The 112050-nt window shown below is 61.6% G+C and carries 110 protein-coding genes and 2 pseudogenes (2 of these 112 cut by a window edge); 53 read left to right on the top strand and 59 right to left on the bottom strand.

Translation table 11 applies throughout. The features are described 5' to 3' along the window. The 6 genes from GGI60_RS04150 to queF all read left to right on the top strand — a co-directional run. Positions 1-859, top strand: the 3' end of a protein-coding gene (locus tag GGI60_RS04150) for a TonB-dependent hemoglobin/transferrin/lactoferrin family receptor (protein WP_183912361.1). The gene continues 1400 nt to the left of window position 1, outside the view; only the last 859 of its 2259 coding nucleotides appear in the window; its start codon lies beyond the left edge, outside the window; its stop codon occupies positions 857-859. Between the two features lie 265 nt (positions 860-1124). Further along, positions 1125-3314, top strand: a complete 2190-nt coding sequence (locus tag GGI60_RS04145) for an anthranilate synthase (RefSeq protein WP_183912363.1) — start codon at positions 1125-1127, stop codon at positions 3312-3314. A 98-nt stretch (positions 3315-3412) separates the two neighbouring features. Further along, a complete protein-coding gene (locus GGI60_RS31860) occupies positions 3413-3652 on the top strand; it encodes a hypothetical protein (RefSeq protein ID WP_183912365.1) in 240 nt (79 codons plus the stop codon). 14 nt (positions 3653-3666) lie between these two features. After that, positions 3667-4398: a DUF2161 domain-containing phosphodiesterase gene (locus tag GGI60_RS04135; protein WP_183912367.1), complete on the top strand. Its 732-nt coding sequence runs from the start codon at positions 3667-3669 to the stop codon at positions 4396-4398. Positions 4399-4630: 232 nt separating this feature from the next. Further along, positions 4631-5545 carry a CDF family cation efflux transporter EmfA gene (gene emfA / locus GGI60_RS04130; protein WP_183912369.1) on the top strand — a complete coding sequence of 305 codons (915 nt, stop codon included), beginning with the start codon at positions 4631-4633 and terminating at the stop codon, positions 5543-5545. Further along, positions 5545-6009, top strand: coding sequence for a preQ(1) synthase (gene queF / locus GGI60_RS04125; RefSeq protein WP_064684379.1), 465 nt, complete (start codon positions 5545-5547; stop codon positions 6007-6009). Before emfA ends, queF begins: the two co-directional genes overlap by 1 nt. A 132-nt stretch (positions 6010-6141) precedes the next feature. On the opposite strand, the gene GGI60_RS04120 is transcribed toward queF, so the two are convergent. Next, positions 6142-6903 (bottom strand): DUF2076 domain-containing protein, encoded by a 762-nt coding sequence (locus GGI60_RS04120; protein ID WP_183912371.1) that lies wholly within the window; start codon positions 6901-6903, stop codon positions 6142-6144. A 231-nt stretch (positions 6904-7134) separates the two neighbouring features. Here GGI60_RS04120 and GGI60_RS04115 point away from each other — a divergent pair, with 231 nt between their 5' ends. The 3 genes from GGI60_RS04115 (at position 7135) to leuA (ending at position 11149) form a co-directional block, all read left to right on the top strand. Further along, complete coding sequence (locus GGI60_RS04115; protein WP_183912373.1) at positions 7135-7719, top strand: ATP-dependent Clp protease proteolytic subunit; 585 nt, start codon at positions 7135-7137, stop codon at positions 7717-7719. Between the two features lie 165 nt (positions 7720-7884). Further along, positions 7885-9069 (top strand): benzoate/H(+) symporter BenE family transporter, encoded by a 1185-nt coding sequence (locus GGI60_RS04110; RefSeq protein WP_183912375.1) that lies wholly within the window; start codon positions 7885-7887, stop codon positions 9067-9069. A gap of 355 nt (positions 9070-9424) precedes the next feature. Beyond that, on the top strand, positions 9425-11149 hold the full coding sequence (gene leuA / locus GGI60_RS04105) for a 2-isopropylmalate synthase (protein ID WP_183912377.1): 1725 nt from the start codon (positions 9425-9427) through the stop codon (positions 11147-11149). A 288-nt stretch (positions 11150-11437) separates the two neighbouring features. Here leuA and GGI60_RS04100 read toward each other — a convergent pair whose 3' ends face one another. The 4 genes from GGI60_RS04100 to GGI60_RS04085 all read right to left on the bottom strand — a co-directional run bounded on the left by GGI60_RS04100 (position 11438) and on the right by GGI60_RS04085 (position 14604). Then, entirely contained in the window at positions 11438-12280 is an 843-nt protein-coding gene (locus GGI60_RS04100) for an anti-sigma factor (RefSeq protein WP_183912379.1), read from the bottom strand. Between the two features lies 1 nt (position 12281). Further along, positions 12282-12791, bottom strand: a complete 510-nt coding sequence (locus tag GGI60_RS04095) for an RNA polymerase sigma factor (RefSeq protein ID WP_183912381.1) — start codon at positions 12789-12791, stop codon at positions 12282-12284. Between the two features lie 187 nt (positions 12792-12978). Next, entirely contained in the window at positions 12979-13539 is a 561-nt protein-coding gene (locus tag GGI60_RS04090; RefSeq protein ID WP_183912383.1) for a hypothetical protein, read from the bottom strand. A gap of 156 nt (positions 13540-13695) precedes the next feature. Continuing rightward, the gene (locus tag GGI60_RS04085) at positions 13696-14604 is read right to left on the bottom strand and encodes a metallophosphoesterase (protein ID WP_183913854.1); all 909 of its coding nucleotides are present in this window, start codon (positions 14602-14604) and stop codon (positions 13696-13698) included. Positions 14605-14674: 70 nt separating this feature from the next. Here GGI60_RS04085 and GGI60_RS04080 point away from each other — a divergent pair, with 70 nt between their 5' ends. Further along, entirely contained in the window at positions 14675-15154 is a 480-nt protein-coding gene (locus tag GGI60_RS04080; protein WP_183912385.1) for an NUDIX domain-containing protein, read from the top strand. 42 nt (positions 15155-15196) lie between these two features. Here GGI60_RS04080 and GGI60_RS04075 read toward each other — a convergent pair whose 3' ends face one another. Then, positions 15197-16204, bottom strand: coding sequence for a glutathione S-transferase family protein (locus tag GGI60_RS04075; RefSeq protein ID WP_183912387.1), 1008 nt, complete (start codon positions 16202-16204; stop codon positions 15197-15199). Between the two features lie 226 nt (positions 16205-16430). On the opposite strand from GGI60_RS04075, the gene GGI60_RS04070 reads away from it, so the two are divergent. Beyond that, entirely contained in the window at positions 16431-16994 is a 564-nt protein-coding gene (locus GGI60_RS04070) for a GNAT family N-acetyltransferase (protein WP_183912389.1), read from the top strand. On the opposite strand, the gene GGI60_RS04065 is transcribed toward GGI60_RS04070, so the two are convergent. Genes GGI60_RS04065 through GGI60_RS04045 form a run of 5 tightly spaced genes read right to left on the bottom strand, consistent with a single transcriptional unit; the run spans position 16995 to position 24247 of the window. Next, positions 16995-17411, bottom strand: a complete 417-nt coding sequence (locus GGI60_RS04065; protein WP_183912390.1) for an N-acetyltransferase — start codon at positions 17409-17411, stop codon at positions 16995-16997. Positions 17412-17415: 4 nt separating this feature from the next. Further along, positions 17416-19488, bottom strand: a complete 2073-nt coding sequence (locus GGI60_RS04060; RefSeq protein WP_183912392.1) for a hypothetical protein — start codon at positions 19486-19488, stop codon at positions 17416-17418. Position 19489: 1 nt separating this feature from the next. Further along, on the bottom strand, positions 19490-22306 hold the full coding sequence (locus tag GGI60_RS04055) for a DUF4159 domain-containing protein (RefSeq protein ID WP_183912394.1): 2817 nt from the start codon (positions 22304-22306) through the stop codon (positions 19490-19492). After that, positions 22303-23223, bottom strand: a complete 921-nt coding sequence (locus GGI60_RS04050) for a DUF58 domain-containing protein (RefSeq protein WP_183912396.1) — start codon at positions 23221-23223, stop codon at positions 22303-22305. Before GGI60_RS04050 ends, GGI60_RS04055 begins: the two co-directional genes overlap by 4 nt. Positions 23224-23236: 13 nt before the next feature. Further along, positions 23237-24247, bottom strand: coding sequence for a MoxR family ATPase (locus GGI60_RS04045; RefSeq protein ID WP_183912398.1), 1011 nt, complete (start codon positions 24245-24247; stop codon positions 23237-23239). A 158-nt stretch (positions 24248-24405) separates the two neighbouring features. Between GGI60_RS04045 and GGI60_RS04040 the strand changes: the two genes are divergently transcribed. The 3 genes from GGI60_RS04040 to GGI60_RS04030 are packed head-to-tail and all read left to right on the top strand — an operon-like array spanning position 24406 to position 26944. Then, positions 24406-25029, top strand: a complete 624-nt coding sequence (locus tag GGI60_RS04040) for a DUF1285 domain-containing protein (protein WP_183912401.1) — start codon at positions 24406-24408, stop codon at positions 25027-25029. Then, positions 25026-25676, top strand: coding sequence for a CoA pyrophosphatase (locus tag GGI60_RS04035; RefSeq protein WP_183912403.1), 651 nt, complete (start codon positions 25026-25028; stop codon positions 25674-25676). Before GGI60_RS04040 ends, GGI60_RS04035 begins: the two co-directional genes overlap by 4 nt. Then, on the top strand, positions 25673-26944 hold the full coding sequence (locus tag GGI60_RS04030; RefSeq protein WP_183912405.1) for a CCA tRNA nucleotidyltransferase: 1272 nt from the start codon (positions 25673-25675) through the stop codon (positions 26942-26944). Before GGI60_RS04035 ends, GGI60_RS04030 begins: the two co-directional genes overlap by 4 nt. Before the next feature lie 68 nt (positions 26945-27012). On the opposite strand, the gene GGI60_RS04025 is transcribed toward GGI60_RS04030, so the two are convergent. From GGI60_RS04025 to hemF, 3 genes are all read right to left on the bottom strand, one after another. Further along, positions 27013-27198, bottom strand: a complete 186-nt coding sequence (locus GGI60_RS04025) for a DUF1059 domain-containing protein (protein ID WP_183912407.1) — start codon at positions 27196-27198, stop codon at positions 27013-27015. A 113-nt stretch (positions 27199-27311) separates the two neighbouring features. Continuing rightward, a complete protein-coding gene (locus GGI60_RS04020) occupies positions 27312-27572 on the bottom strand; it encodes a hypothetical protein (protein ID WP_183912409.1) in 261 nt (86 codons plus the stop codon). A gap of 103 nt (positions 27573-27675) precedes the next feature. After that, entirely contained in the window at positions 27676-28587 is a 912-nt protein-coding gene (gene hemF / locus GGI60_RS04015) for an oxygen-dependent coproporphyrinogen oxidase (protein ID WP_183912411.1), read from the bottom strand. A gap of 176 nt (positions 28588-28763) precedes the next feature. Between hemF and GGI60_RS04010 the strand changes: the two genes are divergently transcribed. Beyond that, positions 28764-29024 carry a hypothetical protein gene (locus GGI60_RS04010; RefSeq protein WP_010029910.1) on the top strand — a complete coding sequence of 87 codons (261 nt, stop codon included), beginning with the start codon at positions 28764-28766 and terminating at the stop codon, positions 29022-29024. Between the two features lie 3 nt (positions 29025-29027). Here the strand turns inward: GGI60_RS04010 and GGI60_RS04005 are convergent, their stop codons facing one another. Together GGI60_RS04005 and GGI60_RS04000 are read right to left on the bottom strand one after the other, a co-directional pair. Next, positions 29028-30674: a Na/Pi cotransporter family protein gene (locus tag GGI60_RS04005; protein ID WP_183912413.1), complete on the bottom strand. Its 1647-nt coding sequence runs from the start codon at positions 30672-30674 to the stop codon at positions 29028-29030. A gap of 197 nt (positions 30675-30871) precedes the next feature. Continuing rightward, positions 30872-31333, bottom strand: coding sequence for a tRNA (cytidine(34)-2'-O)-methyltransferase (locus GGI60_RS04000; RefSeq protein WP_183912415.1), 462 nt, complete (start codon positions 31331-31333; stop codon positions 30872-30874). A 385-nt stretch (positions 31334-31718) separates the two neighbouring features. On the opposite strand from GGI60_RS04000, the gene GGI60_RS03995 reads away from it, so the two are divergent. After that, complete coding sequence (locus GGI60_RS03995; protein WP_183912417.1) at positions 31719-33575, top strand: ABC transporter ATP-binding protein; 1857 nt, start codon at positions 31719-31721, stop codon at positions 33573-33575. A 94-nt stretch (positions 33576-33669) separates the two neighbouring features. On the opposite strand, the gene GGI60_RS03990 is transcribed toward GGI60_RS03995, so the two are convergent. Next, complete coding sequence (locus GGI60_RS03990; RefSeq protein ID WP_183912419.1) at positions 33670-33900, bottom strand: CopG family transcriptional regulator; 231 nt, start codon at positions 33898-33900, stop codon at positions 33670-33672. A 161-nt stretch (positions 33901-34061) separates the two neighbouring features. On the opposite strand from GGI60_RS03990, the gene GGI60_RS03985 reads away from it, so the two are divergent. After that, positions 34062-35975 carry an ABC transporter ATP-binding protein gene (locus GGI60_RS03985; protein ID WP_183912421.1) on the top strand — a complete coding sequence of 638 codons (1914 nt, stop codon included), beginning with the start codon at positions 34062-34064 and terminating at the stop codon, positions 35973-35975. On the opposite strand, the gene GGI60_RS03980 is transcribed toward GGI60_RS03985, so the two are convergent. Continuing rightward, on the bottom strand, positions 35931-36863 hold the full coding sequence (locus GGI60_RS03980; protein WP_183912423.1) for an endonuclease/exonuclease/phosphatase family protein: 933 nt from the start codon (positions 36861-36863) through the stop codon (positions 35931-35933). The two genes, GGI60_RS03985 and GGI60_RS03980, sit on opposite strands and share 45 nt — an antisense overlap. A 287-nt stretch (positions 36864-37150) precedes the next feature. Between GGI60_RS03980 and petA the strand changes: the two genes are divergently transcribed. From petA to GGI60_RS03960, 4 genes are all read left to right on the top strand, one after another. Next, positions 37151-37729 (top strand): ubiquinol-cytochrome c reductase iron-sulfur subunit, encoded by a 579-nt coding sequence (petA, locus tag GGI60_RS03975; RefSeq protein ID WP_183912425.1) that lies wholly within the window; start codon positions 37151-37153, stop codon positions 37727-37729. A gap of 14 nt (positions 37730-37743) precedes the next feature. Next, positions 37744-39024 (top strand): cytochrome b N-terminal domain-containing protein, encoded by a 1281-nt coding sequence (locus tag GGI60_RS03970; RefSeq protein ID WP_183912427.1) that lies wholly within the window; start codon positions 37744-37746, stop codon positions 39022-39024. A gap of 25 nt (positions 39025-39049) precedes the next feature. After that, the gene (locus tag GGI60_RS03965) at positions 39050-39934 is read left to right on the top strand and encodes a cytochrome c1 (protein ID WP_183912429.1); all 885 of its coding nucleotides are present in this window, start codon (positions 39050-39052) and stop codon (positions 39932-39934) included. 263 nt (positions 39935-40197) lie between these two features. Then, positions 40198-40740, top strand: coding sequence for an adenine phosphoribosyltransferase (locus GGI60_RS03960; protein WP_097578578.1), 543 nt, complete (start codon positions 40198-40200; stop codon positions 40738-40740). Positions 40741-40763: 23 nt separating this feature from the next. On the opposite strand, the gene GGI60_RS03955 is transcribed toward GGI60_RS03960, so the two are convergent. Together GGI60_RS03955 and GGI60_RS03950 are read right to left on the bottom strand one after the other, a co-directional pair. Beyond that, the gene (locus GGI60_RS03955) at positions 40764-41231 is read right to left on the bottom strand and encodes a MaoC family dehydratase (RefSeq protein ID WP_183912431.1); all 468 of its coding nucleotides are present in this window, start codon (positions 41229-41231) and stop codon (positions 40764-40766) included. Further along, positions 41228-41716: a MaoC family dehydratase gene (locus tag GGI60_RS03950; protein ID WP_183912433.1), complete on the bottom strand. Its 489-nt coding sequence runs from the start codon at positions 41714-41716 to the stop codon at positions 41228-41230. The genes GGI60_RS03955 and GGI60_RS03950 overlap by 4 nt, the downstream gene beginning before the upstream one ends. Positions 41717-41911: 195 nt before the next feature. Between GGI60_RS03950 and GGI60_RS03945 the strand changes: the two genes are divergently transcribed. Next, positions 41912-42991, top strand: coding sequence for a hypothetical protein (locus GGI60_RS03945; RefSeq protein WP_183912435.1), 1080 nt, complete (start codon positions 41912-41914; stop codon positions 42989-42991). Between the two features lie 18 nt (positions 42992-43009). Here GGI60_RS03945 and ychF read toward each other — a convergent pair whose 3' ends face one another. Next, positions 43010-44113, bottom strand: coding sequence for a redox-regulated ATPase YchF (gene ychF, locus GGI60_RS03940; RefSeq protein ID WP_183912437.1), 1104 nt, complete (start codon positions 44111-44113; stop codon positions 43010-43012). Positions 44114-44266: 153 nt separating this feature from the next. On the opposite strand from ychF, the gene GGI60_RS03935 reads away from it, so the two are divergent. The 3 genes from GGI60_RS03935 (at position 44267) to clpS (ending at position 45335) form a co-directional block, all read left to right on the top strand. After that, positions 44267-44545 carry an AbrB/MazE/SpoVT family DNA-binding domain-containing protein gene (locus tag GGI60_RS03935; RefSeq protein WP_097605064.1) on the top strand — a complete coding sequence of 93 codons (279 nt, stop codon included), beginning with the start codon at positions 44267-44269 and terminating at the stop codon, positions 44543-44545. Beyond that, positions 44535-44933 (top strand): type II toxin-antitoxin system VapC family toxin, encoded by a 399-nt coding sequence (locus GGI60_RS03930; RefSeq protein ID WP_183912439.1) that lies wholly within the window; start codon positions 44535-44537, stop codon positions 44931-44933. The genes GGI60_RS03935 and GGI60_RS03930 overlap by 11 nt, the downstream gene beginning before the upstream one ends. A gap of 90 nt (positions 44934-45023) precedes the next feature. Continuing rightward, positions 45024-45335 (top strand): ATP-dependent Clp protease adapter ClpS, encoded by a 312-nt coding sequence (clpS, locus tag GGI60_RS03925; RefSeq protein WP_183912441.1) that lies wholly within the window; start codon positions 45024-45026, stop codon positions 45333-45335. A 12-nt stretch (positions 45336-45347) separates the two neighbouring features. Here the strand turns inward: clpS and GGI60_RS03920 are convergent. The 5 genes and pseudogenes from GGI60_RS03920 to GGI60_RS03900 all read right to left on the bottom strand — a co-directional run. After that, a pseudogene (locus GGI60_RS03920) lies at positions 45348-45797 on the bottom strand (N-acetyltransferase family protein); the annotation flags it as partial. Next, the gene (gene pth, locus GGI60_RS03915; RefSeq protein ID WP_097604600.1) at positions 45794-46525 is read right to left on the bottom strand and encodes an aminoacyl-tRNA hydrolase; all 732 of its coding nucleotides are present in this window, start codon (positions 46523-46525) and stop codon (positions 45794-45796) included. The gene pth and the pseudogene GGI60_RS03920, both read right to left, overlap by 4 nt. Positions 46526-46602: 77 nt before the next feature. Continuing rightward, positions 46603-47316 (bottom strand): ABC transporter substrate-binding protein, encoded by a 714-nt coding sequence (locus tag GGI60_RS03910; protein ID WP_183912443.1) that lies wholly within the window; start codon positions 47314-47316, stop codon positions 46603-46605. 24 nt (positions 47317-47340) lie between these two features. Continuing rightward, positions 47341-49692 (bottom strand): EAL domain-containing protein, encoded by a 2352-nt coding sequence (locus GGI60_RS03905; protein ID WP_183912445.1) that lies wholly within the window; start codon positions 49690-49692, stop codon positions 47341-47343. Positions 49693-49879: 187 nt separating this feature from the next. Continuing rightward, complete coding sequence (locus tag GGI60_RS03900) at positions 49880-50494, bottom strand: 50S ribosomal protein L25/general stress protein Ctc (RefSeq protein ID WP_183912447.1); 615 nt, start codon at positions 50492-50494, stop codon at positions 49880-49882. A gap of 374 nt (positions 50495-50868) precedes the next feature. Here GGI60_RS03900 and GGI60_RS03895 point away from each other — a divergent pair, with 374 nt between their 5' ends. Then, on the top strand, positions 50869-52407 hold the full coding sequence (locus tag GGI60_RS03895) for a hypothetical protein (RefSeq protein WP_183912449.1): 1539 nt from the start codon (positions 50869-50871) through the stop codon (positions 52405-52407). A 233-nt stretch (positions 52408-52640) separates the two neighbouring features. Here GGI60_RS03895 and GGI60_RS03890 read toward each other — a convergent pair whose 3' ends face one another. From GGI60_RS03890 to lgt, 6 genes are all read right to left on the bottom strand, one after another. Further along, complete coding sequence (locus tag GGI60_RS03890; protein ID WP_183912451.1) at positions 52641-53573, bottom strand: ribose-phosphate pyrophosphokinase; 933 nt, start codon at positions 53571-53573, stop codon at positions 52641-52643. A 105-nt stretch (positions 53574-53678) separates the two neighbouring features. Further along, positions 53679-54497: a hypothetical protein gene (locus tag GGI60_RS03885; RefSeq protein ID WP_183912453.1), complete on the bottom strand. Its 819-nt coding sequence runs from the start codon at positions 54495-54497 to the stop codon at positions 53679-53681. Positions 54498-54599: 102 nt separating this feature from the next. Continuing rightward, the gene (locus GGI60_RS03880) at positions 54600-55751 is read right to left on the bottom strand and encodes a M24 family metallopeptidase (RefSeq protein WP_183912455.1); all 1152 of its coding nucleotides are present in this window, start codon (positions 55749-55751) and stop codon (positions 54600-54602) included. Positions 55752-55756: 5 nt separating this feature from the next. Beyond that, positions 55757-56551, bottom strand: coding sequence for a peptidoglycan editing factor PgeF (gene pgeF, locus GGI60_RS03875; RefSeq protein ID WP_183912457.1), 795 nt, complete (start codon positions 56549-56551; stop codon positions 55757-55759). A gap of 110 nt (positions 56552-56661) precedes the next feature. Next, positions 56662-57762: a class I SAM-dependent methyltransferase gene (locus tag GGI60_RS03870; RefSeq protein ID WP_183912459.1), complete on the bottom strand. Its 1101-nt coding sequence runs from the start codon at positions 57760-57762 to the stop codon at positions 56662-56664. 17 nt (positions 57763-57779) lie between these two features. Beyond that, positions 57780-58628: a prolipoprotein diacylglyceryl transferase gene (lgt, locus tag GGI60_RS03865; protein WP_183912460.1), complete on the bottom strand. Its 849-nt coding sequence runs from the start codon at positions 58626-58628 to the stop codon at positions 57780-57782. 203 nt (positions 58629-58831) lie between these two features. Between lgt and GGI60_RS03860 the strand changes: the two genes are divergently transcribed. The 4 genes from GGI60_RS03860 (at position 58832) to GGI60_RS03845 (ending at position 61165) form a co-directional block, all read left to right on the top strand. Further along, positions 58832-59092 carry an accessory factor UbiK family protein gene (locus GGI60_RS03860; protein WP_183912462.1) on the top strand — a complete coding sequence of 87 codons (261 nt, stop codon included), beginning with the start codon at positions 58832-58834 and terminating at the stop codon, positions 59090-59092. A 390-nt stretch (positions 59093-59482) separates the two neighbouring features. Then, positions 59483-59983 carry a YbjN domain-containing protein gene (locus GGI60_RS03855; protein ID WP_183912464.1) on the top strand — a complete coding sequence of 167 codons (501 nt, stop codon included), beginning with the start codon at positions 59483-59485 and terminating at the stop codon, positions 59981-59983. 1 nt (position 59984) lies between these two features. Beyond that, the gene (gene proC, locus GGI60_RS03850; protein WP_183912466.1) at positions 59985-60812 is read left to right on the top strand and encodes a pyrroline-5-carboxylate reductase; all 828 of its coding nucleotides are present in this window, start codon (positions 59985-59987) and stop codon (positions 60810-60812) included. A gap of 11 nt (positions 60813-60823) precedes the next feature. Next, the gene (locus GGI60_RS03845; RefSeq protein ID WP_183912468.1) at positions 60824-61165 is read left to right on the top strand and encodes a tRNA-binding protein; all 342 of its coding nucleotides are present in this window, start codon (positions 60824-60826) and stop codon (positions 61163-61165) included. Between the two features lie 18 nt (positions 61166-61183). Here GGI60_RS03845 and GGI60_RS03840 read toward each other — a convergent pair whose 3' ends face one another. Continuing rightward, positions 61184-61876: an MBL fold metallo-hydrolase gene (locus GGI60_RS03840; RefSeq protein ID WP_183912470.1), complete on the bottom strand. Its 693-nt coding sequence runs from the start codon at positions 61874-61876 to the stop codon at positions 61184-61186. A gap of 285 nt (positions 61877-62161) precedes the next feature. On the opposite strand from GGI60_RS03840, the gene GGI60_RS03835 reads away from it, so the two are divergent. The 5 genes from GGI60_RS03835 (at position 62162) to GGI60_RS03815 (ending at position 66371) form a co-directional block, all read left to right on the top strand. Continuing rightward, positions 62162-62779, top strand: a complete 618-nt coding sequence (locus GGI60_RS03835; RefSeq protein WP_183912472.1) for a DUF1236 domain-containing protein — start codon at positions 62162-62164, stop codon at positions 62777-62779. 206 nt (positions 62780-62985) lie between these two features. Beyond that, a complete protein-coding gene (locus GGI60_RS03830; RefSeq protein WP_097605065.1) occupies positions 62986-63255 on the top strand; it encodes a hypothetical protein in 270 nt (89 codons plus the stop codon). 362 nt (positions 63256-63617) lie between these two features. Beyond that, positions 63618-64109, top strand: a complete 492-nt coding sequence (locus tag GGI60_RS03825) for a MarR family winged helix-turn-helix transcriptional regulator (RefSeq protein WP_183912474.1) — start codon at positions 63618-63620, stop codon at positions 64107-64109. Beyond that, positions 64110-64811, top strand: coding sequence for a response regulator (locus GGI60_RS03820; RefSeq protein ID WP_004680166.1), 702 nt, complete (start codon positions 64110-64112; stop codon positions 64809-64811). Positions 64812-64994: 183 nt separating this feature from the next. Continuing rightward, positions 64995-66371, top strand: coding sequence for an ATP-binding protein (locus GGI60_RS03815; protein WP_183912476.1), 1377 nt, complete (start codon positions 64995-64997; stop codon positions 66369-66371). On the opposite strand, the gene GGI60_RS03810 is transcribed toward GGI60_RS03815, so the two are convergent. Further along, positions 66368-66826, bottom strand: coding sequence for a helix-turn-helix domain-containing protein (locus tag GGI60_RS03810; protein ID WP_183912478.1), 459 nt, complete (start codon positions 66824-66826; stop codon positions 66368-66370). The genes GGI60_RS03815 and GGI60_RS03810 overlap by 4 nt on opposite strands. Positions 66827-66861: 35 nt before the next feature. On the opposite strand from GGI60_RS03810, the gene GGI60_RS03805 reads away from it, so the two are divergent. Continuing rightward, the gene (locus tag GGI60_RS03805; RefSeq protein ID WP_183912480.1) at positions 66862-67734 is read left to right on the top strand and encodes an oxidoreductase; all 873 of its coding nucleotides are present in this window, start codon (positions 66862-66864) and stop codon (positions 67732-67734) included. A 59-nt stretch (positions 67735-67793) separates the two neighbouring features. Here the strand turns inward: GGI60_RS03805 and GGI60_RS03800 are convergent, their stop codons facing one another. The 3 genes from GGI60_RS03800 to GGI60_RS03790 form a co-directional block, all read right to left on the bottom strand. Continuing rightward, positions 67794-68255 (bottom strand): BA14K family protein, encoded by a 462-nt coding sequence (locus tag GGI60_RS03800; protein ID WP_004680172.1) that lies wholly within the window; start codon positions 68253-68255, stop codon positions 67794-67796. A 149-nt stretch (positions 68256-68404) separates the two neighbouring features. Continuing rightward, positions 68405-68620, bottom strand: a complete 216-nt coding sequence (locus GGI60_RS03795; RefSeq protein ID WP_003561293.1) for a cold-shock protein — start codon at positions 68618-68620, stop codon at positions 68405-68407. Positions 68621-69105: 485 nt separating this feature from the next. Beyond that, complete coding sequence (locus GGI60_RS03790) at positions 69106-69996, bottom strand: DMT family transporter (protein WP_183912482.1); 891 nt, start codon at positions 69994-69996, stop codon at positions 69106-69108. 97 nt (positions 69997-70093) lie between these two features. Here GGI60_RS03790 and GGI60_RS03785 point away from each other — a divergent pair, with 97 nt between their 5' ends. Continuing rightward, on the top strand, positions 70094-70564 hold the full coding sequence (locus GGI60_RS03785) for a DUF3052 domain-containing protein (RefSeq protein WP_183912484.1): 471 nt from the start codon (positions 70094-70096) through the stop codon (positions 70562-70564). A gap of 4 nt (positions 70565-70568) precedes the next feature. Here GGI60_RS03785 and GGI60_RS03780 read toward each other — a convergent pair whose 3' ends face one another. From GGI60_RS03780 to GGI60_RS03765, 4 genes are all read right to left on the bottom strand, one after another. Continuing rightward, positions 70569-71711 carry a PQQ-dependent sugar dehydrogenase gene (locus GGI60_RS03780; RefSeq protein WP_183912486.1) on the bottom strand — a complete coding sequence of 381 codons (1143 nt, stop codon included), beginning with the start codon at positions 71709-71711 and terminating at the stop codon, positions 70569-70571. Between the two features lie 60 nt (positions 71712-71771). After that, positions 71772-72545 (bottom strand): class GN sortase, encoded by a 774-nt coding sequence (locus tag GGI60_RS03775; RefSeq protein WP_183912488.1) that lies wholly within the window; start codon positions 72543-72545, stop codon positions 71772-71774. Then, the gene (locus tag GGI60_RS03770) at positions 72535-74919 is read right to left on the bottom strand and encodes a marine proteobacterial sortase target protein (protein WP_183912490.1); all 2385 of its coding nucleotides are present in this window, start codon (positions 74917-74919) and stop codon (positions 72535-72537) included. The genes GGI60_RS03775 and GGI60_RS03770 overlap by 11 nt, the downstream gene beginning before the upstream one ends. Positions 74920-75142: 223 nt before the next feature. Next, positions 75143-76816 (bottom strand): glycosyltransferase family 39 protein, encoded by a 1674-nt coding sequence (locus GGI60_RS03765; RefSeq protein WP_183912492.1) that lies wholly within the window; start codon positions 76814-76816, stop codon positions 75143-75145. 237 nt (positions 76817-77053) lie between these two features. Here GGI60_RS03765 and GGI60_RS03760 point away from each other — a divergent pair, with 237 nt between their 5' ends. The 5 genes from GGI60_RS03760 to GGI60_RS03740 all read left to right on the top strand — a co-directional run bounded on the left by GGI60_RS03760 (position 77054) and on the right by GGI60_RS03740 (position 80989). After that, positions 77054-78256 (top strand): pyridoxal phosphate-dependent aminotransferase, encoded by a 1203-nt coding sequence (locus GGI60_RS03760; RefSeq protein ID WP_097604652.1) that lies wholly within the window; start codon positions 77054-77056, stop codon positions 78254-78256. Positions 78257-78352: 96 nt separating this feature from the next. Then, a complete protein-coding gene (locus tag GGI60_RS03755; RefSeq protein WP_088690111.1) occupies positions 78353-78619 on the top strand; it encodes a type II toxin-antitoxin system Phd/YefM family antitoxin in 267 nt (88 codons plus the stop codon). After that, a complete protein-coding gene (locus GGI60_RS03750; RefSeq protein ID WP_183912494.1) occupies positions 78616-79002 on the top strand; it encodes a type II toxin-antitoxin system VapC family toxin in 387 nt (128 codons plus the stop codon). Before GGI60_RS03755 ends, GGI60_RS03750 begins: the two co-directional genes overlap by 4 nt. A 183-nt stretch (positions 79003-79185) precedes the next feature. Continuing rightward, positions 79186-80091, top strand: coding sequence for a glycosyltransferase family 8 protein (locus GGI60_RS03745; RefSeq protein WP_183912496.1), 906 nt, complete (start codon positions 79186-79188; stop codon positions 80089-80091). A gap of 28 nt (positions 80092-80119) precedes the next feature. Next, positions 80120-80989: a 3-deoxy-manno-octulosonate cytidylyltransferase gene (locus GGI60_RS03740; protein WP_183912498.1), complete on the top strand. Its 870-nt coding sequence runs from the start codon at positions 80120-80122 to the stop codon at positions 80987-80989. 25 nt (positions 80990-81014) lie between these two features. On the opposite strand, the gene GGI60_RS03735 is transcribed toward GGI60_RS03740, so the two are convergent. Continuing rightward, entirely contained in the window at positions 81015-82112 is a 1098-nt protein-coding gene (locus GGI60_RS03735) for a calcium:proton antiporter (RefSeq protein ID WP_183912500.1), read from the bottom strand. Positions 82113-82338: 226 nt separating this feature from the next. Here GGI60_RS03735 and GGI60_RS03730 point away from each other — a divergent pair, with 226 nt between their 5' ends. Next, on the top strand, positions 82339-82620 hold the full coding sequence (locus GGI60_RS03730; protein WP_004671042.1) for a DUF2188 domain-containing protein: 282 nt from the start codon (positions 82339-82341) through the stop codon (positions 82618-82620). 2 nt (positions 82621-82622) lie between these two features. On the opposite strand, the gene GGI60_RS03725 is transcribed toward GGI60_RS03730, so the two are convergent. The 4 genes from GGI60_RS03725 to GGI60_RS03710 all read right to left on the bottom strand — a co-directional run bounded on the left by GGI60_RS03725 (position 82623) and on the right by GGI60_RS03710 (position 85831). After that, complete coding sequence (locus GGI60_RS03725) at positions 82623-83138, bottom strand: GrpB family protein (protein WP_183912502.1); 516 nt, start codon at positions 83136-83138, stop codon at positions 82623-82625. Positions 83139-83412: 274 nt separating this feature from the next. Further along, positions 83413-84213, bottom strand: coding sequence for an aminoglycoside phosphotransferase family protein (locus GGI60_RS03720; protein WP_183912504.1), 801 nt, complete (start codon positions 84211-84213; stop codon positions 83413-83415). Between the two features lie 77 nt (positions 84214-84290). Next, positions 84291-85415, bottom strand: coding sequence for an alkene reductase (locus tag GGI60_RS03715; protein WP_183912506.1), 1125 nt, complete (start codon positions 85413-85415; stop codon positions 84291-84293). Between the two features lie 122 nt (positions 85416-85537). Next, positions 85538-85831 carry a helix-turn-helix transcriptional regulator gene (locus tag GGI60_RS03710; RefSeq protein WP_183913856.1) on the bottom strand — a complete coding sequence of 98 codons (294 nt, stop codon included), beginning with the start codon at positions 85829-85831 and terminating at the stop codon, positions 85538-85540. 286 nt (positions 85832-86117) lie between these two features. Between GGI60_RS03710 and GGI60_RS03705 the strand changes: the two genes are divergently transcribed. Next, a complete protein-coding gene (locus GGI60_RS03705; RefSeq protein ID WP_183934448.1) occupies positions 86118-86357 on the top strand; it encodes a hypothetical protein in 240 nt (79 codons plus the stop codon). A gap of 26 nt (positions 86358-86383) precedes the next feature. Here the strand turns inward: GGI60_RS03705 and GGI60_RS03700 are convergent, their stop codons facing one another. Next, positions 86384-87280, bottom strand: coding sequence for a LysR family transcriptional regulator VtlR (locus GGI60_RS03700; protein ID WP_004671024.1), 897 nt, complete (start codon positions 87278-87280; stop codon positions 86384-86386). 22 nt (positions 87281-87302) lie between these two features. Then, complete coding sequence (trxB, locus tag GGI60_RS03695; protein WP_183912508.1) at positions 87303-88277, bottom strand: thioredoxin-disulfide reductase; 975 nt, start codon at positions 88275-88277, stop codon at positions 87303-87305. A gap of 231 nt (positions 88278-88508) precedes the next feature. On the opposite strand from trxB, the gene GGI60_RS03690 reads away from it, so the two are divergent. After that, a complete protein-coding gene (locus tag GGI60_RS03690; protein WP_009992419.1) occupies positions 88509-88976 on the top strand; it encodes an Lrp/AsnC family transcriptional regulator in 468 nt (155 codons plus the stop codon). A 1-nt stretch (position 88977) separates the two neighbouring features. On the opposite strand, the gene GGI60_RS03685 is transcribed toward GGI60_RS03690, so the two are convergent. Beyond that, complete coding sequence (locus GGI60_RS03685; protein ID WP_183912511.1) at positions 88978-90324, bottom strand: sigma-54-dependent transcriptional regulator; 1347 nt, start codon at positions 90322-90324, stop codon at positions 88978-88980. 2 nt (positions 90325-90326) lie between these two features. Next, complete coding sequence (locus GGI60_RS03680) at positions 90327-92201, bottom strand: ATP-binding protein (protein ID WP_183912513.1); 1875 nt, start codon at positions 92199-92201, stop codon at positions 90327-90329. A gap of 225 nt (positions 92202-92426) precedes the next feature. Here GGI60_RS03680 and GGI60_RS03675 point away from each other — a divergent pair, with 225 nt between their 5' ends. After that, the gene (locus GGI60_RS03675) at positions 92427-93758 is read left to right on the top strand and encodes a dicarboxylate/amino acid:cation symporter (protein WP_183912515.1); all 1332 of its coding nucleotides are present in this window, start codon (positions 92427-92429) and stop codon (positions 93756-93758) included. Positions 93759-93983: 225 nt separating this feature from the next. Here the strand turns inward: GGI60_RS03675 and GGI60_RS03670 are convergent, their stop codons facing one another. Both GGI60_RS03670 and greA read right to left on the bottom strand, forming a co-directional pair. Further along, positions 93984-95042 (bottom strand): glycosyltransferase family 4 protein, encoded by a 1059-nt coding sequence (locus GGI60_RS03670; RefSeq protein WP_183912517.1) that lies wholly within the window; start codon positions 95040-95042, stop codon positions 93984-93986. Positions 95043-95066: 24 nt separating this feature from the next. Continuing rightward, complete coding sequence (greA, locus tag GGI60_RS03665; protein ID WP_017965278.1) at positions 95067-95543, bottom strand: transcription elongation factor GreA; 477 nt, start codon at positions 95541-95543, stop codon at positions 95067-95069. 251 nt (positions 95544-95794) lie between these two features. Here greA and GGI60_RS03660 point away from each other — a divergent pair, with 251 nt between their 5' ends. Together GGI60_RS03660 and GGI60_RS03655 are read left to right on the top strand one after the other, a co-directional pair. After that, the gene (locus tag GGI60_RS03660) at positions 95795-97027 is read left to right on the top strand and encodes a putative DNA modification/repair radical SAM protein (protein WP_183912519.1); all 1233 of its coding nucleotides are present in this window, start codon (positions 95795-95797) and stop codon (positions 97025-97027) included. After that, on the top strand, positions 97027-98481 hold the full coding sequence (locus GGI60_RS03655; RefSeq protein ID WP_183912521.1) for a UdgX family uracil-DNA binding protein: 1455 nt from the start codon (positions 97027-97029) through the stop codon (positions 98479-98481). The genes GGI60_RS03660 and GGI60_RS03655 overlap by 1 nt, the downstream gene beginning before the upstream one ends. Positions 98482-98594: 113 nt before the next feature. Here the strand turns inward: GGI60_RS03655 and carB are convergent, their stop codons facing one another. Then, positions 98595-102083 (bottom strand): carbamoyl-phosphate synthase large subunit, encoded by a 3489-nt coding sequence (gene carB, locus GGI60_RS03650; RefSeq protein ID WP_183912523.1) that lies wholly within the window; start codon positions 102081-102083, stop codon positions 98595-98597. 171 nt (positions 102084-102254) lie between these two features. Continuing rightward, positions 102255-103283 (bottom strand): zinc-dependent alcohol dehydrogenase family protein, encoded by a 1029-nt coding sequence (locus tag GGI60_RS03645; RefSeq protein WP_183912525.1) that lies wholly within the window; start codon positions 103281-103283, stop codon positions 102255-102257. Positions 103284-103519: 236 nt separating this feature from the next. Between GGI60_RS03645 and GGI60_RS03640 the strand changes: the two genes are divergently transcribed. The 3 genes from GGI60_RS03640 to GGI60_RS03630 all read left to right on the top strand — a co-directional run bounded on the left by GGI60_RS03640 (position 103520) and on the right by GGI60_RS03630 (position 107522). Further along, positions 103520-104440 carry a neutral zinc metallopeptidase gene (locus GGI60_RS03640; protein WP_183912527.1) on the top strand — a complete coding sequence of 307 codons (921 nt, stop codon included), beginning with the start codon at positions 103520-103522 and terminating at the stop codon, positions 104438-104440. 288 nt (positions 104441-104728) lie between these two features. Next, the gene (locus GGI60_RS03635) at positions 104729-105973 is read left to right on the top strand and encodes a TCR/Tet family MFS transporter (RefSeq protein WP_183912529.1); all 1245 of its coding nucleotides are present in this window, start codon (positions 104729-104731) and stop codon (positions 105971-105973) included. Positions 105974-106118: 145 nt separating this feature from the next. Further along, positions 106119-107522, top strand: coding sequence for an MATE family efflux transporter (locus GGI60_RS03630; protein WP_183912531.1), 1404 nt, complete (start codon positions 106119-106121; stop codon positions 107520-107522). 14 nt (positions 107523-107536) lie between these two features. Here the strand turns inward: GGI60_RS03630 and GGI60_RS03625 are convergent. From GGI60_RS03625 to GGI60_RS31845, 4 genes and pseudogenes are all read right to left on the bottom strand, one after another. After that, a pseudogene (locus GGI60_RS03625) lies at positions 107537-107648 on the bottom strand (antibiotic biosynthesis monooxygenase); the annotation flags it as partial. 402 nt (positions 107649-108050) lie between these two features. Next, positions 108051-108473, bottom strand: coding sequence for a hypothetical protein (locus tag GGI60_RS31855; RefSeq protein ID WP_246720292.1), 423 nt, complete (start codon positions 108471-108473; stop codon positions 108051-108053). Between the two features lie 5 nt (positions 108474-108478). After that, positions 108479-108667 carry an MBL fold metallo-hydrolase gene (locus GGI60_RS31850; RefSeq protein WP_246720319.1) on the bottom strand — a complete coding sequence of 63 codons (189 nt, stop codon included), beginning with the start codon at positions 108665-108667 and terminating at the stop codon, positions 108479-108481. Further along, positions 108621-109025, bottom strand: coding sequence for a hypothetical protein (locus GGI60_RS31845; protein ID WP_246720291.1), 405 nt, complete (start codon positions 109023-109025; stop codon positions 108621-108623). The genes GGI60_RS31850 and GGI60_RS31845 overlap by 47 nt, the downstream gene beginning before the upstream one ends. A gap of 76 nt (positions 109026-109101) precedes the next feature. On the opposite strand from GGI60_RS31845, the gene GGI60_RS03615 reads away from it, so the two are divergent. Together GGI60_RS03615 and GGI60_RS03610 are read left to right on the top strand one after the other, a co-directional pair. Next, a complete protein-coding gene (locus tag GGI60_RS03615) occupies positions 109102-110040 on the top strand; it encodes a LysR family transcriptional regulator (protein WP_183912533.1) in 939 nt (312 codons plus the stop codon). Between the two features lie 402 nt (positions 110041-110442). Beyond that, positions 110443-111552: a sulfite oxidase gene (locus tag GGI60_RS03610; protein WP_281413983.1), complete on the top strand. Its 1110-nt coding sequence runs from the start codon at positions 110443-110445 to the stop codon at positions 111550-111552. A 183-nt stretch (positions 111553-111735) separates the two neighbouring features. On the opposite strand, the gene carA is transcribed toward GGI60_RS03610, so the two are convergent. Next, positions 111736-112050 carry the 3' portion of a glutamine-hydrolyzing carbamoyl-phosphate synthase small subunit gene (gene carA, locus GGI60_RS03605; RefSeq protein WP_183913858.1) on the bottom strand. Its footprint extends 891 nt past the window's final position, so 315 of the gene's 1206 nt are visible here — the last part of the coding sequence; its start codon lies beyond the right edge, outside the window — the gene reads right to left on this strand; its stop codon occupies positions 111736-111738.

Genomic DNA, 112050 nt, shown 5'->3' with positions numbered 1-112050 from the left:
CAACAATACCGGTCTTGCCCGCTTCGGCGATCTTCGCGACCGGACGGAAGCCGCCCTGTCGCCGAAGATCCTTGCGACATACGATCTGACGCCTGATGTCGAGCTCTATATGCAGCTGGCGGTCGGCTTCCGTGCGCCCACCGTCGACGAGCTCTATAGCCGCTTCTACAACCCCACGGGCCGCTACGCCCAGCTCGGCAATCCCGATCTGGAACCGGAAATCGGCCGCGGCATCGAAGTCGGCGCCAATTTCGACACGGGCGATTTTACCGGCAGGGTCGCGGCTTTCCATACCCGTTATCAGAACTTCATCGAGACGGTGACGAGCGTCGACTCAACCGGTTTCACGGAGTTCAATTATACGAACGTGGCTGCGGCCACGATCTCCGGCATTGAAGCCAGTGCAGCAAAGACGTTCAACAGCGGCATCAATCTGCATGCTTCGCTTGCCTATGCCTATGGCAGGAACGAAGAGACGACGCAGCGCCTGCGCTCGGTGGCGCCGTTCAAGGCGATCGTCGGCGGCGGCTGGAGCAATGAGACTTTCGGCTTCGATCTTTCCTCGACGCTTTCGTCCGGTATGCTGACCGATCACCTCGATACACCAATCACCAACACCGCCGACACGACCTTCGATGCGCCTGGTTATGCCATCGTCGATTTGACCGGCTGGTGGACACCGGAAGAGCTGCCGGGCCTGCGCGTCCAAGCTGGTGTCTACAACATCTTCGACCAGGAGCACTACAACGCGCTCGCCGTGCGCGACGTCAATCTCAGCTCGGCGACCGCGTCGCAGCCGCGGGAGTGGTATTCCGAGCCGGGCCGCACATTCAAGGTCTCGCTCACCAAGACCTTCTGAGCCAGTCATGCCTTCAAGGCTGGGGAGGGGCGGCTTTCGGGCCGCCCTTTTCATTCGTGCGATCGCCTCTTGCGCGGCGGCTGATCTCAGGCTAACAATTTTCCATGATCAAGTCCTTGAACATCGCTGTTTGGTGGTGGGCTCGCTAAGGCGGCCTCGACCAATCGTGTCCAAAGACGACGACGAGTGAGCCGCCCGAAACTTCGAGGCGGCTTTTTTGTTTTATCGCCGCCTGTCGTCCGGGCCCCGATAACGGAGTGGAATTATGGTAACGATCCTGCGGGATGATGGTGCGGAAATTTACGAGACCAAGGGCGGGATATCGGTCACGCGGCAGCGGCGGGCGATCCCCTACAGCGATGCGGTCTCTTCCTATGTCGACAAGCTCGACGAGCGCCGCGGCGCGGTGTTTTCATCGAACTACGAATATCCGGGCCGCTATACGCGCTGGGACACCGCCGTCGTCGATCCGCCGCTCGGCATCTCCTCCTTCGGGCGCGACGTCTGGATCGAAGCCTATAACGAACGCGGCGAGGTGCTTCTCGGGTTCGTGACCGAACGGTTGCGGACGGTGCCCGACCTCGTGCTCGGCGCTGCCTCCGCCCGCCGCCTCGACCTCTCCGTCAAGACGCCGGACCGGGTGTTCACCGAGGAGGAGCGTTCGAAGATGCCGACGGTCTTCACCGTGCTGCGCGCCGTGACCGACCTCTTCTATTCGCAGGCCGATGCGAGCCTCGGGCTTTACGGCGCCTTCGGCTACGACATCGCCTTCCAGTTCGACGCGATCGATCTGAAGCTGAAGCGTCCCTCCGACCAGCGCGACATGGTGCTTTACCTGCCGGATGAGATCTTGGTCGTCGATAATTACGCCGCGAAAGCCTGGATCGACCGCTACGATTTCGAGAAAGGCGGCGTGTCGACTGAGGGCAAGGCCGAGCAGATCGCGCCGGAGCCTTTCAAACACACGGATGCCATTCCGCCGAAGAGCGATCATCGGCCCGGCGAATATGCCGAACTCGTCACCAAGGCCAAGGAAAGCTTCCGCAAGGGCGACCTCTTCGAGGTCGTGCCCGGGCAGAAATTCATGGAGCGCTGCGAAAGCAAGCCTTCCGACATTTCCAAGCGGCTGAAGGCGATCAATCCGTCGCCCTATTCCTTCTTCATCAATCTCGGCAATCAGGAATATCTGGTCGGGGCCTCGCCCGAAATGTTCGTGCGTGTCTCCGGCCGCCGTATCGAGACCTGCCCGATTTCGGGGACGATCAAGCGTGGCGACGATCCGATCGCCGATAGCGAGCAGATCCTGAAGCTTTTGAATTCCAAGAAGGACGAGTCCGAGCTGACCATGTGCTCGGACGTCGACCGCAACGACAAAAGCCGCGTGTGCGAGCCGGGTTCCGTCAAGGTTATCGGCCGCCGGCAGATCGAGATGTATTCGCGCCTCATTCATACCGTCGATCATATCGAGGGTCGGCTGCGCGACGACATGGACGCCTTCGACGGTTTCCTCAGCCACGCCTGGGCGGTCACCGTCACCGGCGCGCCGAAGCTCTGGGCGATGCGCTTCATCGAGAGCCATGAAAAGAGCCCGCGTGCATGGTATGGTGGGGCAATCGGCATGGTCGGCTTCAACGGCGACATGAACACCGGCCTGACGCTGCGCACCGTGCGCATCAAGGACGGTATCGCCGAGGTGCGCGCCGGCGCAACGCTGCTCAACGACTCCATTCCGGAGGAAGAAGAAGCCGAAACCGAATTGAAGGCCTCTGCCATGCTTTCCGCCATCCGAGACGCCAAGACCGGCAATTCCGGCAAGATCCAGCGCGACGTCGCAAGCGTCGGCAAGGGCGTCAGCATCCTTCTGATCGACCATGAGGACAGTTTCGTCCATACGCTCGCCAATTACTTCCGCCAGACGGGGGCGACGGTTTCGACCGTGCGCACGCCGGTGCCGGAGGAGATTTTCGACCGGTTGAATCCGGATCTGGTCGTGCTGTCGCCCGGGCCCGGAACGCCGAAGGATTTCGACTGCAAGGCGACGATCAAGAAGGCGCGGGCCCGCAACCTGCCGATCTTCGGCGTCTGCCTCGGCCTGCAGGCGCTCGCCGAGGCCTATGGCGGGGAACTGCGCCATCTGGCGCTGCCGATGCACGGCAAGCCCTCGCGCATCCGCGTGCTGGAGCCGGGCATCGTCTTCTCCGGTCTCGCCAGGGAGGTGACGGTCGGCCGCTACCACTCGATCTTCGCCGATCCTTCGACGCTGCCGGCTGAGTTCATCATCACGGCAGAGAGCGAGGACGGCACGATCATGGGCATCGAACATGCCAAGGAGCCGATCGCCGCTGTGCAGTTCCATCCGGAATCGATCATGACGCTCGGCGGCGATGCCGGCATGCGGATGATCGAGAATGTCGTGGCGCATCTGGCGCGCAAGGTGAAGACCAAGGCTGCTTGACGGCCATTCTGTTTGCCCTTCCCGCCAGCGGGAAGGGCGGGTTGACTTCTTCTGGCAAATCAGAACATTTCCGGAACGATCAACCGGGAATTATCACCGTGGCCAATGCCGAGAAGTTCATCGTCCTTCCTTACCGCAAAAACCGCGGCAATCTCATGCCCGGCGAAATGCGTCAGGCATCGAATGCCGTCAGCGCGGAAAAGATCGCTTCGGCGATGGCCGAGCGTTTCGTCGGCGTTGCGGCCTATGCCGTGATCGTCGACGAGGAAACCGGCGACATGACCTCGCCGCGACTGCTTGCCCGATATGGCGAGATTGCCGATCTCAACGCCGCCTGAGGCGTGATTTTCCCATGGAGACGTCGCTCTACCTGCCGGTCAAAGCATTCCTGGAGGCGGCCGGTTATGTCGTCAAGGGTGAGGTCGGCGGCTGCGATCTCGTGGGGCTGAGCGATGGTGAGCCGCAGATCGTGGTCGTGTGCGAACTCAAGCTCTCCTTCAATCTCGAACTGCTGCTCCAGGCCGTCGACCGGGCCGCTATGAGCGATGAAGTCTGGATCGCGGCGCGGGTTTCGGCCAAGGGGCGCGGGCGGGAAGCCGACAAGCGCTACCGCGACCTCTGCAGGCGGCTCGGGATCGGGATGCTCGGCGTCTCGGATGGCGGCGAGGTCAGCGTCATCGTCAGTTCCGTCTCGCCGATGCCGCGCACCAACCCGAAGCGGCGCACGCGTCTGGTGAAGGAGCACCAGCGCCGTCGCGGCGATCCCGCTGTCGGCGGCGGCTCACGGGCGCCGATCATGACCGCCTATCGTCAGCAGGCGCTGCTCTGCGCGGCGGCGCTCGACCAGGGCGTGGCGCGGCCGCGGGATATGAAGGCGCTTACACCCAATGCAGGCCGGATCCTGCTCGACAATGTCTACGGATGGTTCGAGCGCAGGGAGAAGGGCGTCTACGCGCTGACGCCGGCCGGGCAGGCCGCTCTCCTGCGCTGGCCGCAGCCTGTCGCCGATCCCGCTCCCTTGAACAGTATGATTTCAGGCCCGATCGGCCTAAAATCTGAATCCTGTTCTAAATTAAAGAACTAGAGCTGATGTCGTCGGAAAACCGCTCACACTTTTCGGCATCATGCTCTTGAGCTGAAGCCGAATTCGCGTCTCCGGCGGCAACAGCTGTGAAGGACGCGTCATTCTTTTTGACAAATCCTGAAACATCGCCCATATCACCCTCAACTGGACCGCCTGCGCGACATTCGCGTGGGCGGTTTTGCGTTTCAATGGCTTGGACCCTGCAATTCATTCGCAACCGCAGGAGGACGATATGAGCGACGACGGCGATCTTACGGTTCGAAAGCTGGCGATGTGGGGGATTCCGCTGTCGCTCGGCGTCATGGGGCTGAAGATGGTGGCTTGGTGGGTGACCGGCTCGGTGGCGCTGCTGTCGGACGGGCTTGAATCGACGGTCAACGTCGTCGCCGCCTTCCTCGCCTTCTTCGTCATCCGCTATGCGCAGAAGCCGGCCGATCACGACCATCCCTTCGGCCATCATAAGGCGGAATACCTCTCTGCCGTCACGGAAGGCGTGCTGATCGTCGTCGCTGCCCTGCTGATCGTCAACGAAGCGATCGGCTATCTCTCCGAACCGCGCATGCTCGATGCGCCGGTCCTCGGCCTTGCGATCAATTTCGCGGCCGGCATTATCAACGCGGTCTGGGCGCGGCTGCTGATCCGGGCGGGCCGCAAACATCGCTCGGCGGCCCTGGCGGCGGACGGCCAGCATATCATGTCCGACGTGGTGACCTCGATCGGCGTGCTCGCCGGCCTGCTGCTGGCGCTGGCGACCGGTTATGCGATCTTCGATCCGGTGCTTGCCATTCTCGTCGCCGTCAACATTCTCTATCAGGGCTGGAAGGTGATCTCGCAATCGATCGGCGGCCTGATGGACCAGGCGGTCGAGCCGCAGGAGGAGGAGGCGATCAAGCAGGCGATTGCCACCCATGCGGCGGGCTCGATCGGCGTGCATGATCTGAAGACCAGGCGGGCGGGTACCGTCACCTTCATCGATTTTCACATGGTGGTGCCGGGGACTATGTCCGTGCGGCAGGCGCATGATATATGCGACCGCCTTGAGGATGCCATCAGGACAGTGCATGAGGGCGCCAAAATAGCCATTCATGTGGAGCCGGAGGGCGAAAAGGCCCATGGCATCCGCGTCAAAGTCGTCAAGGAGGCATGATGCCGAATACCGATGTTTCCAGCCTGTCGATGCTGGGCCAGCAAACCGAAACCGCCCATTCGCCGGAGGAGGCGGTACTCGAAAAAGTGCCGTCCAACCATGCCGGCACCGATTACGTCGTGCGTTTCACCGCGCCGGAATTCACCTCGCTCTGCCCGATGACCGGACAGCCGGATTTCGCCCATATCGTCATCGACTACATTCCGGGTGAATGGCTAGTGGAATCGAAGTCGCTGAAGCTGTTCCTTCATTCCTTCCGCAATCACGGCGCCTTTCACGAGGACTGCTCGATCTATATCGCCAAGCGCATCGTCGAACTGCTCGATCCCAAATGGCTGAGAATCGGAGCCTATTGGTATCCGCGCGGCGGCATTCCGATCGACGTCTTCTGGCAGACGGGCAAGCCGCCGGAAGGTGTGTGGCTGCCCGAGCAGGGCGTCGCCACCTATCGTGGCCGTGGGTGAGGAGCGGTCGGGCAAAGGCCTAGCATCGATCCAGTGAATCGATCGCAACGACGAACACTGAGACCAGGCGAAGCGCCGGGCAACGGTGCGGCAACGTAAAGCCAACTGCCGCCCATTTCTGCTCGTTAAACCTCAAACATCCGTGACGTCGTCGCCAGACGAATCGTCACTATAATCATCGCCGTCATCGTAATCGGCCTGCTGCAGGTTGTCGTCATTGTCATTGCCGGCATTATCCGCGGCCTGACGGACGTCGTCATTGCCATAATAGTTGTTGATGATGGTCTCTTCGGTCGGTGCGGTGTCATTGCCGAACGGGTTGGCACCGAAGGGCGAGCCCCAACCGAGCGAGGACATATGGTTGCTGAAGATGCCGCTCAGCGAGTTGGCAAGCAGCATGCCGCCGGCAACGCCGGCTGCCGTGCCGAGAGCGCCGCGCAGAAAGCTGCCGCCGGCAGACGGCGCGTAGGTCTGCTGGCTCCAGGGGCCAGTGGGCTGCTGTGGCGTCTGGCGATCGTAGCCGCGCGGCTCGTCATAGGCGCGGGACGGGTGGCCCCAGGGACCGGGGTTGGAGGGCACAGGCGCGGGCTGTTGCGTCTGGGTATTGCCGAAGATCGAGCTTAGGAAGCCGCCGCCCTGTTCGGCTTGGTGGTGCTCGCTGGCTCCGGCTTCAAACTGCCGGACACGCTCTTCCAATTCTTTGATATGATTGGCGGCAGCTTCCAGACCTTTTTCCTGCACGATGACGGCCTGGGCGAGATAATAAGTGGCGGACGGCTGCTCGCGCGTCGCCTGATCGACCAGGGCTTCGGCCTCGCGGTCGCGCGGCTGGGCTTGCGCCGTGCGCACTCGGTCGAAGAGGGCGGTTAGCAATTGACGTTCTTCCGGTGACATGTCCGGTCTCCTGTTGATCTCGTATGGCGGTTGCCGTGTGAGAGGTGAGGTAGGAACCGATTCCGGCTTTTCAAAGCCTTCCACCGTTACATTTCAGTAAGGCTTGCGGAATGGTGCGCGGCTTCTTAAGGATATCTCCACCGCTGCGGTGCCTTGTGTTTTTCCCGCATTGTTTTAGGCATTGAGTCGCACTATGTGCGAGGAACCCGAATTCATCTCCGAGAGGTTCGAATGAACGACGAAGAACAGGACGACAAGACGAAGGAACTGCCGCTCGGCAAGGAAACGGAGGCGAATCTTTTCAAGTCGCGTTCGATCTTCATCTATGGACCGATCAACCAGGAACTGGCGCAGAAGGTCTGCTCGCAGCTTGTTGCACTCGCGGCGGCCAGCGACGAAGACATTCGCATCTACGTCAATTCGCCCGGCGGCCACGTCGAATCCGGCGACTCCATCCATGACATGGTCAAGTTCATCAAGCCGAAGGTCTGGATGATCGGTACCGGCTGGGTCGCTTCGGCCGGCGCGCTGATCTATGTCGCGGCTCCGAGGGAAAGACGCCTGTGCCTGCCGAACACGCGCTTCCTGCTGCACCAGCCGTCGGGCGGCACGCGCGGTATGGCATCCGACATCGAGATCCAGGCACGTGAAATCATCAAGATGAACGAGCGCCTGAACAAGATCATGGCGGAGGCCACCGGCCAGCCGCTCGACAAGATCGCCAAGGATACCGATCGCGACTACTGGCTTTCTGCCGAAGAGGCGAAGGACTATGGCCTCGTGTCGCGGATCGTGACGTCACAGGCCGATATCTGAGTCTTCTCAGCCAAAGCCGTCAAAACGCCCTTGCCTGCAGCAAGCAGTCGAGGGCGTTTTTATTTCGCCGGTATGCCGGCGCTGGGCGGAAAGGGCTTAATCCGGGCTTGCGTATACAACGGCCATCATGCTCCATGCGCCATTCCCGCAGCCCAGAGTCTTGCCATGCTCAAAGATTTTTCCGTCCAGGCCCTGTTCATGGGGCTGCTGACCGCCTTCGTCGGCTCTGCCAGCTCCTTTGCAGTCGTCCTTCACGGGCTGCGGGCGGTCGGCGCGACGGAGGCGCAGGCGGCTTCCGGGCTGATGGCGTTGTCGATCTCCATGGGAGTCTGCGCGATCGTGCTCAGCGCCGCGACGCGGTTGCCGATCAGCATCGCCTGGTCGACGCCGGGTGCGGCATTGCTTGCAAGTACCGGGACGGTCGGGGGCGGCTTCAATGCCGCGGTCGGGGCATTCCTGATCTGCGCCGTGCTGATCATCATCGCCGGGCTGTTCAAGCCGCTTGGCCGCGCCGTCGCCGCCATTCCTGCGCCGCTTGCCAATGCGATGCTATCCGGCGTGTTGATCGGCCTCTGCTTTGCGCCGGTGAAGGCAATCGGCTTCAATCCGCTGTTCGGCCTGCCGATCGTTCTCGCCTGGATCGTCGTCGGTGCCTTCAAGCGGCTCTGGGCGGTGCCGGCGGCATTGGCGGCCTTCGTGCTGGTGCTGGCCTTCGGCGTCGATATTCCCGATGGTGCCTTCGCCTCGCTCGAGCGATCACTGGTGCCGGCGGCGGAAATCGTCCGGCCGGTGTTCAACCTTGCCGGTTTCGTGTCAATCGCGCTGCCGCTCTTCATCGTCACCATGGCTTCTCAGAACATTCCCGGTATCGCGGTGCTGAAGGTCAACCACTACGCCCCGAAGCCCGGTCCGCTCTTTGCCGTCACCGGCTTTTTTTCGCTGCTGTCGGCGCCATTCGGCGGTCACGCCGTCAATCTGGCGGCCATCACTGCAGCCATGTGCGCCGGGCCGGACGCAAATGCCAATCCGAAGCGGCGCTATTGGGCGTCGTTGATCGCCGGCGTCGGTTACATCGTCCTCGGGCTGCTTGCCGGCGCGGTGACGGCCTTCGTTGCCTTGGCGCCTCCGATTCTGATCGAGGCAGTGGCGGGGCTGGCGCTTGTCGGCGCCTTCTCGTCCTCGGCTATGTCGGCCTTCCAGGCGCCCGAATCGCGCGAAGCGGCGGCGATCACCTTTCTCGTCACGGCATCTGGCGTCTCTTTCGGCGGCATCTCAGGCGCCTTCTGGGGATTGATTGCTGGCGGGTTGATGCTTGCCCTGTCGCGGCTGGTGAAGTTATCAAAGGCTTGAGCTCAGCAGGTAGAGGAAGCCGGCGAGCCGCGAGGGCTTGCCAGTTTCGCTGGCCAAGGTTATAAGCGCGGCCATGAAGACCTCTGGCGCCAAGATTTCCGACACGATTGCACGCGGCCGCATCGCCCTGCGTGACAATACACGCGCCCTGACCTCGCTTCTTCTCCTCGGCCTTACGCGCGGTTGCCGGGTCCTTTGAGGAGCGCCCGGCGGCCGAAAGCCCGCCCGGCATCGCTCCTCGCGCCTCCCTTTCAAAATTGACCTAACGACCGACGAAGGTCCGCATTTGTTTATCGCCAAGCCCGATGCGATCGGCTAAGAGGCGGAACGAATGCCGGGACGAGGAGACAAGACAATGGACAACACCACCAGCCGATCCTCCGCAGGTGCCAAGGGCATGCCCGATGCCGCGGTGAAGTACCGGCCCTATCCGCAGGTAAGCATTCCCGACCGCACCTGGCCGACGAAAACCATCACCAAGGCGCCTGTCTGGTGCTCAGTCGACCTTCGCGATGGCAACCAGGCACTCGTCGATCCGATGGGCCATGATCGCAAGGCGCGCATGTTCCATCTGCTGCTGGAGATGGGCTTCAAGGAAATCGAGATCGGTTTCCCTTCGGCTTCGCAGACCGATTTCGACTTCGCCCGCTGGTGCGTCGAGGAGGGCAATGTTCCCGCAGACGTCTCGCTGCAGGTACTGGTGCAGTGCCGGCCTGAACTCATCACCCGTACCTTCGAAGCGCTGGAAGGGGCAAACCAGCCGATCGTTCATTTCTACAACTCTACCAGCGAGTTACAGCGTCGCGTCGTTTTCGCCAAGGATGTGCAGGGCATCAAGCAGATTGCCGTCGATGCCGCCAAGATGATCACTGATATGGCCGCCAAGGCCGGTGGCGGTTATCGTTTCGAATATTCTCCGGAGAGCTTTACCGGCACCGAGCTGGAGGTGGCGCTGGAGATCTGCAATGGCGTCATCGAGGTGGTAAAGCCGACGCCCGACAACAAGCTGATCATCAACCTGCCGTCGACTGTCGAGATGGCCACGCCGAACGTCTATGCCGACCAGATCGAATGGATGTGCCGCAACCTCGACAACCGTGAGAACCTGATCGTCTCGCTGCATCCGCACAACGACCGCGGCACCGGCATCGCCGCTGCCGAGCTGGCCTTGCTGGCGGGCGCCGACCGCGTCGAAGGCACGTTGTTCGGCAATGGCGAGCGCACCGGCAATGTCGACGTGGTGACCATGGCGCTGAACATGTTCACGCAGGGGATCGATCCTGGGATCGATTGCTCCAACATCGAGCGCATCAAGGAGGTGTTCGAATATTCGAACCAGATGGCGATCAGCGAGCGTCACCCTTACGTCGGCGAGCTGGTCTATACGGCCTTCTCCGGTTCGCACCAGGATGCGATCAACAAAGGCATGAAGGCCGCACAGGTCGCCAACCATCCGATCTGGGAGGTGCCTTACCTGCCGATCGATCCGCGCGATGTCGGCCGCTCGTACGAGGCGATCATCCGCATCAATTCGCAGTCCGGCAAGGGTGGCATCGCCTATATCCTGCAGCAGGATTATGGGCTCAACCTGCCGCGCAACCTGCAGGTCGAGTTCCGCGAGGACATCCAGCGTATCACCGACGTCGAGGGCAAGGAGCTTCCGTCGAAGCGCATCTATGATCGCTTCATCGAGCGATACGTGACGCAGCCCGAAGCGCGTCTCAAGTTCGTCGATCACCACACCTATCCCGATACGGAACGCAGAGGTCAGCGGATCGTGGCGGCCGAGATATCAGACAATGGCGAGATCAAGCGCATCGAAGGGCGCGGCAACGGCCCGATCGACGGCTTCATCAACGCGCTGTCGCATTATCTCGGCATCGAGATGTCGGTCGAGGACTATTCCGAGCATTCGCTGCAGCACGGCTCGAACGCGGCGGCGATCTCCTATGTCGAGACCTCTTATCCCGGCGGCAAGCTCTTCGGCGCCGGGATCAATACCAACATTGTCGCGGCGTCGCTGGAGGCGATCGTCTCGGCGGCAAACCGCGTGCTCGATGTGAAGGCCGGCAAGGTCTGATCAGATAGGTTTCAGGCCGCGATCGCTTCGGGGCGGCGCGGCCTGATGACGAGGTTGGCTTCGCTGAGCGCCAGCGAAACGCAATGAAAGAAGCGCCGTGCGGCACCCTCATCCGCCCTACGCGCACCTTCTCCCCGCTGGCTAGGAAAGCATTGCGGCATATCTCTTCTTCCCTCGGGGAAAAAGTGCCGGCAGGCGGATGAGGGGCTGCTGATGCTGATGGTCGATTTCGCCATAGTGTCGCCAGCTCCGCTGGCGGCAATCATTCGATATATGCGATAGCCGCCGTCAGATAGCCGTAGCGATTTCCATGGCGAGCTGGCCGAGGGCTGCCTCGGACGATGGGCCGGCGAGCACGTAGGAGGTGCCGGCATTGTGCCAGGTCACCAGGCCGATCTCGTCCCTGATCGTTTCCTTGAAGTCATCGGTTTCCGGCGGCTGCGCGTCCTTGCGGAAGCAGATGGAGATGATGTCGCCGTCGGTGTTGGAATAGACGAGCTGACCGACGGGGCGGTTGTCGCCAAGGATCACGCGGGCGCCCTGGAAGGTCCAGGCCTTGGCGCTGAGATCCGGCACGCGGAAGGGCACGCCGATGGCCGTTGTCAGCCAGCTGGAGATTTCCTCTGCCTGCGAGGCCGGCACTTCGACAAGGTGACGGGGCTGGCGGATCAGCAGGCGCTGATAGGCGGTGACATCGCCCAGCCAGTCGCTGGTATTGGCCGGCGCTGAGGTTGAGGTCGTGGTTGCGATTTCGTCTGCGTCCGGGGCTGTGCCTGCAAAGTAGCCGATGCCGCAGCCGAGGGCGAAGAGGATGAGGGCGGCAGCCAGCGCCTGCGGGCCGCTCGGCGCCAGTTTCACCTGCGGTCGCGTGGCGCGCTGGGCGATCGGCGTCTTCGGCGGCTGCGTGCTCTTGATCGAGCGGACGAGGGCGAGTGGCACCGGCTCCTTCAGGACGTCGTCGAGGCGGCGGCGTCCGAAATCGGCGCCATGGCGCAGTTTTTCATGCAGCCGGCGCGCATTCTCGTCACTTGCCAGGCGCTGCTCCAATTCGTGGCGCTGTTCGGGCGAGACTTCGCCATCGAGGAGGGCGGTGAGCTGGGCTTCGAGCGACAATTTCCTGAGGTCGAGCAATTCAGTACCTGTGGATCGGGTGGGTGTCGGCAAGCCCGGCGAAATGCAGCCTTGCGGTGGCGAGCTGCGAGGCGACGCTCGCCGCGGGAATACCCATGATGTCGGCCGCCTGCTGGTAGCTGTGGCCTTCGACGTCGACGAGCAAGAAGATCGAGGAAACGCTGTCCGGCATATCGGCGATCATACGATGGATGGCGTCGGGATCGACCGCGGCCGAGCGTTCGCGCGCGGCCTCACGAATATCGGTGATGTTGCCGCGGACGGAGGCTTTCGGCTTGCGCTTGCGGCTGTCGTCGGCCCATTGCTGGCGGGCAAGCGTATACACCCAGCTTTCCAGCCGGCCTTCGCCGCTCCACTGATGACCCCTGGAGATCGCCCGCTGACAGACGGCCTGAACCAGCTCGTCGGCCGCAGTCGCCTCGCCCGCGAGCGTGATCGCGAAACGGCGAAGGCGAGGCAGGAGGCCGACGAGATCACGGCGGAGGTCGATGGTCGTTGCGGGCTGACGCATTGTCTATCCAGAAGCATTCACAGTGGTTTCGCGGACGAAGCTTCCGCCATCGGACGCGAATCCGGCTTTATCGTCGCCGGTAATGCCTGCGCTTTATGGAACAACTCTCCTCCACTTCGCAAGCATCCGGTCGTTTCCAGTCCCCTTTCCCGGGGGAATTTTCGTAGCCTAGCCCGCAAAGCTTGCGTCAATATGTCCTGTAGCCGTTCAAGCTTTGCAGCAGAGCGCGATAGGCCCAGGTGGCTTCGCCGCCACGATCGCGGATTTCGACGAGTTGGACGCGGGCGCCCTGGATGTCTCCCTGCTCGACCAGCGCCATGCCCATGTAGGAGCGGGCGAGGATGTAGTTCTCATCGGCCTGAAGCGCCTTGCGGTAATATGACATGCCGAGTTCCATGTGGCCGGCCTTGCGGTTGGAAAAGCCGAGATAGTTCAGGATGCGCGGGTCGTTTTGGTTGCGGGCGAGATTGAGCACGGTGATGGCATTCTCATACTGGCCGGCATAGGCAAATTCGCGAGCGAATTTGTAGAGATCGTCGTCGTTGAAGCTGTTCTTTTTAGGGGTGACGCATTCCTTCTTGTTCTTGTCCCAGACCTTGCCGCCGGTGCAGGTCTTGGTCGTCTCGGTCTTCGGCGGCGGGTTGGTGTCGTCGTTGCCACCGCCGACCGCGAAGGCGGCCGTGGCGATGCCGAAAGCGAAGCCGGCGGCAAGCGAGATTCTGCCAAGGCGATGGAAGGAGAAGATCATGAGTGGGCTCCGTCGGGCGATGCAGTTGCGCGGATTGTACGCTTACCGCCGAAAATACCAAGAGGGTAAGAAACCTCCATGGCGAATGTTGCGACGATGATTCGCTATCTTCGCAGATCGATTCAAGTGCTGAATAAAAGGAGTCGGGATGCGGCGCTAAGGCGCGAAAATATCAACGCTTTCCTGAATCACCGCGTCGCCGGTCCGGTTCAGGCTGAAGCGCTCGCCACTCAGTTCCCAGGCGCCAGGAGAGCCGTCGATGGAGAAGAGGTTGTAGGCTGCGGCCGGCTTGATGCTGCCCGGTCCCTGCGAGGCCGATGCGATGCCGACGACAGGCACCGGTTGCACCTGGCCGCGCAGCCAGTGCAGGGTGTTCAGGTGCGTATGGCCATGCAATACGAGTTCGGCGCCGCCGGTGGAAATTACGGCGGCGAAGCGGCGGATGCCGATCATGCGCTTGTAGAAGGTCGTGGCGCCGCGGATCGGAGGATGATGAATCATGACGACACGAAAGAGACCGGCTTCGCCGGCCGCACGCAGCATGTTCACCGTGTCGCGGGCCTGACGGGCGCCGAAGAAACCGGAGGCCGCGAAGGGAGGGGTGGCCACCGCCGTCGAGCAGCCGACGATTGCGACCTTGTCGCGGACGCGCAGATAGGGAAAGATGTGGCGGTCTTCCTGCCATTGCGGCGGGGCGAGATCGCCACGGACGTAGTCGTACCAGGCGCGCATCGATTTCTCATAGGCGCCCGGCACATAGGCGTCGTGATTGCCGGGAACGACCGATGTATCGGCGGGATCGCCGAGCGCGCGCAGCCAGGCGGCGGCGGCGCGGATCTCGATGCCGCTCGCCAGATTGACAAGATCGCCGGTGACGGCCAGATGATCGGCCTGATGGGTGCGGATGTCATCGAGCAGAAGATCGAGCGTGCTGCCGAAAAGGTGCTTGCGCCGATTTCGATGCCAGTTCACAAAGCCCGTTATGCGTTTTGAAAACAGCTCTTGGATGGAAAGACGGGGCAACGGCCCGAGATGGACGTCGGAGATATGCGCGAGCTTGAACATGCTACGAGACATAGACCAGCTTATTGACAAATCAAACACATCCGGCGCGATGAAGAGCTGAAACGGAGCGATGGTGGATAAAGAAAACCGGCCCCTTCATATCAGGGCGGCCCTGCGCCTTCTGCATGTCTATTTCTCTTTCGCCCGGGGCATGACGATGGGTGTCAGAGCCGCCTGCTTTGATGCGGAGGGGCGGATTTTTCTCGTGCGTCACAGCTATGTCGGCGGCTGGCATATGCCGGGCGGCGGGCTGGAACGCAACGAGACGGTCGAGGAAGCGCTGGTCAAGGAGTTGCGCGAGGAGGGCAATCTCAGGATCATCGGCAAGCCGCAGCTGATCCAGGTCTATTTCAACACCTCGACCACGCGGCGCGACCATGTCGTGTTCTATCGGGTAACCGTCGAGCAGACGGCACCGCGTCCGCCAGACTGGGAGATTTCCGACAGCGGCTTCTTTTCGCTCGACAGCCTGCCCGCAGGCACGACCGAGGCGACGCATCGCCGTCTTGCCGAACTTCGCGGCGAGGAACAGCCCGACCATCGCTGGTGAGGGCTGCACAGTTTTCTAGGCCGCAGCAAGCAATTTAAGGGCCTACAGCGTCCTCGCGTCTGATAAGACGTGCGGCGCTGTCGCACGTCCATGGGGGCTGTCGAGATCGAGCGCCGGGCCGACGGGAACGATGCCAGTCGGATTGATCGTCTTATGGCTGCGGTAATAGTGCTGCTTGATGTGCGTGAGGTTCACCGTCTCGGCAATGCCTGGCGTCTGGTAGAGATCTCTTAGGTAACCGGAAAGGTTGCGGTAATCGGCGATACGGCGGATGTTGCACTTGAAATGGCCGACATAGACGGGGTCGAAACGCACCAGCGTGGTGAACAGGCGCCAGTCCGCTTCGGTCAGCCGGTCACCGAAGAGGTACCGGCCCTTGCCCAGGCGTTCGTCGAGCCTGTCGAGCGTTTCGAACAGCTTGCCGACATTCTCCGCATAGGCTTCCTGGGCGGTGGCAAAGCCCGCCTTGTAGACGCCGTTGTTGACGGTGTCGTAGATGATGGCGTTCAGGGCATCGATTTCAGCGCGCAGATCCTCCGGGTAGAAATCTGCCTTCGACCCGGTTAGCCCGTCAAAGGCGCTGTTGAACATGCGGATGATCTCGGCGGATTCGTTGTTGACGATTGCGCTGGTTTTCTTGTCCCAGAGGACGGGCACGGTCACGCGGCCGGAATAGTGTGGATCCGCTTTGACGTAGATCTGCCAGAGTGTCGCCGCGCCGAAGAGGTGATCGCCGGTGGCGCCGTCGCCGATCTTGAACTCCCAGCCGTTCTCGACCATCAGCGGATCGACGACGGAAACCGAAATCAATTCCTCCAGCTTCTTCAGCTTGCGGAAGATCAGCGTGCGGTGCGCCCAGGGACAGGCAAGCGAGACGTAGAGATGGTAACGGCCGGGCTCTGCCTGGAAGCCGCCGCTGCCGGTGGGGCCGGCCGCGCCGTCTGCCGTTACCCAATTGCGGAACTGCGAGGGCTGCCGCTTGAATTGGCCCTTGCTCTCCTTCGTGTCGTACCAGACATCATTCCAGACACCGTCCACCAGCATTCCCATGATCTTCGTTCCTGATTACGTATCGGAGCCGAAGTTAGCTGAGATAGCGGGGCTTTGCAGGTGGTAAAGGTTGAACAGTGCGTCACGCCATTCAGGCACTGCATCATCGAGAGTGCTGCAGGTGTGAATTTTGCGTTGGACGACGGAAATTTTTCCTGCTATCGGCCTTTTCACGATTTTAGGATCCCTGACTGATGTTCATTTCCAGAAACCCGCGACGACGCTGATGCTCCCGAACGCCGAAGGCGTTTTCGAGACCCATCAATCTGTCCATCCGGTTTCTGCCATCATGTACAAGCACGATCTCGTCTACCTCACCGAAGACGCGTCCCATGACGCCGCCATCGAACACATCAACGAAGAAGCCTTCGGCCCCGGCCGTTTCACGCGGGCGGCCGCACGCATCCGCGAGCAGGGGCCGCATGACTTGTCCCTTTCCTTCATCTGCGCCGACGACGGTGAAACGATCGCCTCCGTGCGGATGACGCCGGTTCTAGCAGGCACCGTCAAAGGTCATCTTCTCGGCCCGCTTGCAGTGCGCCCCTCGCACAAGAATATGGGCATCGGCCGGGAACTGGTGCGGATCGCAGTGGAAGCGGCGCGGCGCAAGGGCTCGGAAGCCGTCATCCTTGTCGGCGATCCGCCCTATTATGGCCCGCTCGGCTTCGAGAAAGTCGCTTATAACGCGCTTACCTTTCCGGGCCCCGTCGATCCCGGTCGTGTGCTCGTCGTTCCGATCGCCGAGGGCGCGCATGAACGGCTGAAGGGCGTGATCGCCTGGCGCGCGTGATCAGAGCGCCTTCCGGAGGAAGCTGCGCGTGCGGCCTTCAGGAAAATCTTCGAGTTCCCCGAAAACTTCATAACCCTGGCGCAGATAGGCGCGCAGAGCCTGCGGGCTGAACGTATCGATCCAGGCGCCGCGGCACCCCCGGGCTCTCGCCTCCTGCTCCGCCTGTGCAAGGATCCTGCCTGCAGTGCCAGTGCCGCGCAACGTGTCGGGGATGAAGAGCATCTGGGTGAAAAGCCAGCCCCAGGCGGTAAAGCCGGATAGACCGCCGGTGACCTTGCCGTCCTTATCCCGAATGAGGATGGCAAGCGGCCGCCGGTCGGCGGGACCGACATCGGCCTTGTTGAAGGCCGAAAGTGCATCAGTGATCGCCGCGAGCTCCTCCGATGAGGGCGAAGCGGTGAGCTCGAATACCACCATAGAATTACCGCCCCTCGCGCCACCACATGGCGCCAAAGGCGAGCAGCAATATGCCGACGCCGGCAAAACCGGCAAAGAGCGGCAGCGTATTGATGCCCTTCAGGACCGTCTCGCTGGTCATGCGGATCATCATGCGGTCATTGTCGGAGACGCGGATCTGGCCGCGCACCGGCAGGATCGGCGGCACGCTGATAGTGCCCTTTTCACTGGCGACGCGGGTCACCAGGCCCTTACTTCTCTCCACGATCGGCTTCAGCACATTTGTCGTCGAGATCATCGCTTTGAACTCAGGCGCGTCGACGGCGCCGATATGGACCAGCGTCGACAGTTTGCCGTTGCGGATTTCGAAGAGGCCGATCTCGTCCATCCGCTTCTCGGCCTTGTAGAGCCCGGGTTCGGACTCGGTAAGCGGCAGGCTTTCGGTCTTGCCGGAGGGGTAGCGCACAGTGGCGTTGCCCGGATTGTCGCCGATCGTCTGGCGGGTGACCTCAAGCGTGCGGCCGGAGGCGCGCGCCGTCAGCGCTTCTTCCTCGAGCGCCGGCTCCTTCATCAGCCAATGGGCGATGCGGCGATAGAGCGAGACGTTCGGACCGCCGCCTTCGAAGCCGCGGGCCCAGAGCCAGCCCTGGTCGGAGAGCAGCATGGCGACGCGGCCCTGGCCGGCACGGTTCAGCACCAGCAGCGGGTGGTTGTCGGCGCCGACCATGATCGTCTCGCCCTGCGGCCGCTCGACGTCGACGCTGCGGAACCAGCGCCCCCAATGCGGCGGATCCTCGCCCGAGCCGTCCAGGCCGCGGGTGACGGGATGTTTGCGGCCTTCCTCGGAGAGGCGGGGGTAGAAAGCCTTCTCGATCATCTGGCCGGTCGGCTCTGCCGGCAGCACGGAGGCGAGCGGCGTCATCGCAATCGATTCCGGGCTTGCATGTTCCGGACCGGCGGCGATCAGCAGCGCTCCGCCATTCTCCACATATTGGGCGATGTTGTCGTAATAGAGCATCGGCAGCACATTCGCCCGGTCCTGATAGCGGTCGAAGATGATCAGGTCGAAATCCTTGATCTTGTCGATGAACAGCTCACGTGTCGGGAAAGCGATCAGCGACAGCTCGTTGATCGGCGTGCCATCCTGCTTTTCAGGTGGGCGCAGAATGGTGAAGTGGACGAGATCGACCGAAGCGTCAGATTTCAAGAGGTTCCGCCAGGCGCGTTCGCCGGCATGCGGCTCGCCGGAGACCAGCAGGACACGCAGATTCTGGCGGATGCCGTCGATGACGTGAACAGCGCGATTATTGGCCGTGGTGACTTCGCCGGGAAGTGCCGCGACCGAGAATTCGAGCACGTTGCTGCCGCCCCCCGGCACCTTGAAAGAGAAAGGCGTATCCCGGCCGGGTGTCGCCTGCAGGGTGGCGATTTCGTCACCGTTAAGCTTCACCGTGACGTCGGCAGTGCCGCCGGGACTCGGGCCGTCGTCGAAGACGCGCAGGACCACCTGCTGCTCCTCGCTGACGATGCCGAAGCGCGGTCCCTTGACGACTTCGATGCGGCGATCGAATTCGTTGGCCTTGCCGGTGATAAGACCATGGACCGGCGCATCGAACCCGAGCGCCTGATTGGCGGCCGGAACATCGTGGACTTCGCCGTCGGTCAGCATGATGGCACCGCCGATGCGCGACGGCGGGACATCGGCGACGTTGGCCGCCAGCGCGTCGAACAGGCGCGTCGACGGCACGTCCGAATTGACGTCGCCTTCGACATCGATGAAGCGAGGCTCAATCTGAGGAAAACGGGCGAGCTGGCCCTTCAGGGCTGCCAGCGCGTCGTCGGTCATCTGGACCCGGTCGGGTGTCTGCTGGCTCTGGCTCCGGTCAACGAGAACGGGGACGATCGTCGACAACTGATCCCGGTCCTCCTGCAGCAGCACGGGATTGGCGAGCGCGGTTAGCAGGGCGAGTGCCGCCAGCGTCCTGATCCAGGCGCCGCGGATGCCACGCCAGATCGCGAAAACGGCGATAACCGCGCCGATGGCGGCCAGCGCGGCCAGAACCGGCCAGGGCAGAAAAGGTGAAAAGTCGAAGGTCATCTCATTGTCCTAACCGTTCAAGGAGGTCGGGAACATGAACCTGGTCGGTCTTGTAGTTACCGGTCAGCATATACATCATGATGTTGACGCCGGAACGATAGGCATATTCGCGCTGCCCTTCGTCGGAGGGCACGGTCGGCAGCATCGGCACGCCGTTGTCGTCGACCGCCCAGGCACCGGCGAAATCATTGCCTGTGATCAGGATCGGCGAAACGCCGTCGGCCGTCGCCGCCGATTTTTCGGTGGTTTCACGGCCGCCGCCCTGCCGGGCCTCGATCCACAGAGGGCTGCCGGCATAACGGCCGGGAAAGCTCGACAGGAGGTAGAAGGATTTCGTCAGGACGTGATCTGATGGCACCGGCTCGAGCGGCGGAATGTCGAGATTGGCGAGGATCGCCTGCAGCCTCTGGCCGTTGGCGCTGACATTGCCGCCATTGTCCAATGCGCTGATCTGATCGCGCGTATCGAAAAGCACGGTGCCGCCGTTGCGCATATAGGCGTCGATGCGGCTGATCGCCGCCGACGACGGCATCGGCGCCGTTGCCGAAACCGGCCAGTAGATGATCGGATAGAAGGCGAGTTCGTCCTTGGTGAGGTCGATGCCGACGGGCGGCGCCGGCTCGAGCGTCGTGCGGAAGGTCAGGAACTGGGTGAGGCCCTCGAGGCCGCGCTCGGATATATTGTCCACTTCCTGTTCGCCGGTGACGACATAGGCGAGGTGGGTGTTGTCGAGCCTTTGCAAGATGAGGTCGTCGCCGGGCTGAGAGTCATTGGCGTGGAGGGTGCCGGGCTGCAGCAGGAAGCCGGCGCCGAGCGCTATTGCGATCACGCTCATGGTGCGGACAGCCGGGCGCAAGCGCGAGAAGGCGCCGTTCATGAAGAGGACGATCAGGCTGTCGGCCAGCAGCAGCAGAAAGGCGGCGAGAAAGAGAGCGGGTTTTGCCGACCAGCTCTCGCCGCCGATCAAGCCTTCGCGCGCAGCTGTCGTCCCTGCCGTGTCGAGCGGCTTCAGTTCGGCCTCCTCAGGCAGCACGTTCAAAGAGGTAAAACCATCTTCTGAACCATAAAGCCCGGGCGGATTGTCGAAATTTGCCGTCGGCGCCGTTCCGGCCTTTGGAGTGAGCGGTCGCGCCGAACCCGTTTCGGAGACGAGGGTGCCCTTGGCCGTTAGCATGCGGAACGGCGGCAGAGTCTCGGCCACGCGTGCATTGCCGCGGGCCTCCGAGGTCACGCCGCCCGAGCGCGATATCTGGAGGAGATGGCGCAGCATGTCGACAAAGGTGCCCGAAATCGGCAGATCCGACCATGTCGCTTCGGCGGTGACGTGGAACAGCACGATCTGGCCGGATGAGAGCGGCTTCATCGTCACGAGCGGCGTGCCATCGGCGAGGCTCGCCCAAGTGCGTTCGGCAAGATCGGGGGTGGGTTCGGCAAGCACCTGGCGCTTGACGACGACGTCGGCAGGACGTGCTATGCCCGAGAAAGGCCCGAAATTCGGAAATTCGGCGAGCGACTGCGGTTCGCTCCAGGACAATGTGCCACCCAGCGCCCGTTCTCCCTGACGCAGGATGACAGGGATGAGAGGGTCGTCTGCCGGCGCTGCCGCCATGCGCGGACCGGCGAAGCGCAAGAGCATGCCGCCATTCGATATCCAGCGCGTAAGGGGTTCGTAGGTGTCCTCCGGCAGCCGGCCAATATCGGCCATGATGATGATGGAGGGATTGCTGGCGAGAAGTTTCGGTATGGCGACCGAAAGATCGGAATCGCCGGGCAGGATCAGATCCGCATAGGGCTGTAGCGCCCGCTGGATATAATAAAGCGGCGACAGCAGCGGCTGGAACTCATCCCCGCCGGCACCCGACAGCAGGACGACACGACGGCGTTTGAACGCGTCGTCGAGAAGATGGACCGCGCCTGAGGTCGCGCCGTTGTCGACGCTGATGCGGGCGAAATCGTTGCGCATCTCGAAAGGAGCGGCAATCGAACTCGTCGCGACGCTTTGGCCGGGGCGGAAGTCCACCCTGCCGTTGGCGATCGAGCGGCCCTGGCTGTCGACGGCGTTCAGCGCCACGGATGCGGCATGCGAAGCGTTGAGGCGCGTGACCTTGACGGTCATGGCATCAGCCGCGTTATTGGCCGCGGTGATCGCAATCGTCCGTGCGGCGTCTCCCTCGATCACGCGCAGATCAGCGGGCTGGAGTTCGGCCAGCCGACGTACCGTGGCGTCGTCGGCCTTGGCGGCGGCGCCGTCGGTCAGAAAGGCGAGGGTGCCGGGCTTGATGCCGTTCAGGGCGGAGCGCAGCGCCTGGAAGGCACGCTCGCGGTCCGGCACCAGCGGCCGTGGTTCGACGGCGCGCAGTTTGTCGCGGGCGGCCGCCGCAGTGCCGGGCACGGCGTCGTTGGTCGGCTCGGCGGTGAAGGCGATCGACACGGGCATGCCGGCGGATTCGGCATCGTCTATCAGCGCGTCGGCAGTCTGGATGCGGCGCTCCCAGTCGGGTGCGGCAGCCCAGCTGTTGTCGACGAAGAGGACGAGCGGGCCGCCCGATGCGAGCGAACTGGTGCGCGGATTGAAGACCGGATCGGCGATCGCGAAGATGATGGTGGCGGCGAGCAGCATGCGCAGCAGCGTCAGCCACCAGGGGCTCTGGGCCGGCGTCTCTTCGCGCTTCAGCACCGACGCGAGGATCTTCAGCGGAGGAAAGATCTCGCTCTTCGGGCGTGGCGGCATCAGTCGCAGCAGCCACCAGATCACCGGCAGGGCGATGAGGGCGCCGAGAATGGCGGGATAGGCGAAAGCGAAGGGAAGGGCGTTCACAGCTGCCCTCCATGCGTTGCCTTGGCCGGCATGCCGGACAGATACATGTGCACCGCGACCAGTGCCTCCGAGGCGAGATGATCGGTGCGGTGGGTCGTGAAGGTCCAGCCGAGATGGCGCAACGACTGGCCGAGGCTCTCCCTACGGGCGAGGTAGGCGTTGCGATAGACCTCGCGGACATGTTCGGCGCGACCGGAGATCAGCTTGGCGCCGGTCTCAGGATCGGTGAATTCGGTGCGGCCGCTATAAGGGAAGATTTCCTCGGCGGGGTCTGATATTTCCACCACGTGGCCGCGCAGGCCGCGGCGGGCAAGCGGGCCGAGCCGCTCCATGATCGCCGGCGCGTCGTCGAGGAAATCGCCGATGAGGATGAGGTCGCTCCAGCCGCGGATCATCCCCGTTTCCGGCAGGCCGCCGGTCAGCGGCGCGTGCATGAGCGCGGAGGCGAGGTGTTCTGCGGCGTTGCGCGTTGAGGCGGGCTCCATGATGCCGGGGCAGCCGATGCGCTCGCCGGAGCGGGATAGGATTTCGGCCAGCGCCAGCATGATTACCAGCGCCCGACCTTCCTTGGAGGCGCTGCCATAGCTCGACTTGTACATCATCGAAGGCGACATGTCGCACCAGAGCCAGATCGTGTGCGCTGCCTCCCATTCGCGCTCGCGCACATAGGTATGGTCGTCGCGGGCGGAGCGGCGCCAGTCAATGCGCAACAGGCTCTCACCCTCGGCATAGGGACGGAACTGCCAGAAATTCTCGCCGATGCCGCGCTTGCGGCGGCCATGCCAGCCGGCGATGACAGTGTTGGCGATGCGCTTGGCTTCCACCAGGCAGTCAGGCATCAGGGCGGCCCGCTGCCTGGCGCGGGAAAGGGCATCGCTGCCTGACGTCGGGTTGACGATCTGTCCGATAGATGCCACGCGTCCGGCTTCCTTATCCCTTTGCCTGCTTCACCAGTCCGGCGATGACGTCGCGCACCGACATGCCTTCGGCGCGGGCGGCGAAAGTCAGCGCCATGCGGTGCTGGAGAATGGGTTCGGCAAGCGCGAAGACATCGTCGAGAGATGGGGCGAGACGGCCTTCGTAGAGCGCGCGGGCGCGCGCGCAGAGCATCATCGCCTGCCCGGCGCGAGGACCTGGGCCCCAGGCGACGTTCTTGTCGGTCGAAGCATTGCCCTGTCCGGGGCGGGCGGAGCGCACCAGCGAAAGGATGGCGGCGACGACCGTCTCGCTCACCGGCATCTGGCGCACCAGGGTCTGGATTTCAATCAGCCGCTGGGCATTGATGATCGCCTGCGGCCGAGTTTCGCCGAGGCCCGTCGTCTCGAGCAGGATCTGGCGCTCGGCGGCGAGCTCGGGATAGTTGACGTCGACCTGCAGCAGGAAACGGTCGAGCTGGGCTTCGGGCAGGGGATAGGTGCCTTCCTGCTCCAGCGGGTTCTGGGTGGCGAGCACATGGAAGGGCGCCGGCAGGTCATAGTGCTGGCCGGCAATCGTGATATGATACTCCTGCATCGCTTGCAGGAGCGCCGACTGGGTACGCGGCGAGGCGCGGTTGATCTCGTCGGCCATCAGCAGCTGGGCGAAGACCGGGCCCTTGACGAAACGGAAGGAGCGGCGGCCGCTGTCGTCCTGGTCCATGACTTCGGAGCCAAGAATATCGGAAGGCATCAGGTCGGGCGTGAACTGGATGCGGTTTGCGGCAAGGCCGAGTACTTCGCCGAGCGTCGTCACCAGCCTGGTCTTGGCAAGGCCGGGAACGCCAACGAGCAGGGCATGACCGCCGGAGAGCACGGCGAGAATGGTGTTCTCGACGACGCTTTCCTGACCGAAGATCACCTTCGAGACTTCTATGCGGATGGCGGCGATATCGGAGAGCGCCTTCTCGGCGGCGGCGACGATCGCCTTTTCATCGAGGCTGGCTTCGGTCTTCATCATACCCATGGGCAACTCCAACGGCTGAAATCATTCGGCAGCGAATCGGCGGACTTATACATCTGCCTCATACTCGATAGAGTTATGGAGATGCGACGGGCTGACAAGTTCGTTGCGAATGACTATCTCGTGACTTTACTTCGTTAAGGACAAACCGGGACGGAAGAATGGCAGCCGAGGAAATCAGCGGACAGGCGGATGCAGCGGGACTTGCCGCGCTGATTTCACGCGCGTCCGCGGAAAACAGCGGCAAAAAACGTGGGCTTCCGCCCGTTGAGCGGTGGAATCCGCCTTTCTGCGGCGATATCGACATGGAGATCAGGGCCGACGGCACCTGGTTCTACATGGGCACGCCGATCGGCCGGCCGGCCCTCGTGCGGCTGTTCTCGACGGTTCTGCGCAAGGATGAGGATGAGAAGACCTATCTTGTAACTCCTGTGGAAAAGGTCGGGATCAGGGTCGCCGACGCTCCGTTCATCGCCGTGGAAGTGAGCGTGACGGGGGGTAAAGGTCAACAGGTGCTGACATTTCGCACCAATGTCGGAGATGTCGTGGAGGCGGGAGGAGAGCATCGGCTGCGCTTTGCCATTGCAGGCGGGAATGCCGAACTGAAACCCTATCTGCATGTGCGCGGGCGGTTGGAGGCGCTGGTGTCGCGTGCGGTGATGTATGAACTGGTGGCACTCGGCGAGATCCTCGACGTGGAGGGGAGGGCGATGTTTGCGATCCGCTCCGCCGGCGAGGTCTTCCCCGTCATGCCGGCCGACGAACTGGATGCGCTTTCCCGATGAATGATGCGATCACCCACCGTTTTCCGCTGTTCTCAGCAGCTGAATTCCGCCGCCGTGCACTCAATCAGAATGGCGGTCCGATCGACCATGCCTGGCGCGATCACGGCGACCATGTCCTCAACCCCGATATCGTCGCCGAGGTCGAGACCTTCAAGCTGCGCGATGCCGCCGTGCTCGTGCCCGTCGTCGACGACGGCGATGAGGCGCAGGTGATCTTCACCAAGCGAACGGCGACGCTGCGCAAACATTCCGGACAGATCGCCTTTCCCGGCGGCTCGATCGATCCCGCCGATATCTCGCCCGAAATGGCGGCGGTGCGTGAGACGGAAGAGGAGATCGGACTTGCCGGCTCCTTCGTCGAGACCGTCGGGCGACTGCCGAACTATCTCGCCTCAACGGGCTTCCGCATCACGCCGGTGCTCGGCGTCGTAACGCCGGGGTTCGATTTGACGCTGAACCCGGCGGAGGTAGACGATGTGTTCGAAGTGCCGCTTTCCTTCCTGATGAACCCGGACAATCACAGCCGCGACAAGCGCGTCATCGATGGCATCGACCGGCATTTCTACCGCATGCCCTATGAAACCAGGATGATCTGGGGCATTACCGCGGGCATCGTCCGCACGCTTTACGAAAGGCTTTATGCATGACCGGCGTTGCCGACCAAGCATGGTTTCGCGATCCGGCGCTCGGCCGGATCCTCGCACTTCTGAACGCCGATCATGGGGGTGGGGCAAAGGGCGGGGAGGCGCGGGTGGTCGGCGGCGCTGTGCGCAACAGCCTGATGGGCCTGCCGGTCAGCGATATCGACATTGCCACGACCCTGAGGCCGGAGGCGGTGATGGAGCGGGCTGCGGCGGCCGGCGTCAAGGCGGTGCCGACGGGCCTGCAGCATGGGACGGTGACGCTCGTCATCGACGGCAAGCCGTTCGAGGTGACGACACTGCGCACCGACGTCGAGACCGATGGGCGCCACGCCAAGGTCGCCTTCAGCACCGATTGGAAGGCAGATGCCGAGCGGCGGGACCTGACGATCAATGCGCTCTATGCGGATGCGGAAGGAGAGGTGGTCGATCTCGTCGGCGGGCTTGCAGATATCGAGACGCGCAACATCCGCTTCATCGGCGACGCGGCAACGCGTATTGCCGAGGATCATCTGCGGATCCTGCGTTTCTTTCGCTTCTTTGCCTATTACGGTTCGGGGCGCCCGGATGCCGAAGGGCTAAAGGCCTGTGCGGCGGCGCGTTCGAAGCTGAAGACGCTGTCGGCAGAACGCGTCTGGTCGGAGCTCAGAAAACTGCTTGGCGCCGCCGATCCCGGCCGGGCGCTGCTCTGGATGCGGCAGGTGGCGGTGCTGACGGAGATCCTGCCGGAATCGGACCGATGGGGGATCGATGCGATCCCTTCGCTGGTCGCGACCGAAAAGGCGCTCGGCTGGGCGCCCGACCCATTGCTGCGGCTTGCCGCGATCGTGCCGCCCGATGCGGCGCGGCTGGAAGCGCTTGCGGCTCGGCTGAAGCTCTCGAATGCGGAAGCTGCCACTCTCAAGGCCTGGGCGATAACGGCACCGGTCAACGACGAAATGACGTCAGCCGCCTTCGAAAGGCTGCTTTACCGCAACGGCGCGGAGGGCATCACGATGCGCCTGAAGCTGGCGCTCGGCGTTGCACGGGGGAAGGCCGAGAGCGATCTTGACGAAATGGCGCGGGCGGCACGGCTCGGTAAGCTTCTGGATCAAGCCATGACGTGGAAGAAGCCGCAGTTTCCCGTGAATGGCGCAGACGTGATCGCAGCCGGCATCCCATCCGGCCCGCGCGTCGGCGAAGTGCTTGCGGAGCTGGAAAACCAGTGGGTGGAAGAGAACTTCGCTTCCGACAGAGAAGTGTTGCTCGCCCGGCTGCGGCAGCTTGTGCAATAGGTATCCCGCGTCGCGTCCGGTGGACGCGGCGCAGCTATCGTTGGTGGCAGAACTTGGCCGCCCGGCCGTCAGGCAGCGGTCGCCTCGTCGCGGATGCGGGCCTTGATGTTGTCAACCATGTTTTCGCGTATGGTGGTTTCGCCGTGAGCGGTCTTCAGGTGCTCGACGGCGCGACGGACTACTTCCGCGTCGTTATCCGCCCGGGTGCGCCAGGCGCAGCCCGGAACAAGCGTGCCGCATTCGAAAAGTCGCATTGTCTTCTCCTCTGTCTGAAACACAACGGCCATCGCGTTTGCACGCGATTGATGAAATGTGCGGAGGAAGCGAAGGTTCCGGCCGGCATCAGGTGACGACCGGAGAAGGTCTTTCAGTCGGGCATGGCCCAGGCTTTGTAGGTATCCGAGAGATGGCTGGGTGTGTTGCTGTTGGCGGCGTTCTGCAGCTCTTCCGGCGACTTTCCTCCGGCCAGCTGTAGCTTGACCTGCTCGATGAAGCAGGACAGCGGCAGATCCGAGCCGCTCTTGGTCCGCAGTTTCTCGGCGATGCGTATCAGGAACTCGGGCGTGTCGACTGCACGGAATGTTTCCTGGACATCCGTGGACGCAGGCGAGCCGCTTTGTGTCATCATGACAATCCTCCTCCGATTGTTACGCACGTACATATAAAGTTAGGACTCACTGCATTTTTATGAAGGTCCCTCAGCTCGAATTTATCGATGAGATGTCACAGTCTCACGGCCAGCGTACGACTGGTGGCAGCGAGGAGAGAATGGATTCGACGTTGCCGCCGGTTTTCAGGCCGAAGATCGTGCCGCGATCATACAGCAGATTGAATTCGACGTACCGGCCGCGGCGGATCAATTGTTCGTCACGATCTGCTTCCGTCCACAGCTTGTTGAAGTTGGAACGGACGATCTTCGGATAAACCATGGCCAAGGCCCTGCCGACATCGCGGGTGAAGGCGAAATCGGCGTCCCAGCCGCCGGATTCATCGCTCGAATGTAGCCAGTCGTAGAAGATGCCGCCGATGCCGCGCGGCTCGTTGCGATGCTTCAGGAAGAAATAGTCGTCGCACCAAGCCTTATAGGCATCGTAGTCGGCAACGGCATGATTGCGGCAGGCGATCTCCATGGCCTTGTGGAACAGCTGGCTGTCGTCGTCCTCTTGCGTACGGCGGCGCGACAGTACCGGTGTCAGGTCGGCACCGCCGCCGAACCAGCGGCTTGATGTGACCACCATGCGGGTGTTCATATGCACCGCCGGAACGTTGGGATTGACGGGATGGGCGATCAGCGAGATGCCGGAGGCCCAGAAGCGCGGATCGTCCTTGGCGCCGGGGATCTGTGCCCGGAATTCCGGGGAGAATTCGCCGTAAACCGTAGAGGTATGCACGCCGACCTTCTCGAAGACACGGCCCTCCATCATCGACATCCGGCCACCGCCGCCGGCGCCGTTTTCGCGCGACCAATCCTTGGCGACGAAGCGGCCGGGCTCCTGATCGGAGAGCGGGCCTTCCAACGCGTCTTCAAGCGCCTCGAAGGAGGCGCAGATGGTATCGCGCAGCCCTTCGAACCACTTGCGGGCGGCCTCCTTCTTCTCCTCGATATCTTCAGGCAAGCCGATCGGCAGTTCCGGTCTTTCCATTTGCGCCTCCAGCGGTCAGCCTCCGCTAGGGAAACGACTCGCTCATTCTTGATTGCACCTCCGGTTTAGCAGGTGGCGCCGCGTCTCGCCAAGCAGGCCGGCGCGGACATGGGCAGGCAAAATTCGACTCGCAAATCGAGTATTTCGATACTACCTTTTCCGAAGAGGTAGGTTTGATGGCAAAAATTCCAGGACCTCCGTCCTTCGACGGTCTGAAGCGCAGAATGGCGAAACACCGGGCGGAAAATCCGACCGCCAAGAGAGACCATTTCGTGCGTCAGACATATTGCCTCGGTTTGATCGACGCACGCGCCAAGGCGCGCGAATGGTTTGACGAATATCCGAAAGCGGCCTACTGGACCGAGGTGGAGAGCTGGCGTCAGCTCGACGGCGACCGGATCGAATTCACCATGCGCCGCCTTCCCTCGGCGGACTGACCTTCATTCCACGGCAGTCCGCACACGGCTTTCGATCAGCAGGCCGCTTTCATCCAGTATCGGATGCGCCACCGAGACGATGTGGGCGTTGATCCTCTTCAGGTCGCGAAGCATATCGAGATGCAGAGAGCTTGTCTGCAGACTGTCGGCGCGTCCGTCACGCAGGCGCTCGAGATGGTGTTCGGCCGACTGTTTCTCCATCCGCCGGACCTCGACCTTTGTCTCCATCATCTGACGCGCAAGATTGAAATCGCGCGTGACGAAGATCGTCTGCGCTACACGAAGATTATCAATCGTCAGGTCGAACAGCTTCCGCAATTCCTGATGACCGTCGTCGGAAAACCTGAGACCAAGCGAGATCTTCTTGGATACCTGCTCCAGCAACCCTTTCTCGATGATGTCGCCCATATGTTCGAGATTGATTGCATAATCGATGACAATGATCGAGCGGCGGGCGTTTTCGTCGCTGAGCCCCTCGCGTCCGAGCTTTGAGAGATAGACCTTCACCGCCTGCTGAAGCTTGTCGACGCGCTCTTCGAGGGTCGCGATTTCGGAAAGCTTGGAAGCGTCATTGCGTTCGAAGGCGTCGGAGACCCGGATCAGCATGCGCTCAATGAGGTCGCCGATGCCGAGCACTTCGCGGGTGGCGCTGGTCAGGGCAATGACGGGCGTCGAAAGTTCATGTGCGTCTAGATATTTAGGCGCGGTGTCCGGCTCGGCCTGATCCGGGACCAGCCGGGTCATCAGGGTGGCGAGCGGCCTTGAGAAGGGCCAGGCGAGGGCGGCGAGCAGAAGGTTGAAGAGCAGATGCGCATCGACCGGGAGCTTTGACGGTCCGAAGGGCAGCATCTGGATTAATTCCGCGCCGTAGCCCGCGAGCGGAAGGGCGATGATGCAGCCGAGCGCACGCACGGCCAGGTTGCCGAACGTGACGCGCCGAGCCGAGACCGGGCCGGACATCGTCGCGACGACAGGCGGTACCGCGCCGCCAAGATTGGCGCCGAGCACGAGCACGATGACCAGCTCGGCTGAAATCAGGCCGGCCGAGGCGAGCGACAGGATGAGCACCACCACCGCCAGGCTCGATGACGAGAGGAAGGCGAGCGCTGCCGAGAAGAGGAGAGCCACGGGCAGGGCGCCGTCCAGCAGGCTGATGAAAGCGGCGAGAGCCGGAGAGGCGCGCATCGGCTCCGTCGCAAGACCAAGGAGATGCAGCGACAACAGCATCAGCCCTATGCCTATCAATGCTGCGCCACCGCCCTGGCGGGTGCTGGAGCGGCCGCGATAAAGGACGATGCCGACAAGGATCAGGAGGGGCGAGAGCCATTCGATACCGGTAGCGACGATCCATGCGGTGATCGCCGTGCCGACATTGGCGCCGAGCAAGATGATCTGGGCCATGCGCGGCTTGATCAGTTCCCGTTCGACGAAGGAGGCGGTCATCAGCGCCGTTGCCGTCGAGCTCTGCAGCGCGACGGTCGCGACCAGCCCCGACAGGAATGAGCGAAGGCCGCCGCGCGTGCCGGTCGCCAGCCCCGTTCTCAGCCGGGCGCCGAAGGCCCTGGACACGCCGTCCTTCACCTGCGCGAGGCCGAACAGCAGCAGCGCCACGGCTCCGAACAGGTTGATCATGATGATCGTGGAATCCATTTTCTTGTTTTATTCTGCTTTCATCAGTTTGGAGGGGTGTTCGCCTGAGGACACATCTTCCCAAGCTGTTGAAATGGTGCAAATCCTGCGATGTTTTTGATTGCCCGGCTAATAAATATACTCCGGTTTAGTGGATTGACAATGTCGATTTTCGACACTTCGCGATATATTCGGCGATCTCTTGCAGATAAGCGCAATCAAGCCCAGACGGTCTGGCGCATCGCCTCGCCGACGATCATGGCTGCCGAAATTGCGACATTAATCGAGCGCTGGCCCTCGACCATCGGGATGAGGATGCGGGCGTCGGCTCTCTCGTGCACGTGATCCGGCACACCGGCGCTTTCGCGTCCGAACAGCAGGACATCGTCCGGGCGAAAGACGAAGTCTGTGTAGCGTTTGGCGGCCTTGGTGGAGCCGAGGATCAGGCGCCGCCCGGTCGTGGCGCGCCAGGCCTCGAAGCGGTCCCAGCTCACATGGCGGGTCAGCGCAGCTGCGGCGATATAATCCATGCCCGAACGTTTCAGATTGCGGTCGGAGACGTCGAAGCCGGCGGGTTCGATCAGGTCGACGGCAAAACCCAGGCAGGCGGCAAGGCGCAGGATCGTGCCGGTGTTGCCGGGGATGTCCGGCTGGTAGAGTGCCAGTCTGAGGTTCGTCATTCAGGCGCAGCTTGTTCGTTTCAATGCAGGGAGGCCTAATACAACTGTGATTTCGGCGCAACAGGGCGCTATTGGGCCTGGAAACATTCCAATTGCGCCGGTTCAGGGCTGGAAATTTGGCAATTTTCGCGTTATGCATGCACATCTTCGAACGCCAGCCGGGAGGGCCGCATGAATATTATGCTCATTATGCGCTTTCCCGCCGTGATGCCGATCAAGGCAACACGGCGCCGCTAGAGCGGTCTTCTTTCTAAAACTTCCCTTTGATCCATTGCGCGGCTGATTCAGCCTCGCCCCTTGAACGTCCGCTTCCCATATGTGCTTGCAGTGCGCCGAGATGGCGCGAAGCCGGGGAGCCGGAACGCTGATGTTTCGGAGCAATTTCATGTTTGGCTGGTTCGAACAGCGACTCAATCCCTTTCCGACCGAGGAGCCCGTTGCGCCCCCGAAAGGTCTCTTTGCTTTCTGCTGGCATTACAGCAAGCCGGCAGCGCCCTGGCTCGCCCTGATGGCCGGACTGACGGCGTCGATCGCGGTCGGTGAGGTGGCGCTCTTCCAGTTTCTCGGCGACATCGTCGACTGGCTGACCAATGCCGACCGCGCCACCTTCCTGCAGACGGAAGGCCACAAGCTGTTCTGGATGGCGGCGCTGGTGCTGGTCGGCTTGCCGCTGGCGGCCGGGCTCGATTCCCTCATCATGCATCAGATGCTGCTCGGCAACTATCCGATGATGGCGCGCTGGCAGATGCACCGCTTCCTGCTGCGCCACAGCATGACGTTCTTCGCCAATGAGTTTGCCGGGCGCGTCGCGACCAAGGTAATGCAGACCTCGCTTGCCGTGCGCGAAACGGTGATGAAGATCCTCGACGTCTTCGTCTATGTCGTCAGCTATTTTCTGACGATGATCATCGTGATTGCCGCGGCCGACTGGCGGCTGATGATCCCGATCCTCGTCTGGCTCACCATCTATGTCAGCATCGTGTCTTACTTCGTGCCGCGGCTTCGCAAGATCGCTGCCCAGCAGGCGGATGCGCGCTCGATGATGACGGGGCGCGTGGTCGACAGCTACACGAACATCGCAACGGTCAAGCTGTTCTCGCATGCGGGACGTGAGGAGATCTATGCCAAACAGGGCATGGACGAGTTCCTGCAGACCGTGCACAAACAGATGCGAAAGGTGACGCTGTTCCATATCAGCGTCTACCTGAACAACTGCGTCGCGCTCTTCGTCGTCTCCAGCCTGTCGATCTGGTTCTGGCTGAACGGGGCGATCTCGGTCGGCGCGATTGCCATCGCCATCGGTCTTGCCATGCGTGTCAACGGCATGTCGCAATGGATCATGTGGGAAGTCTCGGCGCTGTTCGAGAATATCGGCACGGTCTATGACGGCATGGAGATGATGAGCAAGCAGCACGACATCATCGACAAGCCGGGCGCGCCGTCGATGACGGCGAAGAAGGGCGCGATCCACTACGAGCGCATCCGCTTCCACTATGGCAAGGGCAAAGGTGTCATCGACAATCTGTCGCTCGACATCAAGGCGGGCGAGAAGGTCGGTCTGGTCGGTCGTTCCGGCGCCGGCAAGACGACGCTGATGAACCTGCTGCTGCGCTTCTACGACCTGGAGGCGGGCCGCATCACTATCGACGGGCAGGATATATCCGGCGTCTCGCAGGAGAGCCTGCGTTCGCTGATCGGCGTGGTGACGCAGGATACGTCACTGCTGCACCGCTCGATCCGCGACAACATCGCCTATGGCCGACCGGAGGCCACTGACGCCCAGGTGATTGAGGCCGCAAAGCGCGCCAATGCCTGGGAATTCATCGAAGGGCTCGTTGACATGCAGGGCCGTCAGGGACTCGACGCGCAGGTCGGCGAACGCGGCGTCAAGCTCTCCGGCGGTCAGCGGCAGCGCATCGCGATCGCCCGCGTCTTCCTGAAGGATGCGCCGATCCTGGTGCTCGACGAGGCGACCTCGGCGCTCGATTCGGAAGTCGAAGCGGCGATCCAGGAAAACCTCTTCGCCCTGATGGAGGGCAAGACGGTGATCGCGATCGCCCATCGGCTTTCGACATTGACGGAGATGGACCGGCTGATCGTGCTCGACAAGGGGCGGATCGTCGAGGCCGGCTCGCACGCCGAACTGATCGGGAGCGGCGGCATCTATGCCGACCTCTGGAACCGCCAGTCCGGCGGCTTCCTTTCCGATCACACCGAGGAAGCGGAAGAGGCGGCGGAATGATCAAAAGGCCCCCCTGGGAGAGCAGGGAGGGCCTTTTGAATTGTTAAACTGATTTCTAGTTGCCAATGGGGGAACAGGGCGCCGTTTCCCCTGTTCAAAGGCTGTCGGCCCAGTCGATCACCCGGTCGTGTTCGACGACGACGATGGTGTTGGCAGCCGCGAGCGTGCGCAGCGTGGCGATGCGGCGGCGTTCCTCGCTGTCGAGCCAGGCGGTGATGGCCTCGGCGACGATCACGTCGCGCGGCAGCGCTAGGTCGGCGGCCAGGGCGTCCAACCTTGCCGCGAGCGGAAGAGGAATATGCGCATCGAGCATTATCGTTTCCATGGCTTTCCCTCCGTTGAAGCCCGATCCTATCGTCAGATTGTGACCGGTTGGCGAGCAATTAGTGGCGATGCCGCCGATGTTATCGATCATTACAAAAATATAAGATTGCGACCGCTCATCGTTCCCTTTGCCGCTCTGCCCATTCCGCCTATATCGCTTGCATGTTTCTGCGACCCATCTTCCGCGTGTTCGAGACCTGGATCGATCCATTCCGCCCGCGCGCCAATCTTCAGCCGCCGCAGGCGACGCTCGGCTTCATCTGGTTCTATATCGGCCAGACGAGGATGCCGTTCATCGCCATGCTCATACTTGGCGGCGCATCGGCGGCAATCGAAGCCGCACTTTTCTGGTTCGTCGGACGCCTCGTCGATATTCTCGCCAGTATTACACCCGGTGCCGGCTGGAGCGGTCTTCTCGCGGCCCATGGCGGCGAACTGTTCGGCATGCTCGCCCTGATCGGGCTGGTGCGCTTCGTCGTCGCCTTCCTGATTGCCCTCGTCGATCAGCAGGTGATCACCCCGGGCTTCTACAATCTAGCACGTTGGCAATCTTATCTCCACGTCTCAAGGCAATCATTGTCGTTCTTTCAGAGCGATTTTTCCGGGCGCATCGTCACAAAGGTCTGGTCGGCCGGCCAGGCAACCGGCGATCTCGTCACCTCGCTGATGGAAAGCGTCTGGTTTGTCGGAATATATGCGGTCACGACGCTGGTGCTGGTCGCTCGGCTGGACTTTTCCCTTGCCGCCGTCGTGCTGTTCTGGCTTGGCGCCTTCAGCCTGCTTGCCCGCCACTTCGTCCCGCGGATTCGACATCATTCCCGCGAGACGGCGGAAGCCGGATCGATGTTGAACGGCCGGATGGTCGACACCTATAGCAATATGCAGACGCTGAAGCTGTTCGCCCGCGACGAAGAGAGCGACCGCTACATGCGCCAGGGCTTCGATATCTATCAGGATACGGTGCTGCGCTTCACTCGATTCATCACCGGCGTCAGGGCCTCGATGGCGTTGCTTTCCGGCCTGATGATCGTGACGATGGCGGGCTTGAGCGTCGATCTCTGGCTGCGCGGCCTCGTCAGCGCCGGCGCGGTGGCGTTCTCGCTGGCGCTGGTGCTCCGGCTGAATTTCCTGCTCGGGCGGCTGATGACGCAATTCAACGGCATCATGCGCAATCTGGGCACCATCCAGAATGCCGCCGAGCTGATCTCCCAGCCTCTCGGGCTTGTCGATCGCGCCGATGCGCAGAGCCTGGTGATCCGCCGGCCGGGCATTCGCTTCGACAATGTTTCCTTCCGTTACGGCAAGGGGCAGGAGCCGGTCGTCGACAATTTCTCCCTGACCATCCACCCCGGCGAGAAGGTCGGGATCGTCGGCCGTTCGGGCGCTGGAAAATCGACGCTGATGAACCTGCTGCTGCGCCTCTACGACCTCGAGGAGGGCCGCATCCTCATCGACGGCCAGGATATAGCGGCCGTGACGCAGGAATCTCTCCGGGTGCAGATCGGCGTCGTCAGCCAGGATACTTCGCTGCTGCACCGTTCGGTGCGCGACAATATCCTGTTCGGCCGGCCGGATGCCGGCGAGGAGCGGGTGGTCGAGGCGGCCCGGCGCGCCGAAGCCATCGACTTCATCACCCGTCTGCAGGATCAGCAGGGCCGCAGAGGCTTCGACGCGCATGTCGGCGAACGCGGCGTCAAATTGTCGGGCGGCCAGCGGCAGCGCATTGCCATTGCCCGGGTGATGCTGAAGGACGCTCCGATCCTGGTTCTCGACGAAGCGACGTCGGCGCTCGATTCGGAAGTGGAGGAAGCGATCCAGTCCAATCTCCATCGGATCATGGAGGGCAAGACCGTGCTTGCGATCGCCCACCGGCTGTCGACGATTGCTGCGCTCGACCGGCTGATCGTCGTCGATCTCGGCCGAATCATCGAGGAGGGTAGTCACGACGAGCTGCTTCGCCAGGGCGGGCTCTATGCCGAACTCTGGGCGCGCCAGTCCGGCGGATTCCTTGCGGCGGACGAGGATCTCGGCTCAGGGGTCGATGGTGAATTCCGCCATGAGGCCAAAATGGTTTGACCCGTAGCTGTCGGCGATGCGGCGGACCGATTTCAGCCGCAAGGGCGCCCTCGCGAAGACGTGGTCGATCGGAATGCCGAAGGCGCTGGCTGCGATCGGCCAGGTTGCGGGCTCCACCGATACGGTGGCGAAGCCTTGTTTGCGCAGAAGGTCCTGTACGCCCGGCGTCAGGATAGAGGAGTTGAAATCGCCCGCCAGCACCAGCGGCCCCGGCAGAGTGGGGGCGATCGCGGCGAGATCCTCGAGCTCCAGACCGTAGAACTCGTCGTAATAGGGTTTGGTCAGATGCGCGGTCAGGAAATTGACTTTGTGGCCGTCGAAATCGACCGTCGAGATCGTCAGCCGGTTGCGCCACAGCAGGCCGAGACTGCGGATGCGCGGCTCGATGAGCGGGCGCTTCGACAGGACCAGCGTATCGCATTCCTGCATGCCGATGCCGCAGCCGACATAATAGGGATAGGTTTTCAGAAGCCGCGGCAGTTCCGACAGAACCGGCTCGGCCTCCAGGATGTTGATGACGTCGGCGCCTGAGGCAATCGCCATGTCGGCGATCGCGGCACCGTTTGCGAAATTATCGTTTTCGATATTGAAGGACATCAGCCGGAAAAGAACCGGGCGGTTATCATCGACGGCGGGCTGAGCAAATTCGCGGGTCATCACGATGCCATGGACGGCAAGAGCCAGCGATGTGCCGAGCGTCAGCAGGCCGTACCAATGGCGCTTGACAAACAAGGCCGCGAGGGAGGCGAGCGCCGCGGCCGCTGCCAGATGGAGCTGGAAGCTGAAAAAGAAGGAAAGCAGATAAAAATCGGTGACATATCGCAATGAGACGATGGCGAGCACCAGGGTCGTGAGGACGCTGAATACGCAAAAAATCGTGTCTCTCATCCGCTTCGGTCCGGCTCGCTGGCGTGATTGCGACTGCGCCTATCACGGCGGCTTTTTTGTTGCAATGCAGCATGCCGGCAAGCTCTGTATTTGACTTAAAAAATTCATCCGAAATTTCCCGCGACATTGTGCCCTCATCCCCTTGTCAAGGCTGGACATAATTTGCGATCAAGCTTAGAACGCGCCGGATTGCCGGGGAATCTATGGCCGAATTGTGTCCAGAGGGATTCGTTGGTAGAGGGGGCAGGGCGGAATTCCGCGATAATTGCGCAGAGGATGGTTAAGCCGTGAGCGAACACGAAACGACAAGCGGGGCTTCGACAGAGCCCACTCGCCGTGATTTCCTTTATCTCACCACCGGTATGGCTGGCGCTGTCGGCGCCGCTGCGGTTGCGTGGCCGTTCATCGATCAGATGCGCCCGGACGCCTCGACGCTGGCGCTGGCTTCCATCGAAGTCGATGTCGCAAGCCTCGAGCCCGGCATGTCTTTGACGGTAAAATGGCGCGGCAAGCCGATCTTCATCCGCAACCGCACGCCGGAAGAGGTGAAAGCCGCAGCCGATGTTCCGCTCGGGGATCTCAAGGATCCGGTGGCCCGCAACGCAAACCTTCCTGCCGACGCTCAGGCAACAGGCGTCGACCGCTCCGGGGGCAAGGACAAGGAAAACTGGATCGTGATGATCGGCACCTGCACCCATCTCGGTTGCGTTCCGCTCGGCCAGGCCGGCGAATACAATGGTTGGTTCTGTCCCTGCCATGGCTCGGTCTACGATACGGCCGGCCGCATCCGGAAGGGTCCTGCGCCCGAGAACCTGGCGATTCCGACCTTTTCATTTGTGTCCGATACCAAAATCAAGATCGGTTGAGGGGAGACTGATTCATGAGTGGCCATTCCAGCTACGAACCATCAACCGGCTTCGAAAAATGGGTCGATGCGCGCCTGCCGCTGCCGCGCATGGTCTATGACAGCTTCGTGGCATATCCGGTTCCGAGAAACCTGAACTATGCCTACACGTTCGGCGCCATGCTCTCCGTCATGCTGGTCGTGCAGATCCTGACGGGCATCGTGCTCGCCATGCATTACACCGCCGACACCGCGATCGCCTTCAATTCCGTTGAAAAGATCATGCGCGACGTCAACCACGGCTGGCTGTTGCGCTACCTGCATGCCAACGGCGCATCCTTCTTCTTCGTCGCCGTCTACCTGCATATCGCCCGCGGCCTCTATTACGGTTCCTACAAGGCGCCGCGCGAAATCCTCTGGATCCTCGGCGTGGTCATCTACCTGCTGATGATGGCGACCGGCTTCATGGGCTACGTCCTGCCTTGGGGCCAGATGTCCTTCTGGGGCGCGACCGTCATCACCGGCTTCTTCTCGGCCTTCCCGATGATCGGTGAATCGCTCCAGCAGTTCCTGCTCGGCGGCTTTGCCGTCGAACAGCCGACGCTGAACCGCTTCTTCTCGCTGCACTACCTGCTGCCCTTCATGATCGCCGGCGTCGTCGTCCTGCACATCTGGGCGCTGCACGTCACCGGCCAGACGAACCCGACGGGTGTCGAGGTCAAGACCAAGACCGATACCGTGCGCTTCACGCCCTATGCGACGATGAAGGATGCGCTCGGCGTTTCGGTCTTCCTGCTGGTCTATGCCTATTTCGTCTTCTACATGCCGAACTTCCTCGGCCACGCCGACAACTACATCCCGGCCGACCCGTTGAAGACGCCGGCTCACATCGTTCCGGAATGGTACTTCCTGCCGTTCTACGCGATGCTGCGTTCGATCACCTTCAACATCGGCCCGATCGACTCCAAGCTCGGCGGCGTTCTCGTGATGTTCGGCGCGATCATCGTGCTGTTCTTCCTGCCCTGGCTCGATACGTCGAAAGTTCGCTCGGCGGTCTACCGCCCCTGGTACAAGCTGTTCTTCTGGCTGTTCGTGATTAACGCGATCATCCTCGGCTGGCTCGGCTCACAGCCGGCGGAGGGCAGCTACGTGATCGTTTCGCAGATCTGCACGCTTCTCTATTTCGCATTCTTCTTAGTCGCAATGCCGGTTCTCGGCCTGGTCGAAACACCGCGCCGCATTCCGAACTCGATCACCGAAGCGGTGCTCGAAAAGCGCAACAAGACTGCTGCTGCCGGTGCGGCGGCCAATGCCTAAGCGAGCGACGGAAGGGAATAGAACCATGAAAACGCTTGTTGCAAGCATTCTGCCGCTCGCCGTCGCCGCCCTGCTCGGCAGCGCCGCTTTCGCTGAGGAAGCGGCTCCTGCGAATGGCGCCGCCCCCGCCCATCACGAGGAAGGTGCGACGCCGCACTATCCGCTGAAGGAGCCGAAGGAGCAGGAATGGACCTTTGCCGGCCCGTTCGGTCATTACGACAAGGCTCAGCTCCAGCGCGGCCTCAAGGTCTACACCGAAGTCTGTTCGGCCTGCCATTCGATGAGCCTGGTGCCTTTCCGCATGCTCGACGAGCTTGGTTATTCCGAGGCACAGGTGAAGGCTTTCGCGGCGAATTACGAAGTTCAGGACGGTCCGGACTCGGCCGGGGAAATGTTTAGCCGCAAGGCCGTGCCTTCGGATCATTTCCCGTCGCCCTTCGCCAATGCTGAAGCCGCGGCCGCTTCCAACAACGGTGCGGCTCCGCCTGACTTTTCGCTGATCGCCAAGGCCCGCGAAGTCGAGCGCGGCTTCCCGCAATTCGTCTTCGACATCTTCACGCAGTATCAGGAAAGCGGCCCGGATTACATCTATTCGCTTCTGACCGGCTATGAAGAGCCGCCGGCCGGCTTCGCAGTGGCGCAGGGCGCGCATTATAACCCGTATTTCCATGCTGCCGCCGTTCTCGCCATGCCGAAGCCGCTCTCCGACGGCCAGGTCACTTATGACGACGGCGCGCCGGCGACCGTCGACCAGTATGCCAAGGACGTTTCCGCTTTCCTGATGTGGGCCGCAGAGCCGCATCTGGAGGAGCGTAAGCGCACCGGCTTCATGGTGATGATCTTCCTGGCGATCTTCACGGTGCTGATCTACCTGACGAAGCGCTCGGTCTACGCCAACAAGGAGCATTGAGCGCTCCTTGTCTGAATTCGAAAGGCGGCCCACGGGCCGCCTTTTTTGTGGCCGGCGATTCCATCGGCCCGGCCGACGGATCGTCTCCGAAAGCCGCTTGCACGCCCAGGTCATGCACTGCAGCGACGCGCGTCTTTTCTGACGCGCAAGGGCGCCGTAGCGCCTTGAACTGCCGGATAATTTTATCCCTAAATCGATTTCGATTTGAGGAATTATGCAGTAGGGTGCGGGCCGTTTCATGCCCTCGCAGATATGGACTTTCCATGGACAATACGACGTCGGAGCTCGCAGCCAGCATCCGTTCCATCCCAGACTATCCGAAGCCCGGAATCATTTTCCGTGACATCACCACGCTGCTCGGCAATCCCCGCGCCTTCCGCAGGGCGGTCGATGAACTCGTGCAGCCCTATGCGGGAACGAAGATCGACAAGATTGCCGGCATGGAGGCGCGCGGTTTTATTCTCGGCGGCGCGGTGGCGCATCAGCTTTCCTCGGGCTTCGTGCCGATCCGGAAGAAGGGCAAGCTGCCGCATGACACTGTTCGCATCGCCTACAGCCTGGAATATGGCGTGGACGAGATGGAGATGCATCGCGATGCGATCGAGCCCGGCGAGAAAGTGATCCTGGTCGACGATCTGATCGCCACCGGCGGCACGGCTGTCGGGGCTACGAAGTTGCTGCGTCAGATCGGCGCGGAGGTGGTCGGCGCCTGCTTCGTCATCGATCTGCCCGACCTCGGCGGCCGCCGGAAGCTGGAAGAACTCGGCGTCAGCGTGCACACGCTGGTCGAATTTTCCGGACACTGAGCCCGCCCTCGTTGCTGGCGGCCTCAGTCGTATTCGAGGACGCCGCTTTCGAAGCGCATGACGGGATCGCCGTTTTGATTGACGCCTTCGCAAAGGATGGTGTTGAGGTGCCAGCCCGGCCGCGACGCGAGCGGCCGGCTGGAGAGGAGGGCAACGGAGTACGTCACGACGTCGCCTGGGAAGATCGGCCGCAGCCACTGCAGTTTCTGGAAACCCGGCGAAGGGCCGAGGTTCGGTGCCGCCAGTCCTCTCTGCGCGAGGGCGACGCTCTGACGTTTCCAGAAGGCGAGGAAGGTGCGCATCCAGGCGGCGGTGGTGTGCCAGCCCGAGGCGCAAAGACCACCGAACAGGGTTTCCTTGGCGGCTTCCTTGTCGACGTGAAAACGCTGCGGATCGTAGCGCGTCGCGAAGTGGATGATGTTTTCCTCGGTGAAGACGTAGCTGCCGATCACGGCCTTTTCGCCGACGGCGTAAAGTTCGGACATTCTCATGCTGTAATCTCCGGGCTCATGCTGATGCCTGGGGCAGGGCGCATGCGGATCATGACCGAGTTTTCCGAGAGACAAACAAGTTCGCCGCGCTGATTTTCCACTTCGTGGCGGAACTTGGCAATGCCGATGCCGGGCCGCGAGCGCATCGGCCGGGCTTCAAGCACCGTCGAGTGGCCCTGCAGCGTGTCGCCGGCCAGTACCGGCTTTCGCCATTCCATCAGATCGATGCCGGGCGCACCCTCGCAGAGTGCGTTCAGGATGTAGCTGTCGGCCATCATGCGCATCAGCATCGCGGACGTATGCCAGCCGGAGGCGGCGAGACCGCCGAGAATGCTGGCGCGGCCAGCAGCCTCGTCGAGATGCATCGGCTGCGGATCGAATTCGCTGGCGAATTCGATGATCTCCCCGGCGCTCACCAGCTTCGGGCCGAGGGGAAAGCGGCGGCCGGGCTCAAAATCCTCGAAGGAAAGCTTTTCCGCCGACATTCGCTCCTCCGTCATATGCAGCGCCTAGAACAGGATGATTTTAGGCCGAATCGGCCCTAAAAATCTGAATCCTGTTCTACATTAAAGAGTTAGAGCATGATGTCGCCCGAAAACCGCTCACACTTTTCGGCATCATGCTCTAATGCTTACAATAGCATCCGCGCGGGCTCAATGATTCCGGGGAGATAAACCGGCATGACGGAACTGAAGTCGATACTCGACGAGGCGGCGCGCCAGGGGCTGATTTCACAGGAGGCGGGCGGGCGGCTTCTGCCTTTTCTGACTGCGCGCGGCGTGGCGGTTGTCGAGCCGCAGCCGTCAGCCTCCGATGGGCTGGCCTGGTCGGACACGGAGACGCCGCGCTTCGTGCGCGGGTTTCACGACGTGCTGATCACCATCGGCGTCGTCGTGGGGCTCGGCGGCCTCTGGGGGCTTTCGGCACTTTATGCTGTGCTTCCCGCGACCATCGTCCTTTCGGAAATCCTGGTGCGCCGCCAGCGGCTCGCTCTGCCAGCCGTTAGCCTGACGATCGCGCTGTTCTGCTGGACCTGCCTGCTGATGTCGCGATTCTTTCCGCCGTGGACGCCGACCGCTACATCCTTCGGAGCGGAGGCGACGCAGTTCGTCGCCGGTTTCCCGATCATTCTCGGCGCCTATTATGCCCGCTACCGGGTACCGCTTTCGCTGGCGCTCTCGATCATGTCGGCGCTTGCCTTCGTCCTCACCCTGCTTTTGCGCGTGGTACAGTGGGCAAGCGGCAATCCGGCGTTTTTCCTCGATCATCCCATCGTGCTGGCGCAGGTTGCCCTCGTCTGCGCGCTCGGACTGTTTGCGGTGGCGCTATATTTCGATATTGGCGACCGGCTGCGGCGGACAACGCGTTCGGATATCGCTTTCTGGCTGCATCTCGGCGCGGCGCCAGCCCTGCTCTACAGCACTGTTTCCCTGCTGTCGTTCGGGGAAGACGTTCGCATCCTCGACGTCGCGAACATGTCGTCGCGGACACCTGTGGTCGTCGCGACGGTGGCGATGCTGATGCTGATCGGTCTCATCATCGACCGGCGCGCCTTCGTCACTTCGGGGCTGCTGTCGCTCGGCGTTGCGATCTTCAGCGTCTTCCGACAGGGGAGCGCCACGGTCGACACCTACATCTTCACGACGCTGATTATTGTCGGTGCGATTGTGTTGATCATCGGCACCGGCTGGATGCCGCTTCGACGACTGGTGCTCAGGGCACTGCCGCCGACCATCGCAAACAGGCTGCCGCCGGGTTAAGGCGGCAGCCTCTTTTATTTAGGTATTGAAGCGGAAATGGATGACGTCGCCGTCCTGGACGACGTATTCCTTGCCTTCGTCGCGCGCCTTGCCGGCATCCTTGGCGCCGACTTCGCCGTTGAATTTGATGTAGTCGTCATAGGCTATGGTGTTGGCACGGATGAAACCGCGCTCGAAGTCCGAATGGATGACGCCGGCGGCCTGCGGCGCCTTGGTGCCGCGCTCGATCGTCCAGGCGCGCGTTTCCTTGGGGCCGACGGTGAAATAGGTGATGAGGTCGAGCAGCTTGTAGCCGGCGCGGATCAGGCGGTCGAGGCCGGCCTCGTCAAGGCCGAGGGCGGACAGGAATTCCTTGGCTTCCTCCTCGGCCAGTTGGGCGACTTCGGCTTCGATCGCCGCCGAGATGATGACGGTTTCGGCGCCCTGTTCCCTGGCCATCGCGGCCACCGCTTCGGTGAATTCATTGCCGGTCGAGGCATCGCCCTCGGCGACGTTGCAGACATAGAGCACCGGATGCGACGTCAGGAGGTTGAGGCCCTTGAGGGTGGCGATCTCCTCGGTATCGAGCGTCGACAGCAGCGTGCGCACTGGCTTGCCCTCATTGAGCAGCTTCAGCGACGCTTCCATGATCGGCAGCATCGCCATCGACTCCTTGTCCTTGCCGGTGGCGCGCTTGCGCGTCTGCTCGGTGCGGCGCTCCAGGCTTTCGAGGTCGGCGAGCATCAGCTCGGTCTCGATCGTCTCGGCATCGGCAACGGGGTTGATGCGGCCCTCGACATGGGTGATGTCGCTGTCTTCGAAGCAGCGCAGCACATGCACGATCGCGTCGACTTCGCGGATGTTGGCGAGGAACTGGTTGCCGAGGCCTTCACCTTTCGAGGCGCCGCGCACCAGGCCGGCGATATCGACGAAAGAGATACGGGTCGGGATCAATTCCTTGGACTTGGCGATGTCGGCAAGCTTGCGCATGCGCGGATCAGGTACGGCGACTTCGCCGGTATTCGGCTCAATGGTGCAGAAGGGATAATTCGCCGCCTGTGCCGCCGCCGTCTTGGTGAGCGCGTTGAAGAGGGTCGATTTGCCGACGTTCGGCAGACCGACGATGCCGCATTTGAAGCCCATGGCTTGATCCATATCTATTGGTAACTTTGCCCTGCCTATGCGGGAATGGTCGGCTCGGGTCAAGGGTTCGCGGTATGAATCGAAAAAGCAATGGCGCCCGGCTTGAAGGTAAGGCGATTTAGCCTTACCTTCAGAAAAAAGGACATATCGAACATGGCGACCCTGACAGTGACGGCAAAGGGGCAAGTCACCCTGAAAAAGGAGGTGCTTCAGCACCTCGGGATCAGGCCCGGCGACAAGATTGATGTCGATCTCCTGCCTGGTGGCAAAGTCGAGGTCGCTGCGGTAAAAACGCCGCCCGCCGCCGGCTCGATCGAAAGCTTCTTCGGAAGCCTCAGGAACAACGAGAATATCCATGCGACGCTCGAGGAGATCGACGAGGCCATAAGAGCAGGCTGGGCAGGCGAGGTTGGCAGCGGCGATGATCGTTGATACGAATGTGCTTGTGCGGGCGGCCGTGGACGACGACCCGAAGCAAACGGAACGTGCAAGGATATTGATGCGCGAGGCCGAAAGGCTGTTCGTTTCCAGCCTGACATTTTGCGAGTTCGTCTGGGTCGTCGGCCGGATTTATCGCAAGAGCGCCTCCGAGATATCAGCGACCATCCGGCTGCTGATATCGGACAGGAAGGTCGTCTACGACAGAGCAGCTATCGAGGCTGGGTTGTCCTTCCTCGATGCCGGCGGGGATTTCGCCGATGGCGTCATCGTCTTCGAAGGCCGCAGGCTTGGCGGCGAAATATTCGCGACCTTCGACAGAAAGGCCGCCGCGATCGTCGAAAGTGCCGGGCGGGCTTGCTTGCTGCTATCGGCGGAGTGATATCCATCATTGAACTGCCGTACCGGGGGTGCAATATATTACCGCGGATATTTTTCTGCTTTCTCATGTCATCAACCGGTAGAATTTCCGATGAGTGACAACGACGTTGCCCTGAAGCCGAAGACCAAGGTGAAGTTGAAGCTGGACAAGCCGAAGCTCTACAAGGTCATCCTCGTCAACGACGACTATACGCCGCGCGAATTCGTCATCGTGATCCTGAAGGTTGTCTTCCGCATGAGCGAGGAGACCGGCTATCGAGTGATGATGACGGCGCACAAGCTCGGCTCCTGCGTGGTCGTGGTCTGCGCCAAGGACATTGCCGAGACAAAGGCCAAGGAGGGCATCGACCTTGCCAAGGAGATGGGCTTTCCGTTGATGTTCACGACGGAGCCCGAGGAATAACCGGTCTGCGGCTCGGCGGATCTGATAACCAGTCTTGTCCTGGATGAAGCCCCAATTCTCGTAGAAGCGAAGCGTCTCAGGATTCCTGGAGCCGGTCAGCAGCACCACTTTGTAGCAGCCGGGCCTTCCAGGCCTGCTCTACCGCATGACCGATGACGGCGCCGGCATAACCCTGGCGTTCGGCGTGGGTGACGACGTTTCGATGAGCGCATAGGAGGCGCCGCCCCGCGTCAGGTTCGGCACGACGATCTGCGTGGCGGTGGCGGCGGCGACATCGCCGGCAAAGGCAATGAAGACGGTCATGCCGGGATGGGCGAGGATAGCGGAGAAGCGCTCTTCTGCCATGGCCGTGTCAAGAACGGGATCTGTCGGGTTCAAATGGCGGTAGAGGACGGCCAGTCCCGGAAGATCGCCGGCAGTTGCGGGGCGGATGGCGAAATCATGGTCCGGCACCGGCCTCATTCCCCCTTATTGCCGAACATCTTCTTCAGCATCTCGGCCATCGGCCCGGTGGCGGGGAGTTTCGGCTGATTGCTGCTGCGGGCCTGGCGGATATGCGACTGGCCGGCCGGCTTCTTTTCGCCATCCTTACTTTCTCGGCGCGGTTTTTCCTCCTCGGCCTGGCCGCCGAGCGCCAGCGCGATCTTGTTCATCAGCTGCGAATCCTCGTTCCGCACCAGCATCTCGGCATTGTCAGCGAGCGTGTCGAGCAGCGGTTCCAGCCAGTCCCTGTCGGCCTTGGCGAAATCGCCGAGCACATGGTTCTGCACCATTTCCTTGACGCCGGGATGGCCGATGCCGAGGCGCAGGCGCCGGTATTCCTTGCCGCAATGGGCGTCCAGCGACCTGATGCCGTTGTGGCCGCCATGGCCGCCGCCGGTCTTCAGCCGCGCCTTGCCAGCGGGAAGGTCGAGCTCGTCATAGATTGCGACAAGGTCGGCGGGCTGGAGCTTGTAAAAGCGCATCGCCTCGCCGACGGCCTCGCCGGAGAGGTTCATATAGGTCTGGGGCTTGATCAGCAGCACCTTCTCGCCGGCGAGTTCGCCTTCGGCGATCTCGCCCCTGAACTTTTTCGACCAGGGCGAAAAGCTGTGGCGCCGATGGATGGCGTCAACGGCCATGAAGCCGATATTGTGACGGTTGCCGGCGTATTTGGCGCCGGGATTGCCGAGACCCGCGATGATCAGCATTGCCTGTCTTCCTCGCTTAAGCTTTCCCGCTGTTCACCACCCGGAAAACCGCGCAATGTCAAGCGGAAAGGGCAGCATCAGTCCGACAGGTTCATGCCGTATTTCAGGAAGATCTTTTTCTGGTCGCCATCGGCGATCAGCTTGTCGAGCGCGGCCTGCATCTTGGCGCGCAGATCGTCCGGAAAGCTCTTTTCGCAGGCAATGCCCATCGGCTGGGCCGAGAGCACCGTCACCATCTCCACCGGCTGATCGGCCTTCAGCTTGTCGTAATAGAGTTCGGAGATCGGCATCATGTCGATGCGGCCGCTCAGCAGCTTGCGCAGCGTCGCGTTGAAGTCGCTGGCAACATCGAGCTTGGGGAAGCCCTTCTCCTTCAGGATCGTCTCGGTGTAGTCCTCCCGCTGCGTGCCGATCGTATATTTCTTCGCCTCGTCCAGATTGCCGGCGGTGACGCCCGAGCCCTTGCGGGTGATCAGGATATTGCGATCGATCAGTAGCGGCTCGATCCATTTGAACAGCGGGTCGCGGGCGCTGTTGTGGGCGGTGGCGAAAACGCAGGTCATCGGCGCCGTGCGGGCGAGGCCGAAAGCGCGCGCCCAGGGCAAGACCTCAATCGCGTAGTCGACCCCGATCGCCGCCATCACCTTTTCGACCTGCTCAACGGTCGCGCCCTTGATCTCCTTGCCTTCGCGATAGTTGAAGGGGGCGTAATCCTCGGTCGTGAAATTGATTGTCTGCGCATGGGCGGCGCAGGGCAACGCCAGGCATGCGAGAAGCAGGAGCCTTTTCATCGGATCATCTCCTTCGTTCTTCGTTTACGAGGCGCGCGCGACGGCCGATTGCGGAGCCATCAGTTCCTCGATGAGCTTGGCTGCGTGCTGCGGGCGATGGAAGAGGTAGCCTTGGCCATAGTCCAGCCCCATCTGGTGGAGCGTGCGGCATTCCTCTTCAGTCTCGATGCCCTCGGCGATGACGGTGCAGTTCATTTTGTGGGACAGCGTGGTGATGCCTTCGATCAGCATGCGGCTCTTCTGGCGGACGTCATCGTCGCCGTCGTTGATCGCGCGGGTGAAGGACTGGTCGATCTTGATGATATCGACAGGGAAGCGGTTGAGGTAGCTGAGCGACGAATAGCCGGTTCCGAAATCGTCGAGCGCGATGCGGCAGCCGAAGCGGCGAAGCTCGGTGACGATCATGCGAATCTCGGGGTTATCGTGCATCAGCACGGCTTCGGTGATTTCAACGACGATGCGTTCGGGGCGGATGCCGTGGCGACCGACAATGGCGGCAAGCCGGGCCGGCAGAGCCGGATCGAACTGCAGCGGCGAGAAATTGATGGCGAGATAGGTATCCTGCATGCCTGATATGCGGGAAATCTTGGCGAGATTAGAGATCGCCCTTTCCATGATGATGTTGCCGACGCGGACGATTTTTCCTGTCTCCTCGGCGACGCTGATGATCTCGGCCGGCGGCATCAAGCCCTTCTGCGGATGGTTGAGGCGCATCAGCGCTTCAAAACCGGCAATACCGCGGCCGTTCAAGTTGACGATCGGCTGCAGGAAGGCCTCGAACCAGTTGTCGACGAGGCCGGCTTCGATATTGGCCTCGATCTCGGCGCGGCTGCGGGCGCGGTCGAGCATGGCATTGTTGAAGAGCTGTGCTCCATTCTTGCCGTCGCGCTTCTTGGCATACATCGCCATGTCGGATTTTTGCAGCAACTCGGCCGCGGTCGCGGCGTGATGCGGATAGATGGCGATGCCGATGGAGGCGCTCAGATGCATGTCCGGGGCAAATGGCGTTTCGAAGATCGAGGCGATCTGCTCGCACATCGCCTTGGCGCGCCTTTCGGCGTCCTTCGCCGGCAGCAGGATGGCGAATTCGTCGCCGCCGAGACGAGCTGCCTCGTCGAAGGGAGCAAGATGGGTCTTCAGGCGGGCAACCAGCTCGATTAATGCCCTGTCGCCGGCGGCATGGCCCATATTGTCGTTGATCCACTTGAAGCGGTCGAGATCGACGAAGAGGCAAGCGAGCTCCTGGCCGGCGGCGTCTGCCGCAGCGATCTTGCTGTCGAGCACGGCTTCAAAACCCTGGCGGTTGAGAAGCCCGGTCAGGTGATCGGTGATTGCCTGCCGATGGTTGCGGTCCTCGGAAGCCTTGAGCTCGGTCACATCGGTCATGACCGACAGCGAGAGGCGATCGTGAGCGCCGGCGCCGGCTTCCGATTCCATGATAAGGACGTCCATGGGGCGGCCGTCCAGGCAGACGAACTTGACGGTAACCGCCATGCCGCTCTCGGCCCGGCGGCGCTTGACGAACTTGTCGCGGGTGTTTGCCGTGACGAGATCGGCGAAGTTGCGGCCGATGACGGCGGCGCGATTATAACCGGTGGTAAGCAGCCAATAATCGCTGACGGCGGTAATGCGGTCTTCCTCGTCGAGCGAGAAGAGCATGGCGGGGGTGAGGTTGTATATATCGGTGGCGCGGCGATGGGCGAGCTTCAGCTCCTTCTCCTCGCTTTCGAGCTTGGTCTGCATCTCGTTGAAGCTGCGGGCAAGCCGTCCCATCTCGTCGTTCGACTGCCAATCGACGTGATGGCGGGAGCCGAGCTGACGGGTCGCCTCGATCGCCGCCGTCAGCCGCATCAGCGGCTGGATGACGAAGAAGCGGTTGCCGATCAGTGCGGTGCCGAAAACGGTCAGAACCGCGAAAATGAAGATCGAAATGAAGACGACCTCTTCCTGCTTCAGGCCGGAAAACAGGCCGAGGGCGGGATAGTAGACACTGATGCTGCCGAGATTCTTCGGGCCATCGATGGTGTTGTAGATGATGGCGCGCGACACCTGCACGAGCTTGCCATCGAAGGAGCGCGGAATGGTGGACTGGCTGACGTCGAGCTGGCCGGATTGGTCGCGCACTTCGACCTTGACGATGGCGCCCTGGGAAACGACCGTCGCGCTGATCTGGGTGACGCTTTCTTCATCGAGGTCCCAGAGAGGCTTTGCCAGTGCCTGGGCATTGGCGACAAGAAGAATCGAGATATGGTCGCGTATTTCCTTGTCGGCTCGCTCCGAGGAAAGAAAAAGAAAGAGAACAAAGAGAGGAGCGACAAAAACAAGCAGCGCTCCGCAAACAATCCCAAAAAACCTGTTCTCAACGGAATTGTTCATGGTTCCGTCTTCTCCCCCAGACCGGCCATATTTGCTGTCGCGCGTTCGGGCCGGCTTCATCGCAGCTGACGGGGCATGCTTTCACGAATACGTTAAATGTTGCTGAAACGCCTTGCGGGCAACGAAAAGCCCGCCTCCCCAGTTCACGGGAAGGCGGGCCATATGCTTTACAAATTGGTCGAAGCGATCAGGCTTCGCCTTCGCCTTCAGCTTCCACTGCGCTCTCGTCGACGCCGGCCGCCGGAGCGACGATGGTCGCGATCGTGAAGTCGCGGTCGATGACCGGAGTCACGCCCTTCGGCAGGGTGACATCCGAAATATGGATGCTGTCGCCGATCTTCTTGCCGCTGAGGTCAATGTTGAAGAATTCCGGGATCGCATCCGCCGGGCAGTGAACTTCGACCGAGTGGCGGACGATGTTCAGTACGCCGCCGACCTTGAGGCCCGGGGACTTCGCTTCATTGGTGAAGTGAACCGGGATTTCGACGCTCACCTGGGTGTTGCCGGAGACGCGCAGGAAGTCGACATGCATCGTGAAATCGCGGACCGGATCGAGCTGGTAGTCCTTCGGCAGAACCTTGTACTTCTTGCCGTCGACTTCGATCGTTGCCACGGTGGTCATGAAACCGCCGGCATGAATGCGCTTCGTCACCTCATTGGTGTTGAGAGCGATGGCAATGGGGGCCTGCTTGTCACCATAGATGACAGCGGGAATCAAACCGTTGCGGCGAAGTTCACGGGCGGACCCCTTACCAACCCGTTCGCGCGCCTCGGCCTTGAGCTCGTAAGTTTCCTGGCTCATGGCTATTCCTTTCGAGGTTATTTGGAGAGTCCGGCGGCGGGCAGGAGCCTTGTTCCGTCGAACCGGAGGCGGGTTTCCCCAGCCTCATCCGCGTTGCCTCCAAGGGTGTCTACGCGGACCGGTGGCCTATATTATAAGTCGCTCGTAAACGCAAGTTGCCGATTGCGGCGAGGCTGCCGTCCCCGCAGGCGTTACCGGCCATATCTACGAATGAGCCCGGCAATAGCAACCAGCGTGCGGCGGGCTTCGGCTCAAAGATACGAACCTCATGAAATCACTTCAAAACCGCGTCCGTCCGAGGCCACTTGGCTTGACATCGCGGCGCTTCGCATCTTTGGATGGCCGCTCAAAAGCGGCTGAGGAGAAACCAGACTATGCGTCTCAAACTTGTCACGGCAACGAGCTTGCTTGCCCTTTGCGTTTTTACCACGGCCGAGGCCGTGGAGATCAATCAGGATGGCGCCAACACCGTCAGGGACACTCTGACAAAGTTGCTTCCCGATGATCTGGCGAAGAGCGACTTCATCACCGTCAATCCGGCGGGCACGCGCTACGAGATCATCTATGATCTGGCGAAGCTGCTTGCAAAAGTGGATCCGGCGACCTTCACGATCAACGGCCTTACCCCGTTCTCGACATTCGCCACGCCGCTCGACAATGGGCTTTGGAACATCGAAGGCGACGACAGGTTCAACGTCTCCGGGCATTTTAAAGATCCGGATCAGAAAACAACGAATTTCACCTATTCCATCGCTTCGATCGTCTATAGCGGTGTTTTCGACCCGGCAATCAGCTATCTGCGCTCAGGCACCTTTGCGGTCAAGGACGTCAAGGTCGCCAGCAAGTCTGAAACCGAGGAAGTTCATGCCGCCATCGCCAGCATGGACCAAAAGCTGAGTTCGACGGACAGTGCAGGCGGCAACGGACGTATCGATTTTGTCGGCAGCGCCTCGATGTCTGGTTTTGTCGAGCAAGTTTCCGGCCTGCAAATGCCGCCCATCGAAATTCGTGCCGGCTCAATCGATGTCGATGCCAAGGTGAACGGCCTGCCGGCGAAGCAGATCCGCGACGTGGTCTTCTTCGTGCTCGACCATGCCGATGAGAAGGAATTGAGCCCGGAAAATACCGACAAGATAAAGACAATAGCGAAGGAGGCGTTTCCGCTTCTGACCTTGTTCAGCGAGACGATCGGGGTCAACGACCTGTCCGTCACAAACGAGATGGGCAAGGGCGGTGCCAAGGCATTCAACTACAACCTCGCCATCGAAGGGCCGAGCGACGCCATGCGTTTCGGCTTCGGCATGAACGCGCAGGAGATCAGCCTCGACACGCCGCTGATGCCGGCAAAATACGCGTCCTTCATGCCGACCAATTTCGATATCCAGCTTGCCGTTCCGAACCTCGATTTTGCTAGTTTTGGTGACGCCCTCATGAAATTGGATGTCAACGATGGGGCGCCGAAGAAGGCCGGCGAGGAAATGGCGAAGAAGCTCTTCCGCGACGGCGGGGTCGCCATCGACTTTCCCAAGATCAGCGCCAAATCGCAGGTCTATGACGTCGACATGACGGGCAGGATGGAAGGTCGGGTCGACACCGAGAAGGACTATTCGTTGGAGGCGATCATCCTTGCCCGCGATCTCGACAAGACGATCGCCGCGGTTCAGGAGCTTGCCAAGACGGATCCCGATCTCAACCAGGTCTCCTTCGGCATCATGATGGCGAAGGGCTTCGCCAAGACCGATCCCGACGGCCGTTCGCGCTGGGACATCAGCGTCAGCCGCGATGGTTCCGTGGCGGTCAATGGCCAGCAGATCAAGGGACCGGACGGTCCGGGGGATCAGGGGCTGGAGCCGGGCCAGGAGCAGGAATTGGATCAAGGTCAGGACGCGGAACCTGCGCCGCAGCAGCCCTGAGCGGTTCAATGGAAACAGAAACGTAAGAGGCCGGCGTCGTGCCGGCCTTTTTGCGTTTGACGTCACCTGCCGTCAGCAAGACCAATGTTCGGCACGGCGGCTTAATCCGGCTTCGGGAGTGCGGCTTGGCGACAATTGACAGCCAGCCATTCGCGCGCCTTCCCCGGTAAACCCGGCAATCGCTGGTTCATCTCATGCAGAAATTGAAAGAGCCGGTCGAACGCCGGCTCTTTTTAGTCGAAGAGGCTGGAGACGGATTCTTCCTGGCTCGTACGGCTGATGGCTTCGCCGATCAGCGGAGCGGTCGTCACGACGCGGATATTATGGGCGGACTGCACGGCCGTCGTCGGCTGGATCGAGTCGGTGATGACAAGTTCGCGCAGCTTGGACGATGCGACGCGGGTGACGGCGCCGCCCGACAGCACGCCGTGGGTGATATAAGCGGTGACGCTGGAAGCGCCCTTGGCGAGCAGCGCATCGGCTGCATTGCAGAGCGTGCCGCCGGAATCGACGATATCGTCGATCAGCAAGCAGTCCTTGCCGGTAACGTCGCCGATGATGTTCATGACTTCGGATTCACCCGGCCGGTCGCGACGCTTGTCGACAATCGACAAAAGACAGTCCAGCCGCTTGGCGAGCGCACGGGCGCGAACGACGCCGCCGACGTCAGGCGAGACGACCATGACGTTGCTGAGGTCATAGTGGCTCTTGATGTCGCGCGTCAGGACCGGCAGCGCGTAAAGATTGTCTGTCGGAATATCGAAGAAACCCTGGATCTGACCGGCGTGGAGATCGAGCGTCATGACGCGGTCGGCGCCGGCTTCAGTGATCAGGTTCGAGACGAGCTTGGCCGAAATCGGTGTGCGGCCGGAGGCGCGGCGGTCTTGGCGGGCATAGCCAAAATAGGGGAGGACGGCGGTGATGCGGCGGGCAGACGAACGACGCATAGCGTCGATCATGATTAGCAGTTCCATCAAATGGTCGTTGGCAGGATAGGACGTGGGCTGTACGAGGAAAACGTCCTCGCCGCGGACGTTTTCCTGGATTTCCACGAAGATTTCCTGATCGGCAAACCTTCGGACACTGGCTTTCCCCAAGGGAACGTTGAGATAGTTGCAGATCGCTTCGGCGAGTTGCCGGTTCGAATTGCCTGCGAAAACCTTCATGTTGGTCCGCCTGTTATGCGCTGATAGCCGCGCTTTTTAGTCAGCTTCCCTGTGAATGCAAGGGCAAAGGCGCCACAGGCTTCCATATTTGCAAAAAGTTTGTGACTAACCGCCCTGTGCCTGCCGCCAAGAGGTGAATTCCGCGATGGTTTTCGAGGCGATCTGCTGCATCACCGAAGCCGGAACGCCGGCCCAGGGGTCGGCCGCGGCCGTCGGTACGCTTTCCTGCCCCTGAATGCGGTGCAGGCGGGCGCCGCCACTGTCGAGAATGTCCCAGACATAGACCACGGTGACTTTACCGTCGTCGCTGAAGGCGGAGAGATAGCCTTTGAGGATGTAGTCGCTGCTCGTATCGTTCGAGCTCTTGATGGAAAGGCCGTGCGCCCGCGCCTCGGCGCCAAGCTGGCGCGAGAGGGGCGTGACGGCTTGCACCGGCGCGCCGATGATCGGCAGGAAGCGCACGGTATTGCCGCGGGCGGAAGAGGCGCCGGGCGTGAGGGCGGCGGTCTGCTGCGGCTGCGCGTCGAGCGCCTGACTGGTCTGCGCCTGAAACCCGGGACCGGTGGCCGCCGGCGGCAGCGCCTGTCCCTCGATCGGGGCGGAGGCAGCGGGCGAGGTGCTGTTCCTCGACAGGGCGTCGGCCTGTTCCTGCATCGTTGTCGGCGGGGCGCCGCTGCCGGGCCGATAGGCTCCGGGCGATTGATTATAGGCGGGATGATAGCCATTCGGCTGCGAGCCTGCGGCGAAAACCGGTTGACGCGTGCCCGCCAAACCTTCGGCCTCACGCTGGGTCACCGGGCTTGACGGCGCGACTCCGGAGGGATCGCCGATGCCGACCTGCGGCGTCAGCGCGTCGGTGGTATTGCAGGCGGTAAGCAGGGCCATGACGAACAGGAGCGTGGGCGCAGTCGCAGCTCGCGTCATCCCGTAATCCGTCCTTCCTACAATCGCATCAGCCCGCCCGAATTTATGCGGGCGGGGATGGTCGTCTGTCAATTCCGGATTCTCATCCGTCAATGCCGGGTTTCAACGGCCGATAAAATCGAGCGGATGACGAGACAATGCGCGCGGCGCATCCGCCGTCGTCAGATAGGTCTGTCCGAGCGTCATCGCGGTTCCCGTATCGGAATCGGCAATGATCATGTGCACGAAGAGCGACATGTTCGGCTCGATCGGCTGCGGATTGCCGACATGGAACATCTGATGCTCCATCCAGGAGGGCGAGAAGCGGGCGCCGAGCGAATAACCGCAGGCATTCAGCCGGTGGCGGGCGAGGCCGCGGTCGTCGATGATCCTGGCATGCATATCGAAGACGTCGCCGAAGGTGTGGCCGGGCTTCAGCACGGTCTCGATCGCTTCGATGGTTTCGCGGCAGGCATTGTAGAGCTCGCGATGGCGTTGCAGCGGCTCGCCGATGACGATCGTGCGCATCATGGCGGCATGATAATGCGCGTAGGTGCCGGCCCATTCGAGTGTCAGCTGGTCATTGGCGTCGAGCTTGCGGCGGCCGGCCTTGTAGCGGCAGAGCAGCGCGTCGGCTGCGGAGCCGATGATGAACTCGTTGGCGGGATAGTCTCCGCCGCCGGAAAAAATCGCTCCCTGCATGGCGGCGAGGATGTCGGCCTCGTCGGCGCCCGGTTTCGTCAGCCGGATCGCGGCGTCGAGCGCGTCGTCGGCGAGCTCTGCAGCCCGTTCGACATAGGCGACCTCGGTCGGGCTCTTGATCAGACGAAGACGACTGACGAGATAGGAGGCGTCGACGATCTGGCCGAAAGTGGTCAGCTGCGCGTCGAGCAGGCGGGCGACGCGGCCGGTCATGCCGTGCGTATCATATTCGACGCCGATGCGGGCGCCGAGCAGATCCATCTCGACCAGCAGGTTCTTCAGGTCGAGCGTCGGATCGGCATTGACCCTGTCGACCCAGATATGAATATCCTCAAGGATCGATGTGTGCTTGGCTTGGCGAAGATCGGCCGAGCGGGTGATCAGCGCCATGCTGCCGTCGCTCTTGACGATGAGCGTCTGGAAGAAGCAGTAGCCGAAGGTGTCGTAGCCGGTCAGCCAGTACATGCTTTCCTGGGCGAAGAGCAGCAGGGCGTCGAGCTTTTCTTCCTTCATCTTCTCGGTGAGGCGCGCCAGTCGGCTTGCGAACTCGGCCTTTTCGAAGTGCAGTGCCATTCTGATCAAGTCTCCCTGATTGATATCGCTGAAATCTGGCGGCCGTAGTCCGGCTCCTTGCGATGCGTCGTCCGGCGATAGGAAAAGAAGCGCTCGCTGTCCGGATAGGTGCAGAGGCCGAGGCTTTCGGCCCGAACGCCGGCCCGGGTCAGCCTGTCGATGGTCAGTGCCGGCAGATCGAACATGGCGTGGCCCGGCGTTGCCGAAGGCATGAAGAACCGCTCGTAATCGGGATTTTCGGCGATGAAGCGATCGACGAATTCCGGTCCGACTTCGTAACTCTCCTGGCTGATCGAGGGGCCGAGGCAGGCCAGTATGCTGCCGCGGTCGGAACCCAGGGCTTCCATGGCTGCGATGGTGTTTTCGAGCACGCCGGTCAGCGCACCCTTCCAGCCGGCATGGGCGGCGCCGATGACGCGATTTTCGGGATCGACAAAGAGGATTGGGCCGCAATCGGCGGCCAGCACGCCAAGCACAATGCCGGGGACTGCCGTCACCATTGCGTCGGCATCGGGGCGAGCGCCGTCATAGTCGGCGCCGATCGTCACGACATCGGGAGAATGCACCTGATGAACGGTTGCCAACCGCTCGATCGGCAGATCGAACCAGGCGGCGACGCGGCGGCGGTTTTCCATCACCTTGCCCCGCTCGTCGCTGGAGCCGAGGCCGACATTGAGACCGCGATAGATCCCTTCGGAAACGCCGCCAGCGCGGGTGAAATAACCGTGGCGGATGGCGGTGCCAGCCGCTTCGTTCAGCAGCACGCTTTCGATCGGTGCGGGAGAGGCCGCGTCCTGCATCTGTGATTCCGGGCTTTTCGAGAGGTTTGTTATTGTCCCGAGCGCATCGCATCGGCGGCGCGCTTCAAGTTGCTGTTCGCGGGGATGTTGGCTCAGCCGCGTGCGCCCTGTCAATCCACCGGACGAAAGGGCATGAGATCGACGGCCGGGTGCGAGACGGCCATGACCTTGAAGAGTTCGCCCATCCGGCCCTCACCGGCGCCGGCAAGTCTATCGACTGCCGTCTGGATGACCTGCTGGGTCTGCGGCTCGCGGTCGCGCCCGAGAGCAGCGGCGCGCTCGAGAATGCCGAGGCCGGTCAGAAAGTCGCCCTGGTGCACGGCGCCGTTCAGATGCAGGCCTGATGTCAGCGCCGTCTCGGCGAGCTGCTGGAAATCGACATGGCTCGTCAGATCGGCTTCGCCGGGATGGGCAAGCGGCGGGTCGAATTCATGCATGCGCACGGCCTGCAGCGTATCGCCGAAGCCGGTGACGAGATGGCCGTAGTCGATGACAAGCGCCGTGCCGCTGAAGGCGCGCAGCCGCTCGCAGATCGCCATCATCACCGCCTGGCGGGCAGGGGAAATCTCGAACAGCGTGCCGAGCGGCAGGTTCTGCACCGGTTCGGGAAGCAGCGCGGGATCGAGGCCGGCGACACCGGCTGCGAAGGTCAGCTCGCCGTCTGCGTCGAGCCCGACCATGCGCTCGCGGAAACCTGTCTGCGTGCGGACAAACTGGCGGATCGGGATCGCGTCGAACAATTCATTGGCGGCGAACAGGGTGAAGCCGGGCGGGACTTCATCGAAGCCGTCGTGCCAGGCGATTCTCTCGCCATAGGCTTCGAGCGTCTGGCTCTGGACGTCGCGCAGACGCTCGCTGGTTTCGACAAGATGCACGCTCATGGTGTCGAAAAGCGGTGGGGCGATGCGAGCGATGACGCGCAGCATGTCGGCCATCATCGTACCGCGGCCGGGCCCGATCTCGACGAGGCGCACATCCGCCGGCGTGCCATGACGCTGCCAGGCATGGACGATGAAGACGCCGATCATTTCGCCGAAGATCTGGCTAACTTCCGGCGCGGTGACGAAGTCGCCGGAGCGGCCGAAGGGCTCACGGGTGCGGTAATAGCCATGTTCGGGATCGGCCAGGCAGAGCGAGAAATAATCGGTGACGCTGATCGGGCCGTTGGCCTGGATGATCGCCTTGATCTTTTCGCCGAGAGCGGTGTTCATGTCGTTTATCCGCCGTGTCAGAGCTGCAACGCAGCCTGGCGACGGGCGCGCAGCATCGCCCAGAGGCCGAGCAGGATCATCGGCGAGGAGAGAACCATGCCCATGGTCATCCAGGTGGTGCCGAGGAGGTAGCCGAGCTGGGCGTCGGGCTCGCGGAAGAATTCCACGAAGATGCGCGACAGCGCATAGCCGCAGACGAAGACGCCGGTGACGAAGCCCGGGGTTTTCAGCGCCCGCATGCCGTAGACGAGGGCGGCCAGAACCAGAAGCAGAACGATGCCTTCGAGGCCGGCCTCGTAGAGCTGGCTCGGGTGGCGGGCGAACGGACCGCCGGTCGGGAAGACCACGGCCCAGGGCACGTCGGTCAAGCGGCCCCAGAGCTCGCCATTGATGAAATTGGCGATGCGGCCAAAGAACAGGCCGAAGGGAACGACCGTGGCGACGATGTCGAACAGGCTCCAGATCGGAATGGCGTGGCGGCGGGCAAAGAGGATCATGGCGATCGTCGTACCGGCCAGGCCGCCGTGGAACGACATGCCGCCGTTCCAGATCTGAACCGCACGCACGGGCTCATGCAGGACGGCTGTAAGATCGTAGAAGAAAATATAGCCGAGGCGACCGCCGAGGACGACGCCGAGAGCTGCCCAGACGATGAAATCGTCGAGCTGCACCCTTGATATCGGCGACGCGTTGTCAGGCCAAAGGCTGTCATTGGCGGCGATGCGGCGGGCATAGGCCCAGCCGAGCAGAATGCCGGCGACATAGGCGAGACCGTACCAGTGAATCGCCAGCGGACCGATCGAAAAGGCGATCGGATCGATGTCCGGGAAAGGCATGATGGCAAGGAGATCGGCGGCTATCGGCAAGGTTTTCCCATCCGTTGAAGTCGGCGGAACATGCCGCTGCGATCCCGGACGGTCAAGTCCATTGTTCGTGATCTCGCTTTCACAGCCCGGCCCGGCGAGGACTATCCCGTGCAAAGCGCTTGCATCGCCGATGGCGAAGCCCTACCTCAGTCTTCAAGGCCCTGAAGGGCCGGATTCACCGCATGCGAAGGGAGAAAAACGCCATGACGACCGGAACGAACCGCATCATGGATGAGTTCGCCAAGCTGATGACCGACGCGGCAGGTGCTGCCCAGGGCGTCCGCAAGGAGATCGAGACGGCTTTCAACGCCCAGGCCGAGCGTTGGCTGAACAGCATGGACGTCGTCAAGCGCGAGGAATTCGAGGCCGTGCGCGAGATGGCGATCAAGGCACGCGACGAAAACGAGGCGCTTGCCGCCCGCATCACGGCTTTGGAAGCGAAGCTTGCCGGCGAGGGCCACTGATATCCCGGTATGGTGCAGACGCGGCGTTGCCTTCATGTCACACGTCGCGTCTGTCACAAAAAATTCCAGGTGAGTTTTCCACCTGTGGACACTGCCAAAAAAGCCAATTCGCAGAGTCGCTTATTCTCCCTTCTGAATTGAGTTTCGAAGAGCTTTCCACAACGGCCCGTCCGTATTTTCCTCTCAGGGGGCTGGCAGGTGGCAAGGGTCATTATACACTGATTTTAAATGATGATTCGAAGCGACTTGGTAAGCTCCGGGCAGGTTATCTGCGTTAAGTCTGGCAGCGGTTCAACGATCATCCGGTGGTAGTTTCCGGTATTTGAGTGTGTCTTTCTTGTGTTCGTACACGAAGTTAAGTCGCATTCATTCCGGTCAAGAAGGTGCTGCATGAACCTGATGGAATTGGAAGTCGAGCGTCAGTCGAACCCGGTCGATATGATCGAGTACGTGGCCTCCAACAATGACTGGTCGTTCGAACGGTCCGGCGAGGACGAGATCGCGATGACGGTCGAGGGGCGCTGGACGGACTATCATGTCTCCTTCTCCTGGATGGAGGAATTCGAGGCGCTGCATCTTGGCTGCGCATTCGATATCAAAGTCCCCGACATCAGGGTCAACGAGGTGGTCAAGCTGCTCTCGGCGATCAACGGTCAGGTGCTGATGGGGCATTTCGACCTCTGGCGCCAGGAAGACGTCGTCATCTTCAGGCAGTCGCTGCTGCTTGCCGGCGGCGCCGAGCCGACCAACCGCCAGGTGGAGGTGCTGCTTTCCAGCGCGCTCGACACCTGCGAGGCCTATTTCCAGGCTTTCCAGTTCGTCGTCTGGTCCGGCATGGATGCGTCCAAGGCAATGGAAGCCGTGCTGTTCGAAACGGTCGGCGAGGCATAACATGCCAGCCAAGGCTTTCTCCTCGAAGCATCCCGTCGTTCTGATCGGCGCCGGCAATATGGGTGGCGCGATGCTCTCCGGCTGGCTGAAGAGCGGCGTTCCGGGCTCGGCCGTCATCGTCGTAGATCCCGGCCCGTCGCCGGCGATGCTGGCGACGATCGGTGAGGCGGGAGCGACCCATCTTGCAGCGCTTCCGGCAGGGTTGAAGGCAGGCGTCTTGTTCCTTGCGGTGAAGCCGCAGGTGATGGAGGCGGTGTTGCCGGCGGTGAAAAGCGCTGTCGGGCCGGAGACGGTCGTCGTCTCGGTCGCTGCCGGCAAGACGCTCGGTTTTCTCGAAAAGCATCTCGGGAAGGCCGCCATGGTACGGGCCATGCCGAACACGCCTGCCATGGTCGGTCGTGGGGTCACCGGGGCCTATGCCAATTCAGCGGTCAGCGATCAGCAGCGCGAGCGCGTCCATTCGCTTCTGCGCGTTTCCGGCCCGGTCGAATGGGTGCCCGCGGAAGCCGATATCGATGCCGTGACGGCGCTTTCCGGCAGTGGCCCGGCCTATGTTTTCTATCTCGTCGAATGTATGGCGGAGGCGGGCCGTAAGCTCGGCCTGCAGGCGGACCTCGCCATGCGTCTTGCGCGGGAAACTGTCGCGGGGGCTGGTGAACTCTTGCACCAGTCCCCCGACGATGCTTCGCGGCTGCGGCAGAACGTGACTTCTCCGGGCGGCACGACGGCGGCGGCGTTGGCGGTGCTGATGGCCGAAAACGGCATGCAGCCCTTGTTCGACTCGGCACTCGCGGCAGCGCGCAAGCGGGCCGAGGAACTGGCCGGCTGACGGAGCCACTTATGGCCGAAGAGATCACCTACGCCGATTTCGATCGTGTCGACATACGTGTCGGCACCATCGTTGAGGCCAGTCCCTTTCCGGAAGCGCGCAAACCGGCGTTCAAGCTGGTGATCGATTTCGGTCCCGAGATCGGCACGAGGAAATCCTCGGCGCAGATCACCGTGCATTATACGCCGGAAAGCCTGGTCGGCCGGCAGGTGCTCGGCGTCGTCAACTTCCCGCCGCGCCAGATCGGTCCGTTTCGCTCGGAAGTGCTGACGCTGGGCTTCGAGGACGAGAACGGCGCGATCGTGCTTGCGGCTGTCGAACAAGGCGTACCGAACGGTCGGAAAATGATGTGAGTGTCAGCTCACACCGTTTTATCGGGTGGTTTCGCCTGACGAACCCGCGCCGGCTAGCCCATCGGCTCGGATTTCTTGCAAGAACGGATTGCTGCGGCGTTCATCGCCGATGCGGCTGCCGGGACCGTGGCCGCAGATGAAGCCGACATCGTCGCCGAGCGGCAGCACCTTATCGCGGATCGAATCCAGAAGCTGCTGATGATTGCCGCCGGGCAGGTCGGTGCGGCCGATTGAGCCGTTAAATAACACGTCGCCGAGATGGGCGAAGTTCTGTGCGCGATTAAAATAGATGACATGTCCGGGGGCATGGCCGGGCGCGTGATAGACCTCAAACTCGTGGACGCCGAAGGAAACTTTGTCGCCATCCTTGAGCCAGCGGTCGGGCAGGACGTTGCGCAATCCTGATATGCCGTAGTTCGCCGCCTGGGTCTCGATGCGCTGCAACAGCGGCAGGTCGTCTTGGTGCGGGCCGACGATGTCGACGCCGAGGGCTTCCTTCAACTCTTTGGCGCCGCCAGCATGGTCGAGGTGGCCGTGCGTCAGCCAGATTTCCTTGATGGTCAGGCCGCTCTTCTGGATCGCCTGGAGAATGAGCGGCACGTCGCCACCCGGATCGACGACGACGCCTTCCAGGGTATCTGGATCGAAGAAGACCGTGCAGTTCTGCTGAAAAGGTGTCACCGGAATGATGCCGGCCTGGAGCATGCCCATAAGCGCCTCGCTTGGTGTCTCGGGTGCTCAGGTATAGTTCGAAACGACGGCAAGGACAGCCGGAATCTGCTGGTGCGCGAGCTGTTTCACGGCAAAAAAACAAGCTGCAACACAAATTTATAGGGTTCGCCGCTTCTCCCATGCAGCGGTAGAATTAGGCTTTTTCTATATTTTTCAAATGCTTGTCCGTGGTTCTCTGATGTCGCCCATTTGTCGGGCGGAGGCCAGGGGAACATCGTGGAACGCCGCGCGTTGTCCGGCCATCGAAACCAAGGAGACGCTCACATGACCTTGAAGAGAAACATCCTACTGGCTGGAGCCGTGCTCCTGGCGACCGGCGGTCTGGCGCAGGCGGAGATGGTCGCGACCACGGTCAACGACCTCAACGTCCGCGCAGGTCCGGGTCCGCAATATCCTACAGTCGGCCTTGCTACCCGCGGCTCGACCGCAGTGCTCGATGGCTGCATCGAAGGCAGCCGCTGGTGCCGCGTCGACGTCAACGGCATGCGCGGCTGGGTCTATGCCGATTATCTGCAGATGGATTATGGCGGCAACCAGGTGATCGTCGAGCAGCACCGCGCCGAAATCGGCGTTCCCGTCGTCACTTACGAGTCGACCGCCAGCGTCGTCCCGGCTGACCCGCAGCCGGCGCCAGGCGACGAACTGATCGGCCCGGTCGGGGCTGTCGAGACCATCACTCCGCCGGAGACGGTGCGCACCTATATCGAAACCAATCCAATTGATACGGTGCGGCTCGGCGGCGATGTCGTCGTCGGTGCCGAAGTGCCGGATGATGTCACATTCCAGACCATCCCCGATTATGAATACCGTTATACCAGGATCAACGACCGTCCCGTGCTGGTCGATCCCGGCACGCGCCGGATCGTCTATGTCTATCAATAAAATGGTCGATCAAGTTGAATCGAGGCGGCCACCGGGCCGCCTTTCGTTTGAGAAGACTTCGCGACCCCGGCGGTCGCTGGCTCTTCGCCTTAATCACGCATCGGTTGATTTTTCTTCACGCCTTTTTTCTCGAGTATGATAAAATGCTAACATGCCGAAGGTTCGGCATATTGGCGGCGATCGGGGAGATCGCTAAGGAGGAAATCATGGAAGCCCTACTTCCGTTCATCGTCCAATTGATTGCCGGTGCCATCGGCGGCAATGCTGCGAGCGCCGCCTTGAAGCAGCATGCGATCAATGTCGTGGCCCGTACGATTGCCGGCGCGATCGGCGGTGTCGGCGGCGGCATGCTGCTCGGCATGGTCGGCGGGGACGTTGCAGCGACCGGGCTGATTGCCGACGGTATCGGCGGCCTGATCGGCGGCGGCATTCTCTCGACGCTCGCCGGACTGGTGATGGCGCGGGCGCATAGGTAGCCCGACCGCACCGATCATGTGAAGGGCTTATCCGGCGGCGATCGCCGCCGGATAGAATGCAGTCGGCCTGCGCCGAAACGCCCATCATCCCGCTGCCGCGCCAGGCGATCGGCCTGACACCTCCGGCGCTCCACGCGCCATGCCTGTTGATTGTTGTCCCCATTACGTTTTATCCACAGATGCAGGGGGAAATTGCGCGGTGCGCCGGATGGGCCTTGGTTCCAAGAAATGCCAAGCAGATAAAGGTCCCTGCGGGGCTGCCGCAGGGTTCGGAAAGCCGGCAGTGACGCAAATTTAAGTCAACAAAACTGACCTATCCCCGCGAAACGTCCCGCAGTGCGGAGAAGAGAAAGGAAAGCCGAGTGTCACGACAGACCGGTCCGAAAACGGGCAAGCCGGAGCCGTTGGCCACGCCGATGGAAGATACCGAGACGATCGATTTCGAGATCATCGAGCTGTTCTTCTTTGCTTATCGCGACTTCGTTTCCGATCCCGACGCCATCCTCGAAAAGAGCGGTTTCGGCCGGGCGCATCATCGTGTCGTGCATTTCGTCAACCGCAATCCCGGCATGACGGTGGCCGATCTTCTCGACACGCTGAAGATCACCAAGCAGAGTCTTGCAAGGGTGCTGAAACAGCTGATCGATTCAGGCTATATTCGCCAGGTGGCGGGGCCTGAGGACCGGCGGCAGCGCAAGCTTTATCCGACGAAATCGGGGCGCGAGCTGGCGCTTGCGCTCGCAGAGCCGCAATCGCGCCGCATTGAGCGGGCATTCGAAGGAGCCTCCGCGCAGGTGCGGGAGGGGGTGAAGGCCTTCCTCGGGGGCATGCGGGACAGAAAGAAGGCGGATTGAATGGCGGTCAAGACAGGTATTTCCGATGATGCGGCGCATCTGCTGGTGGTTGACGACGACTCCCGCATCCGCGCGCTGCTCAATCGTTATCTTGCGGAGAACGGTTTTCGCGTCACCGTCGCGGCCGACGGCGCCGAGGCGCAGCGTAAGCTTGCGGGTCTCGATTTCGATCTCATCATCATGGATGTGATGATGCCTGGTGAATCTGGCATCGACGTCACCCGCGGGCTTCGCGCCATCAAGAACGTGCCGATCATCATGCTGACAGCGCTGGCGGAATCGGGCAACCGCATCGAAGGCCTCGAGGCCGGCGCCGACGACTATCTCTCCAAGCCCTTCGATCCGCGCGAGCTGGTGCTGCGCATCAACAACATCCTACGTCGTAACGCCGGCGGAGAGGGGCTGAAGATCGAACAGGTGATGTTCGGGCCCTATACTTTCTCCTTGACCCGCAAGGAGTTGAAGAAGGCCAGCGAGGTGATCCGGCTCACCGACCGCGAGCAGGAAATCATGCTGCTCTTTGCGCGCCGCGCCGGTGACACGATCCCCCGGCACGAGCTGATCGGCAACGACACTGAGGTCGGCGAGCGGACGATCGACGTGCAGATCAACCGGCTCAGGCGCAAGATCGAGGAGGATCCGGCCAACCCCGTCTGGCTGCAGACAGTGCGCGGGATCGGATACAGGCTGAGCATCGACTAAAGCGCTGCGCGATCTTTCAGATTCGCTTGTCGCGCTTTAGATCTTTGTTTTTGCGCATGTCGCTATCGCAAAACCGCTGCACACTTTTGCGCGACATGCTTTAGATTTGAGGAAACGGAACATGATGCCGATAATGGTTCACACTTTCCGGCACCATGCTCTGAAAGGCCAGGACCGACGTTGATGGCGACAATCGACAGCTTGCGGCGGGAAGACCGCGCTCCTGCTGCGGGCTGGCGCTGGATCGTCCGCTGGCTGCGGCGCCGATTGCCCACCGGGCTTTACGCACGCTCGCTGCTGATCATCATCATTCCGATGGTGCTCTTGCAATCCGTCGTCGCCGCCGTCTTCATGGAGCGCCACTGGCAGATGGTGACGGAGCGGCTGTCGCTCGCCGTCACCCGCGACATCGCCGCGATCATCGAGATTGTTGAGACCTATCCGCAGAATTCGGACTATGGCGAGATTATCCGCATCGCGCGTGATCAGCTCAACCTGCAGATCTCGATCGAGCCCGACGGCGACCTGCCGCCGCCGCGGGTCAAGCCGTTCTTCTCGATCCTTGACGGCATCCTCAGCGACGAGATCACCGACGAGATCCACCGGCCCTTCTGGATCGACACGGTCGGCAACTCGAATCTGGTCGAGATCCGCATCAAGCTGGAAAACAAGATCCTCAGGGTGCTGGCCAAACGCAGTCAGACCTATGCCTCGAATACCCATATCTTCATCGTCTGGATGGTCGGCACCTCGCTGGTGCTGATCGGTATCTCGATCCTCTTCCTGCGGGGACAGATACGCCCGATCCTGATGCTGGCGCGGGCGGCCGAAAGCTTCGGTAAGGGGCAGAAGCCCGACAATTTCTATCCGCGCGGCGCCGACGAGGTCCGGCGCGCCGGCCTTGCCTTCATTCTGATGCGCGAGCGCATCGAGCGGCAGATCGAGCAGCGTACGGCGATGCTCTCCGGCGTCAGCCACGATCTGCGCACCATCCTCACTCGCTTCAAACTGCAACTGGCGCTCGCCGGCGACAATCCCGACCTGCATGGTCTGAACGATGACGTCAATGATATGCAGACGATGCTGGAGGCTTACATGGCTTTCGCGCGCGGCGAGGTCGAAGAGGATGTCGGCGAACTGAAGCTCAGCGAGATCTTCGCCAAACTGGAAGCCGATTTCGCCCTGCACGGCAAGACATTCGCCTATTCGATTGAAGGCGACGACGAGATATCGGTCAGGCCGAACGCCTTTATGCGTCTCGTCACCAACCTGGCCTCGAACGCGCGCCGCTATGCCAACAGGCTCGACATCGAAGCCAAACACAACGCCAAATGGCTGACCGTTATCTTTGACGATGACGGGCCGGGCATTCCGGAGAAGAATCGCGAGGACGTGTTCAAACCGTTCTTCCGGCTGGACGCGGCGCGCAACCTCGATGCGTCGGGCACCGGGCTCGGTCTTGCGATCGCCCGTGACATTGCCCGCAGCCATGGCGGCAACGTCACGCTCGGCGACAGCCCGCTTGGAGGCTTGAGGGCGACGATCCGCATTCCGGCTTAAACACTCGTTGCCGTGAGCTTTACGGCATTGCGCGCATCGAAATCGCCGAGGCGCTCGACGATCCATCGCCAAAGCGTTGCGACCTGCATGAGAAGGTCGAATCCGAGCGGCGTCAATTCATATTCGACGCGCGGCGGCACCTCGGGATAGAGTGTGCGGATGATGAGGCCGTCGCTTTCGAGGGTACGCAGCGTCTGCGTCAGAACTTTCTGACTGATGCCCTCGACCCGCTCCATCAGACGCGAGAAACGTAAAGGCGCGCCGGCATCGGAGAGCACGTGCAGGATGCGCAGCGGCCATTTTGCCGCCGCCCGCTCGACCAAGGCGCGCGCTCGCGCATCCTGTTCATCCGTCATGTTGCTGCAGAAATCGAATATGTCGCCGGTCACCTTTGTTACCTCGGGGTGCGTATGGATCGTGTTGGTGCCTTCTTTCGATTGGAAACGATAGATCATACATGGGCAGGGAACCAATGAAGAAGAGGTTTCCGATGTCGAAGGTTTGGTTGATTACGGGGAGTTCGCGCGGTCTCGGCCGGGCGCTGGCGGAGGCAGTCCTGGCCTCCGGTGACAATCTGGTGGCGACGGCACGCAATCCCGCCCAGCTTGCCGATCTTTCCGAGCGCTATGGCGGGCAGGTGCTGACGCTGGCGCTTGACGTGACGAACGAGGCGGCAGCGGCCTCAACCGTCGAGGCAGCCGTCAAGAGGTTCGGCCGTATCGACGTGCTCGTCAACAATGCGGGCTATGGCAATGTCGGCTCGATCGAGGATACCAGCCTTGCCGATTTCCGCGCCCAGATCGAAACCAACCTGTTCGGCACGATCATCATGAGCAAGGCGGTGATCGCCTTGATGCGTGGGCAGGGGGCGGGCCATATTATTCAGTTCTCCTCCGTCGGCGGGCGTATCGGGCCTGCCGGCCGCGGCGCTTATTCGGCGGCAAAATTCGGTATCGAGGGTTTCTCCGAAGTGCTGGCGAAGGAGGTTTCGCCATTCGGCATCAAGGTGACGGTGGTTGAGCCCGGCGGCTTCAGGACGGATTTCGCCGGCGCTTCGACAGTGCTTGCCGAGGGGCGGGCGGAATATGCGGAAACGGTCGGCGCCACGGTGCGCTTTCAGCGCGAGTATGACGGCCGTCAGCCCGGCGATCCCGCCAAAGCGGCTGCGGTTATTATCCACATTGCCGGTCTCGACGAGCCGCCGTTCCGGCTGCTGCTTGGCAGCGATGCGGTGCGCAACGTCGAGAAGGCGGATGCAGCGCGCATCGCAGCCGACCGGGAATGGCGCGCCGTCAGCGTCTCGACCGATTTAGAGCCTGATGCCGAGGTGGGACCGATGCCCTGGGAGAAGAAGCCCGGCTGACGAAGCCAAAAACAAAAGCGCCGCTCAGGAGCGGCGCTTCATGATGAATTGACGGAAGATTAGCCGGCGGTGCAGAAATGGCTGCGGCCGTCGTTGCCGATGTAAGTGCCGCTGCGCGGGTCGAAGGAGCGATAGCGGTAAGAGCAATAACGCTCCCACTGCGGCGACCAGGGCTCCACAGCGGTGCGGACCGGCGCATAATATCGCGGCTCTTCGACGTATTGCGGCTGCTCGACATAGACGCGGCGCGGGGCGCGATAGACCGGAGCGGGCTCGTAATAGCTGGGCTCGTAGGGCGGGTCGATGTAGCGGGGTTCATCGTAAACCGGGCCGTTATTGGCATTGGCGATCGCCGAGCCGACGATCAGGCCGGTGGCGAGGCCGACCGCGCCGCCGACGAGGGCGTCATTGTTGTTATGATGGCGCCAATGGTGATCGCCGGCCGATGCCTCGCCAATCGCAGAAAGGGTAAGTGCAGCAGCGGTTGCCGTCAGCAGAAGAGTTTTTGCGAGCCTGTTCATCAGCATAAAATCCTAATCCCGGGAACCGAACCCCGGTTCCTTTCTCGATGATGCTAGAGGTACAGCCCGCTAGCTGAACGAGGGCTGAATGACAAAACCCGGCATTGCTGCCGGGCCTCAACTCGAAATTCGACAGCCTTGTTAAGGGTTCAGCCTGCAATCTGCAGATTGACGGCCTTGGGGCCCTTGCCGCGGCGATCCGGCTCCGTGTCGAAGCTTACCTTCTGGTTTTCCGTCAGACCGGCCAGCCCGGAGGCCTGGACGGCAGAAATGTGAACGAAGATATCGGCGCCGCCCCGGTCCGGCTTGATGAAGCCGAAGCCTTTGTCGGTATTGAAGAATTTTACAGTGCCAGTTTCGGCCATGCGTCAGGTCCTTTTCTCTCTGCCCGCCATCCACACGGGCAGCATCATAGCATTGCCTCCTTGCGGGAGGTGTTGGCAGGCAATTCTTGAAATGTGAGAAAAAGGTCCCCTCTACCTCGGCCTGCCCCAGACAGGACTTTCGCCCGCCTTTTTGGAACCGGCTGACCGGAATATTAGCGTTTCCGGCGCGCAAATACTTAAGGACTTCCCATGCTCGCAAAATGCCCGAACGAGGCGAGAGTGCGGCGTTTCCGGGATTTTGGCAAGCAAAAGTTTTTTAACGTGTCGTTCAGGGCACACTCCCGCCAACAGCCAATTTGCGCAAAAACACAAAATTTCCTTCGCCGAAGGGAACATGATTAACGTTTTGTATCGTCTGCAATATAAATTTCGAGCAGATTTTGCCAAAAATGCAACGTGAACGCGTTGTTCCGGTGCAGTGAATTTTTTTTGGATTGCCCATCCACCCATATTTGAAAGCGTGTTCAGGCCGCCCGCAGGCCCCGGCGGGCGAAGCTCGGCACGAGTTCGACCACAAGCATAGCGATAAACATTAGCGCGCAACCTGTATAGCCCGTCGCCGACATCGACTCACCGAGCAGCAGCGCTGCAAGCGATGCGCCGAAAAGAGCTTCGGAAGAGAGGAAGAACGCCGCCTGCGAGGGCGTCGTGTAGCGCTGGCCGATCACCTGCAGCACGAAGGCCAGACCAGAGGAGAAGATGCCGACATAGAGGATCTGCGGGGCTGCGGCCCATACTGAGGAGAGACTGATCGGTTCGGAGGCGGCCGCCATTGCCAGCGCGCAGACCGCGGTGATGGCGAATTGCGTGACGGAAAGCGCCAGCGGCCTTGCGGTCTCGGCGACCGTCGTGCCGGCAAGGGTGATCTGGATCGACCAGAAGACGGCGCAGACGACGGTCAGCAAATCGCCTGACGTCAGCGCCGAGAGATGACCGCCGGACAGCAGGTAAATGCCCGCGACGGCCATCAGTGCGCCCGGCCAGATGATCCAATGCGGGGCACGGCGCAGGAAGAACACGGCGATCAGCGGCACGAAGACGACATAGAGGCCGGTGATGAAGCTGGAGTTCGTCACTGTCGTCGTCTGCAGCCCCACCTGTTGCGTGGCGGCGCCGCCGAAAAGGGCAAGACCGGTCAGCATGTAGAGTCTCGCATGCCGCTTGCTTGTCTTCGCCTTGGCCTTGCGCGCTTCGAAAAAGGCGAAAGGCAGCACGGCAAATGTGGCGACGGCAAAACGCAGGCCGATGAACCAGAACGGGCCGATCGCCTTCATCGCCGTCGACTGCGCGACGAAGCCGCCGCCCCAGATGGCGGCTGCAAGCAATAGGAGGAGATTCGCCTGAACGCGCGTCATGTCGACCTCTATGGGATGGGTATATTTCCAGCGGTTAACAGTTGCGTTTCCTTTCGGCAAGGGTGAAGACTTGATGCCTGAGGACGGAGGCGGGGGCATGCGACGCGGAGAGGGGCGGTCGACCGGGGATAGAGCGGCTCTAAAGACGGCAGGCTATTCCGGCACGCCGCTTGCCAGAAAGCTCGGGCTTGCGCGCGGACAGGCGGCTGCTCTTCTCGGCGTTCCCGAAACGATTGGCGACATCCATGACTTCGATGGTTTTGCCTCGGTCGCCCTTGCGCTTCCGGAGACGCCTCGGCGGGCGTTCGACTATGTGCATCTGTTTGTGACCGAACGGGCGGCGCTGGAGGCTGTCGCGACTAAGCTCTTCGATGTTTTAAAGCCGGAAGGTGTGCTCTGGATCTCCTGGCCGAAAAAGAGTTCGCGGGTGCCGACCGATGTCACCGAGGATGTGCTGCGGGAAATGCTGCTCCCAATCGGTCTGGTTGACGTCAAGGTCTGCGCTGTCGAAGAAACCTGGTCAGGGTTAAAATTCGTCATCCGCAAGGAGCTGCGCGGAGCCTTGTGACGTCTCAGCCGTTGTCGGCTTGTGCTCTGGAAACCCTGAGCAGCGCGCCATCATCCTCATCAGTCACAAACAGCAACGCGCCGTCGGGTGCGACGACGACATCGCGGATCCGGCCATATTCGCCCTCGAACAGGCGCTCTTCCGCGACGAAGGCGCCGCTGTCGTCGCGCTGCATGCGCGAGAGCAGTTGGAATTTCAGCGCAGCGACGATGAAATCGCCGTCCCATTCCGGAAACATGGCGCCGCGATAGACGGCGAGTGCGCCGGGTGCGATCGACGGATCCCAATAATGCAGCGGCTGTTCCAGCCCTTTCTTGGCGGTGCCTTCGCCGATCTCGGCGCCGGAATAGTCGCGGCCATAGGTGATGATCGGCCAGCCGTAATTCTTGCCCGCCTCGGGCTGGTTGATCTCGTCACCGCCGCGCGCGCCGTGTTCGACGGTGTAAAGCTTGCCGTCCTTGGCGTCGAAAGTGATGCCCTGCGGGTTGCGATGGCCTTTCGACCAGATTTCCGGCAGCGCCTTGCCGCCGTTTTTGAAGGGGTTGTCGGCGGGAATGCTGCCATCGGCATTGATGTGGATGATCGAGCCGGCATCATCCTGCCAGTCCTGCGATCGATCGCGGTCGCCGCGGTCGCCGACGCTGATGAACAGCGTACCATCAGGGGCGATCGCGATGCGCGAGCCATACTGAATATTGCCCGAGGTGAAGCGCCGCATGGTGAAAACAGGTTTGACGGCGTCGAGTCGCTTTTCGTCATTGGACAGCGTGGCGCTGAAGGCCTCGGTGCCGGAGCCCTGCCGGTTGGCGATGGCGGCGGTGAAATAGAGCTTTCTCGATGTCGCAAAGTCCGGGGCGAGCGCCACGTCCATCAGGCCGCCCTGGCCACGGGCGCTGACCTTTGGCACGTTGCCGATTGGCTCGGAGAGCTTGCCGTCGCGGATGATGCGCATGCGGCCCGGCCGCTCCGTGACGAGATAGGCGCCGTCGGGCAAGACCTCGACCGCCCAGGGATGGTCGAGCCCGTCGGCGAGCTTGTCGACACGGACGGCGGGGCCTTGAGTGTTGACGGTCTCGGCGGCTTCAGCCCATACGGCACCGAACAAAAAAAGCGCTGCGGCGAAATGGAAGGCGGACAGTCTCTTCATCTTGTTTCCCCGTCGTCTCTCCAGCCTCAAACCTGGAGCGGACAGGGGAGGGGTTCAACCTCATTCGGCCTGCAATAACGGCTTTGTGTTCGCCCGTTGAACGGAACCTGTCGCCTCGCCATCGACCAGTTCGGCTTCGAGGATGTAGCGCAGCGGCCCGCGCTCCGTCGCATCGAAGGGCCAGCAGGTGGTCAACACCAAGTGGCGGCCGTCTGAGGCGGGATCGATGCCGCTGGCATTCCAGGGAGCGATGCGGCCTTCGCCGGCCTTGAAGGTCAGGACCTTGCCGTCGCGGCGGGTGACTTCGATGGCGTCGCCCGGCTTTATATATTGCAACCAGCGAAAGTGAGTGTCGCGATGGGCGGCGATCACCGCGGTGCCTTGATCGCCTGGCTGCGGCGTGTTGGCGAGCCAGGCCGGACCAAAGGCGAGCGCTTCGCCGGAAGCGCCGGACAGCACGATTGCCTCCTTGCCGAGGCGCGGTGCGCGCACCTTGGCCTCCGTGGTGAAGTCCGCCCAGGGCCAGGGTTTCGTCGTTTCGCCCCGCAGTTCGGCAGCGAAGGCGTGTCTCAGCAGCACCTGGGAAAGCTCCGCCTTCGCCTTCAGCAGGAAACCGTCGCCGATCAGCGCCAGGCCGTAGAGCGCAAGGCCGGCAATCCCAATGGCGATCGCCTTTTCGATCGACGAAAGACGCCAGAGGAAGAAGCCCTTCTTCTGGCGCGCCTTCGGTCTGTCGTGGGCTGTGGCCGCGGCCATGGCGAGTTCCAGGTAGGTCGGAAGCGGCTCGAATTCAGCCGCCCCCTCGTTCCTATCGGCAGGGCGACTAGCGGCCATTGCGCCTGCCTCCGACAATGAAGAGGCCTTTGAGGCGCCGGCGCCACACTGCCAGGCCGCTTGCCGCCATCAGCGCCAAGAGCAGCATGGTAAGCCCGCGCATGATCTGTTCGTCGGCGCGGGTCGCCGTCTGCGGCAGATTCACGGTCGAAGTCTTCTGCGCGATCATAGTGGCGGCCTTCGCGGTCGGAGCTGCGGCCATCAGGTTTGCGATCCCGGGCGATGGGCCGCGCCCCTGGATGACGGCGGCAGCCTGCTGCGGTCCGAAACCCTCCGTCGGCATGATGGAGCCGTGGTGCTGTCCGCCGCCAGGCGGCACAGCATTTTCGCCGAACACCTTCCCGAAATCCCAACCGTCGGGCAGGTTGAGCGGCAGCTTCGCCGCGCCGAGCGGCTCGTTTGCCGGCCGTGACGGGGTGACGTCGACGGCGACGAGGCTGGTGACGCGGGAGACGAGGTGGTGGGCAAGCGCCACCGTCTCGATATCCTTGTCGAGCGCGGCAGGATCCTGGCGTTGATAGGCGCGGGCTTCGAAATCGTCGATCTTGCGCCGCGCCCAGAGCTTGGAGATGCCGTTGCCGTCGGCTGCGTGAGCGATATCCATCTCGACGCGCCAGGGCTGGTCGACCGTCTTGCCGACGATCTGCAGCTTGCCGGCGGGCTTGTCCTGCGGCAGTTCCGCCGTCAGCACCACGGGCTCGCCGCTGTAGAGGTCGGGCATCGGGTTTGGCGTGATGTCCTCGGCTTGCGTGCCTTCGAAGGTCGCGGCGATATCGGTCATTGCGGGGTTCTGCAGCTTGGCAAAGAGCTCGCCCATGCGGCTTGCCACCTGATCGGCCGAGCCGATCTGGGTGAAGGTGCCGCGGCCGATTTCGGCGGCCTTGCTCATGAAATAAGTGTTCGGCGCCGAGCCGATCCCGACGGTGAAGACGCGGGCATCGCCGCGGTTTGCGGTGATTTCCTGGAAGAGCTGCTGTTCGTTGCCGATCGCGCCGTCGGTCAGGAACACGACCTGGCGCAGCGCGCCGCTTGCGACCGGACCCTGGTTTCGCAGCGCATCCTCAAGGGCAGGCAGCATCTCCGTGCCGCCGTCGGCGGTCAGGCCCCTGACATAGGCAATGGCTTTTTCGCGGTTATCAGGGGTGGCGGCGACGAGGCCTTTGAAATAGTCCGTCATCGTATCGTCGAAACGGATGACGTTGAAGCGGTCGTCCTTACTCAATCTCGAGATGGCGAGCGCCAGGCTCTGCCTTGCCTGCTCGATCGACTGGCCGGACATGGAGCCGGAATTGTCGATGACGAAGATGACCTCGCGTTTTGCCGGTGATACTCCCGCGTCTGGCGCCGTCGGGGGAGTGACGAAAGCGAGCAGATAGGTCTTGCCGTCCTTGACCTCGCGAAAGAGACCGGCACTCGGCATCTTGCCGGGAGCAGCCTTCCAAGTGAGCTCGAAATCCTTGTCGGCGGGGACGGCATCTCCCTTCAGGCTGATCGTCCTCGCCTGGTCGCCGTCCTGTCCAATATCGACCGCGTGAAAGGACGATGTGACGTCGCCGAGCGGAAAACCCGCCTTGAGGTTGACGGTCAGCGAGACCGGGTTGATCTTGGCATTCTCGCGCGGATCGAGAACCGGCGCTTCGATCTTCTCACGGTTTTCCACCGGATCGCGCGGTGTGGCGAAGCCGGCGCCGTTGTTGAACTCGACGGTCTGGACGATCGGCGCTGGATTGTATCGCGGCGCGACGACCATCGGGAAGCGCAGCGAGAACTCGCTGCCCGACTGGCGGACCGTCTGCTGATATTCAATCTGCACGACAATCTCTTCGTCGGGGCCGATATTGGCGACCTGATTGGTGAAGATGTTCGGCCGCTGCTGTTCGAGCAATGCCGTCTTCTTGCCTTCGGCCTTGGCCTGCTCGTAGATATCGCGGGCTTCTTGGCGCGGCTTGAGCTGGCCCTCGATAAAGCGTTCGCCGATCTGCATCTTCAGCGCATCGACGGCGGAATTCTCCGGCAGCGGAAAGACATAGGTGCCCTCGACCCAACCCTGGCTCGGGTTCTGGAAGCGCTGCGTCACCTTCACCCTGGCGATCGGGCCAGAAACGTCGATGGCGACGTCGGTCTTCAGCCGCGGCGCTTCGACGTAGAAGCCGGGCTCCTTCGACGGGAAGAGCAGCGAGCCGCTGTTGACATCATTCGGCCGGACAAGGGCCGCGAGCTGACCGGATGTCTGCTGCGCCTCGGCGCGCGCGGCGGAGGCAAGTCCCAGCATGGCTGCGAGGCAGGCGACAAAGGCGGTGGCGGCGACAAGAAATGAAATGGAAATCCGGCGCATGCGCATGCGCCCGATGGCGAGCTCATCTTCCAGAAACATTGGCGTACCCTCAATAACCAATTTCGGATGACGCAATGATGCGGCTTCGATCTCGGCGCGCTCGCGACCGAATTGCGGCGGCGTGCGGCATTTGTTGCGGCTTATTCGTGGCGATGACGAAACCCGCCGATCTGTCTGATTTAAAAGGACATAGGTGACTAAAAGCGATGCGAAAGTGTCGGTGGTCGGAGGGGTCACCGAGCATCCACTTCTGTCGCGGCTCTCATGGAGGGGTGATCCTGTAGACCAGCAAGTCCTCTGAATCCGTAAGCTTGGTTGCGGTCCTGTCCAGATAATCGATCACGCCCTTATGATGCTCGACGAACAGCAGGCCCTGCTTGTCCATGGCGTTCTTCGCGACGCCGAACAGATCCGCGCCCTGCGCGCGCAGTTCCTCGAGCTGTGCGATCGCGGTGGCGTCATCCGCGACGAATTTCGACCATTCGGAATCGCCTCCGCCAGGCGGGAATACCCAGCCGCGCGCCCTGCTGTAGTAAACTGCGACGGGATCACCGACGTCGGGCGCGATGGCGACGACGAGGTCGCCCGGTTGCGTCAGCCGCGCCAGTTCCTCGCCAAGAAGCTTGCCCTTCATCGCGATTGGCTTCTTCATCGTCCTGACGAGGGGAAGGGTCGACCAGCCGAGCGCTATGGCCACGATACAGATCGAGCGAAGCATCACCGCCGGCGTCAGAAAGGTACTCGATGAAAGCCTAGCCAGAAGAAGCGCGCCATGGCCGCAGAATATCGCGACCGGCACGTGGAAGATGTGGAAGTTCCACACATTGCTGGTGATCTCGCCCGCCGCCGCCAGATAAAGAATTAACGCCGCAGCCAGCCACACATAGGGAATGGCCGAAAGGATGCGTTGCTTCGGGTCTTCGGCCGGTCTAGGCGGCATCCACATGCCGACGGCGAACAGCACCATGAATGGATAGCCGTAGAACCATAAGACCGAAGTGTTCCATGCGGATTTGAAGTAGAACCTGTCCCTGACATATGTCCAGAAGCCGTAATCCCAGATATAGCCGCCGCTGCCGGCGAAATGAAACGGCGGATAGCTGCGGGCGAGATAGATCGCCCAGTTGAAATAAGCGCCGATAATGGCCAGGCTAAAAAGCCCTGACAGCAAGACCAAGCTCGCCTGCTTCCATCTCTTCTCCAGAATCCAGCACACCATCAGATAGACGATGACGGCGCCGGCGGCGATGCCCGGAGGCTTTGACAGCACGCCGAGCGAGAAGCTGGCCGTGGCGAGGGGCAAGAGCCAGCCTCTGCCGCCGACCCAGTATTTGGCGAACAGCCAGACACCAAGAGTGACCAAGGCCAGCATCGCGGGATCGGGAAGAAACGAGCTGTCAATCTGGATTGCCGCCGGCATCAGCGTGTAGGCCAATGCTGCCGCGTGCCCGTGCATCTCGCCCCAGCACAGCGCCGTCAGCCTGTGTAGCGAAAACACGGTCAGCAGGCCGAAGAAGGCTGCAACCACGCGGCCGAACCAGTCGTGCCAGCCGAAGAGTTGGTAGAGCAGGGCTGTAATGTAGCTGACGATCTGGAACTCGCGGCCCTGATAGCTTGGCCCAGGCCCGGTCCAGCTGACCTCGGGAAAGAAGATGTTCCAGCTGCGCTGCTGGAAGTTGTCGGCCATCATGGCGGTGCTAATCTCACGCCAACTGAAGCCGTCGACCAGCGGCAAGGTGATCCTGTGGAATCTGAAGACGATCGCAATAATCAGGATCCCCAGCAAGATCGCCGTGTCGAGGTTCAGATAGTTGCGGGCACCCATTTCCCGGTCGATCGTCTCCTGCGGGTATTGCCGACTTCCGGGCCGATTCAATTCCAGTTCGTCCGGCGCGAGACGCAGTGGTGCGGAGGGCTTGCGGGGCGGCTTTGTCATGCCGGCAGTTCATCAGCAGCGGCTTAAAAAGCAATTCATCCAAATTGAGTATTGACCCTCCTCCTCGTGCTAAGATGGCAAGAACCCCGGCACGCTCTGTGTGGCGAAAACGATCAATAAGAATCATTGCCCCCATCACGCCTTTGCGCTTGAAATGCCGTCATACATTGGACATAGAGCTAACCGCAGAACTCCGGTCCCGGCTTTCTGCCCGTTTCAACCATTAGGACCGATATCATGGCCTTCCTTGCCGATGCTCTTTCCCGTGTGAAGCCTTCAGCCACTATCGCCGTCTCTCAGAAAGCGCGCGAGCTGAAAGCAAAAGGACGCGACGTCATCGGGCTGGGCGCCGGCGAGCCGGATTTCGATACGCCCGAGAATATCAAGAAGGCCGCCATCGACGCGATCAACCGCGGCGAGACAAAGTACACGCCGGTTTCCGGCATACCCGAACTGCGCAAGGCGATCGCCGCCAAGTTCAAGCGCGAAAACGGCCTGGAATATTCCTGGGAGCAGACGATCGTCGGCACCGGGGGCAAACAGATCCTGTTCAACGCCTTCATGGCGACGCTGAACCCGGGCGACGAAGTCGTCGTCCCTGCGCCCTACTGGGTTTCCTATCCTGAAATGGTGGCGTTGTGCGGCGGCACGCCGGTTTTCGTTTCGGCGACCCAGGAACACAATTTTAAGCTCCAGGCCGCCGATCTCGAAAAGGCGATCACGCCGAAAACCAAGTGGTTCATCTTCAACTCGCCGTCCAACCCGACGGGTGCTGCCTATACGCATGCCGAGCTGAAGGCGCTGACCGACGTGCTCATGAAGCATCCGCATGTCTGGGTGCTGACCGACGACATGTACGAGCACCTGACCTATGGCGATTTCAAGTTCGTCACGCCTGTTGAAGTCGAACCAAAGCTTTACGACCGCACGCTGACGATGAACGGCGTCTCCAAGGCCTATGCAATGACCGGCTGGCGTATCGGCTATGCGGCCGGCCCGATCCAGCTCATCAAGGCGATGGACATGATCCAGGGCCAGCAGACCTCGGGCGCGACCTCGATCGCCCAGTGGGCGGCGGTCGAGGCGCTGAACGGCACGCAGGACTTCATCCCTGAGAACAAGAAGATCTTCGAAGGCCGCCGCGATCTCGTCGTGTCCATGCTGAACCAGGCCAAGGGCATCGTCTGCCCGGTTCCGGAGGGCGCTTTCTACGTCTACCCGTCCTGCAAGGGTTTGATTGGCAAGACCGCACCTTCCGGCAAGGTCATCGAGACGGATGAGGATTTCGTCTCCGAGCTTCTAGAATCGGAAGGTGTGGCCGTCGTTCATGGTTCGGCCTTCGGTCTCGGCCCGAACTTCCGCATCTCCTACGCAACCTCGGAGGATTTGCTCGAGGAAGCCTGCCGCCGCATCCAGCGCTTCTGCGCCGCCTGCAAGTAAGCCGGTTGCGATAACATCGATCGAAGGCCCGCCGGCAACGGCGGGCCTTTTTGTTTGCGCGTTGACGATGTGGCTGCATGTGGCTACATTTGTGGCATGAAGACCGTGACGATCCGCGACGCGAAGAACCGCCTGACCGAGCTTGCCCGCGAGGTCGAGGAAGGCGAGACCATTATCGTGACCCGTAACGGCAAGCCGGTTTTCGATCTCGTGCCGCATCAGAAGCGTGGCGGTTTAAACTTGGAGGCCGGTCAGGCTTATCTTCGTGCTCGGGGTATCACCAACCCAGTGCCTTTCATCGCGGACGATTTCGACGACCCGCTGCCTGAAGATTTTCTTCTGAGGCCGTTGCCGGAGCCATGAGGCTTCTTCTTGATACCCACATCGCTCTGGCGATCCTGCGGAAAGACGCTGGCCAGCGATTTCCTGAGATCGCCTCGCTGCTTGGCGACAGCAAAACACTAGGCTTCGTCAGCGTCGCAAGCCTGTGGGAAACGGCGATCAAGGCTCGTCTGGGAAAGCTGGATCCAGGCATGCCGCTTGAAGACATTGCGGGGTCACTCGAAGAAATAGGTCTGATACTGCTGCGGATCGAAATTCAGCACGTCATCACCGCCGCCGACCCGGAGCCGGAGACGCGTGATCCCTTCGACCGCCTGCTGCTGGCACAGTGCAAGGTCGAGGGCTTGCAGCTTGCGACGGTCGACCGATTGCTTGTCAATCATCCGCTGGCGCTGCGGCTATAGGCTTACATCCGGATTGAAGACCTTGCGGCATCGATTCCGCTTTGCCTCGCAAGCCGTTGAATTCCGATTCAAATCGTGCCGGGGAGCGCCAACGGCGCGGGTGATCTCAGGTTGCGGGCGGCCGCCAAACCAACTAGATATCCTGGCATCAAGTTCAAGTTGCCGCTTTGGGGAGGCCGGATTTTGCAGCAGAGTGCCGTCATCGTCTGTTCCGACGTCAACATGCTGCCGGCTGCCTGCTGCACCCTGCTTTCCGTCAAGCGCAATCTGGCGAAGGCCGGCGTCGAGTTCCTGCTTCTCGGCATCGACCTGAAGCCGAACGAGGTCGGCGAGGTCGAAAGCTTCGCGCGCCTGAACGACATGACGATCACCGTGCTGCCCTATGCGACGCCCGATGCCGGACTGCAGGCGCGGGGCCGTTGGTCCGCCGCCACCCTGGCGCGGCTCTATATGGATCTGCAAATTCCCGAGAATATCGAGCGCCTGCTTTACCTCGACGCCGATGTGCTGGCGGTAGCGTCCGTCGACGAACTCTTCACCAGGGATCTTCACGGCAAGGCGCTTGCCGCCGTTGATGACTATGTCATGGCCTTTCCCGAGAAGGCGGGCGCGCGGCAGCGCAAGATCGGCATGGGCGAGGGCGGACGCTACTTCAACGCCGGCGTCTTGCTGTTCGACTGGTCGGTCTGCCGGGCGAAGGGGCTTTTTGCCAAAACCCGGGAGATCTTCGAGGAGCGCTCGCATCTGTTCGAAAACAACGATCAGGATGCGCTGAACGTCACATTCAACGGCGACTGGCTGGTGCTCGATCCGTGCTGGAACACGCAGACGGGACTGCTGCCTTTCGTCGCCCGGCCGGCGATCCTCCATTTCACCGGCCGCAAGAAACCGTGGCAACCCACTGTGCCTTGGGTGCATCGGCAGATGGCAAACCGTTATGTCGAGGATCTCCGCAACACGCCGTGGGCTTCCTTCTGCAAGCAGCCGTCGGCGGCGGGCCGGGTTGCCGGTTTCTTCTCGCATGTGGGAAAGCAGATCGGCGGGCTGACGCGGCTTGCACGGATGCGCGCCTATTTCAGCAACAGCTAGATCGTTCTTGGAAAGTGCATGTGAGCCGATGGAATCAATTCCGAGCGATATCAGGACTACGGCCGCCGAAGATGGCGGAGTGAATCTTTTGACACCGGAAGCGTGGAAGGCGCTGCTGTCGCGCTATTCCCACATCGTGCTTGTGGCGAATAGCGAAGCGGTCGATTTCGAACGGCTCAGAAGCGAGCTGCCGGAGACCGCGCTCTACGTCTTCTTCAACAATGTCTACAAGGTGCTGGACGAGCCTTTCGCCGGTCGTGCGGTGCTGGTTGCCCGTAGCGGCGTCATGGGCGCCAATATCGTCCATCGGCGCGAAGTGGGCGATGTTCTGCGCTTCTTTGCCGGCGATGACTTCCTGGGTGTCATCAATCTTCGCGTCTCCCCGGAGGAAAATTTCAGCGAGGAAAGCCGCTTCAAAGGCGCCAAGGCCCGCCACCTCGACTTGACGCAAATGCTTGACGATCTCTATCCGACGGGCAAAATCGCCACCAGCGGCTTTGCGATGGCGTTCTGGCTCGCCGACCTGCAACTGCCGGGCAAGATCCTGCTTGCCGGCTTTTCGGCTAAGAGAAGCGAGAAGTGGAAGGTCTTCGACGTGCACGATTGGACGTTCGAGCAGATATTTCTGCGCCTCTTTGCCAGAATGGGCTCGATCTCGATGATGGGCGGCGTCGACGCCAGCCCCTATTCGGCGCTCGCCAAAAGATTTCCTGACGTCCCGCCGATCGAGATCGCCATGACGGCGGCCGAAGTCTTGTCCGAGCGGCTCCACAATGCCAACGGCCAGATCGACAGGCTGATGTCGGTCACCAAATCCATTCGCGCCATCGAGAATTTCTTCCGGCGCTTCAAGCCGAAAACCCGGAAAGAGCGCTTCCTCGAAAAGTCGAAGGGATAAGCTGCTTCACCGCAGTGTTCTGTCTTCAAAGCCCCAGCGCCGTCAGCATGACGAAGGCGGAAAAGAGGACGAAATGCGTCATGCCTTCGATGGCGTTGGTCTCGCCGTCGTTGAGATTGATTGCCGCGGCAATCAGCGTGATCGTGACCATCACCGTCTGCACCGGGGTCATCGCCATGATGAAGGGCTGGCCGGTGTAGAGCGCGATCGCTTCCATGACGGGCACCGTCAGGATCACCGTCGACAGCGAGGCGCCCATGGCGATGTTGACCGTTGCCTGCATGCGGTTCCTCAACGCCGCCCTCAAGGCGGTCAATATCTCGGGTGCGGCCGAAATCGCCGCGACGACGACCGCGGTCACTGCGATCGGGGCGCCGCTATCGCGAAGGCCCTCAGCCATAAAAGCCGACATGAACTCCGCCAGCAGGCCGATGATGACGACGCCTGCGAGGATGGTCACGATCGAGACCGCGGCCGACTCCTCGGTGTCGTGCTCGCGGTGACTTTCCTTATTCCGCTCGGAGCGCGGGTAGCTGTAACTGAAGAAATAGCTGTGCTGCCCGACCTGCATGCGCAGGAAGAGGCCGTAAAGCGCAATCATCGCGACGATCGTGAAGGCGGAATAATAGTGCCACTTATCCCTCGGCACGAATTCCGGCACGATCATGGAGATGCCCATAGCGGTGAGGATCATCACGCCGTAGGTCTTGCCCGAATTGTCGTTATAGGGCTGCTCGCCGTGTTTAAGACCGCCGAGAAGGGCGGCGAGGCCGAGGATGCCGTTGATGTCGAGCATCAGGGCCGAATAGATCGTGTCGCGTACCAGCGTCGGAGAACTCTCGCCCGTCATCATGATGGCGAGGATGATGACTTCGACGGCGAGTGCTGAAAGTGTCAGGATCATCGTGCCGTAGGGATCGCCGACCATGACGGCGAGCAGTTCGGCATGATGGGCAACGCGGATCGACGCAAGCACGATGGTGGCGACCAAGGCCGCGGCGGCAAGCAGCGCGACACCGCGTCCCATTTCGAGCACCGTATGCTCCAGGAGATAGGCGATCGCCGCAGCGGCAAGTGCGGCGACCAGATATTTTTCCTCTTTTAAGCGTGAAGCGATGGTCAAGTTTCAGCTCCGGTTCCGATCCATGCCTCTTAACTAAGTCACTGATTCCGGATGGGAAGCGCGCCACGGCGCACTGCTATTTGCAGTCTTCGGCGTTTAATGGAATACTGACCGCCGTCGGGGCCGGAAACAGATCGCGGCATCCTCGTATTCTCGTCAAGCGGTCGCGATGATCCGGATCCTGTCCGGACGCGTGTCTATGCGCAAAAAATGAGGAGACGGATGCATGATCAAGGTGGTCTACGAAGTCGTGCCGCATGACGGCGGATGGGCCTACAGGTTGGGAGGCGTCTATTCCGAAGCGTTTCCAAGCCATGCCGAGGCGCTTGAAGCTGCGCGTATCGTCGCGGCCGAACAGCAAGTCGGCGGCGATTCCGCCGAGATCAGCTGGCAGGATGAAAACGGCAAGTGGCATGAGGAATACGCCGAGGGCGGAGACCGGCCGGAAACGGAAGTGGTAGACGGCCTGTGGCAGGATCGCGCGGCCGGAGCCCCGCACGGCGCGTAACGCTAAGCATTGCCCTTCAATGCCCGCGCAACGATCGTGTCGACAAATTCACGCTTCTGCGCGGTATAGCGATCGCCGTCCGTTCTGAACTCGGCTGCCAGTCTGCGTTTGAGCGTGGCATACTTGCTCGCCGACTCCGGATGCGCGATGAGATAATCCCGGAAAGCCAGCCTGTTTCGATGTGTGCCGTTGCCGGCCGGGCAAAGGTAGACACGCTCCGCCGGTACCGAACCTCTCGATAAGAATGCCCAGACCTCGTCGTCATAGCGATTGCCGCGCGGTTCATAGGCTTCCGCCAGCAGCGCCGCTGTGGCATCTGCGATATGCTCGAGGCTGGGAAGAACGATGTCGATATCGATGAGAGGCTTGGCGATCATGCCTGGTATCGATGTGCTGCCGATATGATCAATGAAGAGCGCCTGCGGCAGCCAGGTGAGCAACCGGTTGCGGATGCGCCGGAATTGCGTCGGCCATTGCGGGTCGTAAGGCACCAGTTCAACCAGATTGTGAGGTGTCATGATTATCCTGATTAGAGCAATTTCTGCAAAATGGTGACGCGGCTGGTGTCAGGAATGGCATGAAAAGCGAAGGTATAACGGGACGCCACATTCCGGTGGATATACGCGGAATGCATCGAATTGTGCACGATTCTTTTCAGAAATCGATTCCGATTTTGCGACTATCCGCCAAACGCCGTCTGCCGGTCAAAGGTGACGCTCGTGGCGCTCGGCTGCCGGTCCGAACCGCAGCATCGTCAGGTAGCGCCGGCCCTTATTCACTGCAGGGCGGAGGTTAAGCCGCAAGTTCGGAAAGGGCGAGCCGGGCGACCGTCAGAGCCGTCTCGACCTGAGGCGTGTTTGCGTCCCCGAGGAACCAGGCGGCGGAAAGGCCGGAATAGGCGGCGATCCATTGCAAAAGCCGCTTCGGTTCCAGCCTCGCTTCCATCGAGACGATGGCGAGCTGGCGGTGGAAACGGCTGGGATGGGTGATGGTTGGCAGCTCCTCATTGGCAAAGATATTGGCGAAATCGAAGCCGCGCTCGCCATGAAGGCGCTTCGGATCGATCGCCAGCCAGCCGCGTGTCTCGAAATCGAGAATATTGCCGTGGTGAATGTCGCCGTGGAGAATGGTGACTTCGCGCGGATCGGAAAGAAGGGCGTGGGCGATCGTCGAGCAATCGGCAAATGTGCCGCCAGCTTTATCGGCCGTCGATTCCAGTTCACGAAACCAGCGGGTGAGGGGTATTGGATCGGGAAGCGGCTTTTGGCGCGGCGCATGCAGCCTTGCGGCCGTCCGGCAGAGAATACGGCTTGCCTCGTCGTCTTCGCCATTCATCGCCATGGCAAGGAGCGATCGTTTGCCCGTTGCCCGTTCCAGAAGCACGGCGTCGTCCTCATGGGCGTAGACATGGGCCGCGCCGTCGCCGTCCCACCATTGCATCAGCAGCGCGCCATATCGTTCGTCTTTGTCGGTCGCGACCTTCAGCATGGCGGGCCTATCCTGCCAGAGGACCGGCAGCAGGCGGCTCGAATGGGTGAGGATCGGCTCGCCGTCGGCAATGAGCGACCAGCGATCGAGATAGGGAGCGAACATGGCGATACCGTACAAAGATGGAGCGGAAATGGAAATCCCGCCTCTCAGCGGGATTTCGCAATTCGGATCCGAAAGGCTCAGGCGACTTTCTCGACAGCGGAATAGTCGATGTAACCCTTGGCGCTGCCGCCGTAGAAGGTCGACTGGTCCGGCGTGTTGAGCGGCAAGTTCTTTGCCAGCCGTTCAACGAGGTCGGGATTGGCGATGAAGGGCTTGCCGAAGGCGACGAGATCGGCGCGGCCGCTTTCGACGGCGTCGACCGCAAGGTCGCGATCATAGCCGTTATTGACCATCCAGTTGGCCTTGCCGCCGGCCTTTTCATAGGTCCGGCGCAGCGCCTTGTAGTCGAAGGGAGGATTGTCGCGCTGCTGGTAATCACGGTCGCCGCCCGTCTGGCCTTCGATGACGTGGATATAAGCGAGGTCGTATCTGGCCAATCCCTCGACCACATGGGCGAAGGTGGCCTGCGGATTGGAATCGTAGCTTTCGCCCGACGGCGTCACTGGTGAAATGCGGATCGCAGTGCGGCCGGCACCGACTTCTCTCACGACGGCATCCACGACTTCGAAGGCGAGCCGCGTGCGGTTCTCGATCGAGCCGCCATATGGGTCGGTGCGGTCATTGACGCCGTCACGAATGAACTGGTCGAGCAGATAGCCGTTGGCGCCATGGATTTCGACACCGTCAAAGCCGGCGTCGATGGCGGCGCGGGCGGCCTTGCGGTAATCCTCGATGATCCCAGGGATTTCGGCGGTTTCGAGCGCGCGCGGTTCGGAGGTGTCGGCGAAGCTGCCACTGCCGTCGGCGTTGACCAGATAGGTCTTGGCCTTGGCGACGCGATTGGTCGAGGAGACCGGCTTGCCGCCGCCCGGCTGCAGCGTCGTGTGCGAAATACGGCCGACATGCCACATCTGAACGACGATCTTGCCGCCGGCGGCGTGAACGGCGTCGGTCACACGCTTCCAGCCTTCGAGCGCTGCCTTGCTATAAAGGCCGGGCACGTCGGCATAACCCTGGCCTTGATGGGTGATCGCCGTCGCCTCGGTGATGATCAGCCCTGCCGTGGCGCGTTGGCGGTAATATTCGACATTAAGGTCGTTCGGCACCGCACCCGGTGAGCGGTTGCGGGTGAGCGGCGCCATGACGATGCGGTTCTTGACTGATATGTCGCCAACCTTGGTGGGTTCGAAAAGCTTGGCCATGATGGTCCTTTCTTTTGCGGGAGGATCACTCGGTAGGGGCAAGGGTGGCCTGGCCCTGGCGGAGAGATGGTCGAACGCCGTTACGCCAAGCCGATCAGGCCAGCAGGGCTGCGGCGGGCATTTTAAAGATCCTGTGTCAGCTGCTTGAGGAAGGCTGCGATGGTGTCTTCGTTGCGCTTGTAGAAGATCCACTGTCCCACGCGTTTGGTGGTGACGAGACCAGCGCGGTGCAGTGTCCCGAGATGGGCCGAAACCGTCGACTGCGACAGGCCACACCGTTCGAATTGGCTGGCGCAGACCCCCATTTCGAAAGGATGCTCCTGCGTGAGGAAATGTTCCTCCGGATTTTTCAGCCAGTTCAGAATGACCATCCGGGTGGGATGCGCGAGCGCCTTAATGATCTCGTCTTTGTCCATCGAGGTTTGTCGATCCATAAATCGTATTTTCTCGATATATGGATCGATGATCATCGATATGCAAATCACGGAGGCGTGAGGGGGCGGCGGTCCGGCGGTGCGCAAATTTTGTGCAAAAAAAGAGGGCCGCCGGAAAACCAGGGCCCTTTTAATTGTGAAGGTCAAAAACCTCCAGAGGGGAACAGCTAATGCGGTGGTACTGGGAGAGAAACCACGAAATGCATCAGCTGGTAGAGATATGGTGCTTCGTTAGGCAGGTTTCAATGCTTTTTTGTGCATGCCTGCTATGCGCCGCACAAATTTTTTGCGACGCAGCATTGCCAAGCGCGTCAAGGCAAAAAAAGAGGGCCGCTGGAAAACCAGGGCCCTTATAAGTGTGAAGGTCAAAAACCTCCAGAGGGGAACAGCTAATGCGGTGGAACTGGGAGGAAAAGCCACCATGTGCATCAGCTATGTGCGATATGGTGGTTTAATGGGCAAACGGCAACCCACATTTGTGCATGCCAGTCATGCGCTCTTTGCATAGTATGGAAAACATTCCATTAATCTGGCTTAAAAATTCCAGTTTCTGGCCTTGCTGACGATAAAATCGCGGAAGGCCTTCAGCTTGGCGGCGTTCTTGATCTCGTCGGGATAGCAGAAATAGGTGTCGAAGGAGGGGACGTCGGCATTGATCGCCAGCTGAATCAGGCCGGGATCGCGGCCGACGATGTAATCCGGCAGGCAGGCGACGCCGATGCCGAGCAGGCAGGCGCGCTTGATCGAGGTCTGGCTGTTGATCTGCAGATGTGGGATGCGCTTATTGTCCGACGAGCGGCCGGCGACTTCGAGCCAGTTGACGTCGAGCAGGTAACTCGGCGCCGGCTCGCCGAAGGTGATGATGCGGTGATTGTCAAGATCTTCGATCTTCTGCGGTTCGCCATGGCGATTGATATAGGAGGGCGCCGCATAGACGTGCATGTGCACGGTGAAGAGTTTGCGCTGGATGAGGTCGGATTGCTGCGGCTGACGAAGGCGGATTGCGCAGTCGGCGTGGCGCATGTTCACATCCACTTCCTCATTGTCGAGGATCAGCTGGATCTGCACATCGGGGTAAAGCTGCAGGAATTCCTGGATCTTGTCGGTCAGCCAGCCCTGGCCGAGACCGACGGTCGTCGTCACACGCAGCTTTCCGGACGGCGTCTCGGTCGTCTCGGTGAGCTGCATCTTTACGGTTTCGAGCTTGAGCAGCACGTCATGGGCGGTGCGGTACAGTAGTTCGCCCTGTTCTGTCAGGATCAGGCCGCGAGCATGGCGGTGAAACAGCTTGGTGCCGACATCCTGCTCGAGCGCGCTCACCTGGCGGCTGATGGCGGATTGGGACAGATGGAGTTTATCCGCCGCATGCGTGAATGAACCCGCCTCGGCCGCTGCGTGGAAAATACGCAGCTTGTCCCAATCCAGTGGCATTCCCCCGCCTCTCATGCCGATCTTACTCCGCGGCCACGGCGACGGGCATGTGGGCCGTCAGATACCGCTCGGCCTCGAGCGCTGCCATGCACCCCATGCCGGCGGCAGTGACGGCTTGACGGAAGGTGTCGTCGGTCACGTCGCCAGCGGCATAGACACCCTCGAGGCTGGTCGCGGTCGAATCCGGCGCGGTCCAGAGATAGCCGTTATCCTTCAGCTTCAGTTTGTCCTTGAAGAGCTCGGTTGCCGGCGCGTGACCAATGGCGACGAAGACGCCGTCGATCGCCATCTCGGTGATCGCGCCGGTTCTGACGTTCCGCAGGCGGGCGCCGGAGACGGATTGCGGCATCGGGGGCTTGGCCGGCGTGCCGGTTATTTCGGCCACCTCGGTGTTCCACAGCACCTTGACGTTCTCCTTGGCGAACAGACGTTCCTGCAGGATCTTCTCGGCGCGGAAGGTATCGCGACGGTGTACCAATGTGACTGACTTGGCGATGTTGGAGAGATAGAGCGCCTCTTCGACAGCGCTGTTGCCGCCGCCGACGACGATCACATCCTTGTTGCGATAAAAGAAGCCGTCGCAGGTGGCGCAGGCCGAAACACCGAAGCCTTGGAAATGCTGCTCGCTTTCGATGCCGAGCCACTTGGCCTTGGCGCCGGTGGCGATGATCAGCGTATCGGCGGTCCAGACCTGGCCGCTGTCGGTGCGGGCGACGAAGGGACGCTGGTTCATGTCGACCTCGGTCACGAGGTCGTTGACGATCTCGGCGCCGACATGTTTTGCCTGCTGCAGCATCTGCTCCATCAGCCAGGGACCTTGGATCGGATCGGCAAAGCCCGGATAGTTCTCGACATCGGTGGTGATCATCAGCTGACCGCCCTGTTCGAGACCGGCGATCAGAACCGGTTTCAGCATGGCGCGCGCGGCATAGACCGCGGCGGTATAGCCCGCGGGTCCGGAACCGATGATGAGCACCTTGGTGTGGCGGGCGGGCATGTTATTTCCTTTCGACTGGCAGGAGGGCGGCGGCTAAATAGCGAATGCGGCCGTTTCGCGGTCCATGCGCCATTTATGAACGACCAATGCTTTTATTCAAGGGCAGCCTTGCGTTACCAACAAGGCAAATCACCCTGTTGTGCAAGAATCCGTCATCAGCGTGAAACTTTCTTGCGTATTCCGCGGCTTTATATAGAAGCTCGCCGCCGAGAATTAAAGAAAGGCCATGATGTGGGTCGCACCGAACTCGACGTCATCGACATAAAGATCCTCCGCGAGCTGCAGGCCGACGGCCGCATGACCAATGTCGAGCTCGCCGATCGCGTCGGCATTTCGGCGCCGCCCTGCCTGCGCCGGGTGCGCAAGCTCGAGGAAGCCGGCATCATCGAAGGCTATCACGCCATGCTGAACAGCCCGAAGCTAGGCTTCGATCTGGTCGCTTTCTGCATGGTCGGGCTCAAACACCAGTCTGAAGGAAACCTCAAGGCGTTTGCCGCGGCGACTACCGAATGGCCGCTGGTGCGCCAGGCCTGGATGGTTTCGGGCGACAGCGATTTCCTGCTGCATTGCGTGGCGGAAAATCTGACCCACTTCCAGGATTTCGTCATCGAGGTGCTGACGGCGAACGAACATGTCGATACCGTGCGCACCATGCTGACGATCCGGCAAGTGAAGAAGCTCGGGCTGGTGGAAGTCTGAACTATTTGCGCGAGGCATAACCGCCGCGGTTGATGCCGTGCCGCTGGAGTTTGTCGTAGAACGTCTTTCTCGGAATGCCAAGCGCCTCGATGGTGCGTCGCACGTCGCCGTCATTGCTCGCGAGCGCGTCGCGGATGATTTCCGCCTCGTAGCGTTCCAGCCGCTCGGGCAGCGTGCCGCCGGTCGGCTGCGGGGGAAGGGACGGAGCTCCGCCGCCTTCGAGGCCAAGCACCACGCGTTCGGCATAATGAGAGAGTTCGCGAACGTTGCCGGGCCATGGATGCGAGGCAAGGTGGCGGCGAACCGCCTCCGAAAGCTGCGGCACATCGCGGCCGAAGCGCTCGGCGGCGCGGGCGGCAAAGTGGGAAAACAGCAGCGGAATATCGTCGCGACGTTCCCTCAGCGGCGGAATCGAAATCGTCACGACATTCAGCCGATAATATAGATCCTCGCGAAAATCGCCGCGCACCTCGGGATCGCCAAGGTCGATCTTGGCTGCCGCGACGACGCGCAGGTCGACCGGGCGCACCTCGTTGGTGCCGAGCGGGGTGATTTCGCGCATCTCCAGCACCCTCAGCATCTTGACCTGCGTGGCGACAGGCATGCTTTCGATCTCGTCGAGGAAAAGCGTGCCGCCGCTTGCATGTTCGATGCGGCCGGTCCGGCGCTTCTGGGCGCCGGTAAAGGCGCCGGCTTCGTGGCCGAACAGCTCGCTTTCGATGACGGTTTCGGGCAGCGCCCCGCAGTTCAGCGCCACGAAATTGCCGTTTCGGCGATGGCTCCACTGATGCAGGATCTGGGCAACGACTTCCTTGCCGCTGCCGGTTTCGCCGGCGACCAGCACGTCGACATCGGTATCGGCGATATGGCGAAGGATCTTCCTGAGATTGTCCATGACAGGCGTCTGGCCGATCAGCGGCAAGGTCTCCTGCGCATCGTCGGCCGCCTTGCGCAGCATGCGGTTTTCCAGAACGAGCTGCCGTTTTTCGCTGGCGCGGCGGACGCTCTGGACGAGGCGGTCGGCTGCGAAGGGTTTGGCGATGAAATCATAGGCGCCGTCCTGGATGGCCTGTACGGCCATCGGGATATCGCCGTGGCCGGTCATCAGAATGACGGGCAGGTCGGCATCCACGTCTTTGAGCGTGGCGAACAGCTGCAGCCCGTCGATCTCGGGCATGCGGATATCGGTGACAACAGGGCCGGTAAAATCGGCCGTAAGCTCCGCCAGGGCGGTTTTTGCGCCGTCATAGGCCGAGACGGAGAACCCGGCGAGTTCGAGGGTCTGGGCCGTGGCGCGGCGCAAATCACTGTCGTCGTCGATTAGCGCAACTGGCATCGGTGTGGCCATGATCAAGCCTTCCTCAGATGAACGATGAACCTTGTCCCGCTCCCATCGCTCTCCACCTCCATCCGGCCGCCGTAATCGCCGACGATATCCTTGGAGATGACAAGCCCGAGACCGAGACCTTTTTCCTTCGAGGTGTTGAACGGCGTGAACAGGCCTTTGCGGATTTCAGGCGAAATGCCGGGGCCGTTGTCGGCAACCGTCAGCGTAACCGTTTCCGCATCGACCGATGTCTTGACTTCAACGCGACCGTCTTCGGCCTTCGGCGCCACGGCCTCGAGCGCGTTCTGAAGCAGGTTGATGAGCACCTGCTCGAGACGGATCCTGCTGCCCATGACCTGCAACTCGGCCGGCGGCAGCGCGATGTCGAGCGTATCCATTCGGCCGGCAAAGCGGCTGCGCAACAGCATCACCGCCCCCTCGATAACGTCCTTCAAGCCTGTCGGCTCGGCGCTGCCGCGGCCTTTGCGGGCGAAGCTCTTCAACTCCTCGGTGATCGAGCCTATGCGCTCCGTCAGTGCGGCGATGTTCTGCAGATTTTTACCGGCGGGCGCCGTCTGGCCGCGGTCGAGGAAGGTGCGGGCATTGTCCGCATAGGCGCGGATGGTCGCCACCGGCTGGTTGATCTCATGGGCGACACCGGCGGCAACCTGGCCCAGGATTGCCAGCCGGTTGGCCTGCACCAGATCCTGCTGCACCGCCTGCAGCTTCTGCTCGGTGCTGCGGTGACCGGCGATCTCGGCCTGCAGCCGATCCCGCGCCTGACTGAGATCCAGCGTCCGCTCGGCCACGCGCAGTTCCAGTTCTTCACGCGCCTGCTGCTCCCTGAAAATCCTCAGGGTAATCGTCTGGCGGCGGCGCAAAAGGAAGGCTGCGCCCGCCAGGAGCGGCAAAAGCAAAAGCACCGCCAGCATGCGCGCTTCGCGGACCGCCGCATCTACGGACGGCCCCAATGCAACAAGATGCTGCAGATGCCAGCCGGTCGCAGGGATCGGCATCACGACATTGAGAAAGCTGGTCTTACCGGCGCCGCCGGGCGTGACGATCTCGACGACAGCAAGCCCGTCGCCAAGCTGCCGGACGATATCGAGTGGCAGCGGCTGAAGCGGCGCGTCGCCGAATTGAAGGCTCTCGCGGATCGCGGTCAGCCGATCCTCGGCAATGCGGCCGATCGTCATGAACCGCCAGGAAGGAATGCTGGTGATGAGGACGATGCCGCGATCGTCAATAACGTAGGACGGGGCACCCGAGGCATTCCAATCCGCCTCGACATCGTCGAATTCGACCTTGACGACGACGACGCCCAGGAGGCCGTTGCGGCCTGATATCCGCTCGGAAATATAAAGGCCGGGCTTCTTGCTGACGGTGCCGAGCGCGAAATGCTCGGCCTGCCCTTGAGCGACGGCGCCTTGAAAATACTCGCGGAAGCGATAGTCACTGCCGACGAAGCTCGTCGGCTCGCGCCAGTTGCTGGCCGAAACCGCGATGCCATCCTTGTCGATGACATAGATGACGGCGGCCTTCGTACCGGCGGCCAGTGTCTCAAGCTTCCGGCTCAACTGCTCGAAGGTGCCGGCGTCGCGTCCCGCCAGGGCGGCGGCGAGCGCGGTATCTTGCGACAGCACGAAGGGCAGCGCCCGGTATTTCTCGAGAACCGTGCGCAGCAGCGCCACGTTCATCCTCGCATCGGTGCGGGCCTGTTCCTCCAGGGCAGCTTCCGCTCGGCGCCGGCCGACCTCGCCGCTCACCAATAGACTTGCGGCGACGGCCGCGAGGGCGAGCACCGCATAGGTCCACCACATTCTGCGAATGCGGTGGTGCAAGGGCAGGGAGGGCCAAAGCCTTTGCGAGACTGACAAGGACATGGCGGATTTGTGCATTTTTCCGCACGAGACGCAAATGGATTTGTGTGGGTTTTCGCATTGGCAGGGTGGGCTGCTGGCCCGTCAGACATTTTTTACGACATAAACACAATCACTTAGGCGGAAGGGGCGAAACTGGCACGGCGATTGCGAAGAAGAGCGCAACAACGGCTGAGCTGTTGGATTGAAGCGAACGGCTCGGGAGGCCGGAGTTCGTTCCGGACGAGCCTTTAGGAGGACATCATGATCGCAGCACCACTCGATGCAGTCGCAGACAGCAAGGGCAGGAAGCCCTTCTATTCCCATCTCTACGTCCAGGTTCTCGCGGCTATCGCCGCAGGCATCCTGCTCGGCCATTTCTATCCCGAACTCGGCACCCAGCTGAAGCCGCTTGGCGATGCCTTCATCAAGCTCGTGAAGATGGTGATCGCTCCGGTCATCTTCCTGACGGTGGCGACCGGCATTGCCGGCATGAGTGACCTGAAGAAGGTCGGCCGCGTCGCCGGAAAGGCGATGCTGTACTTCCTGACCTTCTCGACGCTGGCGCTCGTCATCGGCATGATCGTCGCCAACGTCGTCCAGCCCGGCGCCGGGATGAACATCGATCCGGCATCGCTCGATCCGAAGGCCGTCGCCACCTTTGCCGATAAGGCGCATGAGCAAAGCATCGTCGGCTTCCTGACGAATATCATCCCTACGACGATCGTCGGCGCCTTTGCCGACGGCGATATTCTGCAGGTGCTGTTTTTCTCGGTGCTCTTCGGCATCGCGCTTGCCATGGTCGGCGAAAAGGGCGAGCAGGTCGTGACTTTCCTCAACGCTCTGACGGCTCCGATCTTCAAACTGGTCGCCATTCTGATGAAGGCCGCCCCGATCGGCGCCTTCGGCGCCATGGCCTTCACCATCGGCAAGTACGGCATCGGATCGATCGCCAATCTCGCGATGCTGATCGGCACCTTCTACATCACCTCACTGCTCTTCGTTCTCGTCGTGCTTGGCGCGGTTGCCCGCTACAACGGCTTCTCGATCCTGGCGCTGCTGCGTTACATCAAGGAAGAACTGCTGCTGGTGCTCGGCACCTCGTCTTCGGAGGCCGCACTTCCGGGCCTGATGAACAAGATGGAAAATGCCGGCTGCAAGCGTTCGGTCGTCGGGCTCGTCATTCCCACAGGCTATTCCTTCAATCTCGACGGCACCAACATCTACATGACGCTGGCAGCGCTCTTTATCGCTCAGGCAACCGGCATCAATCTCTCCTGGGGCGACCAGATCCTGCTACTGCTCGTGGCGATGTTGAGCTCCAAGGGTGCCGCAGGCATCACCGGCGCCGGCTTCATCACGCTTGCCGCGACGCTCTCCGTCGTGCCTTCCGTGCCGGTCGCCGGCATGGCGCTGATCCTTGGCATCGACCGCTTCATGTCGGAGTGCCGGGCACTGACCAACCTGGTCGGCAATGCGGTCGCGACGATCGTCGTGGCGCGCTGGGAAAACGAGCTGGATACGGGGCAGCTTGCCAGAGCCTTGGGCGGCGAGACCGAGGAGACGTCGGCTGCCGGTCTCCAGCCCGCCGAATAAGCAGCGTGATCATTGGCAATCTTTGCAACGGCCCGTTAACCAACGGGCCGTTTGCTTATTGGTAAGCTCGTTTTCTACTCATCGTCATCCTCGGCCTTGTGCCGAGGATCTGCTGCCCTTATCGATCCGAGGCAGATGCTCGGGACAAGCCCGAGCATGACTGAGGGAGGGGACCTCTGCAGCGGCCCGATGGCCCGTTACCCAACGGGCGTTTTTCGCTCCGCGTCAGCCGCGATTGCCGCCGAGAAGGCGGTCGTAAACGGCGCCGATCGCAGTTGCTTCCTTCTCCAGCGCAAAATTCGCACTGACGTGGCGCAGCGCATTCTCGCCATGGGCGATCGCCAGCGCGGGATCGGCGATATAGGGGGCGATTGCCCGCGTCAGCGCCTCACCGTCGCCGGCGGCGACGATCGAGCCGGTCTCGCCCTCGGCAATGAGTTCGGCATAGGCGCCTGCATCCGATGCCACCACCGCCGTCTGCGAAGCCATGGCTTCGAGCGGTGTCAGGCCGAAGCCCTCGTTGCGGGAGGGGGCGACATAGAGCGTCAGGCGGCGATACCAGACCTTGATATCGGGCACTTCGCCGAGAAAGAGGATCCGATCAGCGAGCCCGGCGGCGGCGACGTCGGCCTTGAGCTTGTCGCCGAAGGCGGTGTGCTCCGCCGTCACCCGGCCGGAGACGACGGCCGTCCATTCGGGGTGCTGCGGCAAGAGTTCGATCATCGCCCGAACGAAGAGATCGGTGCCCTTCTGATGGCGCACACGACCGAAACAGCCGACAAGATAGCGGCCAGGCAGACCGGTCGCGGCAATGCCGTCTTCCGCCGTTTGCGGCGGGTGGAACAAGGACAGATCGACCCCATGCTGTATGACCGTGTGCGGCACCTCGAGGAAGGAGCCGGAGCGGTCGCTGGTCGCAATCACCGCGTCCATGCGGCGGATCAGCCATTTCGTGTAGGCGGTGTGGCGGCGTTGCGCGGCCGAGGTGAAGATGAGCTTCAGCGGCATGCGCAGGAGATGGCGGAGCAGGATGCCGACGGCCATCTCATTGTTGCGGCGGGCGTGCCAGACACGGTGGCGCCGGCGTGCCGTCGGGCGCCAGAGCCCGAAAAGCTGCGCCCATTTCAGTTTCGGCAGGCCTTCCGGCAGGCCGGGGCCAAGCGTTGCTATGCGCATGCCGAGCCGGATCTGGCATGGGATGAGCTGGACGATAGTCGACGTGACGCCGGAGAGCCGGCGCTTGAAATTGGGCGCGATGATCTCGACGTCACGCATATCAGGCAAGGGGGGCTCGTTTGTGGCGGGCGATCAGCCCCAGGAAACCTGAAGGATTTCGTAGGCCTTGGAGCCGCCCGGCGCGTTGACCTCGATGGAATCGCCGACTTCCTTGCCGATCAGCGCACGGGCGATCGGGGAGGAGATGGAGATGCGGCCTGCCTTGACGTCGGCTTCCTGGTCGCCGACGATCTGGTAGGTCTTTTCTTCCTCGGTGTCCTCGTCAACGAGCTTCACCTTGGCGCCGAACTTAATCTTGTCGCCCGACATCTTCGTGAGGTCGATGACCTCGGCGCGCGCCGTCAGATCTTCGAGCTCGCTGATGCGGCCTTCATTGTGGCTCTGGGCCTCCTTGGCAGCGTGATATTCGGCGTTTTCGGAAAGGTCGCCATGGGCACGGGCTTCGGCGATCGCCTCGATGATTCGGGGGCGCTCCTCCTGCTGACGCCAGCGCAGTTCTTCCTGCAGCTTGACGAAACCACCCTGTGTCATCGGTACCTTTTCAACCATTTTTCTGTCCTTCACTCCTCGTATCGGCACGTCAGGCGCAAACACAAAAGAAAACAGGTCCCGAAGGGGAGCTTCGGAACCGTGCCACAATCCTAGTTAAGTGCTTATAGCAGATCGCCAAGGCCGATTTCCAGAAAATTCGCATAAATGCAACGCAACCCCCGCGATATCAGGTGATATGCCTGAAAATTGAGCGGGGGTGGGATAGTTCGGATTGACTTTGTATATTAGAACATATAGTGAACATAGAAATGAAGAGATCGCTTGCCGAACGCTTGGCCATCCTGTCCGATGCCGCGAAATATGACGCTTCCTGCGCCTCCAGCGGCACGGTAAAGCGCGATTCGGGCACCAGCGGCGGGCTCGGCTCGACCGAGGGATCCGGCATCTGCCATGCCTATGCGCCGGATGGGCGGTGCATTTCGCTTCTGAAGATCCTGCTGACCAATTTCTGCATCTATGACTGCGCCTATTGCGTCAATCGCTCGTCGAGCAATGTCGAACGGGCGCGTTTTACACCGGAGGAGGTGATCTGGCTGACGCTGGAATTCTACCGCCGCAACTATATCGAAGGCCTCTTCCTTTCTTCCGGCATCATTCGTTCATCCGATTACACGATGGAGGAGATGGTTCGCATCGTGCGTGAACTGCGCGTGACGCATGCTTTCCGCGGTTATATCCATCTGAAATCGATCCCCGAGGCGTCGCCGCGGCTGATGGAGGAGGCGGGGCTTTATGCCGACCGGCTGTCGCTCAATATCGAGCTGCCGACGGATAACGGCATCAGCCGCTTCGCACCGGAAAAGAAGCCTGCCAATATCCGGCGATCGATGGCTGATCTGAGGCTGAAGATCGAGGCCGCCGGCGAACCGACGCTGAAAAGCAAGAAACGCCAGCGTTTCGTCCCGGCCGGACAGAGCACGCAAATGATCGTCGGCGCCGACGGCGCGAGTGACGCGACCATCCTTGCGACCAGCGGCCGGCTCTACAGCAGTTATGGCCTCACGCGCGTCTATTATTCCGCCTTCAGCCCGATCCCGGATTCCTCGAAAAACCTGCCGCTTATCAAGCCGCCGCTGATGCGCGAACACCGGCTCTACCAAGCCGACTGGCTCTATCGTTTCTACGGTTTCGGCATCGACGAGATCACCGCCAATCAGGCGGGCGGCATGCTCGATCTCAACCTCGACCCCAAACTTGCCTGGGCGCTTGCCAACCGGGCCGAATTCCCCGTCGATATCAACAGGGCCGAGCGCGAACGGCTGCTGCGCGTGCCCGGCCTTGGCACCAAGACGGTCAAAGCAATTGTTTCGGTGCGCCGTTTTCGCCGTCTGCGGCTCGATGATCTCTCGCGGCTCGGCGTTTCGATCAAGAAGGTCCAGTCGTTCATCTCGGCGGAAGGCTGGTCGCCGCGACGGCTGCTCGATAGGCCGGATCTTCGCGCCATGTTTGAGCCGCAGCCTGAACAATTGTCGTTGCTGTGATGCGCCGGGTCGTGCTCGCAGGGCGCGGAGATCTTGCCGAATGGCGTGATGCCGCGCGCGCCTTGGCGGCGGCTGGTATTTTGCCTGAGGAGATCGAGTGGCGCGAAAGAAGTGCGGAGGCGGACCTTTCCTTTCAGCGCGACGCCATGCCGCCGGCGCCGGCGGCATCACGCAAGCCGATGACAGTGCCGCCCGTTTTCATCGAGCTTGCCGAGACGGTGCTATGCCATTCCGATCCGGCGCGCTTCTCGCTGCTGTACCGCCTGCTCTGGCGGCTGCAGCTGGACCGGCAGCTGCTTGAGGTGACCTCCGACCAGGATGTCGTGCGTGCCAGGCTGATGGCGAAAAACGTTCATCGCGACGCGCACAAGATGACGGCCTTCGTCCGCTTCAAGGAGGTTGGCGCGGTTTCCGAAGAGCGGCGAAAATTCATCGCCTGGTTCGAGCCGGACCACCATATCGTCCGGCGGACGGCACCCTTCTTCCAGCGACGTTTCACCGATATGGACTGGCTGATCGTCACGCCCAAGGGATCGGCCACCTGGGACGGCGAGCGGCTGACGATCAGCGACGAACCTTGCGAGAAGCCCAATCTTACCGACGTAACCGATGAGCTCTGGCGCACCTATTATGCCAGCATCTTCAATCCGGCGCGATTGAAGCTGAAGGCGATGCAGGCGGAGATGCCGAAGAAATACTGGAAGAACCTGCCGGAGGCCGATCTCATTCCTGGCTTGATTGCATCGGCCGAAAGCAAGGTGCGGGAGATGGCGGCAAGGGAGGCAACGCAATCTTTGCCTTTTCACGATCGGCTGCAGCAGGCTGCGCGCAATCTTCCCGCCGAGCCCGAGCTTCCGGCGGGCACGCTGGAGGCGCTCCGCGCGGAGGCTGCCGTCTGCACGCGCTGTCCCCTTCACGCCAATGCGACGCAGACGGTCTTTGGGGAGGGGCCGCGCGATGCGGCGGTGATGTTCGTCGGCGAGCAGCCGGGCGATCAGGAGGATATTGCAGGGCGCCCCTTCGTCGGTCCGGCGGGCAGGCTTTTCGATCAGGTGATTGCGGAAGCGGGCATCGACCGATCGACGCTCTACGTCACCAATGCCGTCAAGCATTTCAAATACGAGCCGCGCGGCAAGCGGCGCATCCACCAGAAGCCCAATATGGGTGAGGTGCAGCATTGCCGCTGGTGGCTCGATCTGGAATTGACGCTTGTCAACCCGAAGCTGATCGTCGCCATGGGGGCGACGGCACTTGCGGCGCTGACCGATGTGAAAGGACGCCTGCAGGACGTCAGAGGAAAGGCGATGGCAACCGAAGGAGGGCGCACGCTCTTCGTGACGGTGCATCCGTCCTATCTGCTGCGCATTCCCGACGAACGGCTGAAGGCGGAGGAGATGGCGCGCTTTCGCGAGGATATGAAGAGAATTCAGGGACTTATGAAGGCAGCCGCATAAGTTGATTCTGGTTGAGCTCAGCGTCAGCGCTCAAGGAGCGCCGACGCTGTTCCAGTTCATACTCTATTCCGGACGCAAAACCGCGGCACGGGTTTGCTGGAATTGCTCTGATCTCAGGCAAAGTAGCTCTGCAGCGGCCGCACTTCCAGATTGCCCGCCTTCAGCGCCTTGATCGCCTGGGCGGCGGCCTCGGCGCCGGCCATCGTCGTGTAATAGGGCACCTTCTGCATCAGCGTCGCGCGGCGCAGCGACTTGGAGTCCGAGATCGCCTTGTTACCGTCGGTGGTGTTGATGACGAGCTGGACCTGGCGGTTGCGGATTGCATCCTCGATGTGAGGACGGCCTTCTAGAACCTTGTTGATCTTGGTGGCGGTTATGCCGTTTTCGCCGAGGAAGCGGGCGGTGCCGCCGGTCGCCAATACCTTGAAGCCCTGTTCGACGAGAATGCGGATCGCCGGCAGTACGCGCGGCTTGTCCTCGTCGCGCACCGAGACGAAGACCGTGCCGTCACGCGGCAGTTCGACGCCGGCGCCAAGCTGCGATTTGGCGAAGGCCAGCGCAAAATCGGTATCGAGGCCGATGACTTCGCCGGTCGAGCGCATTTCGGGCCCAAGCAGCGTATCGACGCCGGGGAAGCGGGCGAAGGGGAAGACGGCTTCCTTGACGGCGATATGGGTGAGCTCGCGCGGATCGGGCTTCGCGCCGTAGGCGGCAAAGGCCGCGTCGAGTTTCTCGCCGGCCATGACGCGAGCGGCGATCTTGGCGATCGGCGCGCCGATGGTCTTGGCGACGAAGGGCACGGTGCGCGAAGCGCGCGGATTGACTTCGAGCACGTAGACGGTGCCGTCCTTGATGGCGAACTGGACGTTCATCAGGCCGCCGACATTGAGCGCCTTGGCCATCGCCTTTGCCTGGCGCTCCAGCTCGTCGAGCAGCTCGACGGGCAGCGAGCGCGGCGGCAGCGAACAGGCGCTATCGCCGGAATGGATGCCGGCTTCCTCGATATGCTCCATGATGCCGGCGACGTACACATCGGTGCCGTCAGAGAGGCAGTCGACGTCGACTTCGATGGCGTGGGTGAGATAGCTGTCGAAGAGCAGCGGGTTCTTGCCGAGCAGGGTGTTGATCTGGCCGGTCTTGTCGTTGGGATAGCGCTGCTTGATATCCTCGGGCACCAGTTCCGGCACCGTGTCGAGCAGGTAGGACTGCAGCTGGCCTTCCGAATGCAGGATCTGCATGGCGCGGCCGCCGAGAACGTAAGACGGGCGCACGACCAGCGGGAAGCCGATTTCGGCAGCGACGAGACGGGCCTGCTCGACCGAATAGGCGATGCCGTTGTTCGGCTGGTTGAGGTCGAGCTTCATCAGAAGCTTCTGGAAGCGGTCGCGGTCTTCGGCGAGATCGATCGCATCGGGCGCGGTGCCGAGGATCGGGATGCCGTTCTTTTCCAGCGCCTCGGCAAGCTTCAGGGGCGTCTGGCCGCCGAACTGGACGATGACGCCGACGACTTCGCCCTTTTCCTGCTCGGCGCGCAGGATCTCGATCACGTCTTCCGCCGTCAGCGGCTCGAAATAGAGCCTGTCGGACGTGTCGTAGTCGGTGGAGACGGTTTCCGGGTTGCAGTTGATCATGATCGCTTCATAGCCTGCATCCTTCAAGGCGAAGGCGGCATGGCAGCAGCAATAGTCGAACTCGATGCCCTGGCCGATACGGTTCGGGCCGCCGCCGAGAATGACGACCTTCTTGCGGTCCGAAACCTGAGCCTCCGAGCGGGCGGCGCCGACGAAGGGCGTCTCATAAGTCGAATACATGTAGGCGGTCGGCGAAGCGAATTCGGCCGCACAGGTGTCGATGCGCTTGAAAACAGGGCGGACGTTCAGGCCGTTGCGCAGTTCGGCAACTTCCTTCGGGCGCTTGCCGGTCAACGTTGCCAGACGCGCGTCGGAAAAGCCCATTGCCTTCAGCATGCGCAGGTTGGCGGCATCGCCGGGCAGGCCGTGCTCGCGGATGCGGGCTTCCATGTCGACGATGTTCTTGAGCTCGGCGATGAACCAGGGGTCGATCTTGCAGCCCTCGTGCACCTCTTCGATGCTGAGACCCTGGCGCAGCGCCTGGGCGACCATGCGCAGGCGATCGGGCGTGGGTGTGCCGATCGCTGCACGGATGGCGTTCTGGCTGGATTCGCCTTCCTCGAAATCGGGGATTTCGATTTCGTCGAGACCGGTCAGGCCGGTTTCCAGGCCGCGCAGCGCCTTCTGCAGCGATTCGGCGAAGGTGCGGCCGATCGCCATGACTTCGCCGACCGATTTCATCGCGGTGGTCAGCACCGGCGAGGCGCCGGGGAATTTTTCAAAGGCAAAACGCGGGATCTTGGTGACGACATAGTCGATCGAAGGTTCGAAGGAGGCGGGCGTGGCGCCGCCGGTGATGTCGTTTTCGAGTTCGTCGAGCGTATAGCCGATAGCGAGCTTCGCAGCGACCTTGGCGATCGGGAAGCCGGTTGCCTTGGACGCGAGCGCGGAGGAGCGCGAGACGCGCGGGTTCATTTCGATGACGACGAGGCGGCCGTCTTTCGGGTTGACGGCAAACTGCACGTTCGAACCGCCGGTCTCCACGCCGATCTCGCGCAGCACCGCGATCGAGGCGTTGCGCATGATCTGATATTCTTTGTCGGTCAGCGTCAGCGCCGGAGCGACGGTGATCGAATCGCCGGTATGGACGCCCATCGGATCAATGTTTTCGATCGAGCAGATGATGATGCAGTTGTCCGCCTTGTCGCGGACAACCTCCATCTCATACTCCTTCCAGCCGAGCACCGATTCTTCGATCAGCACTTCCGTCGTCGGCGACGCATCGAGGCCGCCGCCGACAATCTCAAAGAATTCCGAGCGGTTGTAGGCAATGCCGCCGCCGGTGCCGCCGAGCGTGAAGGAGGGGCGGATGATGGCGGGCAGGCCGACATGGTCGAGCGCCTGGGCGGCGATCGCCATGGCGTGGTTCATGTAGCGCTGCTTGCGGTCGCTCTCGCCGAGGTTCCACTGGTTTTCCAGCTCGTCCAGCGCCTTGTCGAGGTCGGAGCCCGAGAGGCTCTCGCGCAGCTTGCTGCGCTCGGCCTCGTGCGTCTTGCGGTCGAGGTCCTTGATGTCGGTGGCGTTCGCCAGCATCGAGCGCGGTGTTTCCAAGCCGATGCGGGCCATGGCCTCGCGGAACAGCGCCCGATCCTCGGCCATGTCGATGGCGGCGGGCTTCGCGCCGATCATCTCGACATTGTAGCGGTCGAGCACGCCCATGCGCTTCAACGAAAGCGCAGTGTTCAGCGCCGTCTGGCCCCCCATGGTCGGCAATAGCGCGTCCGGGCGCTCCTTGGCAATGATCTTGGCGACGACCTCAGGGGTGATCGGCTCGACGTAAGTGGCGTCGGCCAGGCCCGGATCGGTCATGATCGTTGCCGGGTTGGAGTTGACGAGGATGACGCGGTAGCCTTCCTCTTTCAGCGCCTTGCAGGCCTGGGTGCCGGAATAATCGAATTCGCAAGCCTGGCCAATGACGATCGGTCCCGCGCCGATGATGAGGATCGATTTGATGTCTTGGCGCTTCGGCATGGGCGATATCCATTGTCTGGCTGCGCAAAAAGCCGGCCAGGGTGGGAGATCACCAGGTCGGGTCGCGCATTGAAGGTCTTTTCAGGCTAGAAGCGGCTTATAGGCAAATGTATTTGCAAACGGAACCCCATAAATCGCGGAATCGACAGGAATCCGGATATGGCGTGAAAGCTATTTCCCGTTCGGCACGACGAGCACCCGGATTTCGCCGCCGCGCGCCGAATTGGTGATCGATTCCGGGGCTTCATCGAGCCCGATCCGCCGGGATATCAGCGGCTCGACCTTGATCCTGCCGGAGCCGATGAGGTCGGCGGCGCGGCCATGAGTGAAGGGGTTGACGAAGGAGCTTATCAGCGCGACTTCGCGAAACAGCAGATCGAAGGGTTCGATTTCGATCGTCGCGCCCTGCGGCATCACACCGAGAATGACGGCAGTGCCGCCGCGCCGCGCAAGCCGGGGCGCCTGCTGCATGGTCTCGGCCACGCCGGCGCATTCGAAGACGACATCGGCGCCGCCGGGCAGCAGTCCGTCTTCGGCGATGATGCGGGCAACGATGTCGCCGTTACCGGGATCGGCCGTTGCCGTCGCGCCGAGGCTTTCGGCCAGCCGCCGCTTTTCGGCACTGCGCGTCACCAGCACGATCCGGGTCGCCCCGGCAAGCCTGGCCAGCTGCAGGGTGAGCAGGCCGATGACGCCGCCGCCGAGCACGATGGCCGACGCGCCGGTTCTCAGCCCGGCGAGATCGACGCCGTGAATGCAGCAGGCCAGCGGTTCGCAGAAGGCGCCGTGCAGCGGATCGAGATCGGTCGGCAGGGCGAAAGCCTGGCTTTCAGGCATGCAGACATATTCGGCAAAACCGCCGTCGCGATGGATGCCGATCGCCTGCAGCCTCCGGCAGAGATTGAGGCGGCCGCGCCGGCATTCCTCGCAGCCGCCGCAAGAAATGTTGGGATCCCCGGTCACGCGCATGCCCGGGAGAAAATCGGTCACGCCGCTGCCGACCGCCTCGACGATACCGGCAAATTCATGGCCGAGCGTCACCGGCGGCTTGGAAGGAAATTCGCCATGGAAGATATGGCGGTCGGTGCCGCAGATGCCGCAAGCCTCAATGCGGACCAGCAATTCGCCCGGCCCCGGCACGGGCTTGCTGATCTCGCAGAGCTGCAATTTTCCGGTTGCTTCCAGCCGTACGGCCTTCATCGCCTTGTCCTCCCGAATTCTTCTCCCGATCAGGAAGAGCCAAAGCGGGACTCCCGTCAAGCGCTTAGGGCGCCTTCTTTATCTGAAGCGGTGTGCCGATCGGCTGCGCGCTCGCCACGATCGTATGCCACAAAAGAGCAGGCCATGTCGCCCGATGAAGTCGCTGGAATTCCCGCCATCGACGGATATATAGATTCCTGAAGTAAGAAGCATGGGCATTGTCGGGGAGAACGAAGATGGATTGGAGAGGCCGGCGTCAGTCCGACAATATCGAGGATCGCCGCGGCGATCCGGGCGGCGGCGGGTTCGGCCGTGGCGGCGGCTTCAACTTTCCTTCCGGCGGCGGCGTTCGCCGCGCCGGCGGCGGCTTGAGCATCGGCACGATCATCTTCCTCGTCGTCATCTATTTCATCTTCAAGCTGATGGGCATCGACCTGCTGCAGGTGCTCGACACCGGCAGCATGACCAGCGGGCCCGGCTACGAGCAGAGCCAGTCCGAAGGAACACGCACGCCCGCCAATGACGAGATGACCGCCTTTATGCGCACTGTGCTCGCCGAGACCGAGGATACATGGAACGGCATCTTCCAGGCGCAGGGGCAGAATTACCAGGAGCCGCGCCTCGTGCTCTTCTCGGGACAAACGCAATCGGCCTGCGGCTTTGCCTCTGCCGCGACCGGTCCATTCTACTGCCCAGGCGATCACAAGGTCTATCTCGACACGGATTTCTTCCAGGAACTCTCCGACCGGTTCGGCGCTTCGGGCGATTTCGCCGAAGCCTATGTCGTCGCGCACGAAGTCGGCCACCATGTTCAGAATCTGCTCGGTATCCTGCCGAAATTCAATCAGGCCCGCCAGCGTATGAGCGAGGACGAAGCCAACAAGATGTCGGTGCGCGTCGAGCTGCAGGCCGACTGCTTCGCGGGCATCTGGGGTAAATATACCGAGCAGAAGGGCCTGCTGGAATCCGGCGATCTGGAGGAGGCGCTGAACGCCGCCCAGCAGATCGGTGACGATACGCTGCAGAAACGGTCGCAGGGTTACGTCGTGCCCGAGAGTTTCAACCACGGCACCTCGCAACAGCGCGTCAGATGGTTCAAGCGCGGTTTCGACAGCGGTCAGCTGTCGGCCTGCGATACGTTCTCGGGGCCGGTTTGAGGGAGAAGTGATTACCCGTCGCTTGCGCGCCGGTCATTCTCTCACTATCCATATGCCGCAGCATATGCTCGGGATAACGCACGCCGGCAGCAAGCGCGTCGTCGCCGTGATTGCAAAGGCGCCGACCACCCGGGCGCGCCGGGCGGTTGAGGGATTTCATAAACTTCCCGTACGGCTGCATCAAAAACTTTGAAATGTTCACGTATTGTTTCAGGTTTCTTTCTGAGTTATGTCACCTTAGCGGCGACGAGATCGTCTTCTCAGAAACAATCGCTGTAGAGATGGCTCATGCTTGATCCGAAGTTCGTTCGCCGCGGCCTTTTCCTGGTCTTCATCATCCTCTTCCTCGACATTATCGGCATCGCCATCATCATGCCGGTGCTGCCGGCCTATCTGGAACAGCTGACCGGCGGCAGCGTCAGCGATGCGGCAATCGACGGTGGCTGGCTGATGCTCGTCTATGCCGGCATGCAGTTCCTGTTCGCGCCGCTGCTCGGAAACTTGTCGGACCGTTTCGGCCGCCGGCCGATCCTTTTATTGTCGGTGCTGACCTTTGCGATCGACAATTTCATCTGCGGCATCGCCACCAGCTTCTGGATGCTGTTTGTCGGCCGCGTGCTTGCCGGCATCAGCGGCGGCAGCTTCGCCACCTGCTCGGCCTATATCGCCGATATCAGCACCGAGGAGAACCGGGCGAAGAATTTCGGCCTGATCGGCATCGCCTTTGGCGTCGGCTTCACGATCGGCCCCGTCATCGGCGGGTTCCTCGGAGAGTTCGGACCGCGCGTGCCGTTTCTTGGCGCGGCAGCGCTGTCGCTTCTCAATTTTATTGCCGCCTGTTTCCTGCTGCCGGAAACGCTGGAAGCGAAGAATCGCCGCCGCTTCGAGTGGAAGCGCGCCAACCCGCTCGGCGCGCTTCGCCAGATGCGCGACTACCCCGGCATCGGCTGGGTCAGCCTCGTGATGTTCCTGTTTTTCCTGGCGCATGCCGTCTATCCCTCCGTCTGGTCGTTCGTCTCGACCTATCGTTACGGCTGGAGCGAGGGCCAGATCGGCCTGTCGCTCGGTATCTACGGGATCGGTGCCGCGCTCGTCATGGGGTTCGTTCTGCCGCGGATCGTGCCCCTGCTCGGCGAGTGGAAGACCGCTCTCCTCGGCCTGTGCTTCTCGGCTGCGGGACTGACCGGCTATGCCTTCGCCTGGGAGGGGTGGGTCGTCTACGTCGTCATCGTCGCGACTGTCATCGAAAACGTCGCCGATCCGCCGCTGCGCAGCATCGCCGCCGGCAAAGTGCCGCCTTCGGCGCAGGGCGAGCTGCAGGGCGCCCTGACCAGCCTCAGCAGCATCACCACGATCGTCGGGCCGTTGATCTTCACGCAGATGTTCGGCTATTTCACGCGGCCCGAGGCACCCGTCACCTTTGCCGGTGCGCCTTATCTCACCGCCGCCGTGCTCATCCTGCTGGCTGCCGGGGTATTCCTCACCAGGGTTAGGCTCCGTGAGCCGGCCGAGGCGCTGGAAGCGGCGGGCTGATCAATCAGAAATAGTGATGTCATGATGAATTTTTCATCATCTTCTCGTTCTGGGGTAGTTCTTTGCGAGGCTTTGATCTAAGTCCGAATGATATTTTGCCGCTTCATTACGCGGCGTTGCAGATTTCAATCACAGGACTGGTGTCATGGACACGCCGATCGACGCGCGCAGGCTTGCGCCGACAAACGATAATCGCTGGAGCGCACATTTCCGTGCGACGCTGGCGCTCGGCATTCCGCTGATCGGCGCGCAGCTTGCCCAGCTCGGCATACACACGACCGACGTGATGATCGTCGGGCGTCTCGGCGCCGAGCAGCTGGCGGCCATGGTGCTGTCGGCACAGTTCCTGTTCACGATCCTGATCTTCGGTTCGGGCTTTGCCATCGCCGTCATTCCGATGGTGGCGCAAGCCTATGGCCGCGGCGACGTCGTCTCGGTGCGCCGATCGCTGCGCATGGGCCTGTGGGTGGTGATCGGGTTCTGGATCGTCGTGCAACCGGCCTTTTTCAATGCGGAACAGATCCTGCTGTTTGCGCAGCAGAAGCCGGAGGTGGCCAGGCTCGCGCACGGTTATATCCTGATTGGCCAGTTCGGCGTGCTTCCGGCCCTGCTTTTCAACGTCATGCGGGCGCTTGTCAGCGCCATCGGCAAGGCGGGCATTATCCTCAACGTCACCATCGTCACGCTGGTGATGAACGCGATCTTTGCCTATGCCCTGGTGCTCGGCCATTTCGGCTTACCGGCGATGGGGCTGGAGGGCGCGGCAATCGTGTCGGTCGTGGTGCAGGCAGCTGGTTTCCTCTTCATTCTCGCTTTCGTCCAGGGGCGGGAGGAGACGCGCCGCTATGAGATATTCGTGCGGTTCTGGAAGCCCGATTGGCATGCGCTGCTCGAGGTCATCCGGCTCGGCCTGCCGATCAGCGTCACCGTGCTTGCCGAGGTCAGCCTGTTCACGGTGGCATCGCTCTTGATGGGCTATATCGGCACTATCGAGCTTGCCGCGCATGGCATCGCCCTGCAATGGGCCTCGATCGCCTTCATGATTCCGCTCGGCCTCAGCCAGGCGGCGACAGTGCGCGTCGGTGTGGCGCACGGGCAGGGCGATCATGACGGACTGGCGCGCGCTTCGATCATGGTTGTCGTCATCGCCTGTGCGATCTCGGCAGTGGGTTCGGTGCTCTTTGCCACCATGCCGCAATTCCTCGGCAGCTGGTTTCTCGACGTCAACTCGCCCGAGGCGCCGCAAGTTCTGGCCTATGCCGGCCCGCTGATCGTCGTTGCCGGGCTCTTCCAGCTCGTCGACGGGCTGCAGGTGATCGCCAACGGATTGCTGCGCGGCCTGAAAGATGCGCGCGTGCCGATGATCATGGCGCTGATCGCCTATTGGCCGATCGGCTTTTTCCTCGCCTGGGCCTTTGCCTTCCCTCTCGGCTTCGGCGGCATCGGCATCTGGTTCGGCTTCCTCGTCGGGCTGGCAGCTGCTGCCGTCATGCTCTGCGCACGCTTCTATCTTCTCCTTCGCCGGGAACGCGCGCCGGCCGGCGCCTGAGCCGGCGCGTTATTTTAAGCCGCGACAGGCTTGTAGCTGGCGATATCGGCGCGAATGCCAAGACGGGCAAACATCTCCTGCGGATCAATTGGCGGCCTTGTGGGCGGCCGCGACGGCTGCCAGCGCCACGTGCAGAAAACGATATTTTCGTCCGACAATCTGCCATCGGGTCTCAACTCTAGGCGCAGTTCAATCTATGGCGCGATATCGATGCGGCGACGATCGGGTCGCTGGAGTTCGGCACCTCGGAACACAGCCCGTTCCAAGCGACGATCGAAGCCCTGCCGATCGGGGCGATCAGCTATGCAAAGTTAATCACGTCATTCGCACGCCGCAGAATTTGCGCGCCAACACCCACGACAGCTATTCGCTGATCATCACCGAGGCGGCCGCCTGCGGGCACTTATCGTGGCAAAGAACTCGAAGTTCCCGTCGGGGGCTCCTTTCTCGACGGGGCCGAGCGGCTCCGGTACCAGCCAATGCACCTGGCTAAGTCTGAGGCTCGAATGCGCCGCAGGTGCCGTCTCGTTACTCTACGTAGTTCCAGGGGATGAAGCGGTAGAGAGTTGTGTCTCTGGCTACGTGTCCGATGCCGGGGAACGGAAGATGAGCGCCCGCGACGAGATAACGTCCATCAGCGGCGTCTGCCAAGGCCACCGCACGGGTTGCTGCCGCGGCAGTTCCGTCGACGTCAAACGTGACGAACACGTCGGGCTCATCGAACTGGACGTAGTCGCCATGGATCACATCCCCCCAGAAGACCAGCCGCTGACCATCGTTGGCCTTTAGAACGATCGAGCTGTGCCCCGGCGTATGGCCGGGCCTCAGGATCGAGCCGAAGTTCGGCAGGGGATCGGCGTCGTCGGCGAAACGCGCAACCTTGCCCGTTGCGATATACGGAGCGAGGGCATCAAGTGCGCGTTGAAGGTCCTTGCCTATCTCTTCTGTCACCGACGTCAGACCTTCGCGATCGATCCAGAATCGTACTCCCGGTCGGCCACGTGAATCGTTGCATTCGGAAACTGTGTCTTGCCATCTACGGTGAGGCCGCCGGAGTGATCGGCATGGATATGAGTTAGGATGACCCCATCGACCTGATCAGCCCGGTATCCCGAGCGCTCGAGGTGCCTGAATAAGCTTGCCAGCCCCAGGCCCGAATAGGGTCCCAGTTCCTGCGTCTATCAGAACAAGACGCTCACCGTCGTTCACCAGATAGGCGTTGATGGAAATGTGCGGCTCCTCGCCGAGAAAATTCTCGTCGAGCTTGCGTTGCAGCGCGTCGATCGGCTCGTTCTGGTAGATTTTCGCCATGGGCAGCGCCATCGTGCCGTCCGACAAACCCGTGACTTCGAAGTTGCCGAAGTGAAATCTATAATATCCGGCATTCGCGACATTCGAAAACGGTGCGGCGGAAAATGCGAAGCGCGGCGCGATCGGCAGCAAAGCTGCGGCTGCGAGAAGGCCCAGTGTCTGTCTGCGAGTAGTCATGATCAGCTCCCTCATTTGGATGCGATCAAGGTATCAATTCGCTCCTGCGTCGATCATCCTGTGTCCATGGAAGTCACTGTTCCGGAATCGCATGAAATCCACCCAATCTCCCGATCTCAACAGCCTGCGGATTTTCCTCGAGGTCGCCCGCACGGAGAGCTTTTCGTCAGCGGCGCACCGTCTCCACCTTCCGCCGAGCACGGTCAGTCGGCGTCTGCTGGAGCTCGAAACCGTACTCGGCACGGCGGTGTTGTTGCGCTCGACGCGGCGCGTTTCATTGACCGAGGCCGGGAGACAGTTGCTCGATTCGATCAGCGGGGCTCTGGAGACTGTTGAACGCGGCATTGCTAACTTCCGTCCAGTAGACGGAGCGGTCCGCGGGCGCCTTCGGGTTGCGACGTCCTTCAGCTTCGGGCGCGTCTTCCTCCCGTCGATTCTGGCGCGCTATGCAGAGCTGTGCCCGGAGGTCCAGGTCGACGTGCAGACGACGCATCAGAATATCGATCTGATCGGTGAAAGCGTGGACGTGGCGCTTCGGATGGGGCAGCCCGCCGATAGCGATATGATCTACCGGAAGATTGGAATCGTCGAGCAGCGGCTATACGCCGCTCCGGCCTTTTGCTCCGGGCTGGCTTTGTCCGGGCCCGAGGACTTGAGGGATGTGGCACTGGTCGCGCACCGGACCCGCATGCGGCGAGAGCTGGTCCACTGGACATTGTCGAATGGCACCCGGCACTTCACGGTCGAGCAGCCTCCTGCTATCGTAGTTGACGATCCCATCCTTGTCGAAGGCCTGCTCAGTCAGGGCCTTGGCATCGGACTGCTGAGTGATGTGCTTGCAGCCGACGGCGTCGCGACCGGCCAGCTCGTTCCGGTCCTTCCGGGCTGGTCGGGGCCTCCTGTGCCCCTCTATTACCTGTATCATCAGCAATTAGGTGATCTGCCAAAAGTAGCGGAATTCCTGAAAGCAACTCGCGAAACATTACGGACTAAGTCAGCCAGACCGGACGCTGAGACCATTACAACGTAGTGGCAGACGTGAGCCGCAGGGCACCGCTTCTCGGGACAGCACCGGACATGGCGGAGTTTTCCTCCAGGGGCCGCTTGGGGTCGAACTCGTCGCTACCAGCCACGAATCCGAACGTCTTGAAAGTCCGCATTGCTGACCTTGGATATCTAAAACCACGGCGTCCGCTTTCAGGGGCGTGCATCCAAGACCGTGTAAGTCCGAAATGAGGGGGCGAAAGAGACGTCAGGCCCATAGCAGCATTGGGTCCCTTTTGCTACCGTTCGAGGTCGATCCGAGGGACGTGCTGTATGTGCTAGAATGGGGACGGAACGCGACAGACGCACTGCGAGGGGCGGTGTAATCAAACTGGAAGTCGCGCGACCGAGTGCCAACGTTGTGCTCTTTGAAGGGGAGACGAGGACGATGCCGACACCAGAGCAACCCAGTCTAATAGTTCGACAGAAATCCCCACCGAACATCGAGTTTCCGTTTGCGTCACTCTCCGATTGGCTGATCCCAACCGAGCTGTTCTTCGTGCGAAACCATTTCCCGTCGCCGGAGCTCGATGCACGAGACTGGAGATTGCGCGTTGGCGGGGCGGTGGAGCGGCCGATCGAACTTGACCTCGACAGCATCAAGGCGATGCGGAGCACGACTTTCACCGCCGTCGTAGAGTGCGCGGGGAACGGGCGCGTCTACTATGTGCCGCCGAGGGAGGGGTTGCAGTGGCAGAACGGAGCCGTCGGCAATGCCGCGTGGACAGGTGTTCCTCTGCGCGAGATTTTAGAAATGGCGGGCGTTAAGCGAACCGCACGTGAGGTTCTGCTGGTAGGCGCAGACAGCGGCGTCGTCGACCCGAACAAGAAAACGGCTTCTCCGGGCCCCATCGCTTTTGCGCGCAGTTTACCGCTTGAGAAGGCCATCGCTGACGGCACGATCCTTGCCTATTCGATGAACGAGGAGCCGTTGACGCGCGATCACGGCTACCCGCTACGCGCGATCGTGGGTGGCTGGTTCGGCATGGCTTGGGTCAAGTGGATCACGCATATCACGGTTCTGGAGCAACCTTTCCTTGGCTACTGGCAGGCGCGCGACTATTTCCGTTGGGAGCGTAGCCTCGGGGAACCCAGGCTGGTCCCCCTCGCGGAGATGGAGGTCAAAGCGCAGATCGCCCGTCCCGTGCAGGGCGCGCGTCTCGTCGCCGGTCAACCATATCGGATTTTCGGAGCCGCCTGGAGCGGAGAAGCCGTTATCCGGCAGGTGCAGGTCTGCACCGGAGATGGCAGGGGCTGGCGCGAGGGAAGGCTCCTCGAAACAGAACGTCCCTTCGCATGGCGCTTGTGGGAGTACATGTGGACCCCTGAAGAAGCGGGGCGATATATACTGCGATGTCGCGCGACCGATGGTGCGGGGTGCGTGCAGCCCGACCTCCAGCGTTCCGACTGCGAGAGCTACGCGGCCAATTGGATCGTTCCGGTGGAGGTTACGGTCGTTCCCGAGCCACAGACGTACGAGGAGGAATTCGTGATCTAATCACCCGCAAGGGGCGGATGGCGGCTTTCAGCGCAAAGCAGCCAAATTCCTCTATAGCGAAGAAAGACCGCTTCGGCAGATAGCGGTCCTTGCTCTTCTTGCCGCCCTCAAGATTCAAGAGATTCCACATCACGTTAGCGGCTGCCGGTTAGCGGGCCTTTGCGAAATCGGCAGTTCTTGAAATCAGCGTTCGGCGAGCGCCGGTTCGCCCTTCTTCTCGCGCACCATGTTGATGAAGCGGCGGAAGAGATAGTGGCTGTCCTGCGGGCCGGGGGAGGCTTCGGGATGGTGCTGGACGGAGAAGACCTGCTTGCCGAGCACGCGCAGACCGCAATTGGTGCCGTCGAAAAGCGAAATATGAGTCTCTTCAACGCCATCGGGCAGCGACTTCGAGTCAAGCGCGAAGCCATGGTTCATCGAGACGATCTCGACCTTTCCGGTCGTGTGGTCCTTGACGGGATGGTTGGCGCCGTGATGGCCCTGATGCATCTTCTCGGT

The sequence above is a fragment of the Rhizobium lentis genome, from assembly GCF_014200175.1.
In the GTDB taxonomy this organism is placed as follows: Bacteria; Pseudomonadota; Alphaproteobacteria; order Rhizobiales; family Rhizobiaceae; genus Rhizobium; species Rhizobium mulingense.
The sequence above is the reverse complement of the archived record's forward strand: the minus strand, read 5'-3'. Positions and strand labels throughout refer to the sequence as shown.

Coding starts and splice junctions, on each gene's coding strand:
- GGI60_RS04145 (WP_183912363.1), top strand. CDS start 1,125: ATGGTAACGATCCTGCGGGATGATGGTGCGGAAATTTACGAGACCAAG.
- GGI60_RS04135 (WP_183912367.1), top strand. CDS start 3,667: ATGGAGACGTCGCTCTACCTGCCGGTCAAAGCATTCCTGGAGGCGGCC.
- emfA (WP_183912369.1), top strand. CDS start 4,631: ATGAGCGACGACGGCGATCTTACGGTTCGAAAGCTGGCGATGTGGGGG.
- queF (WP_064684379.1), top strand. CDS start 5,545: ATGCCGAATACCGATGTTTCCAGCCTGTCGATGCTGGGCCAGCAAACC.
- GGI60_RS04120 (WP_183912371.1), bottom strand. CDS start 6,903: ATGTCACCGGAAGAACGTCAATTGCTAACCGCCCTCTTCGACCGAGTG.
- GGI60_RS04115 (WP_183912373.1), top strand. CDS start 7,135: ATGAACGACGAAGAACAGGACGACAAGACGAAGGAACTGCCGCTCGGC.
- GGI60_RS04110 (WP_183912375.1), top strand. CDS start 7,885: ATGCTCAAAGATTTTTCCGTCCAGGCCCTGTTCATGGGGCTGCTGACC.
- leuA (WP_183912377.1), top strand. CDS start 9,425: ATGGACAACACCACCAGCCGATCCTCCGCAGGTGCCAAGGGCATGCCC.
- GGI60_RS04095 (WP_183912381.1), bottom strand. CDS start 12,791: ATGCGTCAGCCCGCAACGACCATCGACCTCCGCCGTGATCTCGTCGGC.
- GGI60_RS04090 (WP_183912383.1), bottom strand. CDS start 13,539: ATGATCTTCTCCTTCCATCGCCTTGGCAGAATCTCGCTTGCCGCCGGC.
- GGI60_RS04085 (WP_183913854.1), bottom strand. CDS start 14,604: ATGTTCAAGCTCGCGCATATCTCCGACGTCCATCTCGGGCCGTTGCCC.
- GGI60_RS04080 (WP_183912385.1), top strand. CDS start 14,675: ATGGTGGATAAAGAAAACCGGCCCCTTCATATCAGGGCGGCCCTGCGC.
- GGI60_RS04075 (WP_183912387.1), bottom strand. CDS start 16,204: ATGGGAATGCTGGTGGACGGTGTCTGGAATGATGTCTGGTACGACACG.
- GGI60_RS04070 (WP_183912389.1), top strand. CDS start 16,431: ATGCTCCCGAACGCCGAAGGCGTTTTCGAGACCCATCAATCTGTCCAT.
- GGI60_RS04065 (WP_183912390.1), bottom strand. CDS start 17,411: ATGGTGGTATTCGAGCTCACCGCTTCGCCCTCATCGGAGGAGCTCGCG.
- GGI60_RS04060 (WP_183912392.1), bottom strand. CDS start 19,488: ATGACCTTCGACTTTTCACCTTTTCTGCCCTGGCCGGTTCTGGCCGCG.
- GGI60_RS04045 (WP_183912398.1), bottom strand. CDS start 24,247: ATGGGTATGATGAAGACCGAAGCCAGCCTCGATGAAAAGGCGATCGTC.
- GGI60_RS04040 (WP_183912401.1), top strand. CDS start 24,406: ATGGCAGCCGAGGAAATCAGCGGACAGGCGGATGCAGCGGGACTTGCC.
- GGI60_RS04035 (WP_183912403.1), top strand. CDS start 25,026: ATGAATGATGCGATCACCCACCGTTTTCCGCTGTTCTCAGCAGCTGAA.
- GGI60_RS04030 (WP_183912405.1), top strand. CDS start 25,673: ATGACCGGCGTTGCCGACCAAGCATGGTTTCGCGATCCGGCGCTCGGC.
- GGI60_RS04025 (WP_183912407.1), bottom strand. CDS start 27,198: ATGCGACTTTTCGAATGCGGCACGCTTGTTCCGGGCTGCGCCTGGCGC.
- GGI60_RS04020 (WP_183912409.1), bottom strand. CDS start 27,572: ATGATGACACAAAGCGGCTCGCCTGCGTCCACGGATGTCCAGGAAACA.
- hemF (WP_183912411.1), bottom strand. CDS start 28,587: ATGGAAAGACCGGAACTGCCGATCGGCTTGCCTGAAGATATCGAGGAG.
- GGI60_RS04010 (WP_010029910.1), top strand. CDS start 28,764: ATGGCAAAAATTCCAGGACCTCCGTCCTTCGACGGTCTGAAGCGCAGA.
- GGI60_RS04005 (WP_183912413.1), bottom strand. CDS start 30,674: ATGGATTCCACGATCATCATGATCAACCTGTTCGGAGCCGTGGCGCTG.
- GGI60_RS04000 (WP_183912415.1), bottom strand. CDS start 31,333: ATGACGAACCTCAGACTGGCACTCTACCAGCCGGACATCCCCGGCAAC.
- GGI60_RS03995 (WP_183912417.1), top strand. CDS start 31,719: ATGTTTGGCTGGTTCGAACAGCGACTCAATCCCTTTCCGACCGAGGAG.
- GGI60_RS03990 (WP_183912419.1), bottom strand. CDS start 33,900: ATGGAAACGATAATGCTCGATGCGCATATTCCTCTTCCGCTCGCGGCA.
- GGI60_RS03985 (WP_183912421.1), top strand. CDS start 34,062: ATGTTTCTGCGACCCATCTTCCGCGTGTTCGAGACCTGGATCGATCCA.
- GGI60_RS03980 (WP_183912423.1), bottom strand. CDS start 36,863: ATGAGAGACACGATTTTTTGCGTATTCAGCGTCCTCACGACCCTGGTG.
- GGI60_RS03970 (WP_183912427.1), top strand. CDS start 37,744: ATGAGTGGCCATTCCAGCTACGAACCATCAACCGGCTTCGAAAAATGG.
- GGI60_RS03965 (WP_183912429.1), top strand. CDS start 39,050: ATGAAAACGCTTGTTGCAAGCATTCTGCCGCTCGCCGTCGCCGCCCTG.
- GGI60_RS03960 (WP_097578578.1), top strand. CDS start 40,198: ATGGACAATACGACGTCGGAGCTCGCAGCCAGCATCCGTTCCATCCCA.
- GGI60_RS03955 (WP_183912431.1), bottom strand. CDS start 41,231: ATGAGAATGTCCGAACTTTACGCCGTCGGCGAAAAGGCCGTGATCGGC.
- GGI60_RS03950 (WP_183912433.1), bottom strand. CDS start 41,716: ATGTCGGCGGAAAAGCTTTCCTTCGAGGATTTTGAGCCCGGCCGCCGC.
- GGI60_RS03945 (WP_183912435.1), top strand. CDS start 41,912: ATGACGGAACTGAAGTCGATACTCGACGAGGCGGCGCGCCAGGGGCTG.
- ychF (WP_183912437.1), bottom strand. CDS start 44,113: ATGGGCTTCAAATGCGGCATCGTCGGTCTGCCGAACGTCGGCAAATCG.
- GGI60_RS03935 (WP_097605064.1), top strand. CDS start 44,267: ATGGCGACCCTGACAGTGACGGCAAAGGGGCAAGTCACCCTGAAAAAG.
- GGI60_RS03930 (WP_183912439.1), top strand. CDS start 44,535: ATGATCGTTGATACGAATGTGCTTGTGCGGGCGGCCGTGGACGACGAC.
- clpS (WP_183912441.1), top strand. CDS start 45,024: ATGAGTGACAACGACGTTGCCCTGAAGCCGAAGACCAAGGTGAAGTTG.
- pth (WP_097604600.1), bottom strand. CDS start 46,525: ATGCTGATCATCGCGGGTCTCGGCAATCCCGGCGCCAAATACGCCGGC.
- GGI60_RS03910 (WP_183912443.1), bottom strand. CDS start 47,316: ATGAAAAGGCTCCTGCTTCTCGCATGCCTGGCGTTGCCCTGCGCCGCC.
- GGI60_RS03905 (WP_183912445.1), bottom strand. CDS start 49,692: ATGAACAATTCCGTTGAGAACAGGTTTTTTGGGATTGTTTGCGGAGCG.
- GGI60_RS03900 (WP_183912447.1), bottom strand. CDS start 50,494: ATGAGCCAGGAAACTTACGAGCTCAAGGCCGAGGCGCGCGAACGGGTT.
- GGI60_RS03895 (WP_183912449.1), top strand. CDS start 50,869: ATGCGTCTCAAACTTGTCACGGCAACGAGCTTGCTTGCCCTTTGCGTT.
- GGI60_RS03890 (WP_183912451.1), bottom strand. CDS start 53,573: ATGAAGGTTTTCGCAGGCAATTCGAACCGGCAACTCGCCGAAGCGATC.
- GGI60_RS03885 (WP_183912453.1), bottom strand. CDS start 54,497: ATGACGCGAGCTGCGACTGCGCCCACGCTCCTGTTCGTCATGGCCCTG.
- GGI60_RS03880 (WP_183912455.1), bottom strand. CDS start 55,751: ATGGCACTGCACTTCGAAAAGGCCGAGTTCGCAAGCCGACTGGCGCGC.
- pgeF (WP_183912457.1), bottom strand. CDS start 56,551: ATGCAGGACGCGGCCTCTCCCGCACCGATCGAAAGCGTGCTGCTGAAC.
- GGI60_RS03870 (WP_183912459.1), bottom strand. CDS start 57,762: ATGAACACCGCTCTCGGCGAAAAGATCAAGGCGATCATCCAGGCCAAC.
- GGI60_RS03860 (WP_183912462.1), top strand. CDS start 58,832: ATGACGACCGGAACGAACCGCATCATGGATGAGTTCGCCAAGCTGATG.
- GGI60_RS03855 (WP_183912464.1), top strand. CDS start 59,483: ATGAACCTGATGGAATTGGAAGTCGAGCGTCAGTCGAACCCGGTCGAT.
- proC (WP_183912466.1), top strand. CDS start 59,985: ATGCCAGCCAAGGCTTTCTCCTCGAAGCATCCCGTCGTTCTGATCGGC.
- GGI60_RS03845 (WP_183912468.1), top strand. CDS start 60,824: ATGGCCGAAGAGATCACCTACGCCGATTTCGATCGTGTCGACATACGT.
- GGI60_RS03840 (WP_183912470.1), bottom strand. CDS start 61,876: ATGGGCATGCTCCAGGCCGGCATCATTCCGGTGACACCTTTTCAGCAG.
- GGI60_RS03835 (WP_183912472.1), top strand. CDS start 62,162: ATGACCTTGAAGAGAAACATCCTACTGGCTGGAGCCGTGCTCCTGGCG.
- GGI60_RS03830 (WP_097605065.1), top strand. CDS start 62,986: ATGGAAGCCCTACTTCCGTTCATCGTCCAATTGATTGCCGGTGCCATC.
- GGI60_RS03820 (WP_004680166.1), top strand. CDS start 64,110: ATGGCGGTCAAGACAGGTATTTCCGATGATGCGGCGCATCTGCTGGTG.
- GGI60_RS03815 (WP_183912476.1), top strand. CDS start 64,995: ATGGCGACAATCGACAGCTTGCGGCGGGAAGACCGCGCTCCTGCTGCG.
- GGI60_RS03810 (WP_183912478.1), bottom strand. CDS start 66,826: ATGATCTATCGTTTCCAATCGAAAGAAGGCACCAACACGATCCATACG.
- GGI60_RS03805 (WP_183912480.1), top strand. CDS start 66,862: ATGTCGAAGGTTTGGTTGATTACGGGGAGTTCGCGCGGTCTCGGCCGG.
- GGI60_RS03800 (WP_004680172.1), bottom strand. CDS start 68,255: ATGAACAGGCTCGCAAAAACTCTTCTGCTGACGGCAACCGCTGCTGCA.
- GGI60_RS03795 (WP_003561293.1), bottom strand. CDS start 68,620: ATGGCCGAAACTGGCACTGTAAAATTCTTCAATACCGACAAAGGCTTC.
- GGI60_RS03790 (WP_183912482.1), bottom strand. CDS start 69,996: ATGACGCGCGTTCAGGCGAATCTCCTCCTATTGCTTGCAGCCGCCATC.
- GGI60_RS03785 (WP_183912484.1), top strand. CDS start 70,094: ATGCGACGCGGAGAGGGGCGGTCGACCGGGGATAGAGCGGCTCTAAAG.
- GGI60_RS03780 (WP_183912486.1), bottom strand. CDS start 71,711: ATGAAGAGACTGTCCGCCTTCCATTTCGCCGCAGCGCTTTTTTTGTTC.
- GGI60_RS03775 (WP_183912488.1), bottom strand. CDS start 72,545: ATGGCCGCTAGTCGCCCTGCCGATAGGAACGAGGGGGCGGCTGAATTC.
- GGI60_RS03770 (WP_183912490.1), bottom strand. CDS start 74,919: ATGTTTCTGGAAGATGAGCTCGCCATCGGGCGCATGCGCATGCGCCGG.
- GGI60_RS03765 (WP_183912492.1), bottom strand. CDS start 76,816: ATGACAAAGCCGCCCCGCAAGCCCTCCGCACCACTGCGTCTCGCGCCG.
- GGI60_RS03760 (WP_097604652.1), top strand. CDS start 77,054: ATGGCCTTCCTTGCCGATGCTCTTTCCCGTGTGAAGCCTTCAGCCACT.
- GGI60_RS03755 (WP_088690111.1), top strand. CDS start 78,353: ATGAAGACCGTGACGATCCGCGACGCGAAGAACCGCCTGACCGAGCTT.
- GGI60_RS03750 (WP_183912494.1), top strand. CDS start 78,616: ATGAGGCTTCTTCTTGATACCCACATCGCTCTGGCGATCCTGCGGAAA.
- GGI60_RS03740 (WP_183912498.1), top strand. CDS start 80,120: ATGGAATCAATTCCGAGCGATATCAGGACTACGGCCGCCGAAGATGGC.
- GGI60_RS03730 (WP_004671042.1), top strand. CDS start 82,339: ATGATCAAGGTGGTCTACGAAGTCGTGCCGCATGACGGCGGATGGGCC.
- GGI60_RS03725 (WP_183912502.1), bottom strand. CDS start 83,138: ATGACACCTCACAATCTGGTTGAACTGGTGCCTTACGACCCGCAATGG.
- GGI60_RS03720 (WP_183912504.1), bottom strand. CDS start 84,213: ATGTTCGCTCCCTATCTCGATCGCTGGTCGCTCATTGCCGACGGCGAG.
- GGI60_RS03715 (WP_183912506.1), bottom strand. CDS start 85,415: ATGGCCAAGCTTTTCGAACCCACCAAGGTTGGCGACATATCAGTCAAG.
- GGI60_RS03710 (WP_183913856.1), bottom strand. CDS start 85,831: ATGGACAAAGACGAGATCATTAAGGCGCTCGCGCATCCCACCCGGATG.
- GGI60_RS03705 (WP_183934448.1), top strand. CDS start 86,118: ATGCGCCGCACAAATTTTTTGCGACGCAGCATTGCCAAGCGCGTCAAG.
- GGI60_RS03700 (WP_004671024.1), bottom strand. CDS start 87,280: ATGCCACTGGATTGGGACAAGCTGCGTATTTTCCACGCAGCGGCCGAG.
- trxB (WP_183912508.1), bottom strand. CDS start 88,277: ATGCCCGCCCGCCACACCAAGGTGCTCATCATCGGTTCCGGACCCGCG.
- GGI60_RS03685 (WP_183912511.1), bottom strand. CDS start 90,324: ATGGCCACACCGATGCCAGTTGCGCTAATCGACGACGACAGTGATTTG.
- GGI60_RS03680 (WP_183912513.1), bottom strand. CDS start 92,201: ATGCACAAATCCGCCATGTCCTTGTCAGTCTCGCAAAGGCTTTGGCCC.
- GGI60_RS03675 (WP_183912515.1), top strand. CDS start 92,427: ATGATCGCAGCACCACTCGATGCAGTCGCAGACAGCAAGGGCAGGAAG.
- greA (WP_017965278.1), bottom strand. CDS start 95,543: ATGGTTGAAAAGGTACCGATGACACAGGGTGGTTTCGTCAAGCTGCAG.
- GGI60_RS03660 (WP_183912519.1), top strand. CDS start 95,795: ATGAAGAGATCGCTTGCCGAACGCTTGGCCATCCTGTCCGATGCCGCG.
- GGI60_RS03655 (WP_183912521.1), top strand. CDS start 97,027: ATGCGCCGGGTCGTGCTCGCAGGGCGCGGAGATCTTGCCGAATGGCGT.
- carB (WP_183912523.1), bottom strand. CDS start 102,083: ATGCCGAAGCGCCAAGACATCAAATCGATCCTCATCATCGGCGCGGGA.
- GGI60_RS03645 (WP_183912525.1), bottom strand. CDS start 103,283: ATGAAGGCCGTACGGCTGGAAGCAACCGGAAAATTGCAGCTCTGCGAG.
- GGI60_RS03640 (WP_183912527.1), top strand. CDS start 103,520: ATGGATTGGAGAGGCCGGCGTCAGTCCGACAATATCGAGGATCGCCGC.
- GGI60_RS03635 (WP_183912529.1), top strand. CDS start 104,729: ATGCTTGATCCGAAGTTCGTTCGCCGCGGCCTTTTCCTGGTCTTCATC.
- GGI60_RS03630 (WP_183912531.1), top strand. CDS start 106,119: ATGGACACGCCGATCGACGCGCGCAGGCTTGCGCCGACAAACGATAAT.
- GGI60_RS31845 (WP_246720291.1), bottom strand. CDS start 109,025: ATGAGGGAGCTGATCATGACTACTCGCAGACAGACACTGGGCCTTCTC.
- GGI60_RS03615 (WP_183912533.1), top strand. CDS start 109,102: ATGAAATCCACCCAATCTCCCGATCTCAACAGCCTGCGGATTTTCCTC.
- GGI60_RS03610 (WP_281413983.1), top strand. CDS start 110,443: ATGCCGACACCAGAGCAACCCAGTCTAATAGTTCGACAGAAATCCCCA.